This is a genomic window from Methylotenera sp. G11 (assembly GCF_000799735.1).
Classification (GTDB): Bacteria; Pseudomonadota; Gammaproteobacteria; order Burkholderiales; family Methylophilaceae; genus Methylotenera.
The window spans coordinates 461,374-576,716 of sequence record NZ_JUHH01000001.1; the positions used below are offsets into that span (position 1 = coordinate 461,374).

Here is a 115,343-nt window from a genome sequence, read left to right on the forward strand (position 1 = left end):
GCAAAATCATATCAGACATCAACCACCTCCAATGCTTACGCTACTGCATCTCTTTGTAAAGAAACAAGGTTTGGATTTATCTGATTGTAATTGAATACTGTATTGGCAGGGAAATTAACAATTGGAGCGAATGATGCCTGCGATTGCAGTGGGTTGGCAATATTCCCTACCCGTTTTAAATGTTTGATTCATGTTTGCGCATTATTTTGTAAGGATATTCGTTGGAATATCATCAATGCTGAATTTGTTTTTTTCTTCCCAGTACAGTTTTAAACCATCGTCACCTTTTTTCTCGGCCCAATCCGAAAGCATGTCTCTGTCACCGGTATAAGCATAGTTAGGTACAGCCATTCCGCAGGATGTGAGCACAAGGTTAATTGAAAGATCGAATATCTGGCGTGCGCCCGGCAAGGGCTTAAAGTATCCGAAAAGTTTCTGCCATTCCTCGTCATCTTTATGGATCACTCTTGCGGTTCCGAAAAGCCGAAGTATCATCGGCGGCCCTTCGAACGCACAAAACATGATGGTCATGCGGGGATGGTTCTGAACGTGTGCGGATGATTCATTTCCGCTGCCGGTGAGGTTAAGCCAGAGTAAGCGGTTGTTGTCTAGAATTCTTAGTGAATCCAGACCCTTGGGTGAGATGTTGACACGACTATCCGCGGTAGCCGTCCCGACGAAAAAGATTTTCTGTTCCGAGATGAATTCAATCAGGCGATCGGTAAGTGCCGGGTAATGTTTAGCCATACAACTCTATTTAGTCATTAATTTCAGTATTTAAATTTTGGCTAGTGCCTGCATCAAATCATGCTCCAGATCTTCAGGTGTTTCAAGCCCGATGGATAGCCTTATGGAATTGTCAGTAATGCCGCGAGATTCCCGCATCTCTGCGCTGAGGTCACGATGCGAAGTTAGCGCCGGTTGCGAAATCAGGCTCTCAACCCCGCCCAGGCTTGCTGCTATGGAGAATAATTGCAGGCTATCGATCATTCTGGTGGCGGCACCTGCCTCGCCGTCTATGGTTAATGAGATCATTCCGCCAAATCCACGCATCTGGCGCTTGGCGATCTCATGACCGCAGTGACTCTCTAAACCAGGATAATAAACCTGTTTGACTAACGGGTGTTTTTGCAATGCGGTTGCCAAGTGCAATGCGGTTGCATTCTGCCGCTGTACCCGTACCTCCAGCGTTGCCAAGCTGCGCGCCAGCAGGTGCGCCGAATCCGGCGCCAGAATCTGCCCAAGGTTTTTTCTCCAGATGCGCATCGGTTCAAGCATGTTGTCTGCAGCAGCCACTACGCCTCCTGTCAGGTCGCTATGCCCGCCGAGATATTTGGTTGCGCTATGAATCACAATGTCGGCACCCAGTGATAATGGCTGCTGGTTGACCGGGGTGGCGAATGTGCTGTCAATGGCGACTTTTGCGCCATAGCGATGTGCCAGAGAACAGATCTGTGAGATGTCGGCAATTTCAAGCAAAGGATTGGATGGTGTTTCCAGGTAGATCAGGCTGCTTTGTTTGGCTAATAAACGCTCGAGCCCGTGCAGGTCATTGACAGCCATAAAACTCGTATGCCGGTTTAAAGCCGGTAATTGCCGGGACATTAACTCCCATGTGCCGCCATAAACTTCCCCAAGGCAAATGACGCCGTGCTCGCCATGGGCGAGCAGCGTTGCAGAGATTGCAGCCATCCCGGAGGCGAACGCCAAAGCGCCCTCCGCACGTTCAAGGCTTGCCAGCTTGGCTTCAACACTCATCACGCTCGGGTTTGTCCCGTATCGGGTATAAAAATAACCAGAGTTGCGGCCTTCAATCACGTTTAGCATGTCTGCCGTTGAGCTGAACCTGAAGGTGGTGGTGTCGTATAGCGGGGTGTGCGGAGCTCCGAATTGGTCAGTAATTTCACCTGCATGAATGCAGTTGGTAGCAAAGCCATTATTTTTGGTAGCCATTTAAATTATCCTATCCAATCATCAGTACGTTCAATCGGCAGTATGTTGCATTTTAAATATCATGATGCGCTATATCGCATGTGCGTCTTCCATCTCTGCTATATTAACTCGTGACGCGTTGTTTAGCTCGCCCTCTTCCATCACAAGCGCCTGGGTGAATAATGCAAAGGCTTCGGCCCATGCTGCCAGTAAATGCGTGGTTGCAGCGTAACCTAAGGTTTCCTTGATCGCATCCAGAAAATGGCTGCCGATAATCGGGTAATCTATGGCTGTTATCCCCCAGGAAGCTGATTTCCGCACAAGGCGGCGCATAACAGGCCGGAATCTATCGGCACGGTCAATATTGGCCGCATATGCAAACACAACGGATACCAGCGGCTGCTGCGGTACTGTTGAGGCCTTGCATTCCATATTAAAAGCATGCTTGAGTTCAGGATAGGTTTTAAAGCAATTGCGGTTAAATATATGCGTTATTGCTACACACCGCTCACGTAAAACCGGAACACTGGCATTGATATAGGTTCTTGCAAAATCAGATAGCATAATTTTCCCTTTTATTTGTGTATAAAAATTAATAACATGCGCAATATTTACTTAATAGCCAATTGCTGATGCGTATTGACCAGCTTTTTCTGCAACCTGAGGCGGCTGGCATCACTGATTCGTTTTAATCTATTCGGTTGGTCAACTCACACATAAGCCGATGCTGAGGGGATTCTGGCACGGGCAACCTGCCCCATCTGCACTGTTTTGATGGTGTTCCATAGCATCAGTATCATGCCGGATGAATACATCAGGCCGCCGGTCATACGGATCACGTAGAATGGATGCATCGCTTTTACAGATTCAACAAAGGTATAGGTCAGGGTGCCGTCATCGTTCATCGCACGCCACATCAGGCCAGCCGTCACGCCGGATATCCACATTGCGGAGATGTACAGCACTACGCCGATTGTCGCCATCCAGAAGTGCACTTCAATGGCCTTCTTGCTGTACATCTGTTTCAGGCCCCACAGGCGTGGTGTCAGGAAGTACAGTGAACCCATGGATACGAAACCAACCCAGCCTAAAGCGCCTGAGTGCACGTGGCCGATGGTCCAGTCTGTAAAGTGTGAAAGCGAGTTAACGGTTTTAATCGCCATCATCGGGCCTTCAAACGTGCTCATGCCGTAGAAAGACAGGGAAACGATCATGAAGCGCAGGATCGGGTCATCGCGCAGTTTGTGCCATGCGCCGGACAAGGTCATCAAGCCGTTGATCATGCCGCCCCAGCTTGGTGCCAGCAGGATCAGTGACAGCACCATGCCGACTGATTGTGTCCAGTCAGGCAGTGCGGTGTAGTGCAGGTGGTGTGAACCCGCCCACATGTAAGTGAAGATCAGGCCCCAGAAGTGCACGATAGACAAACGGTATGAGTACACCGGGCGCTCTGCCTGTTTAGGTACGAAGTAGTACATCATGCCCAGGAAACCTGCCGTCAGCATAAAGCCAATCACGTTGTGGCCATACCACCATTGAATCATGGCATCCTGAACACCGGCATACGCTGAGTAGGATTTAAGCCACCCAGCCGGGATCTCCATGCTGTTGATGAAATGCAGAATTGCCAGGACAATGATATAAGCACCATAAAACCAGTTTGCAACATAGATGTGCTTTACTTTTCTGGCTTTGATGGTGCCGAAAAACACCTTGGCGTATAAAACCCAGACCAGAAACAGCAATATGTCGATGGGCCACTCAAGCTCGGCGTACTCTTTTCCGGATGTATAGCCAAGAGGCAGCGTAATGATTGCAGCGGCAATCACGGCCTGGTAGCCCCAGAACGTGTAGCGAGCCAGCAGCGGGAAGGCCAGCCTGGTTTGGCTGGTGCGCTGCACGACATAGTAAGACGTTGCAAACAGTGTGCAGCCGCCAAAAGCGAATACCACCAGGTTGACATGTAATGGCCTTAATCTGCCAAAGCTAGTCCACGGCAAGCCAAGGTTTAATTCAGGATTGACAAGCTGGGCAGCAACAATGACCCCCATCAGGGTGCCGACCACGCCCCAGATGATCGCCATGATTGTGAATCGACGGACTACATAGTCATCGTAGAATCCTGAAGACTGTGCGTTAGGTCTTGAGCTTGGAGGTTCAGTATTGGCGGGAAAAGCCGGGGGTGATTTTAAATCGCTAGTGTTCATTGCATTTATCTCTATCTAAAACTTAGAATTTTCAGAAGCTGATACTAGAGAGAGTAATAAATGTTTTTGTATAATTCGAATCTGAAACTACACAACAAGCTGATGCAGCAAATGGACGCTGCCGGACTTACCTTCATCGGCCTTAATACTTAAGCCGTACCATTGGCGTTAGAACACTATCGCTACTCACTAAATCAAGCATCAGTATGAGATTAAAGCCGGATCATGACTAATGAAATTTAATAGTTTTTAAATTCATAAATTTTGATATAAATAATTATTGATCTTCAATACGGAGCATGTGCTCAAGAAGGATAATGCATTTATCCTGAAGGCATAAAACCGTTGCAGGTAAATATAATTAAACCCGTCAGGTAATTTGTCCATTCTTTTAAACAATTGAGATCCAGAAAAAAACAAATCATTCACAATGCAATACAATATGCATTCAATGCATAAAAATTGATACCAATATGGATATAAATTTAATCCGCACTTTTATAGAAATAACGAAAACCGGCAGTTTTATCAGCGCTGCGGAACGTTTGCATGTTACGCAGACTACGGTAACGGCCAGGATTCATATTTTAGAAGAGCAGCTTAAATGCCGGCTGTTTGTCCGTAACCGCAGCGGCGCAAATCTTACTGAAAACGGCAAGCATTTTATTTCGCACGCCACCCAGCTGATACAGGTATGGGAAGCCGCGAGAAGAGACTTGCCTTTGCCTGAAGGTAATAAAGTATCGATTACCATAGGCGGTGAGTTTAGCTTATGGAACCCATTAATGCTTGCCTGGCTCAACAAACTCAGGAAGATTCAATCTGACGTAGCCATTCATGTTGAGATTGGCGAGTCGCATACGCTGCATCAAAAGCTTGAAAGCGGTTTGATCGATATTATTCTGGTTCATCGTCCGGAATATTGGGCCGGTATGCAGGTTGAACAGGTTTTAGAAGAAAAGCTGGTGATGGTGCGCTGCCCTTCCAAACCTGAACCCTACGTGTACATAGACTGGGGGAAGGAATTCCGCCAGCAGCATGATGCGGCATTGCCACATCTCGCCAAAACCAATCTGGTCATTAATTTTGGCCCTCTGGCATTGTTCTATTTGCAGAATAATGGCGGCAGCGGTTATTTCAGGACGCGAGTGGTCCAGGCGCCGCTGCAGGAAGGAACGCTGGAGCTGGTACCTCAGGCGCCGGAGTTTTCGTATCCGGTGTATCTCATATACCCTCGTGACAAACACAACCTGGCAACATCCGGCGCCCTGGAAATTTTAAAAGAGACGCTCAGCGATGAGATCAGCTGGTCCCAGTACTGAACATCACACTTGGTTGATGGGTTAAATAATTTATATATTAAAAATTCTGATATAAAAACCTTAAATTATTCATTATAAATAATCATCGATTCTTTCTATACTTGCGGCCGATATAGCCAAGTGCAGCCCGGCTGACTTAAACACCAGAAGATTGTAACGATGATTAAATGGGAACGCTGTTCCACTGAACTCCCAACCACTCAATTTTTAATATTAAATATTGCTCTAGGTTTTGGACATTTCATAACGATACTGAATGCGGGCGCATACCTGCCTATGCTTCCGTACGTTGCAGGCAGTATTGGCGAAGGCTTGCCTTACGTTGTCTGGGGGCAAAGCAATTACTTTGCGGCGATGGGGGCGGCATTCCTGATTGCCCGCCCGTTAATGCGCAGGTTCGGCGCAGTCAATACAGCTTTGATCGCATATATATTATTCGCCTTGTCTTGCCTGTTCGTTTTATTAACGACCTCAATGTACCCGCTGATGACGGCAGCCAGAACATTACAGGGCTTTTCCGCCGGTTTAAGCCTGTCGCCCTCGCTATCGATTCTATTGATGCATTATAAGAAGCCCAAGCAGCATATCGCCGTAGCATTATGGGGCATCGCGGCATTTACGCCATTCTCCATCGGCCCTGCCCTTGGCGGTTTCTTTGCGTATGTCCTTGGTGACTGGCGCTTGCTTTTTGCCATATCAGCATGTCTGATCACGATGGTTGCAGCGGTCATCTGGCTATTGCACAGGAAAAGCGTTGATGGGCTGGATAGCGCCTACCCTATCCAGTCTCATTTATTTCTATTTTCATTATTTGCGATAGCCTGTATCGCACTGCAGGAGTTCTTCAATATAGGGCTGATTTCGGCCCTTACCAGTCGCGAAGATGAGTTGTGGCTGGCAGCGGCAATATTCTGTTTATTTTCTGCATTATTCTGGTTCAAGAACAACAGTGTCGAATATCCGCTGTTGAATTTCAAGGTTTTCAAATACCCCAATTACGCTTTTGGCCTGATGGTGCTGTGCCTTGCTTTCATGGCGCTGCAGAGCTCTATCGTCCAGTACCTGATCAGGCTGCAATTGGTTGAAGGCTATACCGCCTGGCATGCCGGCCTGCTGTTTTTGCCTATTTTTGTTTTTTCAAAACCCCTCAATATTCTGGCGCAGTATTTCATACACCACGGCTATGACCCCAGGGTTCTGGCATGTATTTCATGCTTTGGTTTTGCATTGAGTTTTTGGTGGATGAGTACCTATACCCGCCCTGCGCCCTGGGAAAGCCTGCTGTTGCCTCAGTTTTTAGAAGGTGCTGCAATGGGGCTGCTTTTAATTTCGATGACTACGATTGCATTAGGCAACGTACCGCCAGAGGAGCAGTTACATGCTGTAGACATACTGAATACTTTCAGGAATTTATCAGCCGGACTTGCAATCACTTTGTCTGACATAGGCTGGGATCATTACCTGGCGTATGTGAAAAACCACATGACTTTCCAGGGCAGCATTGCTAAAGAAGCCCTCAGCGCACATTTTTATGAATTGGGGTTTGCAGAACCTGCGGTGCAGCATCTGTTGCGCCTGAAAGTGAACTCCGTGAGTGGGCTGCTTACGCTTAATGCCATGTTTTATACGCTGGCACTCATCTTTATTGTATTGGGCGCTGCTGTCTGGTGGGCCAGCCCCAGACACATCGTACATAAATCCACGGTGCAGGATAGTGTTGTCGAGAGTTTAGGAGAAGAGCCTTGAGTTACCGGCGCAGTACTTTGGCGGTTTTGCTGCTGACATTGGTTTCCGGATGCGTGCCGGCTATCAAAGACCATGCTGAAAGAATCAAGGAGGTGAAAATTCCTGCGCATCTCATCACTTCCAACAGCGCAGTAAGCAATGATGAAGCTGAAATAAACACGAATGAATGGTGGAAGGTTTTTAACAACGATGAATTAGAAGGCTTGATAAAATTAGCGCAAAAAGGCAACCCATCCATCGCGGAAGCTAACAGCCGGCTTGAGATTGCCCAGGCAGAATTAAGGCAATCAAGATCCGTTCAATTACCCAGGGTAGATGCTGCCGCAGCCGTGACAAGTCTGCATTATTCGAATAACGGTGATCATGGGATTTATAACGGGCAAACCAATATTATCGGCGTGGCAAACCCGTTGATTGTTAATTATCGCCCTGACTTTTTCGGAAAAGATAAAGAAATCATTGCCAGTGCTGCTGCACATGCGGAAGTACATAAAGCGCTATTGAAAGGCAGCTTAATTACGCTTCGGCAGTCAGTGATCAAGACTTATTTTGCCCTGGTCACGGCGAATGAGCTGGTCAAGGCCCAATTGGATATCATCGAAGCAGCAAAAGAGGTCGAAGCTGTCAGGATCAATGCGGTACAGGCCGGGTTGCAACCGGCTTCTGCTGTTCTGCCGTCACGGTTATATCTTGGTCAGACCAATGCAGGCCTATCACTTATCAAGCAGCGTAAAGGCGCTCTGCAATATGCATTGCTGCACCTGTTAGGCAGGAGCCCTGACCAGGCCATTGAATTGCGGCAGAATGAATTGTCCATACCGCAGCGTTTGCCGGTCCCGGCAACGATTAATCTTGATTCCATTTCAAGGCGGCCGGAAATACAGGCTGCATTATGGCGCATCCGCTATAGCTCACATATGGAGAAAGCAGCTCAAAAAGACTTTTATCCCAACATCAATTTACGGGCGTTGCTGGGATTCAACAGCTTGGGCTTGGCCAATCTTTTCGATTCACAAAGCCTGTCTTATGCAGCCGGGCCTGCACTGAGTTTGCCCATATTCAATCATCATGAGCTTGAGAGCAGGTTTGATGCGGCAGCGGCGGCTTATGATGCCGCAGTGTTTGCCTACAACCAATCGGTACTGAATGCCGCTAAAGAAGTTGCCACTCATCTTGAAAACCTTGAAAACACTAAAAGTATATTGGCGTCGCAAGTACTGATCCTTGAAAGCCGCACGGCTTATGCGGAATCCATGCACGCAGAATTTAATAGCGGAGTTAACGATAAATTAGCTTACCTGGAAGCATTGATTAACAAGCAGCGAGCATACGCAGATTACCTGCAGGCGCGATTGGATTGGTTATGTGCAATTACAGATATGGCAACTGCATTAGATGGCGAATTACAGGAAACAGGAAATGACCTCCAAAACTAAAGACAGATACCGCAGGACACATTTATTACTGGCACTGATTATATTGGGATCGCTGGCAGGAATCTCTTATTGGCAATTATTCTGGGGTGGCAATATCGATTGTGACGATGCTTATGTTGCTGGGAACATTATCCCGGTGCATGCCTTGGTTCCTGGTGTTGTGACCGATATTTATGCAGATAACTCCATGTATGTGAATGCCAATCAGGTGCTGATCAGGCAAGAGCGTCATCTGGCAAAGCAGCGCATGGATAAATCTGCATCCGCATTGGCTGAAACCATACGTTTCACACGCAGCCAGTATGTACAGGTACGGCAAGCAGACGCTGCAATCGCAAGCCTTTATGCGCAGCGTGAAAAAATAGAAGATAATTTGTCACGTTACATCAAAGCTGAATCCGGTGGTGCAGCCTCTGCCCAGAAAGTGGCCGACACAACGGCCGACATTGCCATTATCAACAAAGATATAGAAGCCGCACGCGCCAATCGCCAGAAATACCTGGCGCTTACCGGCAAATCGCAAGTGCTTGACCACCCTTCAGTGCAGAAGCTTAAAGCAGAATTCATCGAAAACTATATTCTGTATAAGCGTTCGGATATTGCCTCACCTGTTGCCGGCTATGTCGCTAACCGTCGCGTTCAGGTAGGGCAGTCTCTGGCAAGCGGGCAACTGCTTATGAATATCATCCCGCTCGACGGACTGTGGATTACGGCAAATATTAAAGAAACTGATATGCATCGGGTGCAGGCCGGGCAGGATGTGATTGTAAATGCAGGCATGTACGGCAATAGCGTAACCTACCATGGCAAGGTGCTGGGTATAGAGCCTGCCGGTGGCAGCACATTCAGCCTTTTTCCGCCGGAAAATACCACGGGCAATTACATACACATTGTAGAACGCGTTCCGGTACGTATCAGCTTGTCTCAGCAAGACCTTGTGAAACATCCTTTGCGGCCGGGGCTCTCGGTACGGGTCAAGATTACCGGAAAAACAAACTCAGGTGCCGAGAGTTTAATTTCGCAGGTAACGGTTGATAACCCGAGTTTCTCAACCACGATTTTCGAAAACGAGATGAAAGGCGCTTTATCTGCAGCACAAGCGATTATGAATAAAAACTAATGGTTCTGCATTTTTAACGCTATTTAATTTCAACCGGATATAAAACATTTTGTTATCACCAGAGACCCAATTGTGAGCATAATATGTTGCATATAATATACAACATATATAAAATACTTTTTATGCAGATCACAAAATTTACTGACCTTGGGTTAAGGGTTCTGATGTACCTCTCGCATGAGGTGGATGGTTCCGTTGTTACTATCCAGGAGATTGCGCAGCAATTTAATGTGCCTAAAAATCACCTTGTAAAAGTGGTTACCAGGCTGAATAAATTAAACTGGATTTCTACTACCCGCGGCAGAACCGGTGGGCTAAAGCTTGGTGCCAATGCCAATCAGCTGAAATTAGGCAACATCCTGAAAGAGCTGGAAAACAAAACAACTCTGATTAATTGTAATGAGCCGCCATGCGCTTTGACTGGCCGCTGCAATTTAAAAGAGATTCTGGATCACGGACTGAACAATTTTTATGAGGAAATGAATAAATACACCTTAAAGAGCATTGTAGATAAGAAAACTCAATTAGCGGTAATTGAATTACACCAGCGTTACGCTATTGGGTAACCGCATTTACTTTTAACCAGCAGCAGGAAGTTTTAGCAGACACTCACCCGAGTGTTTTTTTTGAAGTTATATGTTGCATTTTATATGCAACTTTAGGAGATTTTATGCTATCAATATCAGCAAAGCCATACATAGATGCCAGCGTGCCCGTACTCAGGCAGCATGGACTCGCAATTACGACATTGTTTTATAAAAACATGTTCGAAGCCCACCCCGAACTCATGAACCTATTCAATATGGGAAACCAGGCTAATGGTTCTCAACAGCAGTCGCTGGCAGCCGCAGTATTCGCTTATGCGGCCAATATCGATAATACGGAAGCATTAAAACCGGTGGTGGAAAGGATCGTGCATAAGCATGTTTCTGTCGGCATCAAACCTGAGCATTACCCTATCGTTGGACATCATTTAATTGGCGCGATTAAAGGCGTGCTTGGTGATGCGGCAACACCTGAGCTGATCGAGGCCTGGGAGGAAGCGTATGGCCTATTAGCGGATGCATTGATTACCACTGAAGCCTTACTCTACAAGCAGAATAACCAGCAGCCGGATGAATGGATCAAGCTTAAAGTAACAGAGAAACTGCATCAGACGGACAATGTGGTTTCATTTACCTTGCGCGCAGATGATCAGACCAAATTACCTGCTTTTAAGCCTGGCCAGTATATAAGTGTGGCTGTGCATATTGAAGAATTGAACTTGAGGCAGATCAGGCAATATAGTTTGTCTGATTCACCGCAAAAAAATACACTCAGGATCACGGTGAAACGGGAAGGCGGAGATGAATATAAACCTCAGGGTAATGTATCAAACTGGCTGCATCAGCACACAAGGGTTGGCAGCACCATTAACGTCAGCTTCCCATGTGGAAACTTTACGCCTGATATTCAGGATCCGCGCCCTATCGCTTTGGTTTCCGCAGGTGTAGGCATTACACCGATGATTTCAATATTGAATGATATTGCAGTTACCAATCCGGGCAGGAAAGTGATGTTTGCACACGCAGCCCGCAATATCGCCAGCGTTGCACACATTGATGAGATACAGAGCGCAAAAGGTAAACTGGAGAATCTGGAAACGGTTTTCTTTCTGAATGAGTCAAAAAAACAGCATATTGACGAAAGGGAAGGACGCATGGATTTAAGCAGCCATATCACGCCGGAGTTCAGGGATGGCATCTATTACATATGTGGACCACAGTCGTTTATGGATGATCAGCGTGATGCCTTGATCGAATTGGGCATTCATCAAAACAATATTCATAGGGAAGTATTTGGCCCAGAAAGTCTTAATCACTTAATTTAAACGCTGCTGGCGGACATCCAATATCGAATGTCCGCCAGTAACACTTCCCTGATCAAACATCCTTCATTTGGCAACACTTGCTGCTACCTACCTTATTGTCTAAATTAAGTTATAATTGTACAAATAACTTACGCATTTAAATTTAAAACTGTATAAGTTGTTTTTGAGCAGTTTATTTAACCAGTTAAATTAGTAAGCTGCACAATTAATACCTCTTTATTTTTGCAGCCATTCCTGCTTTCTTTTTGCTAAAAAGATTACTAATCTAGCGATATATTATTTAAATATAAACAATTTAATTTGTACACTTGACATTGCTTGCTACATCTGTATATTTGTAACTGTCTAAATAAAAGGTGGTAGTAGATCATGATTACAAGCAAATATTTACTTGAGCAGACCGGTTTATCCAGGGCTACTTTAAATAATTATATTGGCTTGGGATTATTACCGAGGCCTGTAGTCAGGCGCATCGCTACTGATCCGGGCGCCAGGCTCACCACGCTGGGTTATTTTCCGGACTGGGCTGTGGATCGGGTTCAGCAGGTAAAATTACTTAAAAAACAGGGCTTGTCCATAAACAGTATATGCCGGCAAATTGCATCGGGAGATAAAACCGATAATGCTGACAACAGTGAAGATACCGTACAAATGCATCACCAGACGGCAGCCAGTGAAGATCGGGTGCAAAACAATCACGCTTCGCAGAAAATGAATGCGCGTGAATCTATCAACCTGTCGATAGACAGCATACCCTACCCTGCATATATGATTAATTATGAGTGCGGGCTGGTGTGGCTGAATGCTGCGGCGCAGCACAGTCTTTTTATGGATTCAGCCATACCGGACAGGGCTGAAGACAGGTCGGTCATTCCGAAATTGCTTGAGTGGTCCAAAGGTTTTAGCGATTCGGATAAAGAGTCATTATTCAAATCGCACTTTAATGTCGTTAAGCATCGGCTATCCAAAGATACGCTATCCAGAACGATACTGTCTTTGCCGCAGGATGACAGGCTTTGGCTTGAAAACTGTTACGCACAGTCAGAGGCGCCTAAAAATACATTGATACAGGATACGGTACTGCATCATTCGATTGATGTTAACAAACGCATCATCGCGATCAGTTTCAGGGAGGGCGTGCTGTTTACCTATGTGCCGGATGATGCCGACGCCAACCAGTTGCTTGAGTGGCTATCGCACAGGGATTCGGTCATTCGCACCCTTCTCAGCCAAAGATTGCCGGTGCTGACACCCGTAACCGTAATGGTTGCCGACTTACAGAACTCAGTGCGTATTTGTTCTGAGTTGCCGCCAGATGAGTATTTTCAGTTAATCAATGAAATCTGGTCGGCGCTGGATCCTGTCTTCAGGAAATATTACGGTGCTTATGGCAAACACACCGGTGATGGCATGGTGTATTACTTTTTCCCGCAGCCTGATAACAATTACATCATGAATGCCATTTTATGTGCATGTGAGATTCGTGAGTGCATGAAGGTCATCAGCCACAAATGGGCGCTTAAAAAAGGCTGGACGAATCAACTGTTCATGAATATCGGCCTTAATGAAGGCGAAGAGTGGCTGGGAACATTCAAAACCAATACAAGTTATGAATTGGTTATCCTGGGTGAAACCATTAACATTTGCGGCAGGCTTTCTGATTTTTCCAGGTATGGGGAAATCTGGGCAACTAAGAATTTAGTGAGTAAACTCACGCATGCAGAACGGAATTCAATAGACTATGGCGTGATACGCAGGACGCCTGAGCAAGAAATATTCGTTTCAAACAGCTATGCTCAGATTTCAACCCTGGTGGATAAAGATGATGTGAGGTACATGAAACTGATTGATATCTCGAGTACGGCAGTAACCCAGATACGTGCAATAAAATAGCCGGGATTTATTGAGGTGTTGAAATAAAAACAGCCCGTAACGGGCTGTTTTATTTGGGTTTACTTATGAAATACCGGATGTGATTAGCGATTATTAAAAAATGCGATATTCATTACCCGGTCATTCACTAAAGTCACTTCAGTTTCTTTATATGTGCGTTTTGGATCATACTTGACGATATTCTTGTAATACCACATCTCTACTTTAACAGGCTTGGATTTCGATTCATCAGCTCCTGCTTTGAGCAACATCGTGTTAGCGCCGGATGGTTTCACGGAAAGTTCTTTTTTGAAGGGTTCGCCAAGTTTTTCGGTAATGACTTTCTTGGTTTTTCCGCTGAATGTATTTAAAAACTCATCTTCAGTATAGGTTTTTTTAGGGGGCGCTGCGTTTGCGATTGAAACCGTAGCAAATATACAAACTGCCATTGCAAAGCTGAATAATTTTTTTATAGTAAATTGCATTCTTATCTCCAAAATTTAGCCTTTCATTATCTCACTTATTGCGCCTTTAGCATAACGCCCGGCTTATTCAAGTCGTTTACAGAGGTAATTTCAACTTAAGCCCGTCATAACCCACAAATACATTGTCAGGTAATTGGGCGCTTAATGCGCTATATTCCATCTCATGCGTCATGTGAATCAGATAGGTTGCATTGGCTCCAATCAGACTGGCGTACTTCAAGCTTTGTTCCAGGTGAACATGACTATAATGCGTTGCATATCGCAAACAATCCAGCAGCAGGATATCCAGCCCTTTCAACAGGTCAAACGAACTCTCTGGAATCGTTGAAACATCTGTGATGTAGGCCAGATTGCCGATCCTGTAACCATAAATGTCGCTGTTGCCATGCTTGATTGGTATCGGGATGATCAGTTCACCAAACAGCTGGAATGGGTCGGCAACGGGATTAGTTTTTAAAATGGGCAGGTCCCAGAAATTGCCGACTTCGCGCAATGTATACCCGAACTTGTCTGCAATGTGGTTCATGGCTTCCGGGCTGCCGTATAGCGGAATCTGACAGCGCTGAATCTGGCAGAATGCCCTTAGGTCATCAATCCCGTGCAAATGGTCTGCGTGCGTGTGTGTGTACAATACGGCATCAACGCGGGAAAGCCCTTCCCTTAGCGCCTGCTGGCGTATATCCGGCCCGGTATCAATCAATATCACTTTGCCGTTATCCAGTTCGATTACGCTGGAACAGCGTGTCCGCTTGTTTCTGCTGTCGGACGATGTGCATGTGCCGCACTGGCAGCCGATCATCGGCGTGCCTGCGCTGGAGCCAACCCCAAGCATGGTCAGTTGCATGGTCAGCTGCCTTGTGATTGAGCGTTAAGGGTTGGCATGCTTGAACAGGCGAAAGAAATTCTGCGTGCTGGCGGTGCTGATTTCTTCAAGGGAAACACCCCGCAGCCTGGCAATTTCTTCTGCGACGTATTTAACATAGCTGGGCTGATTCGTTTTCCCGCGATATGGAATCGGCGCGAGATATGGGGAATCTGTTTCAACCAGAATCCGGTCCAGCGGCACTTGTCTGGCAACCTCTTTGATTGCGGCTGCATTCTTGAACGTAACAATGCCTGAAAAGGAGATATAGAATCCAAGCGCTATGGCTTGCATCGCCACCTCCAGGCTCTCCGTGAAGCAGTGCATGACGCCGCCAACCTGCTGGGCGTTTTCTTCACGCATGATTCTCAGCGTATCTTCTGCAGCATTCCGCGTATGGATGACTAGCGGCTTGCCGCAAGCGATCGCGGCACGTATGTGGTTGCGGAAGCGTTCGCGTTGCCACTCCAGGTCTCCAGTCAGCCTGAAGTAATCAAGACCGGTTTCACCGATGGCGATGACCTTGGGATGATCTGCCAGCTTTATCAACTCTTCAACACTAGGCTCATCAATGTCTTCATAATCCGGATGCACCCCTACTGAAGCAAAAAAATTCCGGTTATTTTCTGCAAGTGACAGGACTTGCGGGAAATCAGGCAAGGTCACTGAAATGCAAAGCGCATGCCCTACCCCGTTATCTTGCATGGATTGCCTGATAGCGGGTAAGTTGGCGGCAAGTTCAGGGAAATTCAAATGGCAGTGCGAATCAACGAGCATAAGTGGCTTTTGGGGATTACATTGTGTGTGTGGGACGTGATGACCTGAGTACGTTCCCTAGTAGGGCTTCAATTTTATTGCGGGCTTCCTGGCCGCCATTCTTGTCGTGGAACTGAACTCCGATGCCCTGGGGTTTGTTGCCTTGCGTGCTAGGCGTAATCCATACGACATGCCCAACGACTTTCAGCTTCATCGGGTCATCGAGCAAGCTTAGCAACATGAAAACTTCTTCACCCATTTTGAAGGATTTGTTGGTGGGAATAAACAAGCCACCGCCAGCTAAGAATGGCATATAGGCCGAATATAGCGCGACTTTTTCCTTGATTGCAAGCGAAAGCACCCCTGGCTTCAGGTTGCCTATGGTTTTGTTATCGTCTTGTATGTCTTCAGCCATAATGTAGCTACTTTTTAGTGGTATAAGTTAAACAAATCAATGAATATCAAGCTTGAAACGCTTTCGTATACTCGACCAGCAGGCTTTCCATCTGTAACTCATGGTTCAGCGGATGTGCTGCGAGCTTGCGAAGCTCGTTGGCTTTTTTCTGTAAATCAAACACTCGCCCCAAGTTTACCTTGTCTGCCAGCGCTTGCAAAGCGCGAGCGTGCTGCAAGTGATATCGCGCCTGCTGCCCGAGCTTAACGGTAACAATATCATACAACCATTTCTGCACGGCAATCACGCCGGTTTCCACCGAACTGGCAATCAGGATGGGTGCGGCTGTCTGGGGTTCCATTTTGCGGCCTAGCGCCAGATGCTTCCACACTTCGGATAACTGCTCGAATTGCGCTTGTTCGGATAGTACTTTAATCGGTGAACCTTCAAGGTAAGCCAACTGCTGCTCCGGGTTTCTAACGCCTTTCATGCCAAGCCAGGCCAGCGCTTGCTGCATATCCGGCACCGGCATGCTGACTTTTCGGCAGCGGCTGGTAATCGTAGGCAATAAACGCTGCAGCTGATGTGCGATTAAAATAAAAATCACGCCAGGCGCCGGCTCTTCCAGCATTTTTAACAATGCATTCGCTGAAGCCTGATTCAGCGCTTCGGCGGGGTTAATCAGCACGATTTTCAGCCCGCTGGTCTGATGGCTGGATAAATTCAGAAAGTCACCCAAGTCCCGAATCTGTGCAACAGAGATCTGGGTTTTCTTTTTGGTCTTTTTTGCCGGGGACGCATCTTCTTCCGCGCCGGTTTCCTGTTCAGGACTGATCAAGCGGAAATCAGGGTGGCTTTCATCGTTAAACCAGCGGCAGCTGGGGCATTCATTACATGCATACCCACGGTCATCGCGATTGCGGCATAGCAAGGCTTGGCTGAAACTGAGTGCAAAATCGTATTTACCGATACCTGCGCGTCCATGCATTAAAAATGCATGGTGCATCTTCTGGCGACCCTGGTTCAGGTTCTGCCAGAGCTTGTCTTGCCACGGATATATCTCGTAATCTTTATTCATATGAATTATATGGTTGCAATAATATCTTCAACCGCCTTGGCAACTTCTCCCAGCGACTTGCTGGCGTCGACGATCCTGAATCTTTGTGGATTCTGGCGGGCTCGCTCCAGGTATGCATCGCGGATTTTTGTAAAGAAGTCTGCTGATTCGCGCTCAAATTTGTCAGGGCTGCGCGCGCCGGCAAGCCTTGCGATACTGATTTCAACCGGCACATCGAATAAAAGCGTCATGTCCGGCTGTAAATCCTCTTGCACCCATTGCTCAAGTATTTCCACTTTGTCGGCAGGAACGCCCTTTGCGCCGCTCTGATAGGCAAAAGTGGCATCTGTGAAACGGTCTGAAAGCACATAGGCACCTCGTGCCAGCGCGGGGGCGATGATTTGGGCGATATGCTCACGCCTTGCTGCAAACATGAGCAAGGTTTCAGTCTCCGCATGCATTGCCTCATGCAGCAGCAGTTCGCGCAGGCGCTCTCCCAAAGGCGTGCCGCCCGGTTCGCGGGTTGATACGACCTCACGTCCGCGGGTTTTGAGTATTTCTATGATTCTGGGGATGTGCGTGCTTTTACCCGCACCATCCATTCCTTCTAAAGTGATAAATTTTGCTGTCATGGCGTTATTTTTTTAACTGATATTTGACGACTGCACGGTTATGTTCGTCTAAGTTGTTGGAAAACGCGTGGCTGCCATCACCCTTGCCTACGAAATACAGTGCTTTAGTGTCAGCTGGATGCAAAGCTGCTTCGATTGCCGCCATCCCCGGCATGGCAATCGGTGTGGGAGGCAAGCCGCTACGGGTATAGGTATTGTAAGGCGTATCAATAGACAGGTCTTTTTTGCGGATGTTGCCATCAAACCTGATCCCCATGCCGTAAATGACCGTAGGATCGGTCTGCAAACGCATGCCCAGGCGCAGCCTGTTAACAAAAACCCCGGCAATCATTGGTCGCTCATCGGCTTTTCCGGTCTCTTTTTCAATAATAGAGGCCATGATTAAAGCCTGGTAGCTGTCCTTATACGGCAAGTTCTGGTCTCTGCCCTGCCATGCTTTTTCCAGTTTCGTCTGCATTGCGTTATAACTGATCCTGAGCAGTTCAATATCCGGGCTGTTGCGGTCAAAATAAAAAGTATCCGGAAAAAATAGGCCTTCTGCCACAGTATACGGTGAACCGATTAATTTCAGGATATCTGCCTCAGATAAGCCTTTTATGCTTTGCCTGACGGCATCATTAACCGCCAATTTCTGGCGCATCTGTTCGAAAGTACGACCTTCAATAAACGTGATGCTGCCTTGGGTGGTCTTGCCATGGTTTAATGACAGCAGCAGCTGGTAAGGAGAAATGTTTTTGTTAAGCGTGTAGGTGCCGGCTTGCAGGTATTGCTCTTTGTTCAATAACCTGGCCAGAAACATAAATCGCCAGGGTTCTTTTAACACGCCCTGTGCAACCAGTTGATTGGCAATGCTTTTAAGCCCGCTCTTGGGTTGGATCAGGATTTCCTGGCTGCTGGGCTGAAGTTTCAAAGGCGAGATCGCATAATGCACCAGCCAGGCACTGAATAATATGGCGCTAATGATGGATAGCAGCAACCATCTTTTTATTTTTTTAATCATGTGACACTACAGCTCTTATTTTGGCAGCCAGAGCTTGCTCCGGCCAACGGGTATTATTGATTCCAGTCACCTGGAATGCGCCGAACAGGCTATTGCAGATAATCACTTCGTCAGCTTGCAGTAGCTGATCCAATGTGAAGGATTTCTCCGCAACGTTCAATCCCAGTACGTTGCCTAATCCGAATATGCGCTGCCTGGTGATGCCGGAAACGCCGCACAGGCTTAAATCCGGCGTAAACAGATCAGTGCCGAAGCGCGCAAATACATTGCTCATGGTGCATTCTATTACGTTACCTGACTGGTCTAACAGCAAGCCGTCGAATATCGTATCCTCACGCCATTCCATGCGCGCCAGCACATTCTCGAGGCGGTTTAAATGTTTGATGCCGGCAAGTTTTGGCTGCGCAGCCAGCCTGATGTTGCAGACATGCAGTTGCACGCCCTGCTGATAATTAGATTCGGCATAATGCGGTAAACCGGATTTTATTAGCACCCTGGTCGGCACCGTAATGACAGGCGGTGCATAACCTCTTTCACCTTCACCGCGCGTGATAATGATTTTAGCTACCTGGGTCAGGTCTTCAGAGAAAAGCTCTTTTTCAAACAGTTTCTGCAGGTCGCTCATCAGCAATTCTGCACTTGGACAGACGATGCCGATCACCGCGCAGTCGGCCACTAATTTCTGGTAATGAAATGGCCAGCTTATGGGCAAGCCATTATGGATTTTCATGGTGCGGAAAACACCGTCGCCATATGAAAAGCCGCGATCAAAGACAGAAATCGCCTGATCAAGGCTGCCGTTAATGAGATATGAATGATTGCGTAGCATAGCCGTAATTAAACCATAGCATCTGTAAATTCACTACATAAGGCAGCAACAAAAAAGCCCGCAATGGTGATTGTGCGGGCTTTTCTAATTGTCTAAAAGTAATGCTGGATTTAGACTTTTTTAAACACCAGGCTACCGTTAGTGCCGCCGAAACCGAAATTGTTTTTCAACGCATAGTCGATTTTCATATCCCGTGCAGTATTTGCACAGTAATCCAGGTCGCATTCAGGATCCTGGTTGAAAATATTGATGGTTGGCGGAGACACCTGGTGATGGATGGATAACACCGTAAACACAGACTCCAATCCACCAGCGCCGCCTAACAGGTGACCTGTCATTGATTTAGTTGAGTTAACCACCAGCTTATGCGCATGGTCACCGAATGCTGCCTTGATAGCATTGGTTTCGTTGGCATCACCTAATGGTGTAGACGTGCCGTGCGCATTCACGAACTGCACCTGATCCGCATTGATGCCTGCGTTGTTCATGGCGTTGCGCATTGAGCGGCGAGGACCGTCCATATTGGGTGCTGTCATGTGATACGCATCCGCACTCATGCCATAGCCGCTAAGCTCGGCATAGATCTTTGCGCCGCGCTTTTTAGCGTGTTCGTATTCTTCAAGTACCAGTACACCAGCACCCTCACCGATTACAAAGCCGTCGCGGTCTTTATCCCATGGACGGCTAGCTGTCGCCGGGTCGTCATTGCGGGTTGACAGTGCACGTGAAGCAGCGAAGCCCCCAACACTAAGGCGTGTGATTGCGGCTTCTGCGCCACCTGCAATCATCACGTCGGCATCGCCGTATTCAATCATGCGTGACGCATCACCGATAGAGTGTGTACCTGTTGTACAGGCAGTCACAATCGCCACATTCGGACCTTTAAAGCCGAACATGATCGATAAATTACCGGAAATCATGTTGATAATGGTGCCGGGAATGAAGAACGGTGAAATCTTGCGCGGGCCGGATGCCTGATAAAGCAGGTCAGTGTCCTCGATCAGCTGCATACCGCCAATGCCGGAGCCGATTGAAACGCCGATGCGCTCGGCATTTTCTTCAGTTGCAACGATACCGGAATCTTTAACAGCCTCGATAGCCGCTGCCAGACCATATTGAATGAAAGTGTCCATCCGTCTGGCATCTTTGGCAGGTATGAAGTCTTCAGCATTGAAGTCTTTTACTTCGCCGGCAATCGTTGATGAAAATGCGCTTGCATCGAATTTGGTGATTTGCGCGATGCCGGATTTGCCGGCAATAAGATTATCCCAGGCAGTTTTTACACCGATACCTACAGGTGAAACAACGCCAAGGCCCGTAACGACAACTCTACGTTTAGACATATGAAAAGTCTCGAAGACAAGAATTAAGAAACAAAAAGGCAAAAAGCAGTAAACCCCGAGCAGGGTTTACTGCTTAAATGTGGATTTATTTGAGGTTAGTATTGATGTAATCAATCGCTAATTGAACTGTAGTGATTTTTTCTGCTTCTTCATCAGGAATTTCGCAGTCAAACTCTTCTTCTAGCGCCATCACCAACTCTACTGTATCCAGTGAGTCAGCTCCCAAATCATCTACAAATGATGATGAGTTTTTAACATCAGCTTCATTTGCACCTAGTTGTTCAGCAACAATTTTTTTAACGCGTTGTTCGATGTCAGACATCTAATTACCCCTTTTATAAAAAATAGCTTGATTCAGCTAAGTCAGTATTCTACCAAAACTAAACAATAATACAAAAAACTTAATCACTACTTTAACCCATATTCAGCCTATTTTAAAGCTGAATAGCGCTATACCATTAACATTCCGCCATTGACGTGTATGGTTTCCCCTGTGATATAGGCAGCGCTCGGAGACGCCAGGAACGCAACGGTCGCAGCTATTTCCTTGACTGAACCCAGGCGGCCTACCGGGATACGTGACAGCATTTTTGTGGTGATATCTTCAGGCAGTTCCGCCGTCATGTCGGTTTCGATGAAGCCAGGTGCGACACAGTTCACGGTAATGCCCCGGCTGCCCACTTCTGCCGCCAATGACTTGGTAAAACCTGTCATGCCGGCTTTGGCAGCAGCGTAATTGGTTTGACCGGCATTGCCCATATGGCCCACTACTGATGAAATGCTGATGATGCGCCCGGTTCTGGCTTTCATCATTGGGCGCAATACTGCCTGGCTCATGCGGTAAACTGAAGTCAGGTTGGTGCTTAATACTGCATCCCAGTCATCATCCTTCATGCGCATCAGCAAGGTGTCACGTGTAATGCCGGCGTTATTTACCAGCACACTGACCTCACCGTATTTCTCGCTGATGGCTTTTAATGTAGCTTCAATCTGCGCCGCATCGTTGACATCTAAAGCCATGCCTTCACCTTTGATGCCGGCGGCAGCCAGGGTGCCCGAGATTGATGATGCGCCATTTTCTGAAGTGGCGGTACCGATCACGGTCGCGCCTTGTTTGCCCAGCTCGATGGCGATGGCAGCGCCAATGCCGCGGCTGGCGCCGGTAACTAAAGCGATTTGTCCAGTTAACATAGAGAACCCCTGAATATAGATAAATAATTAAATTGAGTTTTTCAACTCAAGCAAAGCGTCATTGCTGGTTAATGCTACGCACGGCAGTTCAGCTACGATGCGTTTAGTGAGCCCTGCCAGCACTTTTCCGGGGCCGCACTCGGCTGTTTGTGTAACGCCTTGTGCTGCAATGGCCTGTACAGTTTCAACCCAGCGTACTGGACTATATAGCTGGCGAACCAAGGCATCCCTGATTTTCTCGCCGTCGCTGTAGGAAGCTACATCCGCGTTATGCAGCACTGGAATCTGCGGTGTATTGACAGTTACGTTTTTGAGATACTCGGCAAGCTGCAATGCTGCCGGCTTCATCAGTGCGCAATGCGATGGAACGCTGACCGGCAAAGGCAGTGCGCGTTTTGCACCCTTGGCTTTTGCCAGGTCCATGCCGCGGTCTACAGCTGCTTTGTTGCCGGCAATCACCACTTGGCCTGGGGAGTTTAGGTTAACTGCTTCCAGCACTTCATTCTGTGCAGCCTCGGCACATACTGCGCGTACGGTCTCATCATCGAGGCCAAGTATGGCCGCCATGGCGCCAACCCCTGCCGGTACTGCGTTCTGCATGACTTCTGCGCGGTAACGGACCAGCGGCAGGGCATCCTTGAATGATATGGCGCCGGACGCCACCAATGCGGTATATTCGCCCAGGCTGTGGCCTGCAACAACAGTGGGCAGCCTGTCTGAAGCTGCCTGCCATGCGCGCCATGTAGCGATGCCTGCCGTCAGCATCATAGGCTGCGTGTTGGTAGTTTCATTGATGCTGTCATTGGCTTCTGTAGCCATAGCCCACAAATCAATACCTAAAACATCCGATGCTTCAGCAAATGTGTCGCGAATGATGTTGAGATCAGCAAAGCCGCTCATCATGCCTACTGACTGAGAGCCCTGACCGGGAAATAAGAATGCAATATTTTTCATAAATTACTTTATATAAATTGGATAACTATTTGAATAATTAATATTTAATTAGTGCAGAACCCCATGTGAAGCCGCCGCCAAACGCTTCCATCAGTATGGTGTCGCCACGTTTGATGCGGCCATCGCGCACGGCGGTATCGAGCGCCAGCGGTATTGATGCTGCCGAGGTGTTGCCGTGCTTATCTACGGTGACGACCACCTTGTCCAGGTCCATGTCCAGTTTTTTTGCGGTGGCTTGTAAAATCCGGATATTCGCCTGGTGGGGAACCAGCCAGTCTACATCGCTCTTCTGCATGCCGTTTGCCAGCAATGTTTCATCCACGATCTGGTCCAGCGTATTCACAGCCATTTTAAAAACGGCATTGCCTTCCATTTTAATGGTTTTATCACCATCCTGCTTTGAGACGCCGGCAGGTACAGTGAGTAATTTTTCATAACTGCCATTGGCATGCAGATGTGTAGTGATGATGCCTGCCTCGTCTGAAGCCTGCAGGATAACTGCACCTGCTCCATCGCCCCATAGAATGCAGTTGCTGCGATCGGTCCAGTCAGTAATGCGAGACATGGTTTCTGCTCCGATCACTAAAGCGGTTTTAGCTGCCCCGGTCTTAATCATGCTGTCAGCAACACTTAATGCGTATACAAAGCCGCTGCATACGGCCTGTACATCAAAAGCCGGGGAGTTATTCCTGATGCCGAGCTGGTTCTGTATCAGGCATGCAGTGCTGGGGAAAATCCGGTCTGGGGTCGTTGTTGCAACGACCAGTAAGTCGATATCCTGAATATCGATACCGGCAGCTTCAATCGCCATTTTAGCAGCTGCAATGCCCAGGTCGCTGGTGCATTCATTACTCGCGGCAATGTGACGCTCACGAATGCCCGTTCGTGCAAATATCCATTCATCGGTAGTGTCCACCATGCGTTCCAGTTCGGCATTGGTAAGGATTTTAGCTGGTAGGTAGCTGCCTGTGCCGGCAATTCTGGAGAATATCATTGTGTATCCTGTGAAGTTTGTACAACGGGCGTTGTACTGATGTGTTCAATTTCGAGCTGTTCGCTGATGCGGCGCAACACGCCGCTGCGTGCTTCTTCAATGGCAACATGAATCGCAGAAATGTATGCTAGCTGATCTGCCCCGCCATGGCTTTTGACGACAATGCCGCGCAGCCCCAGAAAACTGGCGCCATTGTAAAGGCGCGGATCCAGGCGCTTCTTGAAAGATTTCAGTACCGGCATTGCGCACAAGGCCATCATTTTTGTGAGCCAGTTGCGTTTAAACTCCTGCGTCAGGAACTTGCCCATCATGTGGGCAAGGCCTTCGGTTGTCTTTAGTGAAACATTGCCTACAAAACCGTCGCACACCACCAGATCGGTAGTGCCTTTGAAAATGTCATCGCCCTCAACATTGCCGTAAAAGTTGAGATGGCTGGTTTTCAATAGTTCGCCGGCCTGTTTTACAACTTCATTGCCTTTGATATCTTCTGAGCCGATATTAAGCAGGCCTACAGATGGTCGCTCTTTATGTTCGACGCAGCTCACCAGCATCGCACCCATGATTGCGAATTGGTAAAGATGCTCAGGCGTACAGTCTGCGTTGGCACCCAGGTCCATCATGTAAGTATTGCCCTTCTCGCTCGGCAATACCGAAGCAATCGCCGGGCGATCAATCCCAGGCAGGGTTTTTAATACGAATCGAGCGGTAGCCATGAGCGCACCAGTGTTGCCCGCACTGACGCAGGCGTTGGCTTCACCGTTTTTAACCAGATTAATGGCCACGCGCATGGAAGAATCTTTTTTGTTTTTAAGAGCGCTTTGCGGGGATTCATCCATGGTGACAACTTCACTTGCATGGTGAATGCGCAGGCGCGGACTGGTGGATGCTTTCCGATTTTTCAGTTCGGCTTCTATAGCGTCCTGCAAACCAACCAATACGATGTTGAGTTGATTGTCAGCTTCCAGTGCTTTGAGTGCAGCTGGCACGGTAACATGCGGACCATGATCCCCGCCCATTGCATCAATTGCGATTGTAATATCCATGTAGCTCTATACTCACTGAATGGTAAGGTTTAGTCAAATTACTATAGGGTATTTCTATAAACATCTGGACGCATAAGCACCTAGACGCATTGCTGCGTTGCATGTTTGTTGTGTATGAATCATGCGCTTTCCCTACCAATCTTGTTGCCTTAGCAATTTTAGATTGCAGGTGGCGATTGTTATGGGGTGGCGAATACTCAACGAACGCGTTTTATACTGAGGCGCATCCCGAGCCATGCATTTACTGAAATGCCCTGTAAGCCAAAAACTGGCAGTTTGACTGCAAAATAATAATACTTGCGCCGTTAAAACACTAACGCCGCTCCAAATATCTGGAGCGGCGCTAAATGATTTCTTAACTACCGAATGAATTCAATCTAAATAATTGCTTAAAGTATTGAATTTATTTGGAAAAGTAAAGTTATTCGCCTTTTGATGGCAATACTTTACGACCACGGTAATAGCCATTTGGGCTAACGTGGTGACGCAAGTGTGTTTCGCCTGTCGTTGGCTCAACTGCTAATGGTGGATTTGTCAAAAAGTCATGTGAACGGTGCATGCCACGTTTCGAAGGTGTCTTTTTGTTTTGCTGAACTGCCATAATAAAACTCCAATAAAATGATTAAAACATCATCTCAATTACTTACAAACCGATGCGGTTAAATGAATAGCGCATCACTAATTTAAGATTACAAAAATAACTAATCCGCAATAATAATATAAAACAAAGCTTTTGTCAGCCTAAATTAAAGCTTTTTATGATTTGATCAAACCCTTGAGCGCCGCAAACGGGTTGGGTTTCTCACCGCTCTGCATAGCGCCGTGAGCACAGTTTCCTGCGTGCAATGGGGCAATTGGTGTCGCCATGATGACTTCATCCTCTATCAGTGCGAGCAGATCCATGTTCTGGCTAGCCTCCTGCAGGTCATAATCGTCACTATCCTCAAGCCCTGCCGCGTCGGCATTGTCGATATTTGCATTGCTTACCAGGTAATTGAAATCGAGGTCGAGTTTGAACGGCATTTGCTCCAGGCAGCGCTGGCAATAAGTAATAAGAGTGCCGCTTAGTGCAAGGTGTAAAAAATGCTGTCCGGCGGCGTTGGTTTCGCCATCCAGGGTGAAGTTGATGCTGCTGCCCTGCAGGTCATCTTTGTGGCCGGTTGCGCTGCTGTCCGCGGGCGCCTGCGACGCCAGAAGTTCGGCAAGCCTCGGGCAGTCTGCAAGCGATAAGGTGCCTGCGAGATGTTCACCTCTTTTGGCAAAAGCAATGTTGTCAATTAGCAATGGTTGGCTACTCATTTTAAATCTTCACTGTGTATTAAATTGTGTATTAAATAATGTAAATATTGGCACATAAATTAGCGCTGGGGTTTTAGCAATCGGCTTGCGCATGCTACAATTACGCGGTTTTTGTATTAAATTTTTAAGGTTTACTACGTGTTCAAAAAAATTCTAGTTGCTAACCGCGGTGAAATCGCAGTGCGTATTGTACGCGCTTGCTCAGAAATGGGCATCAAATCCGTTGCAATTTATTCAGATGCAGATCGTCAGGCTTTGCATGTCAAAAAGGCTGATGAGGCTTACCATATCGGTACAGATCCCGTATCTGGCTATCTTAATGCGCACAATATCGTAAACCTCGCCGTGGCGACAGGCTGTGATGCTTTGCATCCGGGTTATGGTTTCTTGTCCGAGAATCCTGAGCTGGCTGAAATCTGCGAGCGCCGCGGTATTAAATTCATCGGGCCTTGTGCCGATGTGATTCGCCAGATGGGCGATAAAATCCAGGCACGCAATGCAATGACCAATGCAGGCATACCCTGCACGCCTGGCAGCAATGGCAATTTAGAGAATCTGGATGAGGCGATAGCGCTTGCCGCCCAGATTGGTTACCCGGTGATGCTTAAAGCGACCAACGGCGGCGGCGGCCGCGGTATTCGCCGCTGTGACAGCGAAAAAGAATTATTGAGCAATTATGACCGCGTCATCAGTGAAGCAAGCAAAGCTTTTGGCAAACCTGAGGTGTTCCTTGAGAAATGTGTCATATCCCCGCGCCATATTGAAGTGCAGGTGCTGGCTGACTCACAAGGCAACGCAATCCATTTGTTTGAGCGAGATTGCTCTATTCAGCGCCGCAATCAGAAGCTGATTGAAATCGCGCCATCACCGCAACTGAGCCAGGCGCAGCGTGATTATATCGGTGGGCTGGCTGTTAAAGCGGCTAAAGCAGTTGGTTACGAGAACGCAGGCACTGTAGAGTTCCTGCTGGATGCGGACAACACTTTCTATTTCATGGAAATGAATACCCGCCTGCAAGTTGAACATACAGTAACGGAAACGATTACCGGTATCGATATCGTGCAGGAGCAGATACGTGTTGCTTATGGTTTGCCATTGCAATACCAGCAGAGCGATGTACAGTTCCGCGGTTATGCGATGGAATTCCGCATCAATGCTGAAGACCCGAAAAACGGGTTTTTACCGAGTTTTGGCAAGATTACGCGTTACTATGCCCCGGGCGGCCCCGGTGTGCGTATGGATGCGGCCATTTACAGTGGCTATGTGATCCCGCCCTACTATGATTCCATGTGTGCAAAACTCACGGTATGGGCGCTGGATTGGGACAGCGTCATTGAACGCGGTCGCCGTGCGCTGGATGATATGCTGATTTATGGCGTGAAAACAACGATTCCATATTACCAGCAGATTTTGAAGCATCAGGACTTCAAAAATGCAGAGTTCAACACCAGCTTTGTGGAGTCGCATCCTGAACTGGCGAATTATGCTAACGAGCTTCCCCCGGAACTCATTGCGGCTGCAATTTCTGCAGCAATCGCAGCCCATGAAGGCATTTAGTTGCCTTGGTAGCGATAGCAGGCAACCCTTTAAAATTAACTCAAACCTTAAAGCGATAGATTAAAAAATGGCAAAAGTACATGTTACCGAATTAGTTTTACGTGATGGACATCAATCACTCATTGCAACGCGCCTGCGCACCGATGATATGCTTCCCATCTGTTCAAAGCTTGATTCTATTGGCTTTTGGTCACTCGAAGCCTGGGGCGGCGCAACATTTGATGCCTGTGTGCGTTTCCTGAAAGAAGACCCATGGGAGCGTCTGGCAAGGTTGCGTAAAGCGCTGCCGAACAGCCGCATTCAAATGCTGCTGCGTGGCCAGAACCTGTTAGGTTACCGTCACTACTCCGACGACGTCGTGCGCGCATTCGTGCAGAAATCGGCAGATAACGGCGTTGATGTTTTCCGCATTTTTGATGCGATGAATGACATGCGCAACCTGCAAACCTCGATTGAAGCCGTTAAAAAAGTAGGCAAGCATGCTGAAGGAACGCTCAGCTACACCACAAGCCCGGTACATGACGTTGCACATTTTGTTTCATTGGCGAAAGAACTTGAGGCATTTGGCTGCGATACGATCGCAATTAAAGATATGGCAGGATTGCTGACACCATCAGCCACCACTGACCTGGTGACAGCATTGCGTGCGGCAGTGAGTTTGCCGATCCATCTGCACAGCCATGCAACATCCGGTTTATCTGCCATGTGCCTGTTAAAAGGCATTGAAGCAGGCGCCGCTATTGTTGATACCTGCAACTCATCTTTCGGTGAAGGCGCCAGCCATTCATCCACTGAAAGCATGGTTGCGGCTCTACAGGGCACAGAATATGACACCGGCCTTGATTTACAGGCACTGCAGGAAGTCACCGCCTATTTCCGCGACGTGCGTAAAAAATACTGGCAATTTGAAAGCGAGTTTACCGGTGTAGATACACGCGTGCTGGTGAACCAGGTCCCAGGCGGTATGATTTCCAACCTATCCAACCAGCTGAAAGAGCAAGGTGCGCTTAATCGCATGGATGAAGTGCTGGCTGAGATCCCACGTGTACGTAAAGACCTGGGCTACCCTCCGCTGGTAACGCCAACTTCACAGATCGTTGGTACGCAGGCCGTGTTAAACGTAATGACAGGTGACCGTTACAAATCCATCACCAATGAAGTAAAAAATTACTTCCGCGGCCATTACGGAAAATCACCAGCTGCGATTGATGACAGCATTAAGCAAAAAGCTGTGGGCAATGAGGAAATCATCAGCTGCCGCCCAGCCGACCTGCTTGAACCGGAGATGGAAAAACTGGCCGCAGAAGCTGAACTGTTTGCAAAAACCCAGGAAGATGTTCTGACTTATGCAATGTTTCCGGATATCGGCAAAACTTACCTGCAAGAACGTAATGCAGGTTCAGCTACGCCAGAAGCGCTCCTGGAAAAATCAGCGGTACAATCCAGCGCTGCACGCTTTGCGCCAAATGAATTTAAAGTGACCTTGCATGGAGAGACGTTCCATATCAATTTAACCGGCAGTGGCCATGCCGGCCAGGAACAGCGTCCATACTACGTCACCATCGATGGCATTGCCGAAGAAGTGATTGTTGAAACTTTAAGTGAAATCGAAGTTTCCGGCAGTGGCGCTACCTCAGGCGGCAGCAAGAAAAAAGCTGCCGGCAACACGGCAAGCGGCCGTCCTCGCGCTTCGCATGCAGGCCATGTAACCACATCCATGCCGGGAACCATCGTTGCCGTTAAAGTGAACGTTGGCGACAAGGTCAAAGCGGGCGATGGCGTTCTGGTGATTGAAGCGATGAAAATGGAGAATGAAATCCAGGCGGCAACTACAGGTGTTGTGGTTGCGGTAAATGTAGGCAAAGGTGATACAGTAACGCCTGATGAAGCTTTGCTCGAAATTCAACCAGAATAAGCAATTTGTTTTTTAACGTAAAAGCCGACAGAATAGTACTGTCGGCTTTTTTATTAGCAGCAGAAAATCATGGATAAAAATCTCATACTTGCCTCATCCTCCCCTTACCGTCGTGAACTACTCACGCATTTACAGGTACCTTTTACATGCATATCGCCAGATGTGGATGAAACTCCCCTGCCGGGTGAGTTGCCGCAGCAAACGGCTCTGCGCCTGGCACAGGTAAAAGCAAGAAAGATCGGCAACACGCATACGGAAGCGCTGATCATAGGCTGTGACCAGGTAGCAACGCTGGATAATCAGCAGCTAGGCAAGCCATTGACGCATGATAATGCGACCAGGCAGCTGCGCTTGATGCGTGGCCGCGAAGTGACCTTTCATAGCGCGCTTTGCCTTTACAATGCAGCGAGCAACAGCATGCAGGCTGAGGTTGTGCCTTATGTTGTCAGGTTCAGAAACCTGACGGATGCACAGATTGAAAACTATTTGGTAAAAGAACAGCCTTACCATTGTGCCGGTAGTGCAAAATCCGAAGGCTTGGGTATTGCAATTATAGAAAAAATGACCGGTGACGACCCTAACGCATTAATCGGGCTGCCCTTGATTGCGCTGGTTAACATGTTGCAGAACGAAGGATTCGCAGTAATATAAAAGCACTCGATGTGCATGATGTCCCCGGCAGGTACGGCAACCCACTCAAAAAAAGGAATACGACATGTCAGTTCGATACACACTCATTACATCCGCTATTTTGTCAGCATTTTCTACTGTTGCGGTTTCTGCGGAATTGAATGAAATACGCAGTACGCTCAATGACCAGCAAAGTGTTGCCGTGACTATTTACAATAACAATCTGGCCCTGGTAAAAGACCAGCGCAAGGTCAGCCTTGTTAGCGGGTTAAACAGCCTTGCGCTGCGTGACGTGAGTGCGCAGATCAGGCCTGAGACTGCCCTGCTCCGCAGCCTGACCAATGCCGGAAGCTTGACCACGCTGGAACAGAATTTTGATTTTGACTTGCTGACCCCACAAAAGCTGCTTGAAAAGTATGTAGGTAAAAATGTAACGGTAGCCAGGATTAACCAGGCTACTGGCGTAGAAACGACGGAACAGGCAACGGTGCTGTCAGCAAACAACGGTGTGGTAATGCGTATCGGCAATCGTATTGAAAGCGGAGTTCCTGGCCGTATCATTTATGATGACGTGCCCGCCAATCTGCGTGACCGCCCGACCCTGGTGACAAAACTTAACAGTAAAGCCGCTTCCGTGCAGACTGTAGAGCTCAGTTACTTAACCGGAGGCCTGGGCTGGAAAGCTGATTATGTTGCCGAATTAAACGCCAAGGAAGACAGTATAGATTTATCTGGCTGGGTCACGCTGAACAATACCAGTGGCACCAGCTACAACAATGCCAAGCTGCAACTCGTTGCCGGCGATGTCAATACCGTGAGGGAAAGCCATCCACGGGCGGCAGCGGCCATGCATAAGACCATGGCCATGGCAGAAGATAGTGCCGGCATGGCTGAAGAATCTTTACTTGAGTATCACCTGTACTCCCTGGATCGTCCTACGACCATAGCGGAAAACCAGACCAAGCAGGTAGCATTGCTTGCCGCATCTAATATTCCTGCGCGCAAAGAGCTGGTGCTGCGTGGTGCCGATTACTATTACGGCTCCAGTTATGGGGATTTAGGCCAGAAAATCAAAGTCGCTGCCTTTATGGAATTTGATAATAAAGACGCCGCCAAACTAGGCATGCCTTTACCTAAAGGAATCATGCGGGTTTATAAAAAAGACAGCCAGGGCAATGCGCAGTTTGTGGGTGAGGACCAGATCGACCATACGCCTAAAAATGAAACTGTGCGACTGAAGCTGGGTGATTCTTTTGATGTGACTGCAGATAAAAAACAGACAGACTTCAAGGCCTTGCCTCGCCCTGCAAAAGGAAATAATTTATCCGAGAGCGCATATGAAATCGTGCTCAAGAACGCAAAGAAAGAACCCATTGTTGTGACGGTTCAGGAGCCGATACCCGGAGACTGGAAAATCCTGAAAGAAAGCCATGCCAGCCAAAAGGCCGCGAGCAATACAGCGGTATGGAAAATAGAGATACCTGCTGAAGGCAAAACCATTTTAAACTACCGTGTACAAGTAAAGTATTAATTAATGACAGCCCCTACTGCCTTCGGCACCCTGTTTTTCATTCCTGTTACGCTGGGCGACGATAACCTGGCGCGGGCATTGCCGCCGGATGTGATTCGCATCGCACAGAACCTGGAAGTGTTTGTGGTGGAAAATGAAAAAACCGCACGGCATTTCCTGGGCCTGATGAAAACCCTGAAACCAGTGCGCGAGCTTACCTTGCTGACACTCAACGAGCATACCGAGGATAAAGCAATTCCTGCATTGCTTGCCCCGCTGCTGGCAGGTAAGAATGTAGGCGTTATGAGCGAAGCCGGATGCCCCGGCATTGCGGACCCAGGTGCAAAGCTGGCGGCACTGGCTCACCAGAAAGGCATACGCGTCACACCGCTGGTTGGCCCCAGTTCTATCCTGCTGAGCCTGATGGCTTCCGGCTTCAATGGCCAGCGCTTTACTTTTCTGGGATATTTGCCTGCCGACAAAGCGGCGCGCGTGCAACGCCTGAAAGAAATCGAAAAACTCTCGCAGAAATCTGCCGAGACACAGATCTTTATTGAAACGCCCTATCGCAATCAGCATCTGCTGGCAGATATCCTGGCGCATTGCCATCCTGAAACCAAACTGTGTGTCGCATGCAATATCAGTTTGGATGATGAATTGATTATCAGCCGCAGCATTAAAGCCTGGAAGCAACAGCCATTGCCCGACCTGCATAAGAAACCGGCAGTGTTTCTGTTACTGGCCTAAGTGATTCCGGTCTAAGTGACTCTAGCTTAGGTTATTGGCCAGTAATGTTCTAACCGGTGCATAACTGCGCCTATGTACCGCTGATACCCCATGTGTACTGAGCATTTCCAGATGGTAAGGTGTCGGATATCCTTTGTGTTTTGCAAAGCCATATTGCGGATATTGCACATCGAGCGCATAAAGCTCTGCATCACGTGCAGTCTTGGCAAGGATGGATGCAGCAGAAATCGCCTGTACCTTGCTATCCCCTTTGACAATTGCTTCACATGGCAAGGCAATCTTCGGACATTTATTCCCGTCGACCTGTACCAGGTCGGGCAGCGTCTCCAGCATTTCTATGGCGCGCTTCATTGCCAGCAGACTTGCCTGCAGAATGTTGATCTCATCAATTTCTTCGGCGCTGCAGCTGGCAATTGCCCAAGCCAGCGATTTTCTTTTAATTTCGACAGCCAGAAAATCGCGCTTTTTCTCCGAAAGCTTCTTGGAATCCGCAAGGCCGACGATTGGCCGGCTGGGGTCAAGGATGACCGCTGCTGCATATACGCTGCCAGCCAAGGGGCCACGACCTGCTTCGTCTACGCCGCAGATCAGCATGGTCGAGGTCATTTCAGGTAAGCCAAAACCGCTGCGGCGGCTTTTTCGGCAGTGTTCTGACGTAAGCTATGGTGAATCTGGGTAAACTCCTGCTGAATCTCCAGCAGCTTGTTTTTGTCGTTCACCAGATTCAGGGCTGCTTCTGCCAGTTTTTCCGGAGTGGCATCGTCCTGCAATAACTCCGGTACAACAAACCTTTCCGCCAGCACATTCGGTAAGCCAACATAAGGCTGCAAGCGCATGCGCTTTAATAGCTGCCAGCTCAATTTAGGCATGCGGTAAGTGATCACCATAGGTTTTTTGAGTAATGCAGCTTCCAGGGTTGCGGTGCCCGAAGCAACAATCACGACGTCTGCAGCTTCCATTGCGTCATGCGCATGGCCAAATAAAAGTTCCAGCGGTAATTTTTCAGGTTCATTAAAAATTACCAGCTCAAAAATGCGGCGTGTTTCGCGTGTAATTAATGGCACAAGGAATTTGGCATCAGGGCGCACAGCATGGATGAGTTTTGCTGCCTGAACAAACAGATCCGCATGCTGCTGCACTTCACTCTGACGGCTGCCAGGCAGCATTGCTACAATAAGTACTGAGCTATCCAGCTTCAGTGTTTCGCGTGCCCCTGCAACATCAGGTACTAGCGGTAGCATGTCGGCCAGCGGATGGCCTACGTAACTCACGGAAATGCCGGCGCTCCGGTACAGTGCCGGCTCAAAAGGAAATAACGCCAGTATTTCAGTTACTGCATGCTTGATTTTTTTGATGCGGTTTTTGCGCCATGCCCAAATTGATGGGCTGACATAATGTATGGTTTTAACACCTTTGTTTTTCAATTTCCTTTCCAGCCAGAAATTAAAATCAGGCGCATCTATGCCAATAAATAAATCCAGGCGGTTCTCTATGAAATGATTCAATAACTGACGCCTGAGTTTAAGCAGTCCCCAAAGGTGTTTGAGCACTTCAAGGTAACCGCGTATGGATAGCCTCTCGATAGGAAACAGAGACTGCGCACCTTCGTTCATCATTTTAGGGCCGGCAATGCCGACAAACTCAATATCCGGGCGCTGTTGCTTCAAAGCACGGATAAGATGGCTGCCAAGCAGGTCGCCTGAAGCCTCACCAGCTACAATACCAATTCTGACCATAGCAGCGCTCTAGCGAATGATGCCGCGCGTAGATGCGTTCAGAAAGTCCGTCAGCAAGGCTATTTCGGGTGTTTCAGAATGCATGGCCAGCAACTCAGTTTTTGCCTCATCCAGCGACAAGCCTTTACGATACAGCGTTTTATAGGCGCGCTTGATCTGCAGGATGCTTTCTGCTGAAAAACCGCGTCGTTTCAAGCCCTCAGCATTAATGCCATGCGGTTTTGCATCATAACCGGCAGCGGTCACGTAGGTTGGAATATCCTTAAAAACTACTGATCCGACTGCTGTAATGACGTGGGAGCCGATTTTGCAGAACTGGTGTATCAAGGTAAAGCCGCCCAGAATTGCGTAGTCGTAGACGTCCACATGACCAGCCAGTGAGGAGTTGTTTGCAAAGATGGTGTTATTGCCGACCTGGCAGTCATGCGCGATATGCACATAAGCCATGATCCAGTTGCCGTTGCCGATCTTGGTTGTGCCTTTGTCTTGAATCGTGCCGCGGTTGAATGTGCAGAATTCGCGAATGGTATTGTTATCGCCGATTTCCAGCAAGGTGGGTTCATCCTTGTATTTTTTATCCTGTGGCACTTCGCCCAGTGATGAAAACTGGAAAATCTGGTTGTTCTTACCAATAGTGGTACAACCATTGATAGATACATGGCTGCTGATACGGGTTCCCGCATCAATCTTGACGTCGGGGCCAATAATAGAATAAGCGCCTACCTCCACACTTGAATCTAACTGTGCGGAAGGATCAATGATTGCGGTTGGATGGATTTTTGCAGTCTGCATTATTACGTCACTTGTTTTTCTATTAACTGTTGCTACTTAGCCGTACACGCTTATTTTTCAATGGCTTTCAATATACACATCATTTGCGCTTCGGCAACGACAGTGCCATCAACGCTGGCTACGCCGGTATATTTCCAGATGCCTTTCAGGATACGGTCAATTTTGACATTCAGGATAATCTGGTCACCGGGTGAAACTGGCTTTTTAAAGCGCGCGCTATCAATGCCTGCAAAATAATACACAGAATCATCACTTGGTTTTGTGTCCATGGTCTTGAAAGACAGAATGGCTGCGGCCTGTGCCATTGCCTCAACAATCAAAACACCAGGCATCACCGGGTGATATGGAAAATGACCAGGGAAATACGGTTCATTTACGCTGACATTCTTAATCGCAACAATTTCTTTACCTAGTTCCAAAGACACGACACGGTCTACCAGCACAAATGGATAACGATGTGGTAAGTGTTCCAGAATTTCATGGATATCCATGCCGGTAGTGTCTACTGTATTTGTCATGATGATTTCAGCCTGCTTTTAAGAGTGTGATTTTATTAATTATTTTTTACGAAAAGTTATTGTTGAGATTTTAATAATGCAATCTCTTTTTCCAGCGACTTGATTTTATCTGCAAAATCGTCCAGATGGCGTATTTTAGCAGCGGTGTTAAGCCATGCGCGATGCGTCTGGAATGGCATCAAGGCTGTATAAGTGTCAGCAGTGGCCAGGGAGCGTGTAATCATGCTGCCAGGAGAAATTGTAACGTTATCCGCTATTTCCAGATGCCCCAACACCATCGCTGCGCCACCAATTTTGCAGTGTCTACCAATGCGGGCGCTACCGGCAATGCCTACACAGCCGGCAATAACACTATGTGCGCCTATCACGCAGTTGTGGCCGATCTGAATCAGGTTATCAAGCTTTACCCCTTCTTCGATGATGGTGTCATCCAGGGCGCCGCGGTCTATTGTGGTGTTCGCACCGACATCCACATTGTCTTGCAGAATTGCGCGGCCAACCTGCGGGATTTTAATCCAGCGGCCGCCTTCTTCCGCATAGCCAAAGCCATCAGAGCCGATAACTGCGCCAGAAAAGATATGGCAGTTTTTACCGATTTCACAATGGTGCTTGATCGTAACATTGGGTTCCAAGCGCGTATGGTCGGCAATAGCAACATCATTTTCTATCACACAGCCGCTGCCGACGATGACGTGTTCACCCAAAACGACATTTTCACCTATGACTACCAATGCTCCGATGCTGCATGAGCCAGGAATCTGGGCAGAAGCGGCAACAACCGCCGTAGATGCAATGCCTGCCGGTGCAACAGTGACCGGGTTTAAAAATGCCGATACTTTAGCAAAATAGGCATACGGGTTGTCGGTGATGATTTTTGCTGCTGTCGTTAATTCGGTATGCGCATGCTTTAATATAAAAGCGCTGGCCTGGCTTGCAGCAACAGCTTTTTGATATTTAGAATCACTCACAAAGCTGATATCGCCTGCTTTTGCATTGGCAAGAGACGATACGCGCCGGATCAATGTACTGCCATCTCCAACGACAATTCCACCTAAGGCACTGACAATCTCATCAAGCGAGTATTGCTTACTCATTTATATAAACGCACATCTGTTCGCACTGGCTGCCTGATTACTTTTTACCCAGCATCTTCAGCACTTTGTCGGTGATATCGATTTTTTTACTTGCGTAAGCGACACCGCTGTAAACAACAAGATCATAACCTTCAGCTTCAGAAACAGATTGAACTGCTTTATTCACGCGGTCTTGCAAAGAACCCAGTTCTTCATTCTTGCGTAAATTAATATCTTCCCGCAGTTCTCTCTGTTTGCGCTGAAATTCAATTTTAATATTCTGGACATCACGCTCCTTGTTGCGTCGCTCGGCTTCGGAAATAGTCAAACCTTCCTTATCCAGAGTCGCTTCAAGATCTTTGATCTGTTTAGCCATACGGTCCAGTTCCTGTGAACGCGGGCTGAACTCGCGCTCGAGTTTTTTTCCGCTCTCAGCTGTCTGCGGCGCTTCCTGCAGAATTTTATCAACCTGTACGTAGCCGACTTTCAGGTCTGCAGATTGCGCATTCACTGCAAAGGTCACCAATCCCGCCATTACTAAACTTTTGAAAATTTTATTCAATTAATTTCTCCTAAAACCTACACTTCTGTCTTCGTCGTATTATGCCATAAGACATCGCAAAGCCTCTGTTTGCATACTTCTACAGAGCTTAAATTAGAACTGCTGACCCATCTGGAACTGTATGGACTGCGTATCATCGCCAGCTGCACTGTTAAGTGCTTTGGCATAGACGACTTTCAGCGGGCCAAACGGTGAAATCCAGCTTGCACCGATACCGGCTGAATACCTGAGATCGCCTAGGCTGTAAGTTTCGTTAGCGCCATACACGTTACCGGCATCTACAAAAGCACTCATTTTAAACTGGCTTGAGTTTTTCATACCGGGAACAGGGAAAAATAACTCGGCATTACCAAGCAGGCGCTTGGTGCCGCCTACAGAGTATTGCCTGTTGGTTACAGGGTCATAGTCTTTGGGTCCCAATGTGCCGTTCTGGTAGCCTCGAACGGAGCTTACACCGCCCATATAGTAGTTTTTAAAGAACGGATATTTTTCGTTGCCGTATGTATCGGCATAACCAATTTCACCGTTCAGCATAAAGGTATACCCGCTGAATACCTCTTTATACCAGGATTGTTTATAGTCAAGCTTGTAATATTCCAGATCCAGCACGGGCAATGATACTTCCGCAGTCAAGCGCTGCAGCACACCTTTGGTCGGGAAAAATACGGTATCCCTTGAGTCGTGCGTCCAGCCGGCTGATACCACTACGGAATCACTGCTGCAACCGCTGCTGTTCAGGCCGCAGTAATCTCTATATCGTTTAGGGCTGTCACTGTTTAAATCAATAGTAGTGAAGTCAGCTGCGATACCGAAGTTAATGCCGTCACGTTCATTTAATGGAATGCCAAAGCGTAAACCCGCGCCGTATGATGATGACTGGTAAGAGCCAACGTTGTTCAATTTGCTGGTATCTACATCGCGACGATACAGGTCAATACCCCTGCTTACCCCATCTGGCGTGAAATAAGGGTCAGTGAACGATAAAGAGTAAACCGTATTATATTTACCCGTATTCACCTGGGCACTTACGCGGTTGCCTGTGCCCAGGAAGTTATTCTGGTTCACTGTAACACCAAACACAACACCCTGGCTACTTGACAGGCCGGCACCAAACTGTACGCTGCCTGTAGATTTTTCAACGACACTGATATTCAGATCCACTTGGTCTGATGTACCGGGTACTGCCGGTGTTTCCACATTCACGTCCGAGAAATAGTCGGTACGCCTGATGCGCTCTTTCGATCGATTGATTTTGTTTGAAGCATACCAAGCGGACTCCAGCTGACGGATTTCACGGCGAATGACCTCGTCACGCGTGCGTGTGTTGCCGGCAATGTTGATGCGGCGTACGTACACACGTTTACCAGGGTCGACAAAAAAGGTGAACGCGGCTGTATGTTTTTCCTTATCAAGTTCCGGCACCGGATTGACGTTTGAAAAAGCGTAGCCGTCATCGCTTAATCGGTCACTGATGGCTTTGCTGGTCTGCGTCACTTTTTCACGGCTGAAAGTATCGCCGGCCTGAACCTGCATCAACTGGCGCAGTTCGTCCTCGGGCACCAGGGTTTCGCCGGCCAGTTTCACTTCTGAAATCGTGTATTTCTCGCCTTCGGTGATATTGACCGTAATGTAGATGTCTTTTTTATCCGGCGTTATCGATACCTGCGTAGAATCGATATTGAATTCAAGATAGCCCCGGTTCATATAGAAAGAACGCAGTGTTTCCAGGTCGGCATTCAGCTTTTGTTTGGAGTACTGGTCGTCCTTATTCCACCAACTCATCCAGTTTGGCGTAGTCAGCAGGAACTCAGCCCGTAGATCCTCGGTGCTGAAAGCCTGGTTGCCGACAATGTTGATATCACGGATTTTGGAAACAACACCTTCTTCAATATCAAAGCGGACAGCAACACGGTTACGCTCAAGCGGAGAAACCGTCGCTTTGACCGTTGCACCATATTTGCCTTGCGACAGATACTGCCGCTTGATTTCCTGCTCTGCGCGGTCCAGTTGTGATTTATCAAAAATCTGGCCTTCGGTGATGCCGATCTGTTTCAAACCCTCTTTCATTTTATCGGTAGGGAATGATTTGTTGCCGCTGAAGTCAATTTGAGAAATGGCAGAACGCTCTTGCACTGTTACGACCAGAACATCGCCTTCCGCCTCGATGCGTACATCCTTGAAAAATCCGGTGCCATAAAGAGATTTGATCGCCTGTGAAGCCAGGTCATCATTCATCGTCTCGCCGACTTTGACAGGCAAGTAACTAAAAACAGTACCGGCTTCTGTACGCTGAATCCCCTCGACCCGGATGTCTTTAACTACGAAGGGCTCAAGTGCTGCCGCCGAGCTTGCGTATAAGCCCGAAACCAGCAGCAATATAGACTTGAGTTTAATATTTTTTTGTTTCAAGTGTTGAATAGCCATTCAATTAGCCTGTTATCAATCTGTTCATATCATTATAAAGTGCCAAAACCATCATCCAGCCAAGAATAAAAAGCCCTATCCTTTGTCCGATACTTATTGCCGCTTCTGATACAGGTTTGCCCGTAAAAAATTCAACCATATAATACATGAAATGCCCGCCATCTAGTATCGGTATCGGTAATAGATTTAATATACCGATACTAATACTGACCAGTGCCAGAAAGCCGATAAAGACTTTAACACCCATATTGGCGCTTTGTCCTGCATAACTGGCGATGGTAACGGGGCCGCTCATGCCTTTCCATGACACATTGCCAATGAGCATGTTGCCCAGCATTTTCAGGCTGAACACGGATGTTTCCCATGTTTTTTCCAGGCTCTTTGCAAGTGCTTCCAGCACGGTAAAGTGCTGGATAACAAAATAACGGTCGAGCTGAGATTGTTCAATCTTGAATCCGGCACCTACGCGGCCAATCACTTTACCATTTTCCTTCACGGCATCGGGAGTCATAGACAGATGCTGCTGTTCAGGGCCACGCTGGATCACTACTTCTATCCTTTTTTCCGGGTGCAGCCTTACTTCCTGGACAAAAGCTTCCCAGTCGCTGATTTTTTTGTCGTTTATGGAGAGAATCAGGTCACCGACCCGCAGGCCCGCTGAATCGGCTGGGCTGTTGGCTAAAACCTCTCCAACGCGGGCGTCCGCTCTCGGCTGGTAGGCAGCCAGGCCCAACTGTTCCAGAATATCGATATTTGCATCGTCATGACTGAATCCGTTAGCCATTAATCTGTGTAAATGAATCTGTTGATGGCTATCTATGACTTGAATCTCAATGCTACGGCTTTTTAATGATTCATTTAATAGCAGCCAGCGCGCATCCTGCCAGCTTGCAACGTCTTTACCGTTGATCTTTTGAATCATATCCCCGGAGTGAATCTGGCTGGCAGCTGCCGGCGTGTTTTCCACCACTTCGCCTACATAAGGCTTGGCGCCGATGGTTCCGGTCAGGAACAGGGCCCAGTATAAAATCACAGCCAGCAGCAAATTTGCAAACGGCCCGGCAAGCACAATAGCCATTTTTTTGGCAACACTTTGCTGGTTAAGCGCGCGTGACATATCATGGGCAGGAGAGCCATCTTCACCGGAGGCTTGTTCGGCCTCCAGCATTTTCACATAACCGCCCAGTGGAATTGCGGCAATTGCGAATTCTGTCTGGTCACGGCCAATTTTTTTGCTCCAGATCGGTTTGCCGAAGCCGACAGAGAATTTGAGCACCTTGACTCCGCACCATCTGGCAACCTGGAAATGGCCATATTCGTGAACCGTAACCAGGATACCCAGTGTCAGGATGAAAGCTAAGATTGTTAACATGATGATTAGTCGCTATGGATAGATGCCAATTTGCTATGCATGGTTTTCAAGCCACAGGCTGGCAGCTCGCCTGGCTTTGGCATCCACTGTTGCAAGCTGCTCTATTGAAACCACATCTTCAATGACTGAAGCTGTCAATACGGATTCAATCATTAATGGGATATCCATAAAACCGATTCGTTCAGCCAGAAAAGCTTCTACTGCAATTTCGTTAGCCGCATTCAGGATAGCCGGTGCGGTTCCGCCTGCGTTAAGTGCATCGTACGCCAGACGCAGGCATGGGAAACGGCTGAAATCGGGCGCACAGAAATCCAGGCGGCCGATCTTGATCAGATCCAGGCTGTTTACACCGCTTTGCAGCCGATCCGGAAAACCCAAACCGTAAGCAATGGGTGTGCGCATGTCGGGGTTGCCTAATTGCGCCAGCACGCTGCCGTCGTTATATTCAACCATGGAATGAATCACGCTTTGCGGATGAACCACAACATCGATCTGATTGGCAGCGGCATTAAACAGCCAATGCGCCTCAATGACTTCCAGGCCTTTATTCATCATCGTTGCGGAATCGATAGTGATTTTAGGCCCCATTACCCAATTCGGGTGGTTCAGTGCCTGCGCGCGCGTTACGCTGCGCATGTCATCCAGGGTGGCATTACGGAACGGTCCGCCCGATGCAGTCAAGAGCACACGTTTGATACCGGCTTCCGCTAAGGATTTTGCACGCTGATGCGGCATTACCTGAAAAATGGCGTTATGTTCGCTGTCTATAGGCAGCAGCGTAGCCCCGCTTTCTTCTACGGCACGCATAAACAAACTGCCGGCCATGACCAGTGTTTCTTTATTCGCAAGCAGTATGCGCTTTCCTGCCTTCGCAGCGGCCATTGCCGGGTGCAGGCCTGCTGCGCCTACAATGGCCGCCATGACGGTATCGACTTCCGCGTGTGCTGCAACGTCTATCAATGCCTGTTCACCATGCAGGACGATGGTGCTGCTTTGTGCCGCCTTGAGTTGTGCGCCAAGTTCGGCAGCGGCTTGCGGCTGTAGCATCACGGCATATCGGGGGCTATGTTCTGAACATAAGCTGAACATGCTTTTTACATTATTGTTTGCTGTCAATGCGAATACTTTAAAACGCTCCGGATGCTGCGATATGACATCCAGGGTCTGGATGCCGATAGTGCCGGTAGCACCCAGGATTGCCACATTCTGAACAGTTTCCAAGGTCGGTTTGGACATTACGGGCTTGCTTTCTATTAATGTATGATCATCCATGCAGGCGAAAATATCCGGTTAGAAATGAAACAGCGGAAGATAGATCAGGAACAGCGTGAGGGGCAAGGTTGGCATGAACCCATCAATCCTATCCAGGATGCCGCCATGTCCGGGAAGCAATTGACTGCTATCCTTCAGGTTGGCTTTGCGTTTTAACAGTGACTCAACCAGGTCACCGATAATACTTAAGATCACAAGCAGCCAAAGGCAAACGATCAGCCAGGGACTGAAGTGCTGATAGTAACAAAGCACAATGCCATAAACCGTAACGGCAGACAATGCGCCCAAAACACCTTCCCATGTTTTACCGGGGCTGATTTCGGGAGCGAGCTTATGGCGGCCGAATTTTTTACCGGCAAAGTATGCGGCGCTGTCCGCAATGCTTACCGTGGCAACAACCCCTAATAACAACATGGGGTTAATGGCATGCAGCCCAACCAGACCAATCCATGTGGCAAACATCAGTAGCAAGCCCAAAGCCGCCATGGTGAATTTATTGCTGAAAGACCTGCGTGTAATGAGCCAGGCCGGTGCAAATATCAGCCAAAACAAGCTGGCAAGTCCGAGAAATGCAAACATGGCATAGCCTTGATATCTCACGAGCGGTGTCATATGCATATAAGCAAGCAGCAAACCGGATGCCAGTGCGGTTGCCAGAAGGACATTGCGCTGGTTCCTGTTCAACTGTATCAAAGTGCCCCACTCATACACACCCAGCAATGCAAGCCCTAAAGTAAGCAATGTCCAAACCGCGCCGGAAGCTGAAAACACAGCCGTCAATAATCCTATTAATATAGCTGCGGCAGTAATGATGCGGGTTTTTAGCATAAGTTGAAGGTAGTGTTAACTTGATAAAATCGAACGAATTTATTTTTGATAAAACCTAGGGTTTAGGCTTTTGTAATTGTTCACTTGTCCGCCCAAAACGTCGTTCACGTTTTTCATAGGATTGAATCGCGAGGCTGAAAGCGTCCTCATTGAAGTCAGGCCACAGCGTATCGGTAAAATATAACTCGGTATATGCAAGCTGCCACAGCAGAAAATTACTGATGCGCATCTCACCGCCGGTTCTGATAAAAAGATCAGGTTCAGGCGCATAACTCATGGACAGGTATGGCTGCAGGTTTTCTTCCTGGTATTTTCCGGCCAATTCCGGTAGCGCAACCTGCATTTTATTCATGGCCTGCAATATATCCCAGCGGCCGCCATAATTGGCTGCAATTGTCAGCACCAGGCCAGTGTTGCCTGCCGTCAGTCGTTCAGAGGCTTCGATTTGCTCAATCAGCTTTGCTTCGAACTGGCTGCGATCCCCAATCATCACCAGTTTGATATTGTTCTGGTGCAGCTTCACTACTTCCCGTTCCAGGGCGTCCATGAACAAGCCCATCAGAAACGAAACTTCCTCAGGTGGGCGCCGCCAGTTCTCACTGCTGAATGCAAACAGCGTTAAAAACTCGACATTGAGTTTCACGCACTGCTTGACCAGTTCGCGCACAGTCTCTACGCCGCGTTTATGCCCGGCTATCCTGGGTAAAAAACGCTTGCGTGCCCAGCGTCCATTGCCATCCATGATCACGGCAATGTGCTTGGGAACGGCAGTCACCTTAGGGATACGCTGTGTTGCGCTTGAGAATAAAGACAATCAATGCCCCAAATCTATACGGCAATGCTGAATGGATATTTTCAAATCAGCCACTGCTTATACCGCCATCAAATCTGCTTCTTTAACCTGCAGTATTTTATCGACTTCAGCCACTGCCCTGTCTGTCGCTTTTTGCACTTCATCTTGCGCACGACGCTCGTCGTCTTCTGAAATCAGCTTATCCTTGATCAGTTTTTTCAGTGCATCGTTTGCATCGCGTCGGATGTTGCGGATTGATACTTTTGCGCTTTCGCCCTCAGTACGTACGATTTTAGTCATTTCACGGCGACGTTCTTCAGTGAGCATAGGCATAGGCACACGAATCAAATCACCGTTGGTGGCAGGATTCAAACCCAAGTCGCAGTCGCGAATGGCCTTTTCCACTTTTGAAATCATGTTCTTTTCATAAGGCTGTACATTAATTGTACGGGCATCGCCAAGATTGACATTGGCTACCTGGTTCACTGAAACCATGGATCCGTAATACTCAACCATCACGTGATCAAGCAGGCCGGTATGAGCGCGGCCGGTACGGATTTTAGCCAAATCATTCTTAAGTGCTTCCAATGATTTCTGCATTTTTTGTTCTGCTGTTTTTTTTACGTCTTCTAACATTTATATCTCCAACTCAATTTCTGACAGTTTATTGATCATCAGCTATCGCCGCAGCATGATCGCTGCCTGTAAAATCATCAAGGTAATACTTTCGTACCTTCATCCTCACCCATCACTACTTTTTTCAGGGCACCTTGCTTGAAGATGCTGAAAACCGAAATCGGCAGTTTCTGATCGCGACACAGGGTTAAAGCTGTCGCATCCATCACTTTAAGGTTTTTGATGATGGCCTCATCAAAAGTAATGGTTTTGTAACGCATGGCTTCCGGATTGGTTTTAGGATCGTCGGTATATACGCCGTCTACCTTAGTGGCCTTGATGACGACTTCCGCATTGATTTCCATGCCGCGCAAAGCAGCTGCAGTATCCGTGGTAAAGAACGGATTGCCGGTCCCGGCACCGAAAATCACGACCCGCCCTTCTTCCAGATAGCGAATGGCTTTTCCGCGGATATAGGGCTCGGCAACCTGCTCAATGCTTAATGCCGACTGTACGCGTGCATTTAAACCGATGTTTTTCATGGCATCCTGCAAAGCCATGGCGTTCATGACTGTCGCCAGCATCCCCATATAATCGGCTGTTGCCCTATCCATGCCTGCTGCAGCCGGTGCGACACCTCGAAAAATATTACCGCCACCGATTACAACAGCTACCTGCACTCCCAAATCAACAACTTCTTTAATTTCATTAACGATGCGAGTGATCGTGGCGCGATTAATGCCGTAAGCATCATCTCCCATCAAAGCCTCACCAGAAAGTTTAAGTAAAATGCGCTTATAGGCTGGTTGTGACACGGGGGCTCCTCAATTTTCAAGTTTGCTTATTTAAGCATAAAACGTGGTTCTTAGGCATAAAATTAAGCCCAAGACGGATAAAATCCATTCAAAAATACACTAAAAAAAATGGACTAAGCTCCAGGCTTAATCCATTTTGATTTTGATGCGGTAATTAAACTAAATTACCGATTTTATTACTTACAGTTTTGCTGCGGCTGCAACTTCTGCTGCGTAGTCAACCACAACTTTTTCAATGCCTTCACCAACGGTGTACATGGTGAATGAAGCAATGCTGGCGCCTTTTGACTTAAGCAGTTGTTCGATAGTGAACTTGTCATCTTTAACAAAAACCTGGCTCAGCAAAGTCACTTCTTTCAGGAATTTCTGCACGGTACCATCTGCAATTTTTTCAAGCATTGCTTCAGGCTTGCCTGCTTCTTTTGCTTTTTCAATCGCAACGCGGCGCTCAGCTTCGATCAGGCTGGCATCGATACCGGAAGCATCCAGTGATTTTGGCTTGGCTGCAGCAATGTGCATGGCAATATCTTTAGCCAGAACATCGTCGCCACCTACTAAATCAACTAAAACACCGATTTTGCTGCCGTGTACATAGCTGGCCAATTTACCTTGTGCAACTGGACGCACAAAGCGACGTGGTGTGATGTTTTCACCGATTTTACCAACTAATTGCGCGCGAGTTTCCTCAACTGTTGCACCACTCATAGGCAGGTTGGCAACGGCTTCAATGTCGTTTGCATTGCTGGCAGCAATTACGCCGGCCAATTCATTTACAAACTTCAGGAAGTCTTCATTTTTAGCACAGAAGTCAGTTTCAGAGTTAACTTCAACCATAGCACCAGTTTTGCCGTCAGCACTGATGCTGATGCCAACTGTACCTTCAGCGGCTACGCGACCCGCAGCCTTGCTTGCTTTGTTGCCAAAGCGAACACGCAAGATTTCTTCTGCACGCGTCATGTCGCCATCAGCTTCTGACAACGCTTTTTTACAGTCCATCATTGGCGCATCTGTGCGCTCACGCAATTCTTTTACCATACCTGCGGTAATTTCAGCCATTTCAAGCTCCTTATTTTAATAAACTACATTATATTTGTAGTTTAATTAATTGATTTTAATGTTATTTAATGGGGTCATTAAACTAAAAAGGGGCGCTAGGCCCCTTTTTAGTTGAGTAATGCTATTCAGCAGCTGTTTCAGCTGTTTCTTCGCTAGATGCTTTAACAATTTCATTGATTACAGAGCTGCGGCCTTCCAGCACGGCATCTGCAATACCACGAGCGTACAAGCGAATTGCACGGCTAGAGTCATCGTTACCTGGAATAACGTAGGCTACGCCATCAGGTGAGTTGTTTGTATCAACAACGCCAATTACTGGGATGCCTAATTTGGCTGCTTCAGTAATAGCGCCACTTTCATGACCAACGTCGATGATGAAAATTGCATCAGGCAAGCCGCCCATTTCTTTAATGCCGCCAATTGAACGCTCAAGTTTTTCAACTTCACGTTTGTAGCCTAAAGCTTCTTTTTTGCCGAACTTGTCCAAACTGCCATCCTGCAGCATTGTTTCGAAGTCATTCAAGCGCTTGATGGATTGCTTGACTGTTTTAAAGTTAGTCAGCATGCCGCCCAACCAGCGATGGTTAACATAAGAGCAACCTGCGCGGGTTGCTTCTTCTTTAACGATATCGCGAGCCTGGCGTTTTGTACCTACGAACAGGATACGACCCTTGTTAGCAGCCAATGTACGCACGTGTTTAAGTGCATCTTCAAACATTGGCAATGTTTTTTCAAGGTTAACGATATGGATTTTGTTGCGATCGCCAAAAATGAACGGGGCCATTTTTGGGTTCCAGTAACGGGTTTGATGGCCGAAGTGAACTCCAGCTTCCAACATCTGACGCATAGTAACAGACATATAAATCTCTCTTCAAAAGGGTTATTCATTCATACAACACCAAAAACACCTCAGTTCGGCAACTTTTGAGCAAAGCCCACAGCTTAAAACCAAAGCACCCTTGATTGGGTTGCATGTAAATTTATACATTAACTATATGATTTTTATAAAAAACCACAGTAGAAACGCATTTTGCAGAAATTGCAAAGGCGAAATTGTAACACCAAGCGATTGAGTTAGCTAGGATTTTAATGCGATTTGAAAGCTGGACCTGATAAGTTGTACCCCGCCCTTTCAGTCACCGCGCCTGGCGGGCTAAAGCGATGCAGCGCTTATTGTAAGTGAATTCACACAGGCCTGCATTGAAATACCCTGCTTAATTAGTACAGTATTGCCTATAGTGCCGGCAGCATATGCTAAAATAAGCCATTAAATATTTGAATTCAGGCATCATGGCAATCTCAATTAAAAACCAGCAGGATATTGAAAAAATGCGTATAGCAGGCAGGTTGGCTGCGGAAGTCCTGGACTTCATTACGCCGCATGTTGTGCACGGTGTCACTACCGACCAGCTTGACAAGCTTTGCCATGATTACATTGTGAATGTTCAGAATGCCATACCGGCACCGCTTAATTATGCTCCGGATGGGCATAAGCCTTACCCGAAATCCATCTGCACATCCATTAACCAGCAGATATGCCATGGTGTGCCGAGTGACAAAGCGCTCAAGAACGGTGATATTGTCAATATTGACATTACGGTCATCAAGGACGGTTACCATGGCGATACCAGCCGCATGTTTTGCGTAGGTGAAGTTTCAATCCAGGCAAAGCGGCTGTGTGACATTACTTATCAGGCGATGTGGATAGGCATTTCAAAGGTCAAAGCCGGTGCCACACTGGGTGATATCGGTTATGCCATTCAAACTTTTGCTGAAAAAAGCGGTTACAGCGTGGTGCGCGAATTCTGTGGCCATGGTATCGGTAAAGTATTCCACGAGGAACCACAAGTGCTGCATTACGGCAAACCAGGCATGGGCCTTAAACTGCAGGCAGGCATGATGTTTACAATTGAGCCGATGATCAATGCCGGTAAACGCGACATCAAACAAATGCCGGACGGGTGGACAATCGTTACCAAGGACCGCAGCTTATCCGCTCAATGGGAACACACCATACTGGTTACTGAAACCGGCTATGAAATCATGACATTATCCAGCGGTACACCGCCTGCACCTGATTTCATTACAAAAACATCAGCTTAAAAAAGGCCTTGGTTATTCAGACCGACCAGCAGCAGCCATCATGCAAAGCCAAGCCCAATCCGCAGACATTGAAAAAAATAATATTGGCGCATTACGTCAATATTTGCAGAATGGTTTTCTGGCCCTAAAAACAAGCTATGCGGAAAAGCCAAGCATCGCGCATTTGTTTCGCCAGCACTGTAAGCTGATTGATCAACTACTCATCAAAATATGGGCAGAACTGCACATCGACTCACGTTGCTGCCTTATCGCTGTAGGAGGCTATGGTCGCGGCGAACTCTACCCCTACTCCGATATAGACTTGCTGATACTGATTCCCGAACACGCCGGGAACGATGACAGCCTGAATCAGGACATTGAAAGGCTGGTCGGTTTGATGTGGGACCTTGGCCTGAATGTCGGGCACAGCGTGCGTACCTTGAGTGAGTGCACGGATGAAGCAAAGAAAGATATCACTGTCCAAACCAACCTGCTTGAATCGCGCCTGCTGACCGGCGATAAAGTCCTATATCAAAGTTTTCGGGCAAACGCACAGCAAATTACTGATCCTTTAGCGTTTTTTAATGCAAAACTGAAAGAACAGGATCAGCGCCACGCGAAATACAACGATACCGCGTACAACCTGGAACCCAATATCAAAGAGAGTCCGGGCGGGCTGCGCGACTTGCATATGATCATCTGGCTGACGCGCAGCTTGAACCTGCACAGCGGTTCGCACCTTAATTTAAGCAGCATCTGGGCAGCCCTCACCAGGCTCCACATTATCTCCGCATCCGAAGCGAAGCAGATACGCCACCATGAGAAGAAATTGCAGTCATTGCGCATCCAGCTGCACTTTTTAAGTCGGCGCCGTGAAGATCGATTGCTGTTTGATTTCCAGAATGACCTTGCATCCATGCTCGGATATATGAATACGCCAAACCGGCGGGCCAGCGAGCAACTCATGCAGGGTTATTACCGCAGCGTTAAATACATCAGCCTGATGAACGAAATCCTGCTTAAGCAATTCAAGCAGATGCTATCGGCTACGCCGCCGGCAATCCGCCCTGTGAATGACCGCTTTGAAGCCCATGACCAATTGCTTGAGGCCAGAACCGCAGACTTGTTACAGCGACAGCCATCGGCGATTTTCGAAGCATTTTTGCTCATGCAGCAGAACTCACCGCTTACAGGCATGGGAGCGGCTCTGATACGTAACCTGCAGCGTGCTAAAAAGCTGGTTAACCGGGATTTCAGACAATCTCTGCAGTGCAGAAAACTTTTCATTGAAATCCTGTCTCAGCCGAATGGGGTCAACCATACCCTGCGTGCAATGAATCGTTATGGGATATTGGGGAGTTATATTCCGGCGTTTGGGCGCATTATAGGCCAAATGCAGCATGACTTGTTTCATGTTTATACCGTAGATGAGCACATACTGAATGTACTGGCGAATCTGCGCCGTTTTTCAAAACCGGAACTCAAGCATGAGTTTCCTTTGTGCAGCAAATTATTCTCAGAGTTCGATGCACCGCATTTGCTGTATCTAGCAGCTTTATTTCACGATATTGCAAAAGGCAGGGGTGGAGACCATTCGACCTTGGGTAAAGTCGATGCAGCAAGGTTCTGCAAACTGCATGGCTTATCGAAAGCCGATAGTGCCCTGGTCACATGGTTGGTTGAATCGCATTTAAAAATGTCGCTAACCGCGCAGAAGTCGGATTTGTCTGACCCTGGCGTTATTGAATCATTCGCGCAGCTGGTTGAGGATGAGCGCAGGTTGGTTGCGCTTTATTTACTCACGGTTGCAGATATTCGCGGCACCAGCCCCCACATCTGGAATGCATGGAAAGCCCGCCTGCTCGAGAGCCTGTTTCATGAAACAAAGCGCGCCCTGGCTGACCCAGTCTTTCATACCAGGCAGATCATCACCAAGCGGATTGAGGAGGCTTCTGCAAAGCTAATCCGCTATGGCATCAGCAGGGAAACTTACGAACAGATGTGGCAGCAGTTCGGGGAAAACTACTTTACCCGCCATGAGGCTGATGAAATCGCCTGGCATAGCCGTTTGCTGACCCCGCACCTGCATAGCGTCAAATCTATCGTGCGTGCAAGGTTAAGCCCTTATGGCGATGGCATTCAGGTCATGATCTACACCAGGGATCAGAATGAGATATTTGCAAAAATCTGCAATTTCTTCGATCGGATGGGCTACAACATTGTTGAAGCTAAAATCTATACAACCAGCCATGGATATGCGCTGGATAGCTTCATTATCCTGGATCAGGCGAACAAATCAATCAGCTACAGCGGCCTGCTGAAATTCATAGAGACAAAACTTACGGATAAGCTGGATAACCGGGATGCGCTGGAGTCGCCGCTCAAAGGCCGCATCAGTCGCCAGGTAAAACATATGCCGATACAGGCGCAAGTCACGATCACGGAAGACCCTGACAACAACAACCATATCGTTGATATCATCGCCAATGACCGGCCCGGGTTGCTGGCAACCGTCGCGCAGCAGTTCCTGATATACGATGTGGAACTGCACAACGCCAAAATCAACACTTTAGGCAACCGTGCTGAAGATACGTTTTTAATTTCAGCCAGAAACAGCCAGAAACTGGATGCCCAGCACATTAAATCCCTTTGCCAGGCAATGCTTAAAAACATTTAGCCCAGCTTGTAGTGCTTACGTAGCGCCTGTTTAATATTCCAGGTGCAAGCCATGCCTGCCGGGAATGTCACCAGGTCGCCAGCTGCAAAACTTACCGGCTCACCGCCATTGGGTGTGACGGTCACCTCACCTTCCAGAATGTAAGCGATTTCCTGCGTGCCGAAACTCCATGGAAACTGTGACACTTCTTTAGACCAGGTTGGCCAGCGTGAAACACCCAAAGCAAGCAGTTTTTCCTGGTTGGGTTTCTCTACGATAATTTTGCTCATTTTGAACTCCGATCATAAATCAAGCGCAATAAAAAAAGCCCCGGTTACCCGAGGCTTTCATTCTAAGCATTATCAGCACTTAATGCATCAAGTTGCCATTAAGAATGTTTGTAGTGTTTTTTCAACTGCTTGGTCACTTCCCAGTTTGATTTCAAACCTTTAGGGAACACAACGAAATCACCTGCTTTGATCACAACGGTTTCGCCACCTTGTGGAGTCACGCGGATCTCGCCTTCCAGCACGTAAGCGCTTTCTGTCATGCTGAAGTCCAGCGGAAATTTAGAAGGCGCACAATCCCAAATAGACCAGCTGGATACACCTAATTCCTTCAATTTTTCTTGTGACGGGTTATGGTCAATAATGATTTGGCTCATTGTTTCATCCTTAAAATTTAATGGCTGCAAAAACAAATGCCGCTCATAAAAGCGGCATCTATAAATCTGGCGGAAGAGGTGAGATTCGAACTCACGGTGGGCGTGAACCCACGACAGTTTTCAAGACTGTAGCATTAAACCGCTCTGCCACTCTTCCGTGTCTGTTTCGCTACCTGCGTAACGAAGGCAGCATTATAACAACAAATTAATCATCTTGGAAATCCTGATTTGGAAAAAAAACATCAGAAAAACCAAAATCTTTTAAATTACTGATTCGCATCGGGTACAGGATGCCATCAAGGTGGTCACATTCATGCTGCACCACGCGTGCATGAAAGTCACTGACTATCCGGTCTATCTTATTTCCGAACTGATCCAGCCCTGCATAATGCAATTTCTGGTAGCGCGGCACTATACCCCTCATTCCGGGAACTGACAAGCACCCTTCCCAGCCATCTTCCATCGTAGTGCCAATCGGGGTCAGTATCGGATTGATCAAAACGGTAAACGGCACAGCATCGGCATCAGGGTAACGCGGATTAACGGTGTTATCCGTTTCTCCCTGACCGAATATGACGACACGCTGACTGATGCCGATCTGCGGCGCAGCAATCCCTGCGCCGTTCATGTGCTTCATGGTATCTTGCATATCCTGGATCAGAGCATGCAGCTCAGCAGTATCAAACCTTTCAATTGGCCTGGCTTTTAAAAGCAGGCAAGGGTCGCCCATGCGTAAAACTTCTCTGATGGCCATATACAAACCTTGATTAAATGATTTTCCTTGCGCTACTTGGTATCAACCGGACAGTAGTGCTGCGTCATCAGCTGGCCGATAATGTTGCGCACGCGTACCAGGGTCTGGTTCAGGTTCAACACCACATCTTCATAATTGATAGCATGCAGGCTGTCGCCACGCCCTGCCGCATAATTGGCTACCGGGCATATCGCGGCATAGCTGATTCCCAGTTCACGCGCCAGTGCGGCTTCCGGCATGCCGGTCATTCCAACCATTGTTGCACCGTCACGCTCCAGGCGGTCGATTTCGGCAGCGGTTTCCAGCCTGGGCCCCTGGGTTGCTGCATAAACGCCGTAGTTGATGACTTCTTCATCAATTTCAGAGGCGGCCTGCGCTATCTTTGCGCGCAGCTTATTGCAATATGGTTCGGTAAAGTCGATATGCTTTACCGGGTTGCTGATGCCGTCATAGTAAGTGTTCTGCCTGCCATGCGTGTAGTCTATGATCTGGTGAGGCAAGGCAATCATGCCTGATGACAGTTCCTGATGTATGCCGCCGACTGTGGCAACGGCAGCAATCTCGGTCACGCCCTGTAAATGCAGCGCATAGATATTGGCGCGGTAATTGACTTCATGAGGCGGGATAGTATGACCGCTGCCATGGCGCGCAAGGAAAATGACCTCGCCGCCGCATATTTCACCGAAAATCAAAGGCTGAGAAGGCTCGCCGTAAGGTGTGCGTACAATGACACGTTTGTTAACCCGCAAATCTTCCAGTTCAGTTAAACCGGTACCGCCAATAATCGCCAGCATAATCACTTTCCAAAATATGTTTTTATTTCATTTTAACAAAGCTTGGCCGGATTCCTGAATAAATATTACATGTGGGTTTTAGTAGTCGCTGCCTGAATTTAAGCTGCAAAAACCCTTGTTGTTTATGGCATACTCTCGCCATGACGACAAATCATTCCGAAGCCCTACCTGAAGCAGCCCGCATTACGCGCCAAAGCCTGGATCATGCTGCCGGCCACTACGAGAATTTCCCGGTTGCTTCCGTTATTTTACCCAAGCATTTGCGTGCGCCGATTGCCCTGATATACAGTTTTGCACGGCAGGCTGATGATTTTGCGGATGAAGGTGATTTTACTGTTGAGCAGCGGTTAAGCGCATTGAACGGGTTTCGTGACGAGCTGGATCTGCTGCAGGCCTACATCAAGCCGCAAACCGCTTTTTTTGTGGCCTTGGGCGCAATGATCCGATCAAGAAAACTGCCATTCATACCCTTCTATGATCTGCTGGATGCATTCAGCCAGGATGTTTCTAAAATACGCTATCAGAACTATGAAGAAGTGCTGGACTACTGTTCACGTTCAGCCAATCCGATCGGCAGGCTGCTGCTACATCTTTATGGGGCAGCCACACCAAACAACATTGAATTGTCTGATAACATCTGCTCCGCATTGCAAATCATCAATTTTCTGCAGGATATCGCCATAGATTTCAAAAAGAACGACGGCAAGCAGCGTATTTACATGTGCCAGGATGAACTGTCCAGGTTCTATATTACAGAGCAGCAGATTGCGGCATATGTAAACGCATCTGTGCCTGTAGATAGCCGCTGGCAGCAATTTATGCGATTCAATCTGCAGCGTGTACATGCCCTGCTCATCGCCGGCAAGCCCCTGGGGCGGATACTGAAGGGCCGCATTGGTTTTGAAATGCGCATGATCATTGCCGGCGGCGAAAGGATCATCACTAAAATAAGCCGGGTCAATGGCGATGTTTTTAATCACAGGCCAACGCTGAACGGCCTGGATTGGCTGCTGATATTGACTAAAGCGCTATTGAAGATTTAACACCAACATAAAAATACTCAAGTACAGATTAATATGACGCCCAAGCAATATTGCCAACAGAAAGCTGCTGCCAGCGGCTCCAGTTTCTATTACAGCTTTATGTTTTTACCCAAGAAAAAACGTGAAGCCATCATCGCGCTCTACGCATTCTGCCGTGAGGTTGACGATGTTGTAGATGAATGCACAGAGCTGAAAGTCGCACAAGTGAAGCTTGCCTGGTGGAAAGAGGAAATACAGAACCTCTATAAAGGTAAGCCCATACACCCGGTGACTAAGGCCTTGCAGCCTTTTATTCACGAATTTAGCCTGAGTGAAGAACATTTCCTTGAAATTATCGACGGCATGGAAATGGATCTCAATTTCAACCGTTATGAAGACTTTAAACAATTACAGCTTTATTGTTATCGGGTAGCCAGTGTGGTCGGGATTCTATCGGCGCAGATATTCGGGTTCAACAACCGGAAAACACTTAAGTTTGCGCATGACCTCGGGCTTGCATTTCAGCTGACCAACATTATCAGGGACGTTGGTGAAGATGCCCGCAGGAACCGCATTTATATTCCGCTGGATGAGCTTGCCAGGTTTGGTGTAAGCGAAGAAGATATCCTGCGTAGCCGTGAATCCGGCGCGGTAAGACAGCTGCTGGAGTTTCAGGTTGAACGTGCCGAAAGCCATTACGACCGTGCATTGAATGAACTTCCGGAAGAAGACAGGAAAAACCAGCGCGTAGGTTTGATCATGGCCGCTATCTACCGCACCCTGCTGCGTGAAATTAAAGCGGATGGTGCCGAAAAAGTATTAAATTTCCGCACCTCATTAGGGTCGCTGCGCAAACTATCGCTGGCATTTAATACCTGGCTAAGAAACCTATAATAATTACAAGGTAAATCAACAATGCATAAATCCCATGTGGCTATTATAGGGGGTGGTTGTGCCGGCTTAAGCGCTGCAGCCACGCTGGTTGATCGCGGTTATGCGGTGACTGTGTTCGAGGCTGGCTCGCAGCTTGGCGGCCGGGCACGTACTGTCGCCGTTGAAGAAAGCAACGGCCTGCTGCACCTGCTGGACAACGGACAGCACATATTATTGGGAGCCTATCAGGAAACCCTGGCTTTGCTGAAAAAGGCGGGGGTCAGCAGGAAAAAAGCATTTTTGCGCGTTCCACTGCAAATCAATATGCAGTCAAACACCGCAAAATCCGTATTTTCACTCAAATCCTTTAATGTACTGCCAGCGCCGCTCAACCTGTTATTCGGGCTTTTATTCTGCAAGGGTATCAGCCTCAACGAACGTATGGCTGCATTGAGATTCATGCAGGGCCTTAAAAACACCCAATACCAGATTGCGCGTGACTTGCCCCTGGAACGCTTCTTGATCAACCAGCATCAATCAAAAAAGCTGATCAGTTTTCTGTGGGAGCCACTATGCCTTGCAGCATTGAACACCCCTATTGCAAAAGCCAGTACACGAATATTTTTGAATGTGCTGCGCGATACGTTTTCAGGTAATAAAAAAAATAGCGATTTCCTGTTGCCGCGTTTGGATTTATCGCAGGTTATTGCCGACCCTTTGTCGCATTATATTCAAGCCAAAGGCGGGATCGTAAAACTCAACCAGCGTGTGCGCGCGGTAATGCCGGAAAATAATGGCTTTACTATAGAAACGAGGCAGGAAAAATTACATTTCAGCCATGTGATTATTGCAGTATCCCCGGCGCGCGTCGAAAAACTGATCGAAACGTTGCCGAAACTGAATCATGCGACTGAGCAGACCCTGACTTATCAATACCAGCCCATCTACACCGTGTATTTCCAATACCCGCCAGGCACCAGATTACCAGAGGTCATTTCCGGCCTGAGCGGTTCTATTGGCCAATGGGTATTCGACAGAGGCCAGCTTTGCGGCCAGAACAATATCATTTCAGTCATTGTCAGTGCCGAGGGCAAACATCAGCAACTTACGCAGGATGAACTAGCACTGAGGGTTGCCAAAGAACTCAACCGCGCATTTCCAGCGTTAGCGAAACCCCTGTGGCATAAGGTGATTGCCGAGAAACGTGCTACTTTCTCATGTGAACCCAACCTGCCGCGTCCAACCAACAGGACACTGCAGCCGAATGTGTTCCTGGCAGGCGATTATACTTACCCGGACTACCCGGCCACCATTGAAGGCGCGGTTAGAAGCGGCATTCACTGCGCCAATTTGATAGCGAACATCTAGGCATCATTAACCCGTCAACCTGCTGCAAATGTAGCCTGCCTTGAATTAATGGTGAGGTGCTTGTGCTGCTGGCGGCGTATTGCGAGCTTTGATGTGGTTTTGATTTGCAATGGCCAGCTGCCCATTCATCATGGAATCCGCTTGCTTAAGCGCGGCATCCGGATCCAGGTTATTCTTTATCGCATTACTACGAATGGTGTTTTCGTAAGTTAATCTGGCATCTTCGTCCTGTGAGAAATATTCTTTTACCAGGTTGACCCCAAGCTCCATCAGTTGATGGCCACATTCATATACACTTTTAGTCGCTTCCATGCCTAGAAACCCACTTCCCAGGACGATCGCCCCATAGGCTGCGACCCCGTATGGACCTCCTGCCAGTAAAGGTTCGGCCGCGACAGCCACAGGTGTCGCAGTAGCAGCACCTCCAGCGAACGCACTGATTTCTTTAGCCAGTTTGTTGGCGGCATCCACGGGAACATCCCCTTTATCTACTTCATGTTTACCCGTTTCAGCCACATCAAACGCTACCGGAACCACACCTAACACCCCCAATGCAGCGCCCACCACCCTGGGAGAGGCTCGGCCTTTTTCCGCTAAGTAATCCAGCATCTCAACGAATGTTTTGACAACTGGACTTTTGACAAGGCTCAACGCCTCAGTAGTGTTGGCAAACAGGCCTGGTTCCCGAGGCTTAACCGTATATGTAGCGGATTTTAAGGTTTCTATTCGACTTGCATTACTTGCAGCAACTTCGGGGTTATAAATCCCATCCACTAATTCCCTAGCCAGGCGAAGCTCCAGCCTGTTTAAATCTGCATTTTCAGCAACATCGACACGCAGTCCATGGCGATTTAGCAAGCTTGCGACACTTTCAAGCTCTTGAGGGCTTGCAGGAGAACTTTCTGATGACCTGAAAAGAGAATCTACACTGACGAGATGTCCCGGTGAGGTGATATCGACATAATTCAGGTATCTTTGGTAAGGCTGCACAGCCAGCGGCTCATTGGTCACAGCTACTGCACCTGCAAACTTATCGCTGTGAGTGACCATATCAATTGCCGTTTTGAGCGCGTGAATTTTTTCCACGTCATTTTGCCCATTAAGCACAACTTCCAGATACCTAAACTTGCCCTCGCCGCCTATCTCGATTGACTGCACTCCTGCCCGGGCAAGATGCCTCTTAATATCATGCACATCACTGCTTGTATCGTCGGAAAACCTAAAGGAAAGACGTGCCACCCATTTACCTTCAGTCGCACGCAAATATTCATCAAGCAGCATTGAGTCCGAAGGCCGTATATGCTGATGGTTAAACCCGGTAGCCATAATTCTTGCATGATCAAGCGCATGGCCGCTCGGGCTATCAATCTCCACCAGGTAGTATAGATTACCCTGCCCATCCTTGACCAGATGAGGCTCAATGCCCAACAGCTTCATGATCTGCAAATCATGGGAAGAAGGCATGTCACCGTAAATCGGAGCGATGGCGACCTGCACGCCATTAAAATTTTCTTCTGTCCACCTCAGGTTATTGACACTATCTGCATATAAAAGGCTGTCGTGCGGATTATCGTGCTTGTTACGTGTGGCGCTAAAGTTTTCGGCCAAGGATGCCCCCCATCTTTTTATTGATTTTCTAACGGCTGAACCGGTTTTAAAGTTGATCTTGATTCATTTCTGACGGCACTGGAATTGATGATGACGATGCCTGATTTATTTAGGTCGCAGCTCATTCGCTATTGACCTGATTGCTTTTCTCTTGCGTATTATTATTGTCTGGCACATAAATAGAAAGCATGCTTGCAAAGCATTTCAGTGATTTTGCAAGCGACCTCGCATATCTGATATCTAAATTTCTATTACATCTGATAGGTCGTGGAGGATGTTTTGCTTGTGACCACAAAAAAATCAAGAACAGGCTTAAACCTGTGTCGGAAAATTAGATAGAAAAAAATCAAAAAAAGATGGGGCTTTAGAAAGCCCCGGTCCGACAATCAAGCGCAGGAATTTCAGAGATTAATCAAGGACAATAATAGGCTGGCTGTTTCAGCCATCACGCATACGGCTTAGGGCTTGTTCCAAACGCTCCACCCCGATCACCTCGATACCATCAATCGCCTGTTTTGGCTGATTGGCCTTAGGCACGATCGCTTTGCTAAAACCGAGTTTTGCTGCTTCCTTCAAGCGCACCAAACCGCCCTGCACCGGGCGCACTTCCCCGGCCAACCCGACCTCACCAAACACAATAAGTTTATTATCCAGTGGCTTGTTTTTTAAAGAAGAAACGATAGAAAACAGCACGGCAAGATCTACTGCAGGCTCACCAATTTTTACCCCACCCACCGCATTGATAAATACATCCTGATCAAAACAAGGGATACCGGCATGGCGGTGCAATACTGCGAGCAGCATGGCCAGGCGATTCTGCTCCAGGCCTACACACAAACGTTTGGGATTGGGTGCATGCGCTTCATCGACCAATGCCTGAATTTCAATCAGCAATGGTCGTGTCCCCTCTTGCGTAACGGTAATGCATGAACCTGCCACCTGCTCGCTATGATGTGACAAGAACAGAGCTGATGGATTGGTGACTTCGCGCAAGCCTTTTTCAGTCATGGCAAACACGCCCAGTTCATTCACCGCACCAAAGCGGTTTTTAAAAGCACGTATCAGGCGAAAACTGGAATTGGGGTCACCCTCAAAATACAGCACGGTATCTACAATATGTTCCAGCACACGCGGCCCTGCCAGCGAGCCTTCTTTGGTGACGTGGCCTACCAGAATGACGGCAATGCCCATTTGCTTGGCTAACCTGGTGAGCTGTGCCGAACACTCGCGTACTTGCGCCACCGAACCGGGGGCGGATTGCAATGCTTCGGAATAAACGGTCTGGATAGAATCAATCACGGCGATATCCGGCTTATGCGCCTGCAAGGTCGCCAGAATTTTTTCCAGATTGATTTCAGCGAGCAAATCAATCGGGCTGGCATCCAAGCCTAAGCGCTTGGCGCGCATGGCAATCTGCTGCGCAGACTCCTCACCGCTGACATAAATCGCTTTGCGCGGCTTCGGGTTAGTCATCGCACCGATATGGCATAAGGTCTGCAGTAACAATGTCGATTTGCCTATGCCTGGGTCGCCGCCTATCAGCACCACGCCACCGGCTACCAGGCCACCGCCCAGCACACGGTCAAACTCGCTCACGCCGGTTGGCTGGCGCGGCACTTCAGCGGCTTCTACATCTGCAAGTTTTTGCAAAAGGCTGCTTTGCGCAACCCCATCAAACTTGTTGGCATAACGATTGGTGGCGGCAGTCTCGGCAATGGTTTCAACCAGCGTATTCCAGGCCATGCAGCTTGGGCATTGCCCCTGCCATTTTGGCTCCTGCGCCCCGCATTCCGTGCATGTATAGATTGTTTTCGCTTTTGCCATCAGTCTGTCATTTTGATTGGTACGCGCGCAGCGACTGCACACAGCAACTCATAACCCACAGTATCCGCAGCTTCGGCCACGGCATCTACCGGAACCTGACGGCCCCATAATTCGACCGGGCTGCCAATATCAGCCTCGGGAATATCCGTTATATCACAAAACAGCATATCCATAGACACCCGTCCCAGTGTCCTGGTGACCTTGCCGGAAACCGCAATTGGCGCACCGTGGGGATGCTGGTCGCCGAGCAGCCCTGCATGCCTGGGGTAACCATCTGCATAACCGCAGGCAACGATGCCGATACGCGTTGCCTGCGTAGCCGTAAAGCGATTACCATAACCGATGCTTTCGCCGGCAGCGATGGTCTGTACGGCAATGATTTCGCTGCTTAGCTGCATCACCGGTTTCAGGCCGAATGCAGTTGCAGGCATGCCGCTTACCGTGCTGGCACCATACAGCATAATGCCCGGCCTGACCCAATCAGCCCTCAGGTAGGAATGTCGCAATATGGTCGCTGAATTCGCCAATGAAACCGGCAGGTTAGCGGGCAGCTCTTTAATGGTTTTTTCAAACACCTGCAAAGGTGCGGCAATGCCCGGCTCTTTATCGGCGGTAGCAAAATGTGTCATCAAGGTGATGCCGGCAACATTTTTACTAAGATTCAGGGCCTGGTATGCAGCAGCATAGGCATCCGGAGTGAAACCCAGGCGATTCATGCCGGAGTTCATCTTAAGATGCACATGCAGTGGCTTAGTGAGGCTGGCATTCAGCAGTATTTCGATCTGCATTTTGGAATGCACGACAACATCCAAACCAAGTTCAGCGGCTTTAGCCAGTTCTTCGGCGCGGAATACACCTTCCAGCAGCAGGATCGTCTGCTGGTATCCTGCCTCGCGCAGAATAACAGCTTCATTCACACCGAGCACGGCAAAACCATCTGCGGCATTCAGGCAACGCGCAACATTAAGCAGGCCATGACCATAACCATTGGCCTTAACCACCGCCATGATTTTTGAATGGGGTGCGTGCTGTTTTGCTACAGCCAGATTATGCTGTAATGCGCTGCGGGAAATGGTTGCTACGATTGGGCGCATGTTCAGGTCTAATACTCGTCGGCCATGTGTGCGGCACCTGCAAAATTCTCAAAGCGCGTATGTTGTCCCAGGAACGTCAAACGTACCCGGCCAATCGGACCGTTACGCTGTTTACCGATAATGATTTCTGCTGTGCCTTTGTCTGCGGAATCCGGGTTATAGACTTCATCACGGTAAATAAACAGGATGACGTCAGCATCCTGCTCAATCGCGCCGGATTCGCGCAAATCACTCATTACCGGCCGTTTATCCGGACGCTGCTCTACGCTTCGGTTAAGCTGCGACAGTGCAATGACCGGTACATCAAGCTCTTTAGCCAAAGCCTTGAGCGAACGTGAAATTTCTGAAATCTCGGTCGCGCGGTTTTCTCCCTGCCTGCCTGCTGGTGCAGACATCAGCTGCAGGTAGTCAACCACGATCAGACCAAGCTTTCCCGCCTGCCTGTGCAAACGGCGCGCCCTTGCCCGCACGTCAAAACTGCTCAGGCCAGAACCTTCGTCAATAAAAATCGGTGCCTCGTTCAGCCTGCCTAGTGCTGTCGTAAGCTTTTCCCAGTCTTCATCCTCAAGGCGGCCGGTGCGCATCCGGTGCTGATCCAGGCGGCCTACTGAGCCTATCATACGCATGGCCAGCTGCGTCCCCGGCATCTCCATGGAAAATACGGCAACCGGCAAGCCGCTGTCCAACGCCACGTTTTCGGCAATATTCAGCGAAAAAGCGGTTTTACCCATCGACGGACGACCTGCCACGATAATTAAATCGCCAGGCTGCAAGCCGGATGTCATTGAATCCAGGTCTGCGAAACCTGAAGAAATACCGGTCACATCTGATTGATTATCGCGCGAGAACAGCTGGTCAATGCGGTCTGCCACCTGCGGCAGCAATACTTTAATGTCGGTAAACCCTTCTGAACTTCTTTTTCCGCCTTCGGCGATCTGGAATATCTTGGCCTCAGCCTCATCCAGCAATTGCTGTGCATCACGGCCATTCGGCATGTAGGCGCTCTCGGCAATGCCGGAACCTACAGCGACCAGCTGGCGCATCACGAAACGCTCATGCACGATCTCCGCATAACGGCGTATATTGGCAGCTGTTGGCGTGTTTTGTGCCAATGCACCAAGATAGGCGATACCGCCCACACCGGAAAGTTCGGCTGAATTCTCCAAAGACTCTGCTACCGTCACAATATCGGCCGGCTTATTGTGTTCAATCAGCCGGGATATATGCTCGAATATTAACTTGTGGTCATGGCGATAGAATTCTTTTGCACTCAGAATATCAGCAATCTTATCAAGCGCTTCATTCTCAAGTAACAGGCCGCCAATAACGGATTGCTCGGCTTCAACCGAGTGAGGGGGGGTTTTTAATGCGTCTAGTTGTTCATCAGTCATAGCCCGAATTATACTCAATTCAAGCCCGGCCAATAATAAAAAAGGCTACCGAAGTAGCCTTTTTTTACTTTACTGAAATATCGAAAGATATTCTGTAATTATGCCTCAGCCACTACTGAAACATTGATGTTTACTACTACATCATGGTGCAGTGCAACTGAAACAGCGTGGTCGCCAACAGTTTTCAGCGGGCCGTTTGGCAGGCGGATAGCCGCTTTAACCACTTCATGACCTGCAGCAACCAAAGCTTCAGCGATGTCGCCATTGGTCACTGAGCCGAACAGGCGGCCGTCAACACCAGCTTTTTGTGTGACTGTCACAACAAAGCCATCCAATTTTTCGCCACGTGCCTGAGCAGCAGCCAGAATTGCAGCCTGTTGTTTTTCCAGCTCGGCACGGCGTGCAGCGAATTCAGCTTTGTTAGCTTCAGTAGCGCGCTTAGCTTTGCCTTGTGGAATCAAAAAGTTACGGCCGAAACCGTCTTTAACTTTAACTACGTCACCCAACCCGCCAAGGTTGCCAACTTTTTCTAATAAAATAACTTGCATCCTAATATCTCCTTAGCCTGGGTGTTTGTCAGTGTATGGTAACAATGCCAAGAAACGAGCGCGTTTAACCGCTGCTGTCAATTGACGCTGATAGCGTGCTTTAGTACCCGTCATACGTGCTGGGATGATTTTTGCATTTTCTGAGATGAAGTCTTTTAACAGATCTACATCTTTGTAATCTACTTCTTTAATGCCTTCTGCTGAAAAACGGCAGTAACGGCGGCGTTTATACATATCTCTTGCCATTTTAAACTCCTAAACTTTTTAGTTTATGCAGGCTATGCCTGCATACTTTTTATATCGTTAATGTGCATGACCAGTTGTGTGCTTTTAAGGCTGCGTCTGGCTAAAAAACCTAGCGCTACAATTTGCGCTCCAATCTTTAAACCTTGCAATGCTAAGTCTCCTAAAACAACCGCATTGATTTCACATTCCACTTTTCGCTTCATGCCAGCTTCTGTCTGTTCTGAAGCATGCCGCAAAACAACACTTAACAACGGTATACCTGCTGGTGTGTAGCGCAGCGGTTCAACTTGAACCACCTCGGCCTGAAGCACCAGCTTATTCAATTAAGCTGCTGCTGCCTCTGTAGGGGCAGCCGGGGCTGCGTCTTTTCTTAACGCATCTTTAGACTTCTCTTCCTTCATCATTGGTGAAGGCGCAGTCACAGCAGTTTTAGTAGCCATTGTCAGATGACGCAATACTGCATCATTGAACTTGAAGCCATGCTCCAGCTCTTCTAAAACGGTTTGGTTGCATTCGATATTCATCAACACGTAATGTGCTTTGTGAATTTTCTGGATTGGGTAAGCCAATTGGCGACGACCCCAGTCTTCCAGGCGGTGAATTGCACCGCCGTTGCTGGTGATCAGTGTGCGATAACGCTCGATCATCGCAGGCACTTGCTCGCTTTGGTCCGGATGGACGATAAACACTACTTCATAATGTCTCATAGACACTCCTTTTGGATAAAAGTCACCTGCTGCACGCAGTGTGACAAGGTAAAAAAAATACTTGCCGAACACATTGGTTCAAGCAAGCGCGGGATTATAGTCAAAAGAGCAGCACTAATCAAACAATATTTAATGAAATCAATTGTTTTGTTTGAAAATTTGTTAGCCACAGATAAACACAGATATAACCTAGAACCTAAAATCGTCATTCCGGCGGAGGCCGGAATCCAGTCAAGGCAAATGCAAAGCTGTGAAGAAATAGTTAACTGCACGTAATTTTTAACGTTTTTATCTGTGTGTATCTGTGGCTAATTATTTTTTAAATTCCTAATGCCCTAAACCACATCCGGCATTTCAGCCCCATAGAATTTGACCCTGAGTTTCTTGAGCTGGTCCCTGAAGTCAGCCGCTTTTTCAAATTCCAGATTCTTGGCGGCATCATGCATAGCTTTTTCCAACCGCTTCATTTCCTTGGTCATCTGTTTTTCACTCAAGGATTCGTAACTCGCCTGCTCTTGTGCGGCTTTGCGCTCACGCTGCGCTTCATCTTTATCGTAAACGCCATCAATAATATCCTTGATGCGCTTGCTCACGCCTTTAGGGGTGATGCCATGCGCTTCGTTAAAGGCTTTTTGCACCCCTCTCCTGCGTTCGGTTTCGTCCATTGCCAGCTTCATGCTGCGCGTAATTTTATTGGCATAAAAAATGACCTGCCCATTCAGGTTCCGTGCGGCACGGCCTGCGGTCTGTATCAGGCTGCGCTCGGATCGCAGGAAGCCTTCTTTGTCTGCATCCAGTACCGCTACCAGTGAAACCTCCGGAATATCCAGGCCTTCGCGCAGCAGGTTAATGCCAACCAGCACGTCAAACTCGCCCAGACGCAGGTCGCGGATGATTTCCACACGCTCCACCGTGTCAATATCGCTATGCAGATAGCGAGTTTTGACACCATGCTCGCTCAGGTAATCAGTCAGGTCTTCCGCCATGCGTTTAGTCAGGGTGGTTGCCAGCACACGCTCGCCCACTTTCACGCGCTGCTTGATCTCGCCCAAGAGATCATCCACTTGCGTATCGGCAGGCTTCACCACGATTTCCGGGTCGATCAAGCCTGTTGGTCGCGCAATCATTTCTACAACCTGCTGCTGATGCTCTTTTTCATAATCAGCCGGTGTGGCTGAAATAAACACGCACTGCCGCATCACGCGTTCAAACTCTTCAAACTTGAGCGGACGGTTATCCATCGCGGATGGCAGTCGCCAGCCATAATCCACCAGATTCTCTTTTCGGGCACGGTCACCTTTATACATACCGCCAATCTGCGGTACCGTGACGTGACTTTCGTCGATAATCAGCAAGGCGTTATCCGGCAGATAATCCATCAGGGTCGGCGGCGGATCACCTGGTCTCGCGCCCGTCAGGTGACGGCTATAGTTCTCAATGCCTTTACAGAAGCCGATTTCATTGAGCATCTCCAGGTCAAAGCGCGTGCGCTGTTCGATACGCTGCGCTTCGACCAGTTTGTTTTCCTTGATATAGAAATTGACGCGGTCACGGAGTTCTTCCTTAATGGTCTCCATAGCGCGAATCGTGGCTTCGCGTGCGGTCACATAATGGCTTGAAGGGAATATCCTGAAATTGTGAATCTTGTTGAAAATTTGCCCGGTAAGCGGGTCAAATAGCTGAATACCATCAATTTCGTCATCAAACAGGCTGATGCGCACGGCAGTTTCGCTATTTTCGGATGGAAATACATCGATCACATCGCCGCGCACACGAAATGCGCCGCGGTCGAAATCAAAGTCATTGCGGTCATACTGCATGCGGATAAGGTGATCCACAATGTCGCGCTGGCTGATCTTTTGGCCCAGATGGATATGCAGCACCATGCCATGATATTCACTTGGGTCGCCAATACCGTAAATGGCTGAAACCGTGGCGACGACAATGCAGTCTTCCCGTTCCAGCATCGCCTTGGTTGCAGATAAGCGCATCTGTTCGATATGGTCATTGATGCTGGAATCTTTCTCGATGAACAGGTCACGTGACGGCACATAAGCTTCAGGCTGGTAGTAATCGTAATAACTTACGAAATACTCAACCGAGTTATTGGGAAAAAACTCCCTGAACTCGCTATATAACTGCGCAGCCAGTGTTTTATTGGGTGCCATTACGATAGCCGGGCGACCAGTGCGCGCAATCACGTTTGCCATCGTAAATGTTTTGCCGGAACCGGTTACGCCCAGCAGGGTCTGGAATTTCAGATCGTCATTGACGCCCTGCGTGAGCTTTTCAATGGCTTGCGGCTGATCTCCCGCCGGTGGAAAAGGCTGATTAAGCTGATATTTGCTATTTGGAAAAGTAACGATCACGTGATGTTTTTTTAAAAAATTAACAATAAATTTTACCAGCAAAGCACACAAAACACTTTATTTTTAAATCTTTGATTTAACTGCTTAAATATCAAGCAGAACTTTGAATGATATATCAGGTCTTTTGCTTAAAGATTCAAGCTTTCAGGTTTTGCCGGCCATCCATATTCAAAACATGCTGCAACCCTGAATGATAAAAAAATCAACATGACCCTGGAGATTCAATATGCGCGGATTTATTTTGCTATTACTCATGCTCAGTTATTTACAGCCGGCGCTGGCATTTGATCAGCAAAAAATACTGGCGTCACTTCAGTCTGTGGTCATGATACGCGGCTATAACGACAAAGGCGGCGTTTCATATGGTTCGGGCGTAGTCGTCAGCAATAATAAAGTGATTACCAATTGCCATATATTCCGCAGCACCAAGCAGCCGTGGATATCACGCGGTGAAGACACTTACACCATTGCATCGGTCCAGGCTGACCGCTGGCATGACCTGTGCCTCGTGTCTACATCAGATCTGCCGCTAAAGCCTGCGCCAATAGGCAGGGGCAATGAAATCAAAAGAGGCCAGGAAGTGCTTGCAATCGGCCATTCAAATGGCGTGCCCAACGCACTGACTTCAGCCGGTGCGGTTAAAACCACTTACGACTTTGAAGGTGGCCGCGTCATCAGGAGCAGCGCCAAGTTCCTGATGGGTGCCAGCGGCAGCGGCATTTTTGACCTGGAAGGCAATCTGCTGGGCATCAACACATTCAAAACCCCGGGCCGCCCAGCCTATTTCTACTCACTGCCAATTGAGTGGTTGGCTGATCTGGAGAAAATGCCGGTTGAAACCACATTTCCAATTACCGGCAAAGCATTCTGGGAAGAAGAAGATAGCAACAAGCCTTTTTTCATGCAGATTGCCATTCCGGAACTCAACGGCGATTGGCCTAAACTTGCACAGGTGGCTGAAAAATGGCTGGCTATCGACCCCAAAAATTCAGATGCCTGGTACGAACTGGGCTTTGCCAGCGAGAATTTAAGCAAAACCAGTGAAGCCAAAAAGGCATATGAACAATCGGTCGCTTTAGATCCCGGTAACTCGGACTCCCTGATGCGGTTGGGTGTGCTGGCGCAGTCCGCCGGCGATAAAGAAGGTGTACGCAACATCAATCTTGCGCTCACGCATATTGATAAAGCGCTGGCGGCAGAATTCAATGCCTTGATTGGTTGCGGCAGCGAATGCTAAGGCCGCATGGAGCAAGTGCCGGCACGTGAAGGTTCGTGACGCATGGCACTTGTAGCCGGGTTGAGAGCGGCATGCAGCCTTAATGGCTATGCTTTACACACCCTGCAACTTAATGTCAGCCGGCAACTGACATTCCGGCCTTCTTGCATAGATACTTCCCTGCTTGATTCAGTAAAAAAATCCTGTGACATTCATCAGGATTTTTTTATTTATGTAATATGGAGTTTAGCGGGTTGTTTGTTATTCCTATTCGTGGTTTTTATGCGTAAAATGGCGGATATTCAACCATTTGCATATAAATTGTTTTAAGGAAGCATATTTTGGCAACGTCATCATCAGCCGCTCAAGGCCAGGCAAACCCTTCTTCAGTATTATCGCTACGCGTTCAGTCAATAAAAGAATCCCCCACCCTCGCCATTACCGCCAAAGCAGGAAAATACAAAGCCGAAGGCCGTGACATCATTGGCCTTGCAGCTGGCGAACCTGATTTTGACACGCCACAGCATATTAAAGATGCTGCCAAAGCCGCTATTGATGCGGGTTTTACTAAATACACCCCTGTATCAGGCATCCCGGGCCTCAAAAAAGCGATCGTTGCCAAATTCAAGAATGAAAATGGTTTTGACTATGCATTAAACGAAGTGATTGTAGGTGTAGGCGGCAAACAAACCATTTTCAATCTTTGCCTGGCAATCCTGAACAAAGGGGATGAAGTGATCGTGCCGGCACCTTACTGGGTGTCCTATGCAGATATTGCGCTGGTTGCAGAGGCGACGCCGGTGATTGTTGAGTGCGGTATTGAACAAGGCTTCAAGTTGACACCGCAGCAGCTGGAAGCGGCAATCACCCCAAAAACAAAACTGTTCATGATCAATTCACCGTCCAATCCTACCGGATCTGTATATACACTGGATGAGCTGAAAGCCCTGGGCGAAGTGCTGCTGAAACACCCACACGTGTTTGTAGCAACCGATGACATGTACGAGCACGTTAACCTCACAGGCAACAAATTCTACAACATCCTGAATGCAGCACCTGCGTTGAAAGACCGCTGCATCGTGCTGAATGGCGTATCAAAAGCCTACTCCATGACCGGCTGGCGCATCGGCTATGCTGCAGGCCCTGCCTACATCATCAAGGCGATGGAGATTTTGCAATCCCAATCTACCAGTAACCCGACTTCCATTTCACAAGTGGCCGCACAAGCCGCGCTTGAAGGTCCGCAGGAATGCATCGTGCCTATGGTGACCGCGTTCCGTGAGCGCCATCAGTATGTGGTTGACCGTTTCAACACCATGCCTGGCTTAAGCTGCCTGATGGCTGGCGGTGCGTTCTATGCATTTCCGGATGCGCGCGGCGCGATTGACACGCTGTTCAAGGCAGGCAAAATCAGTGCTGCTACCGACATGGCGCTGGCTGAATACCTGCTTGAAAAGTTTGATGTTGCAGTAGTGCCGGGTTCTGCGTTTGGTGCCGAGGGCTATTTCCGCATTTCATTTGCAACTTCAATGGATAACCTGCGTAACGCACTTGACCGTATCGAACGCGCACTTAAATAAGCACGAAATAAACGGCTGGCACGTCCAGTCGATATAGCAAGGCCTGTTTTCAGCGATCAATCGCTTTGAAACAGGCCTTTTATTTTATCTACCGCCCCGCCCGCCTTAACTCCCAGACTCGTTCCCACGCCAGGCCCCAGGATTGCAGTACCCGCAACAGCGCCTGCCATTGCAGCTTTTGTAGGAAACACCGTCGGCTTGTCAACCGTGCCGGAAACCTGCAAGGGGATGGCTGCCAGGCTAACGCCTTTTTTCAGCTCAACTTCCACGACACCATCAAGCTCCTGATTCGTTTTGACTTTTACCTGGCCAGAAGCCGCCAGCAAGCCTGAGCGTATTTTAATGTCGTGCAAGGTATACTGCTTGCCCTTTGCATCCAGAACCCCCGAGAGTTCATCAAACTGCGTTTGACCACCATTGCTCTGCTTGGTAAGCAAACTGGCCAGTTTCACCAGGTCCAGGCCATTCAGCACCCCTTCTTTCACATTGAACCTGAAATGGGCATTGAGATTATCCCGCAATCCAGAAGCGTCTTTTGCCACGCCGGAGAAACTACCGTCGCCTGATAAGTGACCGCTTAAATAAACCGATCTGCTAATGAGGCTGCTGGGTTCTTTCACAGACAGGCCATTCACTTGCAGCTTGCCTGACGCATGCCAGCCTTTCACCCATGACAGTTTCGCGTTACCGGTTAACTTTCCGTTGTAGAGCGCAAGGTCGATCCTGGGAATATCAAGCTGGCTGTCTTTCAGGTACAACTCAAGCGCTGCTTGATTAACCAGCAGCGGCACCCCTGCCGGCAGCGTCCAGTTTGCGGCATTAACCAGTATTGAGTACCCTGCATCTTTGGGGGTTACGTCAGCGCTTAAAACACCGTCTACCGCTTCCAGCTTTAAGGACTCAAGACTGTTGGCGCCAGTCAGGTGCACATCCATATTAAAAGCCGGCAGCTTGATGTCCGGCCAGCTGAGCTGCAATTGATCTATTGTTATCCGTTTAACATTGACAGCATCAGGCCCGGCATTGGCATCGGCATGATTTTCAGGCAGTGCTGAAATGATGTCCAAAGCCGCTTTTTTAATGACCGGCTTGGTGATTCTGATCTCTATGGTTTTAGTTTCAGAAAATAAGGATCCCAGAGACGGAATGATGGAAATCTCACCCACCCTCAGTTCCTGCTGTTCGCCTACAGATATCTCCTCGGCTACGATGCGCGGCGTGGGCAGCAACAGCAGCCTCCCTGAAGTTATGGTGACAGGTGCGCCTATCTTTTCGCTGGCGATGTGCTGCGCCTGATCCAGGTAGGACCGCACGGAAATGAAAAAAGGTATAACAATCAATATGCTAATTACTGAGACAAATCCTATTAAGTATTTTTTAGTTTTTTTCATTAAATTTATCCAAAAATTTGTCTACTAATGATTGACCAAACCCCGCCGTGTCAGTATTATAGCGCCTTCACCGATTCCTCAATAGCTCAGTCGGTAGAGCGCCGGACTGTTAATCCGTAGGTCCCTGGTTCGAGCCCAGGTTGAGGAGCCAAATACTTAAGCCCTGTATTGATACAGGGCTTATCTTCGAGTGATACTTAAATATTTAGAATTATCGACGATTCCTCAATAGCTCAGTCGGTAGAGCGCCGGACTGTTAATCCGTAGGTCCCTGGTTCGAGCCCAGGTTGAGGAGCCAGATTCAGAAAAAGCCCTGATATTTTCAGGGCTTTTTTATTTCCGCCGCCAGCCCAATGCCTTGTTGTCCGCCTGCATCAGGCCCCTGCCAATTCGCACAGTACTGCTGCCAGATGTTAAGTTAAGTAAAAATCCCACGCATTTCAAATATTGCCAAGTACAATATTGCTCAGCACATTTTAAATATATTCTTAAACAAGTACCGTAAAAATTTAACGATTGCCAGCTTATTCAGCTGCCATAAAAAATTAACGCTACACAAACATTAATAATATTCAAAGAGGCAAACCATGTCCTGGAAAAACACAAATCTACGTTACGGCACCCTATCTATAGCGCTGCATTGGCTAATGTTCCTGTTAATGGTTGCTGTTTATGCAACCATCGAACTGCGTGAACTTTTTCCCAAGGGCAGCGACCCGCGCGAAACCATGAAAGCCCTGCATTTCATGCTGGGCTTGAGTGTGCTGCTGCTGGTTGCATTACGTATATACGCAAGGGTTACTTCCCCCACCCCCATCATTACTCCGGAGCTGACACCGGCACAGCACCTGGTAGCCAAAATCGGGCACCTTGCGCTTTATGGCCTGATGATCGCGATGCCGGTACTTGGCTGGCTGATATTGAGCGCCGCTGCAAAACCGATTCCGTTTTTTGGCCTTGAGCTGCCTGCCCTGATCGGTGAAAACAAAGCGCTTGCAAAATCCCTGAAAGAAATTCACGAAACGATCGGCGTTTTAGGCTATTACCTCGTAGCGGCACATGTGCTGGCGGCTCTGTATCACCATCACATCAAAAAAGATAATACCCTGACGAGAATATTGCCCCTTAAAAAATAAAGCCGCGTCGCGGGTTCATGCATCAATGTTTCATACATGAGTTGCCGGCGCAGAGGCAAAACAAAAGGCAACTCATGCATCCTCAGCCGCCTGAGCATCTGCTTTCGGCTGCCACAGCTTGAGTGTCAATGCGTTAGATACAACACTAAAGCTGCTTAACGCCATCGCTGCGCCGGCAATCACCGGGTTTAAAAAACCAAGCGCAGCCAGTGGAATACCCACGACGTTGTAAACAAACGCCCAGAACAGGTTTTGCCGGATTTTTGCATAAGTGCGCCTGGAAATCTCAATCGCATCGGATACCAATGCAGGGTTCCCCCGCATCAGGGTAATGCCCGCGGCATGCATGGCGACATCGGTACCGCTTGACATGGCAATACCGACGTTAGCCTCCGCCAATGCAGGCGCATCATTGATGCCGTCTCCCACCATGGCCACCAGGCCTGTATTCTGCTTTAATTCTTTAACGATATTGGCTTTGTCTTCAGGTAGCACCTGCGCATAGAACTTGTCGATACCCAGTTTTTTTGCAACATTTGACGCACTGCCCTGATTATCGCCGGAAATCAGCACTGTTAGAATTTCCTGCTGCTGCAAGCTGGCAACAGCCCTGGCTGCCGTTGGCTTTAATGTATCGCCGAAGGCAAGCATACCCAGCAGCCTCGGCGCATGATCCATCGCACAGAGCCAGGACACGCTGTAACCTTGATTCTGCAAAGCATCGGCTTGCATCTGCATCGCTGCGACATCGATAGCCAGCTCCTTCATCAGGCCGGAGCTGCCTAAAGCCAGTGCCAGCCCGGCAACCTCACCCCTCAGGCCTTTGCCGGAAATTGCCTGTACGTTGCCTGCTGTTTGCAGCGTGAGACCTTTATCCTGGGCTGCATTGATCACGGCTTTTGCCAGCGGATGTTCGCTGCCGGATTGCAGGCTGGCAGCCATTGCCAGCACCTGGCTATCATCACCGGTGACCGATACCAGCTCAACCAGCCTGGGATGCCCTTCCGTCAGCGTTCCGGTTTTATCGAAAGCCACGGTTTTCACGGCATGCGCCAGTTCAAGCGCCTCGGCGTCCTTAATCAGGATGCCATGCCGCGCCGCCACCCCGGTGCCAACCATGATGGCTGTCGGCGTTGCCAGGCCAAGCGCGCACGGGCAGGCAATGACCAGTACCGCAACCGCATTGAGTATGGCAACCTGCCAGTCTCCGCCGATCAGACCCCAGGCAAACAGTGTGATAAAGGCAATCACGATCACTACAGGCACGAAAACCGCACTGACTTTATCCACCAGCCGCTGTATGGGCGCTTTTTTAGCCTGTGCGGATTCCACCAGCCGCACGATGCGCGCCAGCACGGATTCATTGCCCAGTGCCGTCGTGCTAACATGGAGCAGGCCTTCACCGTTGATGGAGCCGCCGGTGACCTTATCTCCCGCCTGTTTTACAACCGGAAGGCTTTCACCGGTGATCAAGGATTCATCTACCTGGCTGTTACCCTGCCTGACGATGCCATCCACCGCTACGCGCTCGCCCGGACGTATCATCACCAGGTCACCCAGCACCACAGACGAGATGGGGAGCTGCAACTCCTGATTGTTGCGGATTACGCTGGCGCGTTCCGGACGCAAAGCGTTCAGCGCTCGAATAGCCTCGGTTGTTTTTGATTTGGCGCGTGTTTCCAGCCATTTGCCCAGCAAGACAAGGGTAATCACAATGGCAGATGTTTCAAAGTAGAGATGCCCCATGCCGGCATGGGCAGTGTTAAAAAGCAGGTATACGCTCAAACCGTATGCGGCAGAGGTGCCGATTGCGACAAGCAGGTCCATATTGCCGGCGCCGGCTTTCAAGGCATGCCAGCCAGCCTTGTAGAAACGCCAGCCCAGCCAGAACTGCACAGGGGTTGCCAGTGCCCATTGCAGCCAGCCGGAAACATGCCATTGCAGGAACGGCCAGCTCAGCCATTCGGTGAACATGCCCGCTACCAATGGCAAAGACAGTACACTGGAAACAGCAACAGGCCACCAGCTATAAGCGGTAGCCGGGCTTTCCAGCATGGAAGCTGGCTGTTCCAGGTCGAGATTGAGCGGCTGCGCCTGATAGCCGGCGGCCACCACTGCAGCCACCAGCTTATCCGGTGTGATTTCGCCAGAAGAACCAGTCACTTGCGCAGTTTCAAGTGCCAGGTTTACTTCCGCAGTGACGACGCCCGGTACTTTCAGCAGGCTTTTTTCAACACGGCCCGCACATGATGCGCAGGTCATGCCTTTGATTTCCAGTGTCCATTGCCCTGCTTTTTGCTCTTGCATGATTAAGCGCTTTCTTTCCAATGACAGATTGAGCTTGATTATAGTCCACAGCCCATGCTTGCATGATGATTTAGATTCATCATATATTTTTTGATTCAATGCCAGTGTTTAAAGATTCGTTGGTTATAATTCACAGCACAAAAACACCTTTACAGGAAAACCTATCTTATGGCCGGCGCCAGTCTTTTGACACTGATTGATGATATAGCAACCATACTTGACGATGTATCGGTCATGACCAAAGTAGCAGCAAAGAAAACTGCCGGTGTGCTGGGGGATGACCTGGCGCTCAATGCGCAGCAGGTAAACGGCGTCAATGCAGACCGTGAGCTTCCGGTGATCTGGGCGGTTGCCAAAGGTTCAATGATCAACAAGGTGATCCTGGTGCCCCTGGCGCTGGCCATCAGTGCGTTAGCGCCATGGGCTGTCGTTCCGCTCCTGATGCTGGGAGGCCTGTTCCTGTGTTTTGAAGGTGTGGAAAAACTGTACCACAAGCTGTTTCTTCATGACGAAGCCAGGCACCTGGACCCACAGCAGACCACCAACGCGAATGAAATCGTCACCAAGGAAACCGAGCAGGACAAGATCAAAGGCGCGATCCGCACCGATTTCGTGCTGTCGGCCGAGATTATCGTCATTACACTGGGCACGGTTGCCACCGCCACATTCAGCAATCAGGTCATGGTGCTGGCCGGTATCGCGATCATTATGACCGTCGGTGTCTATGGCCTTGTCGCCGGCATTGTAAAACTGGATGACGGCGGTTTGTACCTGGCGCAATGCAAAGGCGAGAATCTCATTGCCGTATTAAAAAGAAAACTGGGCTTCGGTATCCTTAAATTCGCGCCCTACATGATGAAGACATTGTCGGTGGTCGGTACCGCCGCCATGTTCCTGGTTGGCGGCGCCATACTCACACATGGCATACCGGCCGTTCACCACTGGATTGAACACGCTGCGGACACCATGAACAATGGCTTTCTGCAATGGCTGGCACCGACATTATTGAACGGCTTGTTTGGCGTGGCAGCAGGCGCGCTGGCGCTGATGCTGGTGATCCCGATCCAGCGCTTATTCAAACGCTGAAGCCTGAACCGGCAGCACACTTCGAACCGCCTTAAACCAATACCGGCACCAGAAAACCAGATGGATACAATAACCGACCTAATAGGCTACTGCTCGGCAGTCCTGACCACGACAGCATTTGTGCCGCAGGCGCTGCAATCACTGAAAACCCGTGATTTATCGGGAATATCACTCCCCATGTACAGCCTGTTCAGCCTCGGCGTATCAGGCTGGCTGATTTACGGGCTGATGATTGACAGCTGGCCGATCATTGCCGCCAACAGTATCACGCTGATACTGGCCTGCATCGTGCTGTACCTTAAAGTTAAACACCGGTAGAAAATCAAACACCGGCAGCACTTCAGTTTTTCTTCACAAAACCCAAGTCCATCAGTGCACGCTGCAATTGGCTTGCCACCAGGCGGTAACCTGCGGCATTAGGATGGATAGGGTCAGCTTTAAGACTGTTTTTTGCCAGCACATCAGAAAACAGGTCTTCAATCAAAGGCGTACCGGTTTCTTCCGCCAGCTTCCCGTATAAAGGATGGTCTGACAGGTTCCCGAAAGCCGCCCCTACCGGGCTGAATTCCGGAATGGCAATTAACGCAGTCTGGATGCTGCGGGCTTTGGCCTGGCTCAGTATGGATTTCAGGTTACCTACGGTTTCTGGCTCCGGCACGTGTTTCAGGAAATCATTACCGCCAAGTTCAACAATCAGCAGGTCAATCTTCTGCTCACCGGTTTCATGTGCTTCCAGCAAAGATGAAAGACGAGCCAGGCCATCCGCAGAAGTATTGCCGGGGACACCTGCATTAATCACATTCCAGCCGGTATTGCCTGCCAGCAGGCTGGCATAGTCTTCTCCGCTGCCGGCACCTGTGCCATAAGTGAGGCTGTCACCCAGGATCACGACATTGGAAGCAGCCGGTAACGGGGCATGCTGGTAGTCACGGTCACAGGCGGCAGCCGTGCATACAAACAAACAGGCCAGCAATAAACGTTTAAACATGGTAAAAATCATTGATGCATGCTTCTTTTCTTTAAACTTCATTTCTTCAGGGTGTACACCAGTATATTATCACCGGCAGTAAAACCGAAAATGGCATTGCCCCCGGCGGCCACTGCCACATACTGCACACCGTCGATTTCATAGCTGATGGGCGGCGCATTGACCCCGGCATCTGCCTTAGCCTGCCATAACAGCGCGCCGGTGCTGCTATTGTAGGCATTGAAGCTGCCATCACCCTCGCCCATGAACAGCAAGCCGCCACGGGTTGCCAGCACACCACCCATCAAGGGCTGTTCTGTTTTTACCTGCCAGCGGATTTTACCTGTCGCCAAATCAATTGCTGATACCGTGCCCCATCTCGGGTCTTTGGTAGGCTCGGACGATGCATAACGGATCGGGGGCAAGCCTTCTTTAGCCGGCTCTTCAACCAGGGTATATCTGATCGGGGCGTGAATCCCGGCAACATAAGCAGTCTGGCTTCCATCATCCAAAGCGCTCGGACTCCAGTTGGAACCGCCAAGGATACCCGGGTAAAGCACGGTACCTTCCCTGGTCGCTTTCGCAAACAGGTTCTTCTGCGGCACAAAGGCTTCCGATTTCATCAGCAATGCGCCAGTAGCTCTATCATTCACGTAATACCAGCCTGTCTTGCCGGCCTGGCCTACCGCAGGGACCTTCCTGCCATCCTTGACATAATCAAACAGCACCGGCGGGCTTGCCAGGTCATAACCCCATACATCGTGCGGTACCTGCTGGTAATGCCATTTAAGCTTGCCGGTTTCCGTATCCAGGGCGACAAGCGAGACCGTGTATAGATTATCACCGGGGCGTGAAACATCGTTCATCTGCGGCGAAGGATTACCGGTGCCGAAAAACAGTGTATTGGTACTGGTGTCAATGGCCGGCGTACTCCAGGCGGAGCCTCCGCCATAACGCCATGCATCCGGGTGGTTTTTGGCATTTTCTTTTTCCGCAGCGATGTCTCTGTTGAGTGAAATGCCATCTGAAGTCGTTGCAGCAAAAGTACCCTCCCAGCCCTGGGATGGAATCGTATCGAACTGCCATACGCGGTTGCCATTGTTCACATCGTATGCCGCCAGGAAACCCGGGCGGCCATACAGGCCGCTCACGCCGATGACTGCGCCCAATGGCGCATCGATCCTCGGGGTATCTACGTGCAGGCCGTAGCCAACGCCCGTTACGCCGACGATCACCTTGCCGTGATACACAACCGGCGCCATTGCGATACCGATTCCGGTGCCGCCGTAAGCATCTTTCTGGCTTTTTGCATCGGCCTTGCTTAATAATCCGGTATTTTCCGTCAATGCGGTATCGTCCGCGACATTGATATCCCATATTTTTGCGCCGGTTTTCGCATCAAGCGCAATCAGCCTGGCATCCACCGTCCCGATAAACACCTTGCCGTCGCTGACGGCGACTCCCCGGTTAGCCGGGCCGCAGCACATTTTCCAGTTTGCTTTACGCTCATGCCGGTAGCGCCATAACTCCTTACCGGTTCGCGCATCCAGCGCCGCCACATGGTTATAAGGCAGGGCCACATACATCACGCCCCCTGCAACAATAGGCGTAGCCTGAAAACTGGCTGCAACACCGGTTTTAAATTGCCACGCCAGGCCAAGTTTTCCAACATTTTCTGTGTTAATCTGAGTGAGTGGCGACATACGCTGATTCGTGTAATCACGCCCGAAACTCGGCCACTGGCTGCTCTCGGTGTCGTGTTTACCTGCGACTCCGGCACAGGCTGCCAGTGCCATGGCACTTAACGCCATCATAGTCGTTGCCAATTTTCTTGATTTGGACATTGCAAGGGCTTTCTGGTTAATATTGATGGATGTATTGGTCGAGTATACCGATTTGTATACTTCTTGCCAATTGCAAAAAAAACTAAAAAAACAGGCGCATGGCATATTGCCGGCTCTGCACTATTTCAAAGTTGGGCTTAAGCCATACTTAAACGTGGCCGCAAACAAAAAGGAATTCATATGAACGATCGCATCCAGCAAATACTTAACCAGATCACAGAACTTGAAGATGATCTGCGTATTGCGTTGAACGAACAGCAGTCCAGCATGTTTTTCCAGATAAAAGGTAAACGCGTCGAATTTGAGCAGTCGATCAAGGAAACGCATAAACGGTTAAAAACCAGCTTCTTTCGCTGGCTGGTCACTTACAGGCCACAGAACCTGATTACCGGCCCGATCATTTACTCCATGATCATCCCGCTGCTGATCACAGACTTTTTTGTCACCTTATATCAGCTGACATGCTTTCCCATATACGGCATCAAACGGGTACGCCGCAGCGATTACATCGTCTATGACAGGATGCATCTTAACTACCTGAACTTCATTGAAAAATTCCATTGCACCTACTGTGCATACGGCAATGGCATGATTGCCTATGTCAGTGAAGTGATTGCCAGGACCGAGCAGTACTTCTGCCCGATCAAGCACGCAAGGAAAATCCTGGGCACCCATTCGCGCTACGAAAGGTTTCTGGAATATGGCGACGCAGAGGATTACCAGAAGAAACTCGAAGAATATCGCCGCGCCCTGGAAAATGAAAAAAGCTGACTTGTCTGCATGGCGGACAAATCAATGCTTCTTAATATTGGGTGTTCTTATAATTGGTGCCGAAAAATTCCATCATCAGGAAATCTTCCAGGCCGGCATTATCCTCCAGCCGTGCTGACTGTACGACAGAGCGGCCCAGCCGGTGCGACTCCCAGTTAAAGTCACCGTCATAATGCTCACGTATCAGCTGGATCATGCGCCGGATCATGAGCAGGCGCACATCCTGGCCACCGCTTGCCTCCACTTCATAAAACTGTCGCCTGGAACTGCTGTAATCATTCGTCCAGCCGCGGAAAGCGAATGTGGCGCTGCGCGGCCCCAGGCTGGTAATTTCAAAGATGCCGTTAGTGCCATATTTAAGGTTGCGTTTCACGCGCTCATCCCTCAGTTGCGCTTCCGTCTGGCCGAGTTCGCGCGCTGCGGCTTCTGCATTGACCTGGGCGGCTACCGACTCTGAATCCATGCGTTTTGCCTGCATGGCCTTGACGTAGGAGGCCATGTCCGTGTACTGCTGCTCCAGCGGCGGCTCCTTAACCTCAGGCTCCTGAGCCGTGCGCTTGTTCAGCTCCGGCTTGACTTTAGGCTCGGGTGGTACGGTAAAACGCGGCTTTTTATCAGGCGCCGGTTTTTTTGCGATGATCTTGGGGGCAGCCGCAGCGGGTTCCGGCGCCTTGACTTCAGGAACCGGCTCCGCAGCCGGCGGCTGCAACTCCTGTATCGGCTCGGTCACTTGCCTGGGCACGCTAAGCGGCGCCAGGCTTACCTCAATAGCTTGTGCCGGTATGGATGGCGGGGTATCAAACTTGATCTGCGGCACCGCAAAAAATATCAAAGCATGCAACAGCAGCGAAAATATTATCGCGAGCAGCGTGTTGCGGCTGATCCGGATGTGGAAGTGATGATCGCTGCTATTTGCCTTCAGGCTCAGTTCGGATAAATGAGCAAAGCTATGATTCAAGTGTTGAGTGTGCTTATCAGGCCGCATGTATGTTTAAAAACGCATATCCTGCCAAATTTTTTCAAGGCGCTTAATCGAGACGGGAAATGGCGTCTTTAGTTCTTGGGCAAACAGCGATACGCGCAACTCCTCAATCAGCCAGCGGAAATCCAGCAGTTGCTGCGGAATATCCAGGTGCGCCTGGTTCAGGGCGTTGATTTTATCCTGCCATTTCTGCCAGATCAAACCGACACTGCCGGCATTCTTGCCATCGCGCTCAGGGTTGGCCGGATGTTTCTCGATACGCAGGCGCAGCGCCTTCAGATAGCGCGGGATGCTTTGCAGGTATTCCCATGGTGTCTGGCTAAAGCAGCCTTTGTAAACCAGCAGGCCGATCTGCTGTTCTAGGTCGCGTTTCAGCCGGTTGACGGTGGCCGCCATCTGCCCTTGTTTCTGCATCAGCAGCTGGTACTCGGTTGCGATCGCCTGCGCCTGCCTTGCCACGGCCTCGGTCACTGCCGGCAGGCGTGTTCTTGCACGCTGCTTCAGTTTCATAAAATCGGCATTGGTGCGCGGCAACTCGTCTTCACCGATGAAAGCGCGATCGGCAATCGCCATGATCATGTCTTCGCGCAGGTCATCAGGCGCTACGACATTACGCAGCGCCAATGCATATTGGTTAAAATTCGGCAGGCTTTTTTCCAGCTGCTTCATCTGTTCTTTCAACTCAAAACGCATCAGGCGGCATATGCCCTTGCGATGGCTCTGCTCCGCTTCGCGGGCGGTATCGAACAGCCTCACTGAAACCGTATCCATGTCGTCTTCCAGTGCCGGATAACCCGTTACCTTCAAACCATCCCGCTCAAAACTCAGGGTCTGCGGCAGGTCACCGAAATCCCATTGTTTCAGGCCGGTCTTTTCAATATCGGGTGAAGTGTTCCTGAACGTCAGCTGCGCAGCAGAACCCAGCTGTTTTTTCAGCGCGTTCCAGTCGCGCCCCATTCCCAGCTCGCGCCCGGCATCATCAATCACCCTGAAATTCATTAAATGGTGGGCTGGTATGTCAGTTAAACTCCAGTCTTCCTTGCTGATTTTGAGCGTGGTTTTATATTGAATGTAAGCGGCAAGCGTATCCAGTAAAGATAATACCCCTACCGCGTCATTCCGGCGCAGGCCGGAATCCAGACCATTATCCACGTAGTCGACCTGACTGGATTCCCGCCTGCGCGGGAATGACGACAATGGGTTTTGCTCTGCATACTCCAGAAAACTGGTGGCAAACTCCGGCACCGGCACGCAGACGCGGCGGAAAGTCTTGGGCAATGCCTTGATCAGGTAAGTGAGTTTTTCACGCAGCATACCCGGCACCAGCCATTCGGTCTGCACCGGATTAAGCTGGTTCAGTAACGCCAGTGGAATGGTTGCCGTCACGCCATCCAGCACATGGCCAGGCTCAAAACGGTATTTAAGCGCAACCTCAACGCCGTCAAGCATGATCTTCTCGGGAAACTGTACCGCGGTAATCGCATCTGCGCCATGGCGCATCAGGTCGTCACGCGTCAGGTAAAGCAATCTGGGGTTCAGTTTCTCAGCTTCTGCACGCCATTTCTCAAAGCTGGCCGCGTTATAGATATCGGCAGGAATCCTGGCATCATAAAATGTAAACAACTGATGTTCATCCACCAGCACATCCTGCCGGCGCGCTTTGTGCTCAAGCTCTTCCACCTCGGCAATCAGGCGTTCATTGGCAGTAAAGAAAGCCGCGCGCGTATCGAACTCGCCATTGGCAAGCGCTTCGCGGATAAAAATCCCGCGCGACTCCTTAGGGTCAATCGGGCCATAATGCACGCGCCGTTTAGGGATAACCGTCAGGCCATACAGGCTCACGCGCTCCCACGCGTTCACCATGCCCATTTTCCTGTCCCAGCGCGGGTCTGAGTAATGGCTTTCGGTCAGCCCGCGCGCCAATGGCTCGATCCAGTCCGGCTCGATTTTAGCGACACAGCGTGCATATAGCTTGCTGGTGTCTACCAGTTCTGCCGCAATCACCCATTTAGGCCGTTGCTTTTTGAGTGCAGAGCCGGGAGCGATATGAAAGCGGATGCCGCGCGCACCGGCGTAAGACTCGCTCTCGCCGTCTTTAAAACCAATGTTGCCAAGCAGGCCGGCAAGCAGCGCTTTGTGGATCTGTTCAAAAGTCGCCTCTTTTTCGTTGAGCTTGAATTCCATCTCGGACACGATATCCAGCAGCTGCCCGTGCAGTTCTCGCCATTCCTTAAGCCGTAAAAAGGACAGGAAACTGCTATGGCATTGATTAAGCAAGTCCTTATTGGATTTTTTCGTTTTCAGTGCATTGTCAAAAAAGTCCCACAGCTTGAGGTAGCTCATGAAATCGGAACCTTCGCCGGCAAACCTGGCATGGGCGTTGTCTGCCGCCTCCCGCTTATCCATCGGCCGTTCACGCGGGTCCTGAATGCTCAGCACACTGGCAATGATCAGGATCTCCTTCAGGCAATGTTCGCGCTTTGCAGCCAAAATCATGCGCCCGACCCGCGGATCCAACGGCAGTTTGGCCAGTTGCAGCCCGGTTTCTGTGATCTGGCGGCGGGCATCCACGGCACCCAGCTCCTGCAGCAGCAGGTAGCCATCGGCAATCAGCCTGGAGCTTGGCGCCTCAATGAACGGAAACTCCGCGACATCGCCCAGGCGCAAAGCCGCCATGCGCAGAATGACGGCAGCCAGAGAACTGCGCAGGATCTCAGGTTCGGTAAATTCCGGGCGCCCGTTAAAATCCTGCTCTGAGTACAGGCGCACGCAGATACCGTCTGAAACACGGCCGCAGCGCCCGGCTCTTTGCCTGGCGGCCGCCTGGCTGATTTTCTCGATCTGCAGCTGCTCGACCTTGGCGCGCGGGCTATAACGGTTAACCCGCGCCAATCCGGCATCAATCACATATTTGATGCCCGGCACAGTCAGTGAGGTTTCTGCCACATTGGTTGCCAGCACGATACGCCGGCTGCTGTGGCTTTTGAAAATCTTCTGCTGGTCTTCAATGCTCAGGCGTGCAAACAGCGGCAGCACTTCAATATGTTTAAGCTTGGCGGAACGACCCTGGTATTTGCGCAAGTGGTCAGCGACATCCCGGATCTCGCGCTCTCCCGGCAGAAACACCAGAATATCGCCATCGCCCTGGCGCAGCAGATCATCGGCGGCATCCAGAATGGCTTCCTCGATGGCTTCTTCTTCGTCATCCTCTTCCAGCCAGCGCGCTTCTGTCTTAGGCTTGCGCGGGATTCCGAGAGGGTTTCCGGCAGGCAGGTCCATATCGTCATCCAGGTCGAACTGCGTGTTTTCAGCTTCGGCAATTTCCCTGGCGCGGAAACCCGCCGCGCCCAGCGGACGGTAACGGATTTCGACCGGGTAAGTACGGCCGGATACTTCTATCACCGGGGCGCCGTTAAAGTGCCTGGAGAAACGGTCAGCATCAATCGTGGCCGAGGTGACAATGATTTTCAGATCAGGGCGTTTCGGCAGCAACTGCTTCAGGTAGCCGAGCAGAAAGTCGATATTGAGGCTGCGCTCATGCGCCTCGTCGATAATGATCGTGTCATAGGCGTTAAGGAATTTATCGCCCTGGGTTTCCGCAAGCAGGATACCGTCGGTCATCAGCTTGACATAGCTGGATTCTGACAGCTTGTCGTTAAAGCGCACCTTGTAGCCAACCACTTCGCCCAGGGGACTTTTTAGTTCCTGTGCAATACGGCTGGCGACCGAACGTGCCGCGATACGACGCGGCTGCGTGTGGCCGATGAGGCCGGAAACGCCGCGGCCTAATTCAAGGCAGATTTTGGGGAGTTGCGTTGTTTTACCGGAACCGGTTTCACCGCAGACGATCACCACCTGGTTTTTAATAATGGCCGCAGAAATTTCATCTTTCCTGCCGCTGACCGGCAGTTCCAGAGGATATTCCGGGCGCGGCAGGCTGGCTAAACGCTGCCCGTATTTTTTCTGCGAGGCATGCAGTTTCTGCACAAGCTCATTGATCAGGCGCTGCGCTTTGGCCAATGATTTTTCATCGCCTGATTTTTGCAGGGTCTTCACGTCATGCATCTTGCGACGCAGCGCATAACGGTCGGCCAGCATGCATGCCTGTAATGCCGTATCAAAATTTGCGGGGGTTAACTGTAGCGGTTTACTTTCGTTCATAGCCATGAATTTTATCACGCCATGGCCGTCAGCTTTATGCAATCGTAGCCAGCACCTGTAAAAGTATACGCAGAACCCATGTAGTAATTGAGGTCATCACCTCAGGGTGCTACTATTGACGTTCAAGAACAAGTATCCGGGTTATAAGATGATTGCCCTGCAGGAAGCCAGACGCGCCGGTTTATTCAAGAGATCGCATTGGGCGAACAATCTGCTGGCGGGCGTCATCGTTGGCATTGTAGCGCTACCGCTGGCCATGGCTTTTGCCATCGCCAGCGGCGCAAAACCGGAACAAGGCATCTACACGGCAATCGTGGCAGGCGGCATCAGCTCATTAATGGGCGGCAGCCGAGTGCAGATATCAGGCCCTACCGGTGCATTCATTGTAATCCTGTCAGGTATCACGGCCCAGTACGGCATTGCCGGCCTGCAAATGGCCACCTTGATGGCTGGCGTCATGCTGCTGGTGATGGGGCTTGTGCGCTTCGGCGCCGTGATCAAATACATCCCTGCCCCGGTAATCGTAGGTTTTACAAGCGGTATTGCAGTCATTATCTGGGTTGGCCAGTGGAAAGATTTCCTAGGCCTGAAGCCGGAACCTGGTGCGGAGCACTTTCATGAAAAGCTATGGGATCTAACCATGGCATTGCCCAGCCTGCACCCTGTAACGGCACTGCTGGCCGCATTCACACTACTGCTGGTCATTTACTCACCGAGGATTTTCAAGCGCATCCCTTCCCCATTGGTTGCAATGGTGGCAGCGACAGTGCTGCAGGCTGTCTTCAAGTTTGAAGGCGTCGCTACGATAGGTTCGGCTTTTGGCGGCATACCGCAAAGTTTGCCCAGCTTCCATTTTTTACCTATCCGTTTCTCACAGGTGCTGCAGCTGATTGTACCGGCCTTTACCATCGCCTTGCTGGGCGCAATTGAATCACTATTGTCCGCAGTCGTTGCCGATAGCATGACAGGCACCAAGCATGACTCCAACCAGGAACTGGTTGGCCAGGGCATCGCCAATATTTTTTCTCCATTATTCGGCGGTTTTGCCTCTACCGGCGCGATCGCACGTACGGCAACCAACATCCGCAACGGCGCATCCAGCCCGCTGGCAGGCATTGTGCATACGTTAACGCTGGTTGTCATTGTGATTGTTTTTGCACCGTTAGCCGCGCACATACCGCTGTGCGCCTTATCTGCAATATTGTTTGTCGTGGCTTACAACATGAGTGAAATGCACCGTTTCTGGCATATGGCGCGCACGGCACCGCGGGCAGATGTCGCTGTGCTGCTGATCACGTTTCTGCTCACGATCTTCACCGACCTTGTGGCCGCAGTCAATATCGGCGTGATGCTGGCCGCGCTATTGTTCATGAAGCGCATGAGCGAGGCGGCAAGCATCCGGCACCAGACCGTAGAAGACCTGGTGTCTGAAACCGGTAACGCCCATTTCATACTGCCCGAAAATGTCGCGGTTTACAGCATGGAAGGCGCGTTCTTTTTTGGCGTGACCGAACGCCTGATGAGCGCGCTGGAGCATGCCCATACCCACGCCGACATCCTGGTGCTGCGCATGCAGAACGTGCCGGTTATTGACGCATCGGGTTTGCAGGCTTTTGAAGAACTGGTGAAGAACTGCGAACGCAACCATACCCGGCTGGTGCTGTGTGAAGTGCGCGCCAATATCATGGAAAAGATGGAGCGCTCAGGCATCATCCAAAAAATAGGTGAGAAGAATATCATCAAGAACATTCAATCTTTAACGGTACCTCTCTGACGCCTTCTTGCATGGCACGGATTCGGGAATAGCTCCCCGACGGTTGTGAATGCTGTAAATTCCATAATGCGATCATGTGCTTAACAACGCCATGCACGCTTTGCATGATGCATTGACTGCCAGATCCAAGACTCCACAGTTTTTGTGGATAACTTTGTGGGCTGCGTGGGGATAGGCGCGCTAACTTACTGGCACCGCTAGGAAACCGGCAATAGTAGAATCTTTATACATCAAAAATCGGCATGTGATTCAAAATCTGCCGCATTTCATCCTGATGAATTATCCACCTGGTCAAGCAGATTATGTTCTAAGGCATACCTGCACACATCGTACACACTGTTTAGCGACAGCTTCTGGAAAATACGGGCTTTATATGTACTGACGGTCTTTAAACTCAGGTTTAGTCTCTCTGAAATTTCCGTAATCGTTTTACCCGAAGCCAGCTTGAGGAACACCTGATATTCACGGTCGGACAGCAGGCTATGCTGCTTGACCGGCGTGGTGTGCATGCTGGAAAGTGCCAGTTCCTCGGCTACGTCTTCCGTGATGTACATGCGTCCCTGGGCAAGTTTGCTGACCGCATGCACCAGCTCAGAGATTGCGTGGTCTTTGCACAGGTAGCCTGATGCCCCGGCGCGGATGGCGCGTACCGCATAGATATCCTCTTTGTGCGAACTGATCACCAGTATCCTGAGTTCAGGTTTCTCCAGATGCAGCTGCTGAATGAGTTCTATACCGTTCTTGCCCGGCATCAGCATATCCACGAGGGCGATGTCGTAACTGTCCCGGCGGACCGCCGCCAGCAGCTCATGGCCGTCAGCGGTCTCTGCGGCTATGGTATACGCCGGGTGCGATGCCAGGATATGCTTGAACCCTTCGCGGATCAATGGGTGGTCATCAGCAATGATGATGCTTTTTGTCATGGTTGCATGTCTTGGAATTAATATCGGTCTTGATTCAAAGCCACAGTTTCAAATTAATTACTTTTCAAACGCCATCAGCAAGCGGGTTGATGCCCTGCTTGCTGATGGCTCCGTAAGGTTTACTGTTTGCTGACCGTCCACGCCTCGATTTCGAACCTGCGATTAGGCTCCAGGCAGCGAATCAGCGCTTCATCACGCCTGGTTTGCCTGCATTCGACCAGAGGCTGTGACTTGCCGGCGCCCTGGACGCTGGCTAACTCCGTCGTGACACTTTTCCTGGCCAGGTATTGCCGGATGGCTTCGGCACGCTCTACAGACAAACGCTGGTTATAAGCATCATCACCCAAGCGGTCCGTATGCCCGATGATCTTCAGCTGGGTAATTTCGCCGCTAGCCAATAACTGCTCAGCGACCTTATTCAGTTTTTCAATGCCTCCTGGCCGCAAATCACTGATGCCGGATTTATCAAACTCAAACACACCGTCCGCAGCGACCCTGATGCGAACTACTTCCTGCCTGGGCGCTTCCGGCCTGGGAAGCACGGCTGATTTCTCCACAATCCTTTCAATCACGGTCTGGGTCGGCACCGGGTCAGGTTTCAGCATGTCCGCGCAGGACTCCGGCTGCCAGTAAGTACTGCGCAGGTGCATGTCTGGTGCATAGACGATTTTGTACTGGCAAGTCTGAACGGTGCTGTCAGCGCTTTTACGGAAATTAAACACATAATCCCATTCACGAACGCCGATGATGCCCTCGCTGAAATGCGGCCTGCCTATCAGTGAATAGATATTGTCCTTGGTCATGCCAGGTGCTATGCGGCGCAGATTATCGACATTAGGGTCCACCGCTTCTTTTAACCAGGCTTTATTGGCATCCGGAAATACGATTTTGTCGCTGGCGCCATCCTGTGACAGCTTGCTGCCGGATGTCGCACACCCTGGCAGGACTGTTGCGGCTGCAATTAAAGCCGTCATCAAGCCTGTCTTGAGTTGATTATTGATATTGTTCATGTATTAAGATTTCCTATTCTATTTCGCTGGTGAGATTCAAAGCGCGCTTACCAGTGAATTCCCACACCGACACCTGCGCCGACTTTGCCACGCGTGTTGGCTGAGCCGTTGAAGTTCACAACCCAACGTCCATTCTCAGAAAAATTGGATACACCTACCGCAACCGCAGACTGCCCTTCATAATGCCCGACACCTGCCGTCAGCATCGCCTTGCCGGGTAGTACCGACTGTGGCATGCTGGCCATTGCCATAGAGGCTGCAGAACCGGCGCTGGCATCTTTGTCCACCTTGTCTATTTCAGAACGGAGGTTGTAGAACTGGTTGCTGAAATACTGGTTGGTCTGGGAGATTGCGGCATCAAGCTGGCGTACGTTAACGGCATCGGTGTCCGCAGTACCGCCAGCCACATTCGTGATCTGCCGTTCATTACCGGCCGACCCGACAGATACAGCCCCCGCAGTTGAACTCACGGCGGTATTGCTGTATTTCTCCGCAGCGCCGTTCATACCTGCCCTGCTGGCCTGCGAACCCGCACCAAGGGCTACGCCGCGGTCAGAAGTAACGGTTGCCGCATTACCCAATGCAGTGCCTTGCTGGGAAGTCAGCGCGATCGCATTGTCACCGAACGCTGCCCCCCCATTGCCGGCCTGTGCGCCTGCACCCACCGCAACCGAGCCGGTGGCCACGGCACCGGTACCGATTGCGATTGAATTGAGCCCGCTGGAAGCCGAATTCTGCCCGATGGCAATCGCGCCATCCTGCGTCGCCTGGCTGTTGTCGCCTATCGCTACACTGCCGGTACCGCTGGACAATGCCCGCGGCCCCACTGCAACGCTCTCGGCGCCGGTGGCTGAGGAGTCGGCAGCTGTAGAATTGGCATGGAAGTATTTAACGCCGCCGCCATTGACGATATTATCGATACGCAGGTTGGTTTCAAAAAGCTGGGAACCATTCACCGCATCCGTGCTGGTTGCGCTCAATGTTCCCTGATGCAGGTTGGTCAGCGTCGTGCCGCCAGTCACGCCGCCATCTGTGGAGGTCGGGCCTGCCAGCGTGATCGTGTCCTTGCTTGCGCTGTCATACTTGACAGCCAGCGCATCAAGGCTGCTCACCCCGGCCTGCACCGCATCAAGCTGGCTCTTGTTCACGGCATCGTTAGGATCTATACCGTCCGCCACATTATGGACACGTACCGGGCCCGCCGTACTCCCCACCAGGGTGACATCATTGGATGGCACCAGTGGCGTTGCCACGCCATTGGCATCTGAATACTGCAGCGGAGCATTGGTCTGCAAGGCAGCAATGGCATCGCCGACATTGGTTTGTGTTGTGCTGTATACATTATAGCTCGGCGCCGATATGGTACCCGTAGTCGAGTTGTAGACTGCACCGCCGCCCAGATTGGTAGCGGTACTGTTGCCCAGGTTGTCGATATTGGTCGTGAAACCCTGGGTAATGTTGTAAAGCTGGGAACCATTGACGGCATCGCTGCTGGTTGCACTGATTTCCCCTTTTGACAGGTTGGTGATCCTGGTGCCGTTTGTGGTGCCGCCATCGGTGGTTGGCGCGCCTTCGAGCGTAATCAGTGATTTCTCAAGCAATAGCCCGGTATCATATTTAACGGCGCCATCATTGATGGCCTGCAATTGAGAGACATTCACGGCATCGGTCGCAGCCGAACCGGCGGCAACATTGGTGATGACCCGTTCATTGCCGCTTGACCCGACTGAAACTTCCCCGACACTGCTTTGCGGCGCGGCCAGTCCATAAGCGCTGTAACCGCTGGCAGCACCGGTCGTTGCCGTTGATCCGGCGCCGAGTACAACGCTGTTAGCAACATTGGCACTGGCACCGCTGCCGATCACTACCGAGTTGGTTCCGCCGGCACCGATGGTGGCATTAGTGCCAAGTGCAATGGAATTCAAAGCTGCGGCATCGGTACTTGCGGCATTGCCGATAGCGATTGAATTCATCTCCCCGGCATCGGCAACCGTGCCATTACCAAGGCCGGTGATCTGGTTGCCGCCAAATGAAATGCCTTTGGGCGTACTCAGCTGAAAACCGTCAGCTGTGGTCTGGCAGGTGGGGTCTGCGGTAGGGTCAACCACATTGCCGCTGGTATCCAGCACATTGAGCGCTATCGGGTCGCCTGCGGCTATGCTGCCCAGCGTGTTCTGCAGGTTGGTCTGCAAACCCAAAAGTGGAAACAGTAATGCAGACAAGGTATTATCCAGCGCACCGGCAATGGGTACCACGGCCTGCCCGACAATATCAGTTACGACTGATTTTGGCAGGCTGACGCCGGTACAGGCACTCACCAATGCTGCATTCACCGTTCCGGCATTTGTTGCGAACGTTGCTGCCACCAGGGTATAGATTATTTTATTCGGATAGATTTTCACTTTGATCCACTCTTTTCAAAAATTTTCAATAATTGATTGTGCTTTTTTAAAACACCCGTAACAGGAAAAACCCAGCATGAGTGAAGTTTTCATGAAAGCGGATTTGATATAAAAAGCCTTGGTCAATTATCTGGTTTTGCTCAGACCAAAGAAGTCAGATGAACTCTGATTTAGCTGTAAGGATATGTGTAATGAAACCTGTAAGATAAATCCTACAGGCCGTCACCAGGGGCTGGCGGTTAGAACATCAAAGGAGTCGCAGGCTGCGGTGTTAATTGAATGCGTTATCGGTAGCATCAAGCAAACGGTTTTCCAGGGCATAACGGACAATCTCATAAGCATTGCTGAAAGCCATTTTCTCATTGATACGGGTTTTATAAGTACTCACGGTTTTCAGGCTTAAGTTAAGTTCGTCTGCGATTGCAGACATCGTTTTACCCGAAGCCAGCTTGAGGAACACCTGATATTCACGGTCGGACAGCAGGCTATGCTGCTTGACCGGCGTGGTGTGCATGCTGGAAAGTGCCAGTTCTTCGGCTACGTCTTCCGTGATGTACATGCGTCCCTGGGCAAGTCTGCTGACCGCATGCACCAGCTCAGAGATTGCGTGGTCTTTGCACAGGTAGCCTGATGCCCCGGCGCGGATGGCGCGTACCGCATAGATATCCTCTTTGTGCGAACTGATCACCAGTATCCTGAGTTCAGGTTTCTCCAGATGCAGCTGCTGAATGAGTTCTATACCGTTCTTGCCCGGCATCAACATGTCCACGAGGGCGATGTCGTAACTGTCCCGGCGGACCGCCGCCAGCAGCTCATGGCCGTCAGCGGTCTCTGCGGCTATGGTATACGCCGGGTGCGATGCCAGGATATGCTTGAACCCTTCGCGGATCAATGGGTGGTCATCGGCGATGATGATGCGTTTTGTCATATCCATTACTCAAATTTTCCATGTGACCTAATGATTCATGCAATGGAATATCAACCTCTATTCGCGTACCGCTGCCCGGGTGGCTTTCCACCAAAAACTCCCCACCCAAAGACCTGACGCGCTCGTGCATGCCTATCATTCCGAATCCGTTCTTACTGCATGCATCCGCTGCAAAGCCGATGCCGTCATCCTGTATGACCAGCAGGATCTTATGCTCCATCCTGAACACCTGGATTTCAACCTGCTGCGCTTTGGCGTGCTTGGCAACATTGGTGAGGGATTCCTGCAGGATGCGAAACAAGGCGATTGCCAGCTTATCACCAAGCACAAACTCACCATGCGACATTGTGAGCAGGCATTTGATGCCGGTACACAGCATGTATTTCTCAATGTGTGACTGCACCGCGGCATTCAAACCAAGCACATCCAGCATGCCAGGCCGCAGATTCTCGGATATGGACCTGGCCGTATCCGCCACCTGGTCCAGCACGCCAAGCAAGGCACTTAACCTTTCCTTGAGAAAATTTTCTTCGAGATTGCTGCACTCGTATAATCGGGCAATATCCATTCTCATGACCGTAAAAGCCTGCCCCATTTCATCGTGCAGTTCGCGCGCTATTCTGGCACGTTCTTTTTCACGCACATCCTCCAGGTGGGCAGATAGATTCTGCAGCTTTTTCTGGCTTAAGCGCAACGCATCTTCAATTTCCCGTCGCTCCAGGATTTCGGTTTCAAGTTTGCTGGTCCTGGCTTTTAATTTGGCTTCAAGATCAAGGCGCAAATGGCGCAATTCGATATGCGTTTGCACACGGACAAGCACTTCTTCAGCCAGATAAGGCTTGTTAATGTAGTCTGCAGCCCCCAGCTCGAACCCTTTCAGCAAAGACGATTTATCCTGCAGGGATGAAAGGAAAATGACCGGGATACCTGACGTTATGGGGTTGGCTTTGATACGGCGGCATACTTCATATCCATCCATATCCGGCATCTTGATATCCAGCAGCATCAGGTCCGGCTGACGCCTGAGAACTGAATGCAGCCCCATTGCACCATCCTGCGCCAACCTGACGGTATAACCGGCATCCGACAACATGTGTTTCAGAAGCTGCAGCGACTCTATCGTATCGTCAACGATCAGAACCTCGCCAAGCGACTTGGCCTCAATATCAATATGCAAGTTCATCCCTTTACGATTCAATTAAAATATCCGATATTTCCAGTACATGCCACAGGCGCTTATATTGCAGGGACTCATTCAGCATGGACAAATAAACCGCAAGCTCCGGCTGTTCAGCTTCTATCCCGCGAATGGCCTGGCGTATCATTACCGTGTCAAGCTGCATGGCCGCCTCAACCAGACTCTCCAACTGATGCGGCGCGAGTTCTTTAAGCATTGAAATATAGGATGAAGCATCAGCGTCCAGCGCATTGCAAGCCAGGGTCTCGCATTCTGTCGGCTTCAGATTCAGGAAATCCGCAAGAACCAGATGCAGGCTGCTTTCATTGATAGGCTTGATCAGGAAATCATCAGCGCCTGCTGCAATCGCTTTCGGCTTGTCCTCCGAGAATGCATTGGCTGTCATCATGGCAACCCTGGGTTGTTTGATCGGCTGCTGCCGCAGCCATTGGATAGCCGACAACCCATCACCGTCTTTCATGCGCCAATCCATGAAAATGAAATCCGGCACGTCTTCCGCAATTCTCAATCTGGCTTCATTGCCGCTGGCCGCTTCGACAATATCAGCACCCAGCGGCATCAGCAGCTGAATCAGCAGACTGCGTGAATGATCGGTATCATCCACCACGAGAATTTTCCGCCCGATACCGCGATTGATAAAGTCAGACCATGAAAACAGTTTTTTACGGCCTTCCTGATTGCCGATTGCCAGATTCAAGGAAAAATAGAATTTAGATCCCAGATTTTCGGCAGACTCTACTTTGATCTCGCCGCCCATGACTTCGATGAATTTCTTGCTGATGGATAGGCCTAAGCCGGTTCCGGTATGCCTGGTAGGCGAATCCAGCTGTACGAACGGGCTGAAGATGCGGTTCATGTCATCAGCAGGAATCCCCTGGCCGGTATCAATCACGTAAAAACTTAAACTGACTTTCTGGTTCCCCTGGGGTTTTGCGTTCACCCGGAGCGTCACCCTGCCGGCATGCGTAAACTTGATGGCATTGCAAACCAGGTTCAATAAAACCTGCTTGAGTTTAAAAGCATCAACGATCACCATTGGCGGTAAAGCGCCAATATCCGTCACCAGCTGAATGTTTTTCTCATCAGACCTGACGCGCATCATTTCAACCGTATCGACCACGATAGCCCTGATATCCGCATGCTCCATGGTCAGTGAAGTCGCGCCGGCTTCGATTTTAGATATTTCAAGTACTGAGTTGATTAAATTAAGAAGGTGGTTTGCCGAACTGTAAATGGTATCCAGCTTGATTTTCTGGCGACTGTCAAAAGTCGCATCCCGCATTAGCAGTTGCGAGTATCCGATCACTGAATTCAGTGGCGTACGCAGTTCATGGCTCATATTGGACAGGAAAATGCTCTTGGCCTGGCTTGCCAGCTCAGCCTGGATCCTGGCGGATTCCAGCTCTGATGTACGCTGCTCCACGAGCTCTTCCAGTTCATAGCGATATTGCGTCAGCGTATTTTCATATTTGACACGCTCAGTCACATCCATCAGAAAAACAATACAGTTTTCAGAGGTATGCATCCCTCCCAGCTCAACGTCCCTGACTACGCCGGATCTGGTTGCGATTTTATAAATGGCGGTTGGCACGATCGCATTGCCAAAGATCTCGGCCATTTTCTTGGCATTGCCTAAATCCGATTCCAGTTTGGAAAGCACCAGATGCCTGTACCCTGCATCCGGGTAGGCTTTCAGAAACCATTGGTCAAAGCTGGGCAGGTCATCTTCCTGATAACCGAATGTCGTGGTTGCGGCATCGTTCAGGTAGGAAATCCCGGTGTCGTTGATCAGTGCGACCGGTATCGGGAAATACTCGATAAGTTTTTTCATGCGGTCCGCAGACTGAATCAGCGCTTCATTCTTTTTACGGACATCACTCACCATATCCAATAAGGATTCCCGCAGCGAGGCCAGTTCACCGACAAAAAAAGGCGCATTCAGCAAGGCATCTTTCGCATCTTCGCTTTTGGGGTCTTTTGCATAGTTCTCAAGGCTTAACAATGGCTTGAGAACTGTCCACTTGAGCGCAATATACAATCCGATCATTAATGACAGGTCAATAAAGGCGATTGCCCCGAGGATAAACCACCTGGTTTTCCTGATGTCCTGATCCACCCACTTCGACGTGAAATACAGCGTCACCGTGCCTACTTCCTGCGAATGCGATATGATCACGCGATTTTGTGCGATCAATCCTTTCGGGTTAACCGGATGCGATAGTTTCTGCACGTATCCAGCTTCATCCCTGGCCCAGGTGAATGCTGCCTGATGAGCCTGGACGGTAACGCCATGTACATCGGCATGGCTGAATGCGCTCGCGGCAATCGTCTCCAGCTGGGGGTAATCAGAATCCCATAATGCAGAACTCAAGCTGCTTGCCAAGCTATCCGCCAAACCCAAATGGGAAACAGTCAGCGAATCGGTTTCCTGGCTGCTGATATGACGATCAATGAAAACACCCAGGCCTGTCAAAAGAACCGTTACCAGCACCAGAATGGTCACAATCAGATAGCGGACAATTGAATTCTTCCTTTTGAGTAATTTCAATCTTACTCAGCCTTTGCTTTTATTCTTAACCACAAATATGCATCATGCGCTTCATGCTCCTTCCATGCATAAAGCAGGCTTTCCACATACTGCGATTTTTGGAAAACAAGCTTCATTGCAGGCGTAGACAGGCCATACATGCGACGGCATGTGGAATCGATATGGATTGAATGGCGAAACACGGTAGAGAGCCCCCATTTGAGTCTTGTCTATTTATTAAAATTGACTCTATTATTTATCATGCATTTGAGCATGAATTTATTGTTCAGGCTAGTACTTAAGCACCTTATCCATCACATTTATTTTAATTACGAAATGCCCTGCTTACCGCATGGATTAACACTTCTGCATAAAATGGCATCTGCATGGAACACGGTTTAGGAAGGTCTGTCGCCATACCTGAACGGCAATTTTCAGGCAGGCAGGAAAGCAGTCAATACAGGAGGGAAAATGCAGCGCTCAGAAGGGTTGGATATTGTGGTAAGTGATTGATGCAATGCACCGGCTGTAAAAAAACCGTCAATTCAAGAGCGCCCTGACAGCAGCGCCTCGAACTGATCCGACGACAGTGGTGTGGAAAATAAATAGCCCTGACCATAGTCGCAGCCTATTTTCTTCAGCAGATCGCGCTGCTGTTCAGTTTCCACGCCTTCTGCGATCACTTTTACGCCCAGCTTGTGCGCCATCACCACAATGGCTTCGCATAATGCGAATTCTGCAGCCTCAGGCGCCAGATTGCTGATAAACGAATAATCGATCTTGAGGTAATCGATGTCAAACCTTATCAGGTAAGCCAGTGATGAATAGCCGGTTCCAAAGTCATCAATAGACACCTGCATGCCGGCCTCATGAAACGCTCGTAGTTTTTTGTTAACCTTGGCATCGTTATTGATCAGCAGCCGCTCCGTGATTTCCACAACAATGGAACGTCCCGGCAGCTCCATCTCACGGAGCGTTTCGATCCAATGATCATAGCTGCGGTCATCCCGCATGAATTGCATAGGCGATTTATTGACGCTGATCTGGAAATCGAGCCCATGCTCAGATAGCAGGCGTTTGACCTGCGTTGCCGCCTGCATGAAGACCCAGTCGCCGATCTCTCGGATCATGCCGTTATCCTCGGCAATCGGGACAAATTCGAATGGTTCAATATAACCATGTTCAGGATGATTCCAGCGCAGCAAGGCTTCAGCCTTATGGATGTTGCCGTTCGCCAGATCAACGATAGGCTGGTAATGCACGCTGAACTGGCCTGCCGACAGGGCGCTGCGCAGGTCGCCGCTCAACTGCATGCGCCGCTCTGCCGCCACTTGCATGGCATTGATAAAGAAGCGAAAGCAGCCTCGCCCGTCATTTTTGGCCGCATACATGGTCTGGTCTGCCTGCCTGATCAGATCATTGACATTGGATGCATCGTCCGGATAGATCGCAATGCCGATGCTGGCAGAAATATAGACTTCACGGTCATTTAAAATAAAGGGGCGTGTCAGCTGGTCAATGATATCCTGCGCAATACGCCCTATACCCGAAGTGCCCTGCAATTCAGACAGGATTACCGTAAACTCGTCGCCGCCAAGGCGTGCAACCGTATCGTAATCGCGCACGCATTGCTTGATGCGCACCGCCGCTTCCACAAGCAGCTCATCTCCCACTTTATGGCCCAGCGTATCATTGACTTCCTTGAACCGGTCAAGGTCGATGAACAGCAGTGCAATGTGGCAGGAATCGCGCTGGGCTTTTTTGATTTCCTGCTCGAGCCGGTCATGAAACAGGCGGCGATTCGGCAGCTGGGTCAACTGGTCATAATTAGCATAATTCTTGATCTCAGACTCAGAATGCTTGCGCTTAGTAATGTCGTGGCCAACGCCTAATACGCCAACCAGCTCACCCAGATGGTCGTACATCGGGGTTTTGGTCGTTTCCAGTGTTTCCTGGTGATTGTCGCTTGCAAACGTAACCACTTCTTCATTGACGTTGAGGCTGCCTTTGCTCACTGCCGCAAGGTCATTTTTGCGAAAAGAATCAGCCAGCTCTTTATCAAAAAAGTCATAGTCAGTCCTGCCGATTATTTCATGCTCTTTCTTGCCGACAAACTTCTCGAAACGGGCGTTACAGCCAAGATATACGCCGTTAATGTCTTTTAGCCACACCAGATCAGGAATGGTGTTCAAAATGGTTTTAAGTTTGGTTTCAGCGTCTTTTAGCGCATCTTTTGCCCTTGTACGCGATTCAACGAAAATCGCCAGCGCAATTCCGACAAAAGTAAGGGCAAGCATGTAAAACCAGAAGTTCTGCAAGCCGGTAGCTGCAATGTCGTTGGCAAACAGACCTTTCCCCTGGAAAGCGCCAAGCAAGGCCTGGATAGCGCTTATGCAGATGACCAGCGAGGCCCCGTGCTGACCGCGGCGCACGGCGCCCCACACCACGAGTGCGAACATCCAGTATCCATATGCCATCTGGCCTGAATTGGGCGCCCAATCCAGGAACGCAACCTGGCCGGCAAATAAAGTAAGAAAGAACAGCGTAAAAGTTTCAAGCAAACCCCTGCCCGTGAACCAGCTATGGGGAAAGCTGCGCCATATCAAAAACAGCGGGGTTCCGAGCAGTATCCCCAGCATATCGGCCTGCCACCAGTGAAGTATATTGCCTGCAATGGTTTGCCAGCTAAGGTAACCTGCCATCAAAAGCGTAAACGGCCCGATCAGCGCACTGATAACAGGACTGACAACGGAGATCAGGACCAGATAGGCAAAATCGCGGGGTTGCTTAAGCTTAAGTTTATCGCCCAGCAGTTGATGAAAAAGCCAGCAGGCCAGCAGTGTTTCCAGTGTATTGCCTGCTGCAAGCAAGAACGAAATCGCCACAGGGTCATTCACCATCAATCCGGCAGCAACCGACCCTGCAAAAACGGCAGGCCAGTATTTCCAGCCTGCAACCAGCAAGGCTGCCAGCGCAAAACCTCCCGGTATCCAGAAAATGGTCGCGTTGCCATTCGCCGTAGATACGGTAAGCACCAGCTTGGCCAGCAATGCGTAACCCAATGCCAGGGCAGACATTCGGAACAAATCATTGCGCGAATATAGGGTAAGCTTCATGCTTTTGGGTTAAGCCTTGGTATTTTTAACAAATCATACCATCAATCAGTCGCTTAAACCTTGCTCCTGCCCAGCCACCACAGCCACACGAAGCCGATCAAACCAGACAGCAGCGACGCCGCCAGCACGCCAGTTTTCGCCATCAGCAAATACTCCGGCTGATCGGCAAACCCTAATTCTGCAATAAAGATCGACATGGTAAACCCAATCCCACCCAGCACGGACACCGCTGCGATCTGACTGAATCGCGTCCCGCTCGGCAGCTGGCCTAAACCCAGCCGCAACGCCAGCCAGCAGGCGCCCGTAATGCCGATGAATTTACCGAACAGCAGCCCGGACATGACGCCTAGCATGACCGGGTGCGTAAACATCTCACCCGGCGAACTAAACTGCAGCGGAATCCCCGCATTGAACAAGGCAAATACCGGAATCACGATAAACGCTACCGGCAAATGCCAGATATGTTCCAGGCGCTGCAGCGGCGTTTGCACACCACGTACATCGTCTTCCAGCTGGTCTACGATGGCGTGAAGTTTTTCATTGGTCATCAGCGAATCATGCTGGTGGTGGCTGTGCATGAATAGCGCAAGCTGCGTTTTGATGCGCTCTATGAACAAACCAGGGTCATACTTGGACCTGGCCGGCACTGCAAACGCACCCAGCACCCCGGCAAGCGTGGCATGCACGCCTGACTGCAGCAAGGCATACCATAATAAAACCGCTACCAGGAAGTACGGCATGACTTTCCTGATGCCGGCAAAATTGAATGTGAAAAGCAAGGCAAGCAAGCCGGCAGAAACCGCCAGCCAGTGAATGGCCAGATCCTGCGTATAGAACAATGCAATCACGAGAACCGCACCCAGGTCATCTGCAATGGCAAGTGCCACAAGAAACGTGATCAGGGCTTTGGGCACCCTGCCCGCCAGCAGCACCAGCGCACCTACTGCAAATGCAATATCCGTCGCCATAGGCACACCCCAGCCGCGGGCAGCATCGCCGTCAGGGTTAAACGCCAGGTAGATCAGCGCCGGGAATGCCATGCCGCCAATAGCCGCAATGATAGGTAACGCTGCCTGGCGTATATCCGACAGCTCACCCACCATGATTTCGCGCTTCAGTTCCAGGCCGACCACGAAGAAAAACAGTGCCATCAAGCCGTCATTGACCCAATGGTGAAGGCTCATGCTGATTGACCAGCCACCCACGCTGATATTCACCGGCAAATGGATCATATGCAGGTATGCCTCGGCTAAAAAGCTGTTGGCCAGGAACAGCGCAATGATTGCACTGCTCATTAACAACAAACCGCTGGTTGTCTGGCGATGAATGAATTCTTCAAACGGCGTCAGGACACGCTGAAAGGTGCGCTCCCAAGGTGCATATATAATACCGTCTGCCTTATCGGTGGGCGTCTGCTGTTGTGACATAGTGATTCCGGCTGGTTTTGATTTTAATATAGTGTATTCAGAAGTCAGGGTGATACGCTGAGCCCCATGCCTCATTGTAAACCGATATAGCCTGTTTGAAGCCCGCCTGCACGCCAAAAAACAAGGTGTTACAATAAGCACCGTATGTAAACGTATGTCCATGGATATGATGAACACCGCCCCGGAAGATGAAGTGATGTGTCAGTGCAGCGGCACCAGGAAAAGCAACATTCAAGCCTTGTTCGAACAGGGAATGGATATCGATGCCATTTCAAGATGGACAGGTGCGCTCTCGGGCTGCGGTGGCTGTGAATGGGATATTGCAGAGTTTCTGAACGCGCTGGGCGAACAAAAGAAAAACAGCTTGTAGCAGCCCGCCTGGTTTAAGCCGATTTTCTTTTAAACCAGTCAGGTTCTAAAACGGCATTACCACTTCTGGGTGTCTTTAATATCAATGACTTTATCTGCCCGGGATTTTTCCCTGCCAGTGGCAACAGGTTCGTTAAGATGTTTTGAAAAACTCGTCATGTCGGAAAACCTTGCGCAGTTGATGCCTTTTTCTTTCAGGTTAGTAATAATCTTGTCGAATCCCGGATCATTACTCAGGATAGAAAACTGCTCATCCGGATGCTGAATCGCCAGTTCACCCAGCTGGAAAGCAATGTTGAAATCAATCGTATTGCGCCGCCCGTTATCAAACTGTATATACTCGGCGTCTGTGCCCAGGGGTTGCAAAGCACATGCCAGAGCAAGGGGAATCACGTTATGGTGCGCCCCCAGGTAAATCTTGATGATCAATTTTTGAGCGCTTTTACTGATAAGGATGGAATTCCCTACATGCGTATTGTCATAATCAATAAAAACATAATGCGTTTGCATGATGTGGCCTCTGAAATGTCATATGGCTATTATATACATCCAGCCGCAGACAAAGTCTATATATTCTGATTGAATCCGCTACGCTGAATCTTTGTACAGTACACGATTTGACCACAATGACAGCAATACGATCATCACCTGCCGCCAAATGATTTTTTCAGGATATTTAGCATGCCGCATACACCGTAATAGTTGTTTATGGTTTAAAGTTCGGCTGAGTGAATTGAATATCGAATATGCAATTTAATAACTAACTTCAGACTTGTATTAATATGATTAAAAACCGCCAAAGCATTCTTGTTTTAACCTCCAGCAGCACAGGCAATAACGTTTTCATGACGCCTGCGATAAAACTGCTCCGAAAAATGCTGCCGGACAGCATGATCGAAGTCGTCGCATTAACCAAATTAAGCGCAGAGGTTTTCAGCGCCAACCCTTATATCAACCGCCTGCACATCATCAAAAGCGCATCCGCTTTCGATAAACTGGCAGAGAATTTCGACCACGTCATTCCGCTACACCCGAATACGATCAAAAAATACAGGTCTATCAGCACAAAGACTCACGCTTTGCCGCGCATTACCAACGACTACCACCATGCAGACCAGCTGCTGGATCATGTCGCAAAACTCCTGGACACAACCGTTGAGATCACGGACAGACAATACTCGCTAGGTAGTCCGGCCAGGAATTTCATCATTGAAAAATCGTTTTATGAGAACAGGCCGATCATCAATATCCACCTCGGCAGTGCAAGAGCCAACCTGCATGGCTGGAAATTCTGGTACACCAACCGCGCAGAAGAAGAAAAAGTCTGGAATACCGAAAACTATATTGCCTTAGGCCAGAAACTGCTTGAACATTACCCGAACCTGACCATCACCCTTACCGGCAGCAAAAGCGAGTCGTTCCTGGCTGAGCGATTCGTAAAAAAAATACCGGGAGCCATCAACCTTACCGGCAAAACAACCGTGCAGGATCTGCTTCAGCATATCGGCAATTGTGATCTATTCATATCGCATGACTGCGGGGTGCTGCATATTGCTTCAGCAACCAGTACGCCGATTATCGCGCTATTTGGCCCGACCAGCGCAGTCAGGACAGGCCCCTACCCGAAACGGCCTGACAACATTGTGATCAAAAAAGAAAACATGTCGGATATTAAAGTCAGTGACGTGATTGAGTCCGTAAACCATTTATTATCCGGGCAAAAACCGGCACTGTCTGCCTCAGGTGCAGCTTAGCACCGGGGGCATGCAACGTCATGGTGAGCCGTTGCATTCGAACGCGCCCAACGGAGAAATTTAAGTGAAAAAGGCCTGCGCTTATGCGCAGGCCTTTGGTGTGACTGGTAGGAGATGCGAGGCTCGAACTCGCGACAAACGGATTAAGAGTCCGCTGCTCTACCAACTGAGCTAATCTCCCGATGCCCGTATTATAAGGCTTTGCAGGTATTTATTAAACACTTATCGCGTCTGACCTACTATTAAAATCGCATATTTAAGCACTATGCATCAGCATGTTGGGGTCTGTGGCTTCAGCCTCTTTAACGCGCTGTGCAATATGCGCCAGGGCTTCATCCACCTGGTCAATCAGTATCAGGCATAGATCGCCTTCACCCAGACATGACAGCGCGGTATCGATCGCCAGGAACTCGCCACGGATCTCGTCGATTTTCGTGGCACGTTTAGCGTTCAGCAGTCCTTTTTGCAAAAGCTGCAATACTTCACCGTCAGCGCGCCCACGCTGGCATTGATCCTGATACAGGATTACCTCATCAAAGGCATCACCGACAATCTCTGATTGGCGCATGATATCCACATCACGCCTGTCACCGGCACCGCTGATCACGACAATGCGTTTTTTTGCAGGGATATTCTCTACAGCCGATACCAGCGCAAGTATCGCATCCGGGTTGTGGCCATAATCGGCAATCACATTGGCACCGCGATATTCGAATACGTTAAACCTGCCGGGCGCAGTCGCGGCATCGTTAACAAAGGTGCTGATACCGGTCTGTATGGTTTTCCAGTCAACATTCAAAGCCCAGGCTGCGGCAATGGCTGCCATGGCATTTTCAACCTGGAAGCCGATCATGCCGTTTCTGGTAATGGGGATTGATGCCAGGTCAAAGCGCTGCTCATCCTGATTCTGGGCCGCAACAATCTGGTTATTTTCCACATATACGACACGGTGCCCCTGCGCACGATGCGTTGCCATGACCGGGTGCTCGCGGTCATAAGTGAAGAATGTCACCGCTCCCGGGCAGGCAGCAGCCATCGCCACGGTCATGGGGTCAGCCGCATTCAATACGGCCATACCATCGGGCGCCACATTCTGCACGACCACACGCTTCACCACCGCCAGGTCTTCTACCGTTGTAATAAAACTTAAGCCCAGGTGATCGCCAACGCCGATATTGGTCACGATTGCAACATTGCAGCGATCAAATGCCAGCCCCTCACGCAGGACACCGCCGCGGGCAGTCTCCAGCACCGCCGCGTCCACATCGGGATGCATCAGCACATTACGCGCACTCTTGGGCCCGCTGCAATCACCGGTATCGATGCGCTTGCCCTGGATATAAACGCCATCCGAGTTGGTCATGCCGACCCGTAACCCCTGGCAGCCAAGGATGTGCGCGGTCAGGCGCACCGTAGTCGTTTTACCGTTGGTGCCGGCAACCGTCACCAACGGAATGCGCCCATTATCCCCCGGCGCGAACATCGATGAAACAATAGCCTCGCCTACAGGCCTGCTTTTGCCGAAAGATGGTTGCAGATGCATGCGCAAACCCGGTGCGGCATTGGCCTCGACAATGCCGCCGCCCTGCTCTTCCAGCGGGTAAATAACGCTATCACACACGGCATCGATACCGCAGATATCCAGTCCCACCATCTGTGCTGCCGCAACCGCGCTGGCTGCCAGGTCAGGATGGACATCGTCGGTAACGTCCGTGGCTGTGCCGCCGGTACTTAAATTGGCGTTATTACGCAATATGACGCGTGCGCCTTTACTGGGCACTGAATCCAGCGTCAGGCCCTGCTCGGACAGGCAGGAAATGGCAATATCATCAATACGGATCTTGGTCAGCGATGTTGCATGCCCGGAGCCGCGACGCGGGTCGCTGTTAACAAGGTCAACCAAAGCCTGAACGGTACTGCTGCCGTCACCGATCACCAGTGGCGGCTCGCGCCTTGCTGCGGCAACCAGTTGATTGCCGACAACCAGCAGGCGAAAATCGCTGCCCGGGATATATTTCTCCACCAGCACGTCTTCACGGACCGCGCTGGCAGCAGCATAAGCCGCATTGAGCTGCTCGCGGGTACTGATGTTGACAGTAACACCTTTCCCCTGGTTGCCATCTTTAGGTTTGACGACTACCGGGCCGGCAATTTCAGCCATGGCACGCCAGGCATCTTCGATGTCTGTGACTTCGCGCCCGACAGGCACCGGAACACCGGCAGCATCCAGCAGTTTTTTAGTGAGCTCCTTGTCCTGGGCAATCGCTTCTGCAATCGCGCTGCTGCAATCGGTTTCCGCAGCCTGGATCCGGCGCTGACGGCTGCCCCAGCCGAACTGAACCAGGCTGCCTTCGGTTAATCGGCGGTATGGAATGTCTCTTGCGGCTGCCGCTTCAACAATCGCGCCGGTACTGGGCCCAAGGCGCACATCTTCATCCAGGTCCTTAAGCTCGGCTATGGCGGCCACAAGATCGAAAGGCTTATCATCTACGGCGGTCAGGCACAACTGCTCCGCCAGTTCCAATGCCCGGCGCCCGACGGCCTCTTCGCTATACTCGATCACCACCTGAAACACATTGGGTTCCGGTGTCGTAGCGGTACGGCTGAACGTAACCGGGCAGCCGGATTGCGCCTGCAGCGCGAGCGAAGCCACCTGAAGCACATGCGCCATCGCCACAGGACCGGAGTGTCCCATCAGCTGCAGCTGCCCGATTTCAGGAAAACGCTCTCGCAACCTTGCTTCAAAACCATCGATACTATCAATCCTGCATTCTTGATCGGTGCATGACACCACCGCCTCAATAGAGGTGTGGCGACTCCACAGATTAGGGCCACGTAGCGCACGTATGCGTGATACTTCCATTAAACAATTTTCCTCGTATTTAAGTTCTAGCGCGTATTCATCAAAGCAAACAATGGGTTAAGTGCGGGTATTCTTATGCATCGGCCTGCTCCAGCGTGAATGTTTTCACCCCGGCACTGATCAGGTCAGGGGAAATACCCAGCGCCCAGGCCGCGGCAACAGCAGCAAGCAATGGCTCTACGCTGTCTGCGGCAACAGGTTTTGCTGCCGGATTCGTTAACAGGATCTTGCATAGAGACGATGTCAGCACCAGGCCGCTGCCTTTTTGCAGCACGGCACGCCCGCCTTGTTTCAGGTGATCTTTGATAATGGGTAATTCGGAGTTTTTAGCGAAAAATATCACTTCCCCATCGCACAGTTCAGCCATCTTCACCGCCAGCGGGTCAGCGGCATTCAGCACGGCAGCGCCGTCGCCAAGCACTACATCAACTTGCGTACGCAGCACGTTATAGACCTGGTCTGGGTTATCGATGTAGAACTCGCCAAAGTGCTTTTCAGGTTCGATATTGGTCACAATCCCCACCTGGCAGCGGTCGTAGCCCAGCCCTTCTGCGAGGATGGTCGAAAAGCTGTTTTCTATCACTGCGGCTTCGACTTTGGGATTCATCAATAGCTTCTGTGCAGCAGACCAGGTGGCGCAATTCCCTTTATCAATCTGCCGCTGGCCTGAGAACAGGCCATCACTGCAAGCCAGCCCGACATGGCTGCCGCTTAACTGGATGAATTTCGCCAGGATTTTTGCAACCCGTGTTTTACCGCTGCTGCCGGCAATGCCGACTAAGGGTATGCGCCCGGTTTCATGTTCCTCGAACAGGCTATCGACAATCGCCTTGCCTACCGGTCGCGGCTGGCCTTCCGCCGGCTTCAGGTGCATCAGCAGGCCAGGGCCGGCGTTTACTTCTACAATCGCGGCGCCCTGCACGTCCAGGGGTTTGGAAATATCTTCGGCCACCAGGTCAATGCCTGCAATATCAAGTCCGACAATGCGTGCTGCAAGTGAAACAGCGGCAGCGACTTCCGGGTGAACCTTGTCGGTGACGTCAAACGCCACGTTACCATTGCGCTGAACGATGATTGAAACATCTTTCGGCAACACGGCATCGGCACGATAACCCTGCCGTTCGATCTCGAATCTGACTGCCGGGTTTTTATCAACGAGCAGCACATCCAGCGGAAATTCCTCTTCTTCACCGCGTCTCGGGTCAGAATTGATCTGTCGGTCAATCAGTTCACGGACTGTGGCGATACCGTCGCCCAGTACAGAAACCGTCTCTCCGCGCGTTGCTGCGGCCAGCTTGCCGCCAACCACCAGTAAGCGGTGTTCGTTGCCGCGCACAAAACGCTCGACCAGCACCTCGCTGCCTTCGGCATCTGCCAGATGATAGGCCGCCTCCACCTCAGCACGTGTCATCAGTTCAGTGGAGACGCCGCGTCCATGATTTCCATCCGTAGGCTTGACTACGACCGGGACACCGATATCTTCAGCGGCCTCCCAGGCATCTTCCGCACTTTCCACAATCCGGCCTTCAGGCACGGGAACGCCGCAGCTGGTAAGCAACTGCTTGGTTAAATCCTTGTTGCGCGATATGCCTTCTGCAATCGCGCTGGTGCGGCCGGTTTCCGCGGTCCATACCCGATGCTGGCGCGCGCCGTAACCAAGCTGCACCAGGTTGCCGTCTGTTAAACGGATAGATGGGATCCTGCGCTCAGTAGCCGCATCCACAATGCAGGCTGTACTTGGCCCTAAACAATGCGCATCGACCAGTTCGCGCAAGTGGCTGATGGCTGCCTTTACATCGAAGGGTTTGTCTTCTATTGCGGCCATCACCAGATCGCGGCCTGCATGCATCGCCGCAATGCTGACCTTTTCGTTACGAGAACGCACAGCGACCTTGTAAACACCGCGCACAGAGGTGCTGCGCGCTTTGCCGAAACCGCCCTGCATGCCTGCCAGCGTTTGCAGTTCAAGGGTTACATGTTCCAGGATATGCCCTGGCCAGGTGCCTTCACGCAAGCGTTGCAGAAATCCGCCGGGTTCACCAATGCCGCAGCGGTGCTCTGCCAGCGTTGGCAGCCATGCAGTAAGACGTTCGTAAAAACCGGGGATCAGATTTGAAGGTGAGTCCTCCAAAGGACCAATGTCGAGCCATACCTCCAGCACCGGGCGATATGTCCAGATATTCGGTCCGCGTAGTGCTAAAATCTTTAAGAACTTCATCAATCTTTCCAGATGAAAAACAAAATTAAAAGTTTGCCAGCTTACTTCATCAAACTTACACCATACTTACAAGCAGCAATTTTCTTATCTATTTTGTAAGGCATGCTGAATGTAGTAAACTCGGCGACTGTGAACAGCAAAATACTATCCCCCAACCCATCCAGCAGGCAGCTGCCGAACGTCTGGCAATCAATAGTTCAATCGCATCTTGGTGATGCCGAGGAACCACAGGCCTGGCTAGAGATTAATCTTGACGAACAGCTACATTTTACAGAACATTTATTGCTAATTACCAACCGGCGATTAGTATATTTTGGCTCCGACGGAACTTTTTCAGGCGGGCACAATACACTGCTACGCGAACATATTTACCGTACCGGGTTAAAACTGCGCCAGCATGACCATGCCGGCATCTACAGCCTTGAGCTGTTTGACGGTCAATCACGGCTGGATCACTGGCGTTATACGCTGACCAGCGATACTTCATCAGCGCGCTTCACCAAGCAGTTCGAGCAGCAATGTGCCAGCCATATCAGCGGCAAACCCGTGCCTGCCGAAGCTACCGAGCCTTGCCCAAAATGCAGGTACCCGCTTACGGCGGAGCAGGATGAATGCCCGCAATGCAGCAGCGAAATCGACACGCCACCCTCCACGTGGACATTGTTCCGCTTATGGCGCTTTGCCAGACCATACCAGTGGCAGTTGCTGGCGGGTTTCCTGCTGATGCTCGCGTCTACAGCCGCGACATTGGTGCCGCCCTACTTAACCATTCCGCTGATGGATAAAGTGCTGATCCCCTACCAGAATGGCGTCCCGATAGATACCGGGCTGGTGACTCTCCTGCTGGGCGGGCTACTGGGTTCGGCGCTGCTGGCGTGGGGTCTTGGCTGGTCGAAAACCTACATCCTGGCGCTGGTCAGCGAACGTATCGGTGCCGACTTGCGCACGATCACCTACGATCATCTGCTCAAACTCTCGCTTGAATACTTCGGCGGGAAACGCACCGGCGACCTCATGGCGCGTATCGGCTCTGAATCTGACCGTATCTGCGTTTTCCTGTCATTGCACTTGCTGGATTTTGCGACCGATGTGCTCATGATCATCATGACGGCCGCGATCCTGGTCTCCATCAACCCGGAACTTGCCCTGGTCACCTTGCTGCCATTGCCTTTCATCGCGTGGATGATTCATATCGTGCGCGATAGACTGCGCACCGGTTTCGAAAAAATCGACCGCGTATGGTCTGAAGTCAGTAATGTGCTGGCCGACACCATTCCAGGCATACGCGTAGTAAAAGCTTTTGCGCAGGAAGCGCGCGAATCGACCCGCTTCCGCGAAGCCAACCAGCATAACCTGGCCGTGAATGACCGCATCAACAAGATATGGTCATTATTTTCACCCAGCGTCACGCTGCTCACTGAGATCGGCCTGCTCCTGGTGTGGGCGTTCGGCATCTGGCAGATCTCCAGGAATGAAATCAGCGTAGGTATCCTGACGGCATTCCTCGCCTACATCAGCCGGTTCTACACGCGCCTTGACTCCATGAGCCGCATCGTTTCAGTCACCCAGAAAGCTGCCTCCGGCGCAAAACGTATTTTCGATATTCTCGATCATGTTTCCAGCGTGCCGGAACCAAGCAACCCGGTTCATCTGGACAAGGTCAGCGGAAAGATTGAAATCCGTTCGGCAGGTTTCCGTTATGGCAACCGTGCCGTGATCAAGGATCTGAACCTGACTATAGCACCAGGGGAAATGATAGGCCTCGTTGGCCACAGCGGTTCCGGCAAGAGCACACTGGTGAACCTGATGTGCCGTTTTTACGATGTCAGCACAGGGGCTATCAGCCTGGATGGCGTCAACATCCGCTCCCTGTCTATATCAGAATACAGGCGCAACATCGGCCTGGTGCTGCAGGAGCCGTTCCTGTTCTTTGGCAGCATCGCGGAAAACATCGCTTACGGTAAACCAGATGCCACGCGTGCAGAAATCATCGAGGCAGCGCGTGCCGCACATGCGCATGAATTCATACTGCGCCTGCCGCACGGCTACGACTCACTGGTTGGCGAGCGCGGCCATGGCCTTTCCGGCGGTGAGCGCCAGCGCATCTCGATCGCGCGCGCCCTGCTCATTGACCCACGCATCCTGATACTTGATGAAGCCACCGCTTCGGTTGATACCGAGACCGAAAAAGAAATCCAGAAAGCCCTGGATAACCTGGTGCACGGACGTACCACGATCGCCATCGCACACCGCCTGTCTACCCTGCACAAAGCCAACCGGCTTGTCGTGATGGATCGGGGCCAGATTGTTGAAGTTGGCAGCCACGACGAACTGATGGCGAGCGAAGGTGCTTACTATCGGCTATACCAGGCCCAGGCCCGCAATGTAGATACCGACCTGGATGACCTGGTCAGCAACGACGCTGTCGCCAATAAACAAGTAAATGCATAAGCCATGAATACGATCAAATCCGACATAGACTTCCGGCTGCTACGCAACAGTGCCGGGCAACTGCAATTCACTTCCGGCAACGGTGTTACATATGAAGATGTCAACCCGGTGCGCGCATTTCCCATATCTGCGCCTGACGAAGGGCTTTCCATCATCAGCAAGGAAGGCCATGAACTTGCGTGGATTCCTGACCTGGCAGCGATACCGTCAGAAATGAAAACACTGATCGACACTGTGCTGGCGCAGCGCGAGTTCATGCCGGTGATCCTGCGCATTATCCGCGTTTCAAGTTTCGCCACGCCCAGCACCTGGGATGTGGAAACCGACAAAGGCAACACCCAGCTGATACTCAAAGCTGAAGACCAGATATGGCGGCCTAAAAATAACAGGCTGCTGATCACCGATAAAAATGGTGTTAATTTCACGATAGGCAGCATAGAGCAACTGGACAGACACTCCAGGAAACTGCTGGACAGGTTTCTATAACCTTACTGTTCCAATCCCGCTGTGCAGCAGGTCATGCGAGCCATCCTGGCATTACCGTTAAGCTGCGTTACCTGTGCTGTTTCAAACCACAAAAACCGCGCCTTGGGCACATCAAATAATGATAGAAACATTTTGGATATTGGCATATTGTTATAGATGTGAATATTGATTCATATTCATACCTAATAATTAAAAATGACCTTCAATTTCCTCAAAATCAGTTCAATTAAAACCAGGGTAACAACGCTTACCCTGGCTGTTTTTATTGCTGGCGTATGGGTACTTTCATATTACACCACCCAGAAACTCCAAAGCGACCTCGCCAGACAGATCGGGCAGCAGCAACTTTCTACGACAGCCTTGCTGGCAAACCAGATCAATAATGACCTGACAGAAAGACAACGCACACTTGAAAGCCTTGCTGAAAAAATAGGTCAGCTTGGATTCAGCGACCAGACCCAATTGCAAGCCTTTCTGGATGACCGTTTCATCATCAAGCGGGATTACAACGCAGGCGCCACCATTATCAACTTTGACGGTAACGTGATCGCATCCACCCCCAGCCAGTTCAAACGCATGGGGATGAACTACAGGGACAGGGCCTTTATTGCCACAGCGCTGGATAAAGGGCAGCCGACCATCAGCGAGATATTGTATGGAAAAGTCATCAAAAATCTTGTATTCGGCATTGCGGTACCGATTCGCAACCCTCAAGGCCAAGTGATCGGAGCACTGACTGGCGGTATTGACCTGACCAAGCCAAATTTCCTGGATAAGATCGCAAACAGCCGTTACGGCACTACCGGTTATTTCCTGCTGGAAGACCGAAAAACCAGGACGATCATTACCAGCACTGACAAACGCCGGGTGCTGCAGCACCAGTTGCCGCCAGGCGCCAGCAGGCTGATAGACCGCCACCTGCAAGGCTTTGAGGAAAGCGGGACTTCCATCAATGCATACGGGGTCGAAGTCTTGTCTTCCGCCAAGCAGATTCCCGTTGCCAATTGGATCATGGTCGCTTCTATCCCGACAGCGGAAGCCTTTGCTCCCATCAGGAAAATGCAGTCACTGATACTGATCAGCGCCTCCATATTCACCCTGGTGCTAGGCGCCATCATCTGGTGGCTGTTATGGCAGGAGCTGTCACCGATATTTTCAACCATCAAGAAGCTGGCTATTCTAGCCAAGCTTGATACACATAATGTGCTGCTCCCTGAAACCGGCCACGGTGAGATTCGAGACCTGATCAAAGCATTCAATCACCTGCTGACGGCACTACGTGACCGTGAGCATGCCCTTGAGGAAAGCGAGTTCAGGTGGAAATTCGCTATCGAAGGCACCGGTGACGGCTTGTGGGATTGGGATATAGCCAGTAATCATGTGTATTTCTCAAAATCGTGGAAAAAGATGCTGGGTTATAACGAAGGCGACATCAGTAACAACTTGAGCGAATGGGAAAAAATCATTCACCCTGAAGATATAGCGAAAACGATGGCCTGCGTACAGGACCACCTGGATGGCAAAACACCGGTTTACATCAACGAACAACGTTTACTCTGCAAGGACGGCAGCTACAAATGGATACTTGACCGCGGCCTTGTTGTCAGCCGTGATGAGCATGGCAAACCGCTGCGCGTCATCGGCACCCATGCCGATATCACCGAACGAAAGCAAATGGAAGAACTCATACGCAAACAGGCGCTATATGACCCCCTCACTAAACTGCCTAACCGCCGCCTGCTGCTCGATCGCTTAAGCCAGGTGATATCCGCAAGTAAACGCACCCGTAAATACGGCGCGCTGATTTTCCTTGATTTAGACAAATTCAAACCGCTTAACGACACGTACGGCCATGAAGCCGGCGACCTGCTGCTGGTCGAAGCGGCAAACCGGCTCAGGAACTGTGTGCGCGAAACGGACACGGTTTCCCGCATGGGAGGCGATGAATTTGTCATCGTACTTGCCGAGCTGAGTGCAGATAGCGCTACCGCAAAACTGGAGGCTGGAATGCTGGCAGAAAAGATCCGAATGGAACTCGCCAGAACTTATGTTTTGAAGATAAAAGACAAAGAAGGCGGAGACCTTACCATCAGGCATCACTGTACGGCCAGCATAGGCGCAACGCTATTTATTGATGAAAAAGATTATATTAACGACATTCTGCGTCATGCTGACGATGCCATGTACCAGGCAAAAAACGCCGGGCGCAACCGGGTCCATTTTTATGAGGCCGTCAGGAAAATCGACCGCATGCATGCAAGTTAGGCCAATTCAATAAACAGACCGTTAGCCGCTAGGCAGTGAAACGATGCTGCAGCTCACCAAGGTTCAATTCACCCAGAATCGCATCCAGCCTGTCCTGCGCATTTTTACGTGGCTGGCCTGTGTACCTGGCAATGATCAATTCATTTTTCATGGAATGTTCCCATCCGACCAGCTCAGTGACCGTCAGGCTGTAACCGGCACTTTCCAGCTGCAGGCAGCGCAATACGTTGGTAATCTGGCTTCCGAACTCCCGTGTGTGGATAGGATGGCGCCAGATCTCACTCAGCGGCGTTTTCCCGAAACTTTCGTTTTTGCGCTTTCTTAACACCTCAGCGACCTCAGCCTGGCAGCATGGCACCAGTACCATATATCTGGCGCGCTTTTTCAAGCCAAACTGGATCGCGTCATCGGTAGCAGTATTACAGGCATGCAATGCAGTCACAATATCCACACGCTCAGGAATCACCGGTGAAGAGATTGATTCCTCTACGGTCAAGTGCTCGAAATGCATACGGCCAAACCCAAGCTGAGCAGCCAGCAGCCTCGACCTCTCCACCAGTTCTGCACGAGTTTCAATGCCAATGACCTGCCCCGCTTCCAGTTGCTTAAGCAGTAAATCATATAAAATAAAGCCGAGGTACGACTTTCCTGCACCATGGTCAACCAGCACAGGGTCAGGGTTACCAGTCAATACGTCGTTAAATAAAGGCTCGATGAAATTGACCAGGTGATAAACCTGCTTCAGTTTGCGACGGCTATCCTGATTGAGCTTGCCGTCACGCGTCAGGATATGCAGCTCTTTGAGCAGTTCTATGGATTGATTGGGTTTGATTTCTGGGATAAGTGTCATAGGTGCATTTTAAATCAAAAACTATTTTGGCCACAGATAAACACAGATGCACACAGATAAAAATCAATAAAGCTGGCTGCAATGGTAAAATCATGCCGCCAAGGCGGTTTTACAGATGCCTCACACATCCGTTGTGTGGCCTCACAATAAGCCAAGGGCTGAAGCGCTGCCTGAAGTATCTTGAGTTTTCTGGCTCAACGAGATCGAGACGGCAAATAAAATTTACTCACTTAAGCGGTTTAGGGGTTATCTGTGTTCATCTGTGTTCATCTGTGGCGAATAAGTTTATGAGTATTCAATGGTATCCGGGTCACATGACCCAAGCACGCAAGAAAGCCGAAGAAACCATGGAGTTTACCGACATGGTGATTGAGGTGCTGGATGCGCGCGTACCTGCCGCCAGCCATAACCCAATGATTGATGAGATACGCCTGTTCCGTCAGCGTCCGCAGCTCAAGATATTGAACAAGGCAGACCTTGCCGACCCGGACGTCACGCAGGCCTGGTTGAATTACTTTAATGCACAACCCAACACCAAAGCCGTAGCGCTTTCATGTAAAAAACCAGGTGATGCAAAGAAAATCCCTGCCATCTGCCGCAAAATTGCGCCACACCGCGGCTCACACCTGAAACCGCTGCGCATGATGATCATGGGCATACCGAACGTCGGTAAATCCACGCTCATGAACGCACTGCTCAACCGCCGCGTTGCAAAAGTGGGTGATGAACCGGCCGTGACCAAAAGCCAGCAGCGTTTTGATATTGACGACACCATGAGTATCACCGACACTCCGGGCATGATGTGGCCGAAAATCGCCTATGATTCAGATGGTTATATGCTGGCGGCCAGCCATGCCATTGGCCGCAACGCGGTAATCGATGAAGATGTAGCGACATTTTTGGCCAACATCCTGCTTAAAAGCTACCCTGCCCTGCTTAACACGCGCTACAAACTGGATGCGATGAAGCTCGACGTGAATGTCATGGATGGCGTAGACCTGCTGGAAGCGATTGCAAAACGCCGTTCCTATAAGCGCCATGATGGCCTGTGGGATATGGAAAAAACCGCTGTTGCCTTTCTCACCGATTACCGCAGCGGCGCGATTGGCCGCGTCAGCCTGGAATCTCCGGCATCCAGGGCTGAAATGATGGCGCAAACCCTGCCTGAACAACCGAACACGTCAGAAAACAACACGGATACTGACAACGCGACTGACACCTCTCTGTAAGACCCCCGCAATGCTTAACTCCATGAATACGCCTCAACGCGAGGCAGTGAAATACCTTGATGGCCCGCTGTTGGTGCTGGCCGGCGCCGGTAGCGGCAAAACCCGCGTCATCACGCAGAAGATCAGCTACCTGATCAACGAGGCTGGCTACAGCCCCAAAGAAATCGCCGCAATCACGTTTACCAACAAAGCCGCGCTGGAAATGCAGGAGCGTGTAGGCAAGCTGATGCAGGGTACAAACATCAAGGGCCTGACGATTGCCACGTTCCATTCGCTAGGCTTGCAAATGCTGCGTGCTGAAGCGTCGCTGCTGGGCTATAAACCGCAGTTCTCCATCCTGGACTCATCCGACAGTTTCAAGATACTGGCCGATGTGCTGGCAACGACAGATAAGCAGCTCCTGCGCAAAACCCAATGGCAGATATCGAGCTGGAAAAACGCTTTCATCAACCCGGATCAGGCCAAGGCGCAGGCAGATGAAGAGCTGACTGTGGCAGCTGCAAAGGTATATCAAATCTACCAGCAGACACTGAAAGCCTATCAGGCGGTAGATTTCGATGACCTGATCAAGCTGCCGGTTGAGTTATTCGAACAACACGAAGAAGCACTGAACAAATGGCAGCGCAAACTGCAATACCTGCTGATCGACGAATACCAGGATACCAATGCCTGCCAGTACAAACTCGTGAAAATGCTCACCGGCGTGCGCGGGCAGTTTACCGCCGTAGGCGATGACGACCAGGCCATCTACGGCTGGCGCGGTGCAGATGTGGAAAACCTGCGCCAGCTTACTACCGACTTCAGCAAGCTCAAAGTCATCAAGCTGGAACAGAATTACCGTTCTACCGTACGTATCTTGCGGGCAGCCAACCAGGTGATCAGCAATAACCCGAAACTGTTCGAGAAAAAACTATGGAGCGAGCACGGCACCGGCGAAATGATCCAGATCACTGCGGCAATGAGCGAAGAACACGAGGCGGAAAGCGTCGTGATGAAGCTGCAGGCGCACAAGTTTGAAAACCGCACCTATTACAAAGATTACGCCATACTCTACCGCGGCAACCATCAGGCACGCATTCTTGAGCAGCACTTACGCAACCATAAAATCCCTTACACGGTATCGGGCGGGCAATCGTTTTTTGATAAAGCAGAGATCAAGGATTTGATCAGCTACCTGCGCCTGGTGGCAAATGAAGACGACGACCCGGCATTCATCCGCGCCGCGACCACCCCAAAAAAAGGCATAGGCAACACCACACTGGAGCGTTTGGGTGAGTATGCCAGCGCGCATAAAATATCGCTGTTTGCCGCCGCATTCGAAGGCGGTTTTCAAAGCCAGGTCGGCAACAAGCAGCTGGAAGACCTGCTGACTTTTTGTCAGTATATTAACAAGCTGCAGGATAGAGCCGTGCGCGATCCCGCAGGCGAAGTGTTGAATGATCTGCTGGCAGCGATACAATACGAGACATTCCTTTACGATACAGAAGAACAGCGTGCCGCCGAGGTTAAATGGGCGAACGTGCTGGACTTTGTCGGCTGGCTCACGAAAAAAG

98 protein-coding genes, 4 tRNA genes and 1 pseudogene (2 of these 103 only partly in view) are annotated in these 115,343 nt (G+C 49.8%); 34 read left to right on the forward strand and 69 right to left on the reverse strand.

Features of this window, described 5'->3' with window-relative positions; all coding sequences use genetic code 11:
• The 5 genes and pseudogenes from GQ51_RS02160 to ccoN all read right to left on the reverse strand — a co-directional run.
• On the reverse strand, positions 1–19 hold the start of the coding sequence (locus GQ51_RS02160) for a WD40/YVTN/BNR-like repeat-containing protein (RefSeq protein ID WP_047549232.1). The gene continues 1,166 nt to the left of window position 1, outside the view; the window shows 19 of its 1,185 coding nt (coding positions 1–19); the start codon lies at positions 17–19; the stop codon falls past the left edge of the window.
• 182 nt (positions 20–201) lie between these two features.
• A complete protein-coding gene (locus tag GQ51_RS02165) occupies positions 202–747 on the reverse strand; it encodes a pyridoxamine 5'-phosphate oxidase family protein (protein ID WP_047549235.1) in 546 nt (181 codons plus the stop codon).
• 30 nt (positions 748–777) lie between these two features.
• Positions 778–1,953 carry a trans-sulfuration enzyme family protein gene (locus GQ51_RS02170; RefSeq protein ID WP_047549239.1) on the reverse strand — a complete coding sequence of 392 codons (1,176 nt, stop codon included), beginning with the start codon at positions 1,951–1,953 and terminating at the stop codon, positions 778–780.
• 69 nt (positions 1,954–2,022) lie between these two features.
• Positions 2,023–2,496 carry a globin domain-containing protein gene (locus GQ51_RS02175; RefSeq protein ID WP_052177645.1) on the reverse strand — a complete coding sequence of 158 codons (474 nt, stop codon included), beginning with the start codon at positions 2,494–2,496 and terminating at the stop codon, positions 2,023–2,025.
• A gap of 146 nt (positions 2,497–2,642) precedes the next feature.
• Positions 2,643–4,052: pseudogene (gene ccoN, locus GQ51_RS02180) on the reverse strand (cytochrome-c oxidase, cbb3-type subunit I); the annotation flags it as partial.
• A gap of 560 nt (positions 4,053–4,612) precedes the next feature.
• Between ccoN and GQ51_RS02185 the strand changes: the two are divergent.
• The 7 genes from GQ51_RS02185 (at position 4,613) to GQ51_RS02215 (ending at position 13,526) form a co-directional block, all read left to right on the forward strand.
• Complete coding sequence (locus GQ51_RS02185; protein WP_047549241.1) at positions 4,613–5,461, forward strand: LysR family transcriptional regulator; 849 nt, start codon at positions 4,613–4,615, stop codon at positions 5,459–5,461.
• Between the two features lie 159 nt (positions 5,462–5,620).
• A complete protein-coding gene (locus tag GQ51_RS02190; RefSeq protein ID WP_081987067.1) occupies positions 5,621–7,207 on the forward strand; it encodes an MFS transporter in 1,587 nt (528 codons plus the stop codon).
• The gene (locus tag GQ51_RS02195) at positions 7,204–8,643 is read left to right on the forward strand and encodes an efflux transporter outer membrane subunit (RefSeq protein ID WP_047549247.1); all 1,440 of its coding nucleotides are present in this window, start codon (positions 7,204–7,206) and stop codon (positions 8,641–8,643) included. The genes GQ51_RS02190 and GQ51_RS02195 overlap by 4 nt, the downstream gene beginning before the upstream one ends.
• Positions 8,627–9,763, forward strand: a complete 1,137-nt coding sequence (locus GQ51_RS02200; RefSeq protein WP_047549250.1) for an HlyD family secretion protein — start codon at positions 8,627–8,629, stop codon at positions 9,761–9,763. The genes GQ51_RS02195 and GQ51_RS02200 overlap by 17 nt, the downstream gene beginning before the upstream one ends.
• A gap of 122 nt (positions 9,764–9,885) precedes the next feature.
• Entirely contained in the window at positions 9,886–10,329 is a 444-nt protein-coding gene (locus GQ51_RS02205; RefSeq protein ID WP_047549253.1) for an Rrf2 family transcriptional regulator, read from the forward strand.
• A gap of 104 nt (positions 10,330–10,433) precedes the next feature.
• Positions 10,434–11,633, forward strand: coding sequence for an NO-inducible flavohemoprotein (gene hmpA / locus GQ51_RS02210; protein WP_047549256.1), 1,200 nt, complete (start codon positions 10,434–10,436; stop codon positions 11,631–11,633).
• A gap of 369 nt (positions 11,634–12,002) precedes the next feature.
• Positions 12,003–13,526 carry an adenylate/guanylate cyclase domain-containing protein gene (locus tag GQ51_RS02215; protein ID WP_047549259.1) on the forward strand — a complete coding sequence of 508 codons (1,524 nt, stop codon included), beginning with the start codon at positions 12,003–12,005 and terminating at the stop codon, positions 13,524–13,526.
• A gap of 83 nt (positions 13,527–13,609) precedes the next feature.
• Here the strand turns inward: GQ51_RS02215 and GQ51_RS02220 are convergent, their stop codons facing one another.
• The 16 genes from GQ51_RS02220 to GQ51_RS02290 all read right to left on the reverse strand — a co-directional run bounded on the left by GQ51_RS02220 (position 13,610) and on the right by GQ51_RS02290 (position 26,344).
• On the reverse strand, positions 13,610–13,990 hold the full coding sequence (locus tag GQ51_RS02220) for a hypothetical protein (RefSeq protein WP_200884385.1): 381 nt from the start codon (positions 13,988–13,990) through the stop codon (positions 13,610–13,612).
• Between the two features lie 76 nt (positions 13,991–14,066).
• A complete protein-coding gene (locus GQ51_RS02225) occupies positions 14,067–14,834 on the reverse strand; it encodes an MBL fold metallo-hydrolase (protein WP_047549263.1) in 768 nt (255 codons plus the stop codon).
• Positions 14,835–14,858: 24 nt separating this feature from the next.
• Positions 14,859–15,629 carry a TatD family hydrolase gene (locus tag GQ51_RS02230; protein ID WP_047549266.1) on the reverse strand — a complete coding sequence of 257 codons (771 nt, stop codon included), beginning with the start codon at positions 15,627–15,629 and terminating at the stop codon, positions 14,859–14,861.
• Between the two features lie 16 nt (positions 15,630–15,645).
• On the reverse strand, positions 15,646–16,023 hold the full coding sequence (locus GQ51_RS02235; protein WP_052177646.1) for a PilZ domain-containing protein: 378 nt from the start codon (positions 16,021–16,023) through the stop codon (positions 15,646–15,648).
• 46 nt (positions 16,024–16,069) lie between these two features.
• Positions 16,070–17,080 (reverse strand): DNA polymerase III subunit delta', encoded by a 1,011-nt coding sequence (holB, locus tag GQ51_RS02240; RefSeq protein WP_047549268.1) that lies wholly within the window; start codon positions 17,078–17,080, stop codon positions 16,070–16,072.
• Between the two features lie 5 nt (positions 17,081–17,085).
• Positions 17,086–17,691: a dTMP kinase gene (gene tmk, locus GQ51_RS02245; RefSeq protein ID WP_047549271.1), complete on the reverse strand. Its 606-nt coding sequence runs from the start codon at positions 17,689–17,691 to the stop codon at positions 17,086–17,088.
• A 4-nt stretch (positions 17,692–17,695) separates the two neighbouring features.
• A complete protein-coding gene (gene mltG / locus GQ51_RS02250; RefSeq protein WP_047549274.1) occupies positions 17,696–18,691 on the reverse strand; it encodes an endolytic transglycosylase MltG in 996 nt (331 codons plus the stop codon).
• Positions 18,684–19,520, reverse strand: coding sequence for an aminodeoxychorismate lyase (pabC, locus tag GQ51_RS02255; RefSeq protein WP_047549277.1), 837 nt, complete (start codon positions 19,518–19,520; stop codon positions 18,684–18,686). The genes mltG and pabC overlap by 8 nt, the downstream gene beginning before the upstream one ends.
• A gap of 110 nt (positions 19,521–19,630) precedes the next feature.
• Positions 19,631–20,863 (reverse strand): beta-ketoacyl-ACP synthase II, encoded by a 1,233-nt coding sequence (gene fabF, locus GQ51_RS02260; protein ID WP_047549279.1) that lies wholly within the window; start codon positions 20,861–20,863, stop codon positions 19,631–19,633.
• Between the two features lie 85 nt (positions 20,864–20,948).
• A complete protein-coding gene (acpP, locus tag GQ51_RS02265) occupies positions 20,949–21,185 on the reverse strand; it encodes an acyl carrier protein (RefSeq protein WP_047549281.1) in 237 nt (78 codons plus the stop codon).
• 128 nt (positions 21,186–21,313) lie between these two features.
• Entirely contained in the window at positions 21,314–22,054 is a 741-nt protein-coding gene (fabG, locus tag GQ51_RS02270; protein ID WP_047549284.1) for a 3-oxoacyl-ACP reductase FabG, read from the reverse strand.
• 27 nt (positions 22,055–22,081) lie between these two features.
• Positions 22,082–23,008, reverse strand: coding sequence for an ACP S-malonyltransferase (gene fabD, locus GQ51_RS02275; protein WP_047549286.1), 927 nt, complete (start codon positions 23,006–23,008; stop codon positions 22,082–22,084).
• Between the two features lie 37 nt (positions 23,009–23,045).
• Positions 23,046–24,002, reverse strand: coding sequence for a beta-ketoacyl-ACP synthase III (locus GQ51_RS02280; RefSeq protein ID WP_047549289.1), 957 nt, complete (start codon positions 24,000–24,002; stop codon positions 23,046–23,048).
• Positions 23,999–25,045: a phosphate acyltransferase PlsX gene (plsX, locus tag GQ51_RS02285; RefSeq protein ID WP_047549292.1), complete on the reverse strand. Its 1,047-nt coding sequence runs from the start codon at positions 25,043–25,045 to the stop codon at positions 23,999–24,001. The genes GQ51_RS02280 and plsX overlap by 4 nt, the downstream gene beginning before the upstream one ends.
• A 421-nt stretch (positions 25,046–25,466) precedes the next feature.
• The gene (gene rpmF, locus GQ51_RS12220; protein ID WP_081987069.1) at positions 25,467–25,646 is read right to left on the reverse strand and encodes a 50S ribosomal protein L32; all 180 of its coding nucleotides are present in this window, start codon (positions 25,644–25,646) and stop codon (positions 25,467–25,469) included.
• A gap of 155 nt (positions 25,647–25,801) precedes the next feature.
• Entirely contained in the window at positions 25,802–26,344 is a 543-nt protein-coding gene (locus tag GQ51_RS02290) for a YceD family protein (protein ID WP_047549295.1), read from the reverse strand.
• 138 nt (positions 26,345–26,482) lie between these two features.
• Here GQ51_RS02290 and GQ51_RS02295 point away from each other — a divergent pair, with 138 nt between their 5' ends.
• The 5 genes from GQ51_RS02295 to GQ51_RS02315 all read left to right on the forward strand — a co-directional run bounded on the left by GQ51_RS02295 (position 26,483) and on the right by GQ51_RS02315 (position 32,703).
• Positions 26,483–27,901 carry an acetyl-CoA carboxylase biotin carboxylase subunit gene (locus GQ51_RS02295; RefSeq protein WP_047549298.1) on the forward strand — a complete coding sequence of 473 codons (1,419 nt, stop codon included), beginning with the start codon at positions 26,483–26,485 and terminating at the stop codon, positions 27,899–27,901.
• A gap of 67 nt (positions 27,902–27,968) precedes the next feature.
• Complete coding sequence (gene oadA / locus GQ51_RS02300; RefSeq protein ID WP_047549301.1) at positions 27,969–29,816, forward strand: sodium-extruding oxaloacetate decarboxylase subunit alpha; 1,848 nt, start codon at positions 27,969–27,971, stop codon at positions 29,814–29,816.
• A 69-nt stretch (positions 29,817–29,885) separates the two neighbouring features.
• Entirely contained in the window at positions 29,886–30,467 is a 582-nt protein-coding gene (locus tag GQ51_RS02305) for a Maf family nucleotide pyrophosphatase (protein WP_047549304.1), read from the forward strand.
• A gap of 64 nt (positions 30,468–30,531) precedes the next feature.
• On the forward strand, positions 30,532–31,977 hold the full coding sequence (locus GQ51_RS02310; protein WP_047549307.1) for a DUF4139 domain-containing protein: 1,446 nt from the start codon (positions 30,532–30,534) through the stop codon (positions 31,975–31,977).
• Between the two features lie 3 nt (positions 31,978–31,980).
• Positions 31,981–32,703, forward strand: coding sequence for an SAM-dependent methyltransferase (locus GQ51_RS02315; protein ID WP_047549310.1), 723 nt, complete (start codon positions 31,981–31,983; stop codon positions 32,701–32,703).
• A gap of 21 nt (positions 32,704–32,724) precedes the next feature.
• Here GQ51_RS02315 and rnhB read toward each other — a convergent pair whose 3' ends face one another.
• The 15 genes from rnhB to rpsB all read right to left on the reverse strand — a co-directional run bounded on the left by rnhB (position 32,725) and on the right by rpsB (position 47,418).
• Positions 32,725–33,309 carry a ribonuclease HII gene (rnhB, locus tag GQ51_RS02320; protein WP_047549313.1) on the reverse strand — a complete coding sequence of 195 codons (585 nt, stop codon included), beginning with the start codon at positions 33,307–33,309 and terminating at the stop codon, positions 32,725–32,727.
• A complete protein-coding gene (gene lpxB / locus GQ51_RS02325) occupies positions 33,306–34,439 on the reverse strand; it encodes a lipid-A-disaccharide synthase (protein ID WP_047549316.1) in 1,134 nt (377 codons plus the stop codon). The genes rnhB and lpxB overlap by 4 nt, the downstream gene beginning before the upstream one ends.
• Positions 34,440–34,448: 9 nt before the next feature.
• On the reverse strand, positions 34,449–35,231 hold the full coding sequence (lpxA, locus tag GQ51_RS02330) for an acyl-ACP--UDP-N-acetylglucosamine O-acyltransferase (RefSeq protein ID WP_047549319.1): 783 nt from the start codon (positions 35,229–35,231) through the stop codon (positions 34,449–34,451).
• Positions 35,232–35,281: 50 nt separating this feature from the next.
• Positions 35,282–35,749, reverse strand: coding sequence for a 3-hydroxyacyl-ACP dehydratase FabZ (gene fabZ, locus GQ51_RS02335; protein WP_047549322.1), 468 nt, complete (start codon positions 35,747–35,749; stop codon positions 35,282–35,284).
• 56 nt (positions 35,750–35,805) lie between these two features.
• Positions 35,806–36,843: a UDP-3-O-(3-hydroxymyristoyl)glucosamine N-acyltransferase gene (lpxD, locus tag GQ51_RS02340; protein ID WP_047549325.1), complete on the reverse strand. Its 1,038-nt coding sequence runs from the start codon at positions 36,841–36,843 to the stop codon at positions 35,806–35,808.
• Positions 36,844–36,880: 37 nt separating this feature from the next.
• On the reverse strand, positions 36,881–37,357 hold the full coding sequence (locus tag GQ51_RS02345) for an OmpH family outer membrane protein (RefSeq protein ID WP_081987160.1): 477 nt from the start codon (positions 37,355–37,357) through the stop codon (positions 36,881–36,883).
• Between the two features lie 120 nt (positions 37,358–37,477).
• Positions 37,478–39,808: an outer membrane protein assembly factor BamA gene (gene bamA, locus GQ51_RS02350; RefSeq protein WP_047549331.1), complete on the reverse strand. Its 2,331-nt coding sequence runs from the start codon at positions 39,806–39,808 to the stop codon at positions 37,478–37,480.
• A 4-nt stretch (positions 39,809–39,812) separates the two neighbouring features.
• Positions 39,813–41,180, reverse strand: coding sequence for an RIP metalloprotease RseP (rseP, locus tag GQ51_RS02355; RefSeq protein WP_047549333.1), 1,368 nt, complete (start codon positions 41,178–41,180; stop codon positions 39,813–39,815).
• A gap of 33 nt (positions 41,181–41,213) precedes the next feature.
• Entirely contained in the window at positions 41,214–42,416 is a 1,203-nt protein-coding gene (gene ispC / locus GQ51_RS02360) for a 1-deoxy-D-xylulose-5-phosphate reductoisomerase (RefSeq protein ID WP_047549336.1), read from the reverse strand.
• A gap of 54 nt (positions 42,417–42,470) precedes the next feature.
• A complete protein-coding gene (locus GQ51_RS02365) occupies positions 42,471–43,280 on the reverse strand; it encodes a phosphatidate cytidylyltransferase (RefSeq protein ID WP_047549338.1) in 810 nt (269 codons plus the stop codon).
• A gap of 55 nt (positions 43,281–43,335) precedes the next feature.
• Positions 43,336–44,094 (reverse strand): isoprenyl transferase, encoded by a 759-nt coding sequence (locus GQ51_RS02370; RefSeq protein ID WP_047549342.1) that lies wholly within the window; start codon positions 44,092–44,094, stop codon positions 43,336–43,338.
• Between the two features lie 57 nt (positions 44,095–44,151).
• Positions 44,152–44,709: a ribosome recycling factor gene (frr, locus tag GQ51_RS02375; RefSeq protein ID WP_047549345.1), complete on the reverse strand. Its 558-nt coding sequence runs from the start codon at positions 44,707–44,709 to the stop codon at positions 44,152–44,154.
• A gap of 77 nt (positions 44,710–44,786) precedes the next feature.
• Positions 44,787–45,503: a UMP kinase gene (gene pyrH / locus GQ51_RS02380; protein ID WP_047549348.1), complete on the reverse strand. Its 717-nt coding sequence runs from the start codon at positions 45,501–45,503 to the stop codon at positions 44,787–44,789.
• Positions 45,504–45,683: 180 nt separating this feature from the next.
• Complete coding sequence (tsf, locus tag GQ51_RS02385) at positions 45,684–46,559, reverse strand: translation elongation factor Ts (RefSeq protein WP_047549351.1); 876 nt, start codon at positions 46,557–46,559, stop codon at positions 45,684–45,686.
• A gap of 121 nt (positions 46,560–46,680) precedes the next feature.
• A complete protein-coding gene (gene rpsB, locus GQ51_RS02390; protein WP_047549353.1) occupies positions 46,681–47,418 on the reverse strand; it encodes a 30S ribosomal protein S2 in 738 nt (245 codons plus the stop codon).
• Positions 47,419–47,849: 431 nt separating this feature from the next.
• Here rpsB and map point away from each other — a divergent pair, with 431 nt between their 5' ends.
• Together map and GQ51_RS02400 are read left to right on the forward strand one after the other, a co-directional pair.
• On the forward strand, positions 47,850–48,662 hold the full coding sequence (gene map, locus GQ51_RS02395; protein ID WP_047553612.1) for a type I methionyl aminopeptidase: 813 nt from the start codon (positions 47,850–47,852) through the stop codon (positions 48,660–48,662).
• Positions 48,663–48,702: 40 nt separating this feature from the next.
• Complete coding sequence (locus tag GQ51_RS02400; RefSeq protein WP_047549356.1) at positions 48,703–51,318, forward strand: [protein-PII] uridylyltransferase; 2,616 nt, start codon at positions 48,703–48,705, stop codon at positions 51,316–51,318.
• On the opposite strand, the gene GQ51_RS02405 is transcribed toward GQ51_RS02400, so the two are convergent.
• The 5 genes from GQ51_RS02405 to GQ51_RS02425 all read right to left on the reverse strand — a co-directional run bounded on the left by GQ51_RS02405 (position 51,315) and on the right by GQ51_RS02425 (position 53,509).
• Complete coding sequence (locus GQ51_RS02405; protein WP_047549359.1) at positions 51,315–51,587, reverse strand: cupin domain-containing protein; 273 nt, start codon at positions 51,585–51,587, stop codon at positions 51,315–51,317. The two genes, GQ51_RS02400 and GQ51_RS02405, sit on opposite strands and share 4 nt — an antisense overlap.
• 98 nt (positions 51,588–51,685) lie before the next feature.
• Complete coding sequence (locus tag GQ51_RS02410) at positions 51,686–51,961, reverse strand: cupin domain-containing protein (protein WP_047553614.1); 276 nt, start codon at positions 51,959–51,961, stop codon at positions 51,686–51,688.
• Positions 51,962–52,028: 67 nt separating this feature from the next.
• Positions 52,029–52,118: transfer RNA gene (locus GQ51_RS02415), tRNA-Ser, on the reverse strand.
• Between the two features lie 48 nt (positions 52,119–52,166).
• Complete coding sequence (def, locus tag GQ51_RS02420) at positions 52,167–52,715, reverse strand: peptide deformylase (protein ID WP_047549362.1); 549 nt, start codon at positions 52,713–52,715, stop codon at positions 52,167–52,169.
• 32 nt (positions 52,716–52,747) lie between these two features.
• Positions 52,748–53,509 carry an S-methyl-5'-thioinosine phosphorylase gene (locus tag GQ51_RS02425; protein WP_047549366.1) on the reverse strand — a complete coding sequence of 254 codons (762 nt, stop codon included), beginning with the start codon at positions 53,507–53,509 and terminating at the stop codon, positions 52,748–52,750.
• 140 nt (positions 53,510–53,649) lie between these two features.
• On the opposite strand from GQ51_RS02425, the gene hpnC reads away from it, so the two are divergent.
• Genes hpnC through hpnE form a run of 3 tightly spaced genes read left to right on the forward strand, consistent with a single transcriptional unit; the run spans position 53,650 to position 56,772 of the window.
• Positions 53,650–54,552: a squalene synthase HpnC gene (gene hpnC, locus GQ51_RS02430; RefSeq protein ID WP_047549369.1), complete on the forward strand. Its 903-nt coding sequence runs from the start codon at positions 53,650–53,652 to the stop codon at positions 54,550–54,552.
• 33 nt (positions 54,553–54,585) lie between these two features.
• On the forward strand, positions 54,586–55,425 hold the full coding sequence (gene hpnD, locus GQ51_RS02435) for a presqualene diphosphate synthase HpnD (RefSeq protein ID WP_047549371.1): 840 nt from the start codon (positions 54,586–54,588) through the stop codon (positions 55,423–55,425).
• A 21-nt stretch (positions 55,426–55,446) separates the two neighbouring features.
• On the forward strand, positions 55,447–56,772 hold the full coding sequence (gene hpnE, locus GQ51_RS02440; protein WP_047549374.1) for a hydroxysqualene dehydroxylase HpnE: 1,326 nt from the start codon (positions 55,447–55,449) through the stop codon (positions 56,770–56,772).
• Positions 56,773–56,817: 45 nt separating this feature from the next.
• On the opposite strand, the gene GQ51_RS02445 is transcribed toward hpnE, so the two are convergent.
• The 9 genes from GQ51_RS02445 to uvrB all read right to left on the reverse strand — a co-directional run bounded on the left by GQ51_RS02445 (position 56,818) and on the right by uvrB (position 66,559).
• Positions 56,818–58,380, reverse strand: a complete 1,563-nt coding sequence (locus GQ51_RS02445) for a hypothetical protein (protein WP_047549377.1) — start codon at positions 58,378–58,380, stop codon at positions 56,818–56,820.
• A gap of 438 nt (positions 58,381–58,818) precedes the next feature.
• The gene (gene radA, locus GQ51_RS02450; protein WP_047549380.1) at positions 58,819–60,204 is read right to left on the reverse strand and encodes a DNA repair protein RadA; all 1,386 of its coding nucleotides are present in this window, start codon (positions 60,202–60,204) and stop codon (positions 58,819–58,821) included.
• Complete coding sequence (alr, locus tag GQ51_RS02455) at positions 60,204–61,298, reverse strand: alanine racemase (RefSeq protein ID WP_047549383.1); 1,095 nt, start codon at positions 61,296–61,298, stop codon at positions 60,204–60,206. Before alr ends, radA begins: the two co-directional genes overlap by 1 nt.
• Before the next feature lie 8 nt (positions 61,299–61,306).
• Positions 61,307–62,689 (reverse strand): replicative DNA helicase, encoded by a 1,383-nt coding sequence (gene dnaB, locus GQ51_RS02460; protein WP_047549386.1) that lies wholly within the window; start codon positions 62,687–62,689, stop codon positions 61,307–61,309.
• 98 nt (positions 62,690–62,787) lie between these two features.
• Positions 62,788–63,237 (reverse strand): 50S ribosomal protein L9, encoded by a 450-nt coding sequence (gene rplI / locus GQ51_RS02465; protein ID WP_047549388.1) that lies wholly within the window; start codon positions 63,235–63,237, stop codon positions 62,788–62,790.
• A gap of 12 nt (positions 63,238–63,249) precedes the next feature.
• Complete coding sequence (rpsR, locus tag GQ51_RS02470; protein ID WP_047549390.1) at positions 63,250–63,483, reverse strand: 30S ribosomal protein S18; 234 nt, start codon at positions 63,481–63,483, stop codon at positions 63,250–63,252.
• A gap of 32 nt (positions 63,484–63,515) precedes the next feature.
• Positions 63,516–63,806 carry a primosomal replication protein N gene (gene priB / locus GQ51_RS02475; protein ID WP_047549392.1) on the reverse strand — a complete coding sequence of 97 codons (291 nt, stop codon included), beginning with the start codon at positions 63,804–63,806 and terminating at the stop codon, positions 63,516–63,518.
• Positions 63,807–64,190 carry a 30S ribosomal protein S6 gene (gene rpsF / locus GQ51_RS02480; RefSeq protein ID WP_047549394.1) on the reverse strand — a complete coding sequence of 128 codons (384 nt, stop codon included), beginning with the start codon at positions 64,188–64,190 and terminating at the stop codon, positions 63,807–63,809.
• 335 nt (positions 64,191–64,525) lie between these two features.
• Positions 64,526–66,559 (reverse strand): excinuclease ABC subunit UvrB, encoded by a 2,034-nt coding sequence (gene uvrB, locus GQ51_RS02490; protein WP_047553617.1) that lies wholly within the window; start codon positions 66,557–66,559, stop codon positions 64,526–64,528.
• 226 nt (positions 66,560–66,785) lie between these two features.
• On the opposite strand from uvrB, the gene GQ51_RS02495 reads away from it, so the two are divergent.
• From GQ51_RS02495 to GQ51_RS02500, 3 genes are read left to right on the forward strand one after another with little or no spacing between them, the layout of a single operon-like run.
• Positions 66,786–67,796 (forward strand): S1 family peptidase, encoded by a 1,011-nt coding sequence (locus tag GQ51_RS02495; protein WP_047549400.1) that lies wholly within the window; start codon positions 66,786–66,788, stop codon positions 67,794–67,796.
• Positions 67,797–67,838: 42 nt separating this feature from the next.
• Positions 67,839–68,105, forward strand: coding sequence for a hypothetical protein (locus tag GQ51_RS12400; RefSeq protein ID WP_152604103.1), 267 nt, complete (start codon positions 67,839–67,841; stop codon positions 68,103–68,105).
• Between the two features lie 11 nt (positions 68,106–68,116).
• Positions 68,117–69,355 carry a pyridoxal phosphate-dependent aminotransferase gene (locus GQ51_RS02500; protein WP_047549403.1) on the forward strand — a complete coding sequence of 413 codons (1,239 nt, stop codon included), beginning with the start codon at positions 68,117–68,119 and terminating at the stop codon, positions 69,353–69,355.
• A gap of 56 nt (positions 69,356–69,411) precedes the next feature.
• Here GQ51_RS02500 and GQ51_RS02505 read toward each other — a convergent pair whose 3' ends face one another.
• The gene (locus GQ51_RS02505) at positions 69,412–70,695 is read right to left on the reverse strand and encodes an AsmA family protein (protein ID WP_235276146.1); all 1,284 of its coding nucleotides are present in this window, start codon (positions 70,693–70,695) and stop codon (positions 69,412–69,414) included.
• Positions 70,696–70,821: 126 nt separating this feature from the next.
• Here GQ51_RS02505 and GQ51_RS02510 point away from each other — a divergent pair.
• From GQ51_RS02510 to GQ51_RS02520, 3 genes are all read left to right on the forward strand, one after another.
• Positions 70,822–70,897 (forward strand) — tRNA-Asn (locus GQ51_RS02510).
• A gap of 71 nt (positions 70,898–70,968) precedes the next feature.
• Positions 70,969–71,044: transfer RNA gene (locus GQ51_RS02515), tRNA-Asn, on the forward strand.
• Positions 71,045–71,333: 289 nt separating this feature from the next.
• A complete protein-coding gene (locus tag GQ51_RS02520) occupies positions 71,334–71,882 on the forward strand; it encodes a cytochrome b (protein WP_047549409.1) in 549 nt (182 codons plus the stop codon).
• 72 nt (positions 71,883–71,954) lie between these two features.
• Here the strand turns inward: GQ51_RS02520 and GQ51_RS02525 are convergent, their stop codons facing one another.
• Positions 71,955–74,189 (reverse strand): heavy metal translocating P-type ATPase, encoded by a 2,235-nt coding sequence (locus GQ51_RS02525; RefSeq protein WP_047549412.1) that lies wholly within the window; start codon positions 74,187–74,189, stop codon positions 71,955–71,957.
• A gap of 168 nt (positions 74,190–74,357) precedes the next feature.
• Here GQ51_RS02525 and GQ51_RS02530 point away from each other — a divergent pair, with 168 nt between their 5' ends.
• Complete coding sequence (locus GQ51_RS02530) at positions 74,358–75,275, forward strand: DUF808 domain-containing protein (RefSeq protein ID WP_047549415.1); 918 nt, start codon at positions 74,358–74,360, stop codon at positions 75,273–75,275.
• A 60-nt stretch (positions 75,276–75,335) separates the two neighbouring features.
• A complete protein-coding gene (locus GQ51_RS02535; protein ID WP_047549418.1) occupies positions 75,336–75,593 on the forward strand; it encodes a SemiSWEET transporter in 258 nt (85 codons plus the stop codon).
• A gap of 22 nt (positions 75,594–75,615) precedes the next feature.
• Here GQ51_RS02535 and GQ51_RS02540 read toward each other — a convergent pair whose 3' ends face one another.
• Positions 75,616–76,263, reverse strand: coding sequence for a GDSL-type esterase/lipase family protein (locus GQ51_RS02540; protein ID WP_047553620.1), 648 nt, complete (start codon positions 76,261–76,263; stop codon positions 75,616–75,618).
• A 38-nt stretch (positions 76,264–76,301) separates the two neighbouring features.
• On the reverse strand, positions 76,302–78,038 hold the full coding sequence (locus GQ51_RS02545) for a pyrroloquinoline quinone-dependent dehydrogenase (protein WP_052177648.1): 1,737 nt from the start codon (positions 78,036–78,038) through the stop codon (positions 76,302–76,304).
• A gap of 228 nt (positions 78,039–78,266) precedes the next feature.
• Between GQ51_RS02545 and GQ51_RS02555 the strand changes: the two genes are divergently transcribed.
• The gene (locus GQ51_RS02555) at positions 78,267–78,857 is read left to right on the forward strand and encodes a hypothetical protein (protein WP_047549426.1); all 591 of its coding nucleotides are present in this window, start codon (positions 78,267–78,269) and stop codon (positions 78,855–78,857) included.
• Between the two features lie 31 nt (positions 78,858–78,888).
• Here GQ51_RS02555 and GQ51_RS02560 read toward each other — a convergent pair whose 3' ends face one another.
• Complete coding sequence (locus GQ51_RS02560) at positions 78,889–79,815, reverse strand: hypothetical protein (RefSeq protein ID WP_052177650.1); 927 nt, start codon at positions 79,813–79,815, stop codon at positions 78,889–78,891.
• 33 nt (positions 79,816–79,848) lie between these two features.
• Entirely contained in the window at positions 79,849–84,000 is a 4,152-nt protein-coding gene (hrpA, locus tag GQ51_RS02565) for an ATP-dependent RNA helicase HrpA (RefSeq protein WP_442922084.1), read from the reverse strand.
• A 115-nt stretch (positions 84,001–84,115) separates the two neighbouring features.
• Here hrpA and GQ51_RS02570 point away from each other — a divergent pair, with 115 nt between their 5' ends.
• On the forward strand, positions 84,116–85,774 hold the full coding sequence (locus GQ51_RS02570; protein WP_235276147.1) for a SulP family inorganic anion transporter: 1,659 nt from the start codon (positions 84,116–84,118) through the stop codon (positions 85,772–85,774).
• Positions 85,775–86,040: 266 nt separating this feature from the next.
• Here the strand turns inward: GQ51_RS02570 and GQ51_RS02575 are convergent, their stop codons facing one another.
• From GQ51_RS02575 to nhaA, 8 genes are all read right to left on the reverse strand, one after another.
• Entirely contained in the window at positions 86,041–86,697 is a 657-nt protein-coding gene (locus GQ51_RS02575; RefSeq protein WP_047549433.1) for a response regulator, read from the reverse strand.
• A 119-nt stretch (positions 86,698–86,816) separates the two neighbouring features.
• Complete coding sequence (locus tag GQ51_RS02580; protein ID WP_047549436.1) at positions 86,817–87,707, reverse strand: OmpA family protein; 891 nt, start codon at positions 87,705–87,707, stop codon at positions 86,817–86,819.
• A gap of 47 nt (positions 87,708–87,754) precedes the next feature.
• Positions 87,755–90,109: a YadA family autotransporter adhesin gene (locus GQ51_RS02585; RefSeq protein WP_052177651.1), complete on the reverse strand. Its 2,355-nt coding sequence runs from the start codon at positions 90,107–90,109 to the stop codon at positions 87,755–87,757.
• 271 nt (positions 90,110–90,380) lie between these two features.
• Positions 90,381–91,043, reverse strand: coding sequence for a response regulator (locus GQ51_RS02590; RefSeq protein WP_200884386.1), 663 nt, complete (start codon positions 91,041–91,043; stop codon positions 90,381–90,383).
• Entirely contained in the window at positions 91,009–92,214 is a 1,206-nt protein-coding gene (locus tag GQ51_RS02595; RefSeq protein ID WP_200884387.1) for an ATP-binding response regulator, read from the reverse strand. Before GQ51_RS02595 ends, GQ51_RS02590 begins: the two co-directional genes overlap by 35 nt.
• Before the next feature lie 10 nt (positions 92,215–92,224).
• The gene (locus GQ51_RS11960) at positions 92,225–94,783 is read right to left on the reverse strand and encodes a PAS domain-containing hybrid sensor histidine kinase/response regulator (protein ID WP_052177653.1); all 2,559 of its coding nucleotides are present in this window, start codon (positions 94,781–94,783) and stop codon (positions 92,225–92,227) included.
• A gap of 524 nt (positions 94,784–95,307) precedes the next feature.
• Entirely contained in the window at positions 95,308–97,878 is a 2,571-nt protein-coding gene (locus GQ51_RS11965; RefSeq protein WP_081987071.1) for an EAL domain-containing protein, read from the reverse strand.
• Positions 97,879–97,931: 53 nt separating this feature from the next.
• Positions 97,932–99,305, reverse strand: a complete 1,374-nt coding sequence (nhaA, locus tag GQ51_RS02610) for a Na+/H+ antiporter NhaA (protein ID WP_052177655.1) — start codon at positions 99,303–99,305, stop codon at positions 97,932–97,934.
• Between the two features lie 160 nt (positions 99,306–99,465).
• Between nhaA and GQ51_RS02615 the strand changes: the two genes are divergently transcribed.
• Positions 99,466–99,675 (forward strand): (2Fe-2S)-binding protein, encoded by a 210-nt coding sequence (locus GQ51_RS02615; protein WP_047553655.1) that lies wholly within the window; start codon positions 99,466–99,468, stop codon positions 99,673–99,675.
• Between the two features lie 56 nt (positions 99,676–99,731).
• Here GQ51_RS02615 and GQ51_RS02620 read toward each other — a convergent pair whose 3' ends face one another.
• Positions 99,732–100,184 (reverse strand): PIN domain-containing protein, encoded by a 453-nt coding sequence (locus GQ51_RS02620; RefSeq protein ID WP_052177656.1) that lies wholly within the window; start codon positions 100,182–100,184, stop codon positions 99,732–99,734.
• Between the two features lie 335 nt (positions 100,185–100,519).
• Between GQ51_RS02620 and GQ51_RS02625 the strand changes: the two genes are divergently transcribed.
• A complete protein-coding gene (locus GQ51_RS02625; protein ID WP_160279991.1) occupies positions 100,520–101,428 on the forward strand; it encodes a glycosyltransferase family 9 protein in 909 nt (302 codons plus the stop codon).
• Positions 101,429–101,533: 105 nt separating this feature from the next.
• Here the strand turns inward: GQ51_RS02625 and GQ51_RS02630 are convergent.
• The 3 genes from GQ51_RS02630 to GQ51_RS02640 all read right to left on the reverse strand — a co-directional run bounded on the left by GQ51_RS02630 (position 101,534) and on the right by GQ51_RS02640 (position 106,509).
• Positions 101,534–101,609, reverse strand: a tRNA-Lys gene (locus tag GQ51_RS02630).
• A 75-nt stretch (positions 101,610–101,684) separates the two neighbouring features.
• Positions 101,685–104,291, reverse strand: a complete 2,607-nt coding sequence (gene cphA, locus GQ51_RS02635) for a cyanophycin synthetase (protein ID WP_052177657.1) — start codon at positions 104,289–104,291, stop codon at positions 101,685–101,687.
• A 73-nt stretch (positions 104,292–104,364) separates the two neighbouring features.
• Positions 104,365–106,509, reverse strand: a complete 2,145-nt coding sequence (locus GQ51_RS02640; protein ID WP_081987072.1) for a cyanophycin synthetase — start codon at positions 106,507–106,509, stop codon at positions 104,365–104,367.
• Positions 106,510–106,638: 129 nt separating this feature from the next.
• Here GQ51_RS02640 and GQ51_RS02645 point away from each other — a divergent pair, with 129 nt between their 5' ends.
• The 3 genes from GQ51_RS02645 (at position 106,639) to GQ51_RS11970 (ending at position 111,711) form a co-directional block, all read left to right on the forward strand.
• The gene (locus tag GQ51_RS02645; RefSeq protein ID WP_047553667.1) at positions 106,639–108,960 is read left to right on the forward strand and encodes a cyanophycin metabolism-associated ABC transporter; all 2,322 of its coding nucleotides are present in this window, start codon (positions 106,639–106,641) and stop codon (positions 108,958–108,960) included.
• A gap of 3 nt (positions 108,961–108,963) precedes the next feature.
• Positions 108,964–109,446: a cyanophycin metabolism-associated DUF1854 family protein gene (locus GQ51_RS02650; protein WP_047549442.1), complete on the forward strand. Its 483-nt coding sequence runs from the start codon at positions 108,964–108,966 to the stop codon at positions 109,444–109,446.
• A 195-nt stretch (positions 109,447–109,641) separates the two neighbouring features.
• A complete protein-coding gene (locus tag GQ51_RS11970; RefSeq protein ID WP_052177658.1) occupies positions 109,642–111,711 on the forward strand; it encodes a diguanylate cyclase domain-containing protein in 2,070 nt (689 codons plus the stop codon).
• Between the two features lie 28 nt (positions 111,712–111,739).
• On the opposite strand, the gene GQ51_RS02660 is transcribed toward GQ51_RS11970, so the two are convergent.
• Positions 111,740–112,561 (reverse strand): class I SAM-dependent methyltransferase, encoded by an 822-nt coding sequence (locus GQ51_RS02660; RefSeq protein WP_047549447.1) that lies wholly within the window; start codon positions 112,559–112,561, stop codon positions 111,740–111,742.
• Positions 112,562–112,848: 287 nt separating this feature from the next.
• Between GQ51_RS02660 and ylqF the strand changes: the two genes are divergently transcribed.
• Together ylqF and GQ51_RS02670 are read left to right on the forward strand one after the other, a co-directional pair.
• A complete protein-coding gene (gene ylqF, locus GQ51_RS02665; RefSeq protein WP_047549450.1) occupies positions 112,849–113,790 on the forward strand; it encodes a ribosome biogenesis GTPase YlqF in 942 nt (313 codons plus the stop codon).
• Between the two features lie 10 nt (positions 113,791–113,800).
• Positions 113,801–115,343 carry the 5' portion of a UvrD-helicase domain-containing protein gene (locus GQ51_RS02670; protein ID WP_047549453.1) on the forward strand. 476 nt of this gene lie beyond the right edge of the window, so only the first 1,543 of its 2,019 coding nucleotides appear in the window; its start codon is at positions 113,801–113,803; its stop codon lies off the right edge, out of view.

Bases quoted from the DNA above. Each gene is read 5' to 3' on its own strand.
- GQ51_RS02165 (WP_047549235.1), bottom strand. From the start codon at position 747: ATGGCTAAACATTACCCGGCACTTACCGATCGCCTGATTGAATTCATC.
- GQ51_RS02170 (WP_047549239.1), bottom strand. From the start codon at position 1,953: ATGGCTACCAAAAATAATGGCTTTGCTACCAACTGCATTCATGCAGGT.
- GQ51_RS02175 (WP_052177645.1), bottom strand. From the start codon at position 2,496: ATGCTATCTGATTTTGCAAGAACCTATATCAATGCCAGTGTTCCGGTT.
- GQ51_RS02185 (WP_047549241.1), top strand. From the start codon at position 4,613: ATGGATATAAATTTAATCCGCACTTTTATAGAAATAACGAAAACCGGC.
- GQ51_RS02190 (WP_081987067.1), top strand. From the start codon at position 5,621: ATGATTAAATGGGAACGCTGTTCCACTGAACTCCCAACCACTCAATTT.
- GQ51_RS02200 (WP_047549250.1), top strand. From the start codon at position 8,627: ATGACCTCCAAAACTAAAGACAGATACCGCAGGACACATTTATTACTG.
- GQ51_RS02205 (WP_047549253.1), top strand. From the start codon at position 9,886: ATGCAGATCACAAAATTTACTGACCTTGGGTTAAGGGTTCTGATGTAC.
- hmpA (WP_047549256.1), top strand. From the start codon at position 10,434: ATGCTATCAATATCAGCAAAGCCATACATAGATGCCAGCGTGCCCGTA.
- GQ51_RS02215 (WP_047549259.1), top strand. From the start codon at position 12,003: ATGATTACAAGCAAATATTTACTTGAGCAGACCGGTTTATCCAGGGCT.
- GQ51_RS02220 (WP_200884385.1), bottom strand. From the start codon at position 13,990: ATGCAATTTACTATAAAAAAATTATTCAGCTTTGCAATGGCAGTTTGT.
- GQ51_RS02225 (WP_047549263.1), bottom strand. From the start codon at position 14,834: ATGCAACTGACCATGCTTGGGGTTGGCTCCAGCGCAGGCACGCCGATG.
- GQ51_RS02230 (WP_047549266.1), bottom strand. From the start codon at position 15,629: ATGCTCGTTGATTCGCACTGCCATTTGAATTTCCCTGAACTTGCCGCC.
- GQ51_RS02235 (WP_052177646.1), bottom strand. From the start codon at position 16,023: ATGGCTGAAGACATACAAGACGATAACAAAACCATAGGCAACCTGAAG.
- holB (WP_047549268.1), bottom strand. From the start codon at position 17,080: ATGAATAAAGATTACGAGATATATCCGTGGCAAGACAAGCTCTGGCAG.
- tmk (WP_047549271.1), bottom strand. From the start codon at position 17,691: ATGACAGCAAAATTTATCACTTTAGAAGGAATGGATGGTGCGGGTAAA.
- mltG (WP_047549274.1), bottom strand. From the start codon at position 18,691: ATGATTAAAAAAATAAAAAGATGGTTGCTGCTATCCATCATTAGCGCC.
- pabC (WP_047549277.1), bottom strand. From the start codon at position 19,520: ATGCTACGCAATCATTCATATCTCATTAACGGCAGCCTTGATCAGGCG.
- fabF (WP_047549279.1), bottom strand. From the start codon at position 20,863: ATGTCTAAACGTAGAGTTGTCGTTACGGGCCTTGGCGTTGTTTCACCT.
- acpP (WP_047549281.1), bottom strand. From the start codon at position 21,185: ATGTCTGACATCGAACAACGCGTTAAAAAAATTGTTGCTGAACAACTA.
- fabG (WP_047549284.1), bottom strand. From the start codon at position 22,054: ATGTTAACTGGACAAATCGCTTTAGTTACCGGCGCCAGCCGCGGCATT.
- fabD (WP_047549286.1), bottom strand. From the start codon at position 23,008: ATGAAAAATATTGCATTCTTATTTCCCGGTCAGGGCTCTCAGTCAGTA.
- GQ51_RS02280 (WP_047549289.1), bottom strand. From the start codon at position 24,002: ATGATATTCTCCAGAATTGCCGGCACAGGCAGCTACCTACCAGCTAAA.
- plsX (WP_047549292.1), bottom strand. From the start codon at position 25,045: ATGGATATTACAATCGCAATTGATGCAATGGGCGGGGATCATGGTCCG.
- rpmF (WP_081987069.1), bottom strand. From the start codon at position 25,646: ATGGCAGTTCAGCAAAACAAAAAGACACCTTCGAAACGTGGCATGCAC.
- GQ51_RS02290 (WP_047549295.1), bottom strand. From the start codon at position 26,344: ATGAGTAGCCAACCATTGCTAATTGACAACATTGCTTTTGCCAAAAGA.
- oadA (WP_047549301.1), top strand. From the start codon at position 27,969: ATGGCAAAAGTACATGTTACCGAATTAGTTTTACGTGATGGACATCAA.
- GQ51_RS02305 (WP_047549304.1), top strand. From the start codon at position 29,886: ATGGATAAAAATCTCATACTTGCCTCATCCTCCCCTTACCGTCGTGAA.
- GQ51_RS02310 (WP_047549307.1), top strand. From the start codon at position 30,532: ATGTCAGTTCGATACACACTCATTACATCCGCTATTTTGTCAGCATTT.
- GQ51_RS02315 (WP_047549310.1), top strand. From the start codon at position 31,981: ATGACAGCCCCTACTGCCTTCGGCACCCTGTTTTTCATTCCTGTTACG.
- rnhB (WP_047549313.1), bottom strand. From the start codon at position 33,309: ATGACCTCGACCATGCTGATCTGCGGCGTAGACGAAGCAGGTCGTGGC.
- lpxB (WP_047549316.1), bottom strand. From the start codon at position 34,439: ATGGTCAGAATTGGTATTGTAGCTGGTGAGGCTTCAGGCGACCTGCTT.
- lpxA (WP_047549319.1), bottom strand. From the start codon at position 35,231: ATGCAGACTGCAAAAATCCATCCAACCGCAATCATTGATCCTTCCGCA.
- fabZ (WP_047549322.1), bottom strand. From the start codon at position 35,749: ATGACAAATACAGTAGACACTACCGGCATGGATATCCATGAAATTCTG.
- lpxD (WP_047549325.1), bottom strand. From the start codon at position 36,843: ATGAGTAAGCAATACTCGCTTGATGAGATTGTCAGTGCCTTAGGTGGA.
- GQ51_RS02345 (WP_081987160.1), bottom strand. From the start codon at position 37,357: ATGGCGGGATTGGTGACCTTTGCAGTGAATGCGCAATCTGCAGACCTG.
- bamA (WP_047549331.1), bottom strand. From the start codon at position 39,808: ATGGCTATTCAACACTTGAAACAAAAAAATATTAAACTCAAGTCTATA.
- rseP (WP_047549333.1), bottom strand. From the start codon at position 41,180: ATGTTAACAATCTTAGCTTTCATCCTGACACTGGGTATCCTGGTTACG.
- ispC (WP_047549336.1), bottom strand. From the start codon at position 42,416: ATGTCCAAACCGACCTTGGAAACTGTTCAGAATGTGGCAATCCTGGGT.
- GQ51_RS02365 (WP_047549338.1), bottom strand. From the start codon at position 43,280: ATGCTAAAAACCCGCATCATTACTGCCGCAGCTATATTAATAGGATTA.
- frr (WP_047549345.1), bottom strand. From the start codon at position 44,709: ATGTTAGAAGACGTAAAAAAAACAGCAGAACAAAAAATGCAGAAATCA.
- tsf (WP_047549351.1), bottom strand. From the start codon at position 46,559: ATGGCTGAAATTACCGCAGGTATGGTAAAAGAATTGCGTGAGCGCACA.
- rpsB (WP_047549353.1), bottom strand. From the start codon at position 47,418: ATGTCTGTTACTATGCGTCAGATGTTGGAAGCTGGAGTTCACTTCGGC.
- map (WP_047553612.1), top strand. From the start codon at position 47,850: ATGGCAATCTCAATTAAAAACCAGCAGGATATTGAAAAAATGCGTATA.
- GQ51_RS02400 (WP_047549356.1), top strand. From the start codon at position 48,703: ATGCAAAGCCAAGCCCAATCCGCAGACATTGAAAAAAATAATATTGGC.
- GQ51_RS02405 (WP_047549359.1), bottom strand. From the start codon at position 51,587: ATGAGCAAAATTATCGTAGAGAAACCCAACCAGGAAAAACTGCTTGCT.
- GQ51_RS02410 (WP_047553614.1), bottom strand. From the start codon at position 51,961: ATGAGCCAAATCATTATTGACCATAACCCGTCACAAGAAAAATTGAAG.
- def (WP_047549362.1), bottom strand. From the start codon at position 52,715: ATGGCCATCAGAGAAGTTTTACGCATGGGCGACCCTTGCCTGCTTTTA.
- GQ51_RS02425 (WP_047549366.1), bottom strand. From the start codon at position 53,509: ATGCTGGCGATTATTGGCGGTACCGGTTTAACTGAACTGGAAGATTTG.
- hpnC (WP_047549369.1), top strand. From the start codon at position 53,650: ATGACGACAAATCATTCCGAAGCCCTACCTGAAGCAGCCCGCATTACG.
- hpnD (WP_047549371.1), top strand. From the start codon at position 54,586: ATGACGCCCAAGCAATATTGCCAACAGAAAGCTGCTGCCAGCGGCTCC.
- hpnE (WP_047549374.1), top strand. From the start codon at position 55,447: ATGCATAAATCCCATGTGGCTATTATAGGGGGTGGTTGTGCCGGCTTA.
- radA (WP_047549380.1), bottom strand. From the start codon at position 60,204: ATGGCAAAAGCGAAAACAATCTATACATGCACGGAATGCGGGGCGCAG.
- alr (WP_047549383.1), bottom strand. From the start codon at position 61,298: ATGCGCCCAATCGTAGCAACCATTTCCCGCAGCGCATTACAGCATAAT.
- dnaB (WP_047549386.1), bottom strand. From the start codon at position 62,689: ATGACTGATGAACAACTAGACGCATTAAAAACCCCCCCTCACTCGGTT.
- rplI (WP_047549388.1), bottom strand. From the start codon at position 63,237: ATGCAAGTTATTTTATTAGAAAAAGTTGGCAACCTTGGCGGGTTGGGT.
- rpsR (WP_047549390.1), bottom strand. From the start codon at position 63,483: ATGGCAAGAGATATGTATAAACGCCGCCGTTACTGCCGTTTTTCAGCA.
- rpsF (WP_047549394.1), bottom strand. From the start codon at position 64,190: ATGAGACATTATGAAGTAGTGTTTATCGTCCATCCGGACCAAAGCGAG.
- GQ51_RS02495 (WP_047549400.1), top strand. From the start codon at position 66,786: ATGCGCGGATTTATTTTGCTATTACTCATGCTCAGTTATTTACAGCCG.
- GQ51_RS12400 (WP_152604103.1), top strand. From the start codon at position 67,839: ATGGCACTTGTAGCCGGGTTGAGAGCGGCATGCAGCCTTAATGGCTAT.
- GQ51_RS02520 (WP_047549409.1), top strand. From the start codon at position 71,334: ATGTCCTGGAAAAACACAAATCTACGTTACGGCACCCTATCTATAGCG.
- GQ51_RS02525 (WP_047549412.1), bottom strand. From the start codon at position 74,189: ATGCAAGAGCAAAAAGCAGGGCAATGGACACTGGAAATCAAAGGCATG.
- GQ51_RS02530 (WP_047549415.1), top strand. From the start codon at position 74,358: ATGGCCGGCGCCAGTCTTTTGACACTGATTGATGATATAGCAACCATA.
- GQ51_RS02535 (WP_047549418.1), top strand. From the start codon at position 75,336: ATGGATACAATAACCGACCTAATAGGCTACTGCTCGGCAGTCCTGACC.
- GQ51_RS02540 (WP_047553620.1), bottom strand. From the start codon at position 76,263: ATGTTTAAACGTTTATTGCTGGCCTGTTTGTTTGTATGCACGGCTGCC.
- GQ51_RS02545 (WP_052177648.1), bottom strand. From the start codon at position 78,038: ATGGCACTGGCAGCCTGTGCCGGAGTCGCAGGTAAACACGACACCGAG.
- GQ51_RS02555 (WP_047549426.1), top strand. From the start codon at position 78,267: ATGAACGATCGCATCCAGCAAATACTTAACCAGATCACAGAACTTGAA.
- hrpA (WP_442922084.1), bottom strand. From the start codon at position 84,000: ATGAACGAAAGTAAACCGCTACAGTTAACCCCCGCAAATTTTGATACG.
- GQ51_RS02575 (WP_047549433.1), bottom strand. From the start codon at position 86,697: ATGACAAAAAGCATCATCATTGCTGATGACCACCCATTGATCCGCGAA.
- GQ51_RS02580 (WP_047549436.1), bottom strand. From the start codon at position 87,707: ATGAACAATATCAATAATCAACTCAAGACAGGCTTGATGACGGCTTTA.
- GQ51_RS02590 (WP_200884386.1), bottom strand. From the start codon at position 91,043: ATGGATATGACAAAACGCATCATCATCGCCGATGACCACCCATTGATC.
- GQ51_RS11965 (WP_081987071.1), bottom strand. From the start codon at position 97,878: ATGAAGCTTACCCTATATTCGCGCAATGATTTGTTCCGAATGTCTGCC.
- nhaA (WP_052177655.1), bottom strand. From the start codon at position 99,305: ATGTCACAACAGCAGACGCCCACCGATAAGGCAGACGGTATTATATAT.
- GQ51_RS02615 (WP_047553655.1), top strand. From the start codon at position 99,466: ATGGATATGATGAACACCGCCCCGGAAGATGAAGTGATGTGTCAGTGC.
- GQ51_RS02620 (WP_052177656.1), bottom strand. From the start codon at position 100,184: ATGCAAACGCATTATGTTTTTATTGATTATGACAATACGCATGTAGGG.
- GQ51_RS02625 (WP_160279991.1), top strand. From the start codon at position 100,520: ATGACGCCTGCGATAAAACTGCTCCGAAAAATGCTGCCGGACAGCATG.
- cphA (WP_052177657.1), bottom strand. From the start codon at position 104,291: ATGGAAGTATCACGCATACGTGCGCTACGTGGCCCTAATCTGTGGAGT.
- GQ51_RS02640 (WP_081987072.1), bottom strand. From the start codon at position 106,509: ATGAAGTTCTTAAAGATTTTAGCACTACGCGGACCGAATATCTGGACA.
- GQ51_RS02650 (WP_047549442.1), top strand. From the start codon at position 108,964: ATGAATACGATCAAATCCGACATAGACTTCCGGCTGCTACGCAACAGT.
- GQ51_RS11970 (WP_052177658.1), top strand. From the start codon at position 109,642: ATGACCTTCAATTTCCTCAAAATCAGTTCAATTAAAACCAGGGTAACA.
- GQ51_RS02660 (WP_047549447.1), bottom strand. From the start codon at position 112,561: ATGACACTTATCCCAGAAATCAAACCCAATCAATCCATAGAACTGCTC.
- ylqF (WP_047549450.1), top strand. From the start codon at position 112,849: ATGAGTATTCAATGGTATCCGGGTCACATGACCCAAGCACGCAAGAAA.